General features: G+C 68.7%; 87 protein-coding genes and 1 tRNA gene (1 of these 88 only partly in view). 51 read left to right on the forward strand and 37 right to left on the reverse strand.

Features of this window, described 5'->3' with window-relative positions; translation table 11 throughout:
• The 4 genes from ACN8HC_RS11140 to ACN8HC_RS11155 all read right to left on the reverse strand — a co-directional run.
• Positions 1-45, reverse strand: the start of a protein-coding gene (locus ACN8HC_RS11140; protein ID WP_490074906.1) for an NAD-binding protein. It extends 1,290 nt beyond the left edge of the window; only the first 45 of its 1,335 coding nucleotides appear in the window; the start codon lies at positions 43-45; the stop codon falls past the left edge of the window.
• A gap of 44 nt (positions 46-89) precedes the next feature.
• Positions 90-1,004 carry a GAF and ANTAR domain-containing protein gene (locus ACN8HC_RS11145; protein WP_490074907.1) on the reverse strand — a complete coding sequence of 305 codons (915 nt, stop codon included), beginning with the start codon at positions 1,002-1,004 and terminating at the stop codon, positions 90-92.
• Between the two features lie 556 nt (positions 1,005-1,560).
• Positions 1,561-2,454 (reverse strand): DMT family transporter, encoded by an 894-nt coding sequence (locus ACN8HC_RS11150; RefSeq protein WP_490074908.1) that lies wholly within the window; start codon positions 2,452-2,454, stop codon positions 1,561-1,563.
• A 382-nt stretch (positions 2,455-2,836) separates the two neighbouring features.
• Positions 2,837-3,157, reverse strand: coding sequence for a TetR/AcrR family transcriptional regulator C-terminal domain-containing protein (locus ACN8HC_RS11155; RefSeq protein ID WP_490074909.1), 321 nt, complete (start codon positions 3,155-3,157; stop codon positions 2,837-2,839).
• 625 nt (positions 3,158-3,782) lie between these two features.
• Between ACN8HC_RS11155 and ACN8HC_RS11160 the strand changes: the two genes are divergently transcribed.
• From ACN8HC_RS11160 to ACN8HC_RS11170, 3 genes are all read left to right on the forward strand, one after another.
• Positions 3,783-3,944: a type II toxin-antitoxin system RelE/ParE family toxin gene (locus tag ACN8HC_RS11160; protein ID WP_490074910.1), complete on the forward strand. Its 162-nt coding sequence runs from the start codon at positions 3,783-3,785 to the stop codon at positions 3,942-3,944.
• A gap of 23 nt (positions 3,945-3,967) precedes the next feature.
• Positions 3,968-4,252, forward strand: a complete 285-nt coding sequence (locus ACN8HC_RS11165) for a HigA family addiction module antitoxin (protein WP_490074911.1) — start codon at positions 3,968-3,970, stop codon at positions 4,250-4,252.
• A gap of 188 nt (positions 4,253-4,440) precedes the next feature.
• On the forward strand, positions 4,441-4,785 hold the full coding sequence (locus tag ACN8HC_RS11170) for a phage holin family protein (protein WP_490074912.1): 345 nt from the start codon (positions 4,441-4,443) through the stop codon (positions 4,783-4,785).
• 528 nt (positions 4,786-5,313) lie between these two features.
• On the opposite strand, the gene ACN8HC_RS11175 is transcribed toward ACN8HC_RS11170, so the two are convergent.
• Both ACN8HC_RS11175 and ACN8HC_RS11180 read right to left on the reverse strand, forming a co-directional pair.
• Positions 5,314-5,396, reverse strand: a tRNA-Leu gene (locus ACN8HC_RS11175).
• Between the two features lie 148 nt (positions 5,397-5,544).
• Complete coding sequence (locus tag ACN8HC_RS11180) at positions 5,545-6,129, reverse strand: TerD family protein (protein WP_490074913.1); 585 nt, start codon at positions 6,127-6,129, stop codon at positions 5,545-5,547.
• 127 nt (positions 6,130-6,256) lie between these two features.
• Between ACN8HC_RS11180 and ACN8HC_RS11185 the strand changes: the two genes are divergently transcribed.
• Positions 6,257-7,783, forward strand: coding sequence for an ATP-dependent DNA ligase (locus ACN8HC_RS11185; RefSeq protein ID WP_490074914.1), 1,527 nt, complete (start codon positions 6,257-6,259; stop codon positions 7,781-7,783).
• Between the two features lie 28 nt (positions 7,784-7,811).
• Entirely contained in the window at positions 7,812-9,146 is a 1,335-nt protein-coding gene (locus ACN8HC_RS11190) for a M20/M25/M40 family metallo-hydrolase (RefSeq protein ID WP_490074915.1), read from the forward strand.
• A 44-nt stretch (positions 9,147-9,190) separates the two neighbouring features.
• On the opposite strand, the gene ACN8HC_RS11195 is transcribed toward ACN8HC_RS11190, so the two are convergent.
• Positions 9,191-9,376, reverse strand: coding sequence for a DUF5703 family protein (locus ACN8HC_RS11195; RefSeq protein WP_490074916.1), 186 nt, complete (start codon positions 9,374-9,376; stop codon positions 9,191-9,193).
• A gap of 94 nt (positions 9,377-9,470) precedes the next feature.
• Here ACN8HC_RS11195 and ACN8HC_RS11200 point away from each other — a divergent pair, with 94 nt between their 5' ends.
• A complete protein-coding gene (locus ACN8HC_RS11200; RefSeq protein WP_490074917.1) occupies positions 9,471-9,809 on the forward strand; it encodes a hypothetical protein in 339 nt (112 codons plus the stop codon).
• Between the two features lie 9 nt (positions 9,810-9,818).
• Here the strand turns inward: ACN8HC_RS11200 and ACN8HC_RS11205 are convergent, their stop codons facing one another.
• Positions 9,819-10,760 (reverse strand): aldo/keto reductase, encoded by a 942-nt coding sequence (locus tag ACN8HC_RS11205; RefSeq protein ID WP_490074918.1) that lies wholly within the window; start codon positions 10,758-10,760, stop codon positions 9,819-9,821.
• 134 nt (positions 10,761-10,894) lie between these two features.
• Here ACN8HC_RS11205 and ACN8HC_RS11210 point away from each other — a divergent pair, with 134 nt between their 5' ends.
• The 5 genes from ACN8HC_RS11210 to mshC are packed head-to-tail and all read left to right on the forward strand — an operon-like array spanning position 10,895 to position 15,305.
• The gene (locus ACN8HC_RS11210) at positions 10,895-11,959 is read left to right on the forward strand and encodes an LLM class F420-dependent oxidoreductase (protein WP_490074919.1); all 1,065 of its coding nucleotides are present in this window, start codon (positions 10,895-10,897) and stop codon (positions 11,957-11,959) included.
• Between the two features lie 3 nt (positions 11,960-11,962).
• Positions 11,963-12,673: an MSMEG_4193 family putative phosphomutase gene (locus ACN8HC_RS11215; protein ID WP_490074920.1), complete on the forward strand. Its 711-nt coding sequence runs from the start codon at positions 11,963-11,965 to the stop codon at positions 12,671-12,673.
• Positions 12,674-12,683: 10 nt separating this feature from the next.
• Positions 12,684-13,223, forward strand: a complete 540-nt coding sequence (locus ACN8HC_RS11220) for a DUF3090 domain-containing protein (protein ID WP_490074921.1) — start codon at positions 12,684-12,686, stop codon at positions 13,221-13,223.
• A complete protein-coding gene (locus ACN8HC_RS11225; RefSeq protein ID WP_490074922.1) occupies positions 13,201-14,010 on the forward strand; it encodes an SCO1664 family protein in 810 nt (269 codons plus the stop codon). The genes ACN8HC_RS11220 and ACN8HC_RS11225 overlap by 23 nt, the downstream gene beginning before the upstream one ends.
• Before the next feature lie 53 nt (positions 14,011-14,063).
• Positions 14,064-15,305 (forward strand): cysteine--1-D-myo-inosityl 2-amino-2-deoxy-alpha-D-glucopyranoside ligase, encoded by a 1,242-nt coding sequence (gene mshC / locus ACN8HC_RS11230; RefSeq protein WP_490074988.1) that lies wholly within the window; start codon positions 14,064-14,066, stop codon positions 15,303-15,305.
• 4 nt (positions 15,306-15,309) lie between these two features.
• Here mshC and ACN8HC_RS11235 read toward each other — a convergent pair whose 3' ends face one another.
• Positions 15,310-16,155 (reverse strand): PAC2 family protein, encoded by an 846-nt coding sequence (locus ACN8HC_RS11235; protein ID WP_490074923.1) that lies wholly within the window; start codon positions 16,153-16,155, stop codon positions 15,310-15,312.
• A gap of 195 nt (positions 16,156-16,350) precedes the next feature.
• Here ACN8HC_RS11235 and metH point away from each other — a divergent pair, with 195 nt between their 5' ends.
• Together metH and ACN8HC_RS11245 are read left to right on the forward strand one after the other, a co-directional pair.
• Complete coding sequence (metH, locus tag ACN8HC_RS11240) at positions 16,351-20,142, forward strand: methionine synthase (protein ID WP_490074924.1); 3,792 nt, start codon at positions 16,351-16,353, stop codon at positions 20,140-20,142.
• A 91-nt stretch (positions 20,143-20,233) separates the two neighbouring features.
• Positions 20,234-20,914 carry an HAD family hydrolase gene (locus ACN8HC_RS11245; protein WP_490074989.1) on the forward strand — a complete coding sequence of 227 codons (681 nt, stop codon included), beginning with the start codon at positions 20,234-20,236 and terminating at the stop codon, positions 20,912-20,914.
• Between the two features lie 3 nt (positions 20,915-20,917).
• On the opposite strand, the gene ACN8HC_RS11250 is transcribed toward ACN8HC_RS11245, so the two are convergent.
• On the reverse strand, positions 20,918-21,814 hold the full coding sequence (locus ACN8HC_RS11250; RefSeq protein WP_490074990.1) for a RecB family exonuclease: 897 nt from the start codon (positions 21,812-21,814) through the stop codon (positions 20,918-20,920).
• Between the two features lie 85 nt (positions 21,815-21,899).
• On the opposite strand from ACN8HC_RS11250, the gene ACN8HC_RS11255 reads away from it, so the two are divergent.
• The 8 genes from ACN8HC_RS11255 (at position 21,900) to ACN8HC_RS11290 (ending at position 30,499) form a co-directional block, all read left to right on the forward strand.
• A complete protein-coding gene (locus ACN8HC_RS11255; RefSeq protein WP_490074925.1) occupies positions 21,900-23,042 on the forward strand; it encodes a site-2 protease family protein in 1,143 nt (380 codons plus the stop codon).
• Between the two features lie 22 nt (positions 23,043-23,064).
• Positions 23,065-24,090, forward strand: coding sequence for a tRNA (adenine-N1)-methyltransferase (locus ACN8HC_RS11260; protein WP_490074926.1), 1,026 nt, complete (start codon positions 23,065-23,067; stop codon positions 24,088-24,090).
• Between the two features lie 80 nt (positions 24,091-24,170).
• Entirely contained in the window at positions 24,171-25,904 is a 1,734-nt protein-coding gene (gene arc / locus ACN8HC_RS11265; RefSeq protein WP_490074927.1) for a proteasome ATPase, read from the forward strand.
• Positions 25,905-25,985: 81 nt separating this feature from the next.
• Entirely contained in the window at positions 25,986-26,372 is a 387-nt protein-coding gene (locus ACN8HC_RS11270; RefSeq protein WP_490074928.1) for a YciI family protein, read from the forward strand.
• Positions 26,369-27,604 (forward strand): RNA polymerase sigma factor, encoded by a 1,236-nt coding sequence (locus ACN8HC_RS11275; protein ID WP_490074929.1) that lies wholly within the window; start codon positions 26,369-26,371, stop codon positions 27,602-27,604. Before ACN8HC_RS11270 ends, ACN8HC_RS11275 begins: the two co-directional genes overlap by 4 nt.
• A gap of 49 nt (positions 27,605-27,653) precedes the next feature.
• Complete coding sequence (locus tag ACN8HC_RS11280; protein WP_490074930.1) at positions 27,654-28,739, forward strand: DNA polymerase III subunit beta family protein; 1,086 nt, start codon at positions 27,654-27,656, stop codon at positions 28,737-28,739.
• Positions 28,736-29,965: an MFS transporter gene (locus tag ACN8HC_RS11285; RefSeq protein ID WP_490074931.1), complete on the forward strand. Its 1,230-nt coding sequence runs from the start codon at positions 28,736-28,738 to the stop codon at positions 29,963-29,965. The genes ACN8HC_RS11280 and ACN8HC_RS11285 overlap by 4 nt, the downstream gene beginning before the upstream one ends.
• A 30-nt stretch (positions 29,966-29,995) precedes the next feature.
• Complete coding sequence (locus ACN8HC_RS11290; protein ID WP_490074932.1) at positions 29,996-30,499, forward strand: FBP domain-containing protein; 504 nt, start codon at positions 29,996-29,998, stop codon at positions 30,497-30,499.
• 26 nt (positions 30,500-30,525) lie between these two features.
• Here ACN8HC_RS11290 and ACN8HC_RS11295 read toward each other — a convergent pair whose 3' ends face one another.
• Positions 30,526-31,776, reverse strand: a complete 1,251-nt coding sequence (locus ACN8HC_RS11295) for an FAD-binding protein (RefSeq protein WP_490074933.1) — start codon at positions 31,774-31,776, stop codon at positions 30,526-30,528.
• A complete protein-coding gene (locus ACN8HC_RS11300; RefSeq protein ID WP_490074934.1) occupies positions 31,773-32,816 on the reverse strand; it encodes a Gfo/Idh/MocA family protein in 1,044 nt (347 codons plus the stop codon). The genes ACN8HC_RS11295 and ACN8HC_RS11300 overlap by 4 nt, the downstream gene beginning before the upstream one ends.
• Positions 32,817-32,869: 53 nt before the next feature.
• On the opposite strand from ACN8HC_RS11300, the gene dop reads away from it, so the two are divergent.
• From dop to ACN8HC_RS11330, 6 genes are all read left to right on the forward strand, one after another.
• Positions 32,870-34,399 (forward strand): depupylase/deamidase Dop, encoded by a 1,530-nt coding sequence (gene dop / locus ACN8HC_RS11305; RefSeq protein WP_490074935.1) that lies wholly within the window; start codon positions 32,870-32,872, stop codon positions 34,397-34,399.
• A gap of 99 nt (positions 34,400-34,498) precedes the next feature.
• Complete coding sequence (locus ACN8HC_RS11310; protein WP_183319863.1) at positions 34,499-34,699, forward strand: ubiquitin-like protein Pup; 201 nt, start codon at positions 34,499-34,501, stop codon at positions 34,697-34,699.
• Positions 34,700-34,777: 78 nt separating this feature from the next.
• Positions 34,778-35,596 carry a proteasome subunit beta gene (prcB, locus tag ACN8HC_RS11315; protein WP_490074936.1) on the forward strand — a complete coding sequence of 273 codons (819 nt, stop codon included), beginning with the start codon at positions 34,778-34,780 and terminating at the stop codon, positions 35,594-35,596.
• Positions 35,593-36,345 carry a proteasome subunit alpha gene (gene prcA / locus ACN8HC_RS11320; RefSeq protein ID WP_490074937.1) on the forward strand — a complete coding sequence of 251 codons (753 nt, stop codon included), beginning with the start codon at positions 35,593-35,595 and terminating at the stop codon, positions 36,343-36,345. The genes prcB and prcA overlap by 4 nt, the downstream gene beginning before the upstream one ends.
• A 199-nt stretch (positions 36,346-36,544) precedes the next feature.
• Positions 36,545-38,530, forward strand: coding sequence for an ABC transporter ATP-binding protein (locus ACN8HC_RS11325; RefSeq protein ID WP_490074938.1), 1,986 nt, complete (start codon positions 36,545-36,547; stop codon positions 38,528-38,530).
• 62 nt (positions 38,531-38,592) lie between these two features.
• Positions 38,593-40,389 carry an ABC transporter ATP-binding protein gene (locus ACN8HC_RS11330; protein WP_490074991.1) on the forward strand — a complete coding sequence of 599 codons (1,797 nt, stop codon included), beginning with the start codon at positions 38,593-38,595 and terminating at the stop codon, positions 40,387-40,389.
• A 154-nt stretch (positions 40,390-40,543) separates the two neighbouring features.
• Here ACN8HC_RS11330 and ACN8HC_RS11335 read toward each other — a convergent pair whose 3' ends face one another.
• Complete coding sequence (locus tag ACN8HC_RS11335; RefSeq protein WP_490074939.1) at positions 40,544-41,536, reverse strand: NAD-dependent epimerase/dehydratase family protein; 993 nt, start codon at positions 41,534-41,536, stop codon at positions 40,544-40,546.
• 132 nt (positions 41,537-41,668) lie between these two features.
• On the opposite strand from ACN8HC_RS11335, the gene pafA reads away from it, so the two are divergent.
• From pafA to ACN8HC_RS11390, 11 genes are all read left to right on the forward strand, one after another.
• The gene (pafA, locus tag ACN8HC_RS11340) at positions 41,669-43,030 is read left to right on the forward strand and encodes a Pup--protein ligase (protein WP_490074940.1); all 1,362 of its coding nucleotides are present in this window, start codon (positions 41,669-41,671) and stop codon (positions 43,028-43,030) included.
• Between the two features lie 88 nt (positions 43,031-43,118).
• On the forward strand, positions 43,119-44,168 hold the full coding sequence (locus ACN8HC_RS11345) for an FKBP-type peptidyl-prolyl cis-trans isomerase (protein ID WP_490074941.1): 1,050 nt from the start codon (positions 43,119-43,121) through the stop codon (positions 44,166-44,168).
• A gap of 33 nt (positions 44,169-44,201) precedes the next feature.
• Positions 44,202-44,621: an FKBP-type peptidyl-prolyl cis-trans isomerase gene (locus tag ACN8HC_RS11350; RefSeq protein WP_490074942.1), complete on the forward strand. Its 420-nt coding sequence runs from the start codon at positions 44,202-44,204 to the stop codon at positions 44,619-44,621.
• An 18-nt stretch (positions 44,622-44,639) separates the two neighbouring features.
• Positions 44,640-45,668, forward strand: coding sequence for a cation diffusion facilitator family transporter (locus ACN8HC_RS11355; RefSeq protein WP_490074943.1), 1,029 nt, complete (start codon positions 44,640-44,642; stop codon positions 45,666-45,668).
• A gap of 40 nt (positions 45,669-45,708) precedes the next feature.
• Positions 45,709-46,683 (forward strand): helix-turn-helix transcriptional regulator, encoded by a 975-nt coding sequence (locus tag ACN8HC_RS11360; protein ID WP_490074944.1) that lies wholly within the window; start codon positions 45,709-45,711, stop codon positions 46,681-46,683.
• The gene (locus tag ACN8HC_RS11365; protein ID WP_490074945.1) at positions 46,683-47,651 is read left to right on the forward strand and encodes a helix-turn-helix transcriptional regulator; all 969 of its coding nucleotides are present in this window, start codon (positions 46,683-46,685) and stop codon (positions 47,649-47,651) included. The genes ACN8HC_RS11360 and ACN8HC_RS11365 overlap by 1 nt, the downstream gene beginning before the upstream one ends.
• Before the next feature lie 3 nt (positions 47,652-47,654).
• On the forward strand, positions 47,655-47,978 hold the full coding sequence (locus ACN8HC_RS11370; RefSeq protein ID WP_490074946.1) for a hypothetical protein: 324 nt from the start codon (positions 47,655-47,657) through the stop codon (positions 47,976-47,978).
• Between the two features lie 51 nt (positions 47,979-48,029).
• Positions 48,030-48,431, forward strand: coding sequence for a Sec-independent protein translocase subunit TatA (gene tatA / locus ACN8HC_RS11375; RefSeq protein WP_490074947.1), 402 nt, complete (start codon positions 48,030-48,032; stop codon positions 48,429-48,431).
• Between the two features lie 45 nt (positions 48,432-48,476).
• Complete coding sequence (gene tatC, locus ACN8HC_RS11380) at positions 48,477-49,325, forward strand: twin-arginine translocase subunit TatC (RefSeq protein WP_490074948.1); 849 nt, start codon at positions 48,477-48,479, stop codon at positions 49,323-49,325.
• A 14-nt stretch (positions 49,326-49,339) separates the two neighbouring features.
• Positions 49,340-52,141 (forward strand): DEAD/DEAH box helicase, encoded by a 2,802-nt coding sequence (locus ACN8HC_RS11385; RefSeq protein ID WP_490074949.1) that lies wholly within the window; start codon positions 49,340-49,342, stop codon positions 52,139-52,141.
• A gap of 31 nt (positions 52,142-52,172) precedes the next feature.
• A complete protein-coding gene (locus ACN8HC_RS11390) occupies positions 52,173-52,721 on the forward strand; it encodes a PH domain-containing protein (RefSeq protein WP_490074950.1) in 549 nt (182 codons plus the stop codon).
• A 4-nt stretch (positions 52,722-52,725) separates the two neighbouring features.
• On the opposite strand, the gene ACN8HC_RS11395 is transcribed toward ACN8HC_RS11390, so the two are convergent.
• Complete coding sequence (locus tag ACN8HC_RS11395) at positions 52,726-53,655, reverse strand: 5'-3' exonuclease (protein ID WP_490074951.1); 930 nt, start codon at positions 53,653-53,655, stop codon at positions 52,726-52,728.
• A gap of 28 nt (positions 53,656-53,683) precedes the next feature.
• On the opposite strand from ACN8HC_RS11395, the gene ACN8HC_RS11400 reads away from it, so the two are divergent.
• Positions 53,684-54,127, forward strand: coding sequence for an Lrp/AsnC family transcriptional regulator (locus tag ACN8HC_RS11400; RefSeq protein WP_490074992.1), 444 nt, complete (start codon positions 53,684-53,686; stop codon positions 54,125-54,127).
• 1 nt (position 54,128) lies between these two features.
• Here ACN8HC_RS11400 and ybaK read toward each other — a convergent pair whose 3' ends face one another.
• Positions 54,129-54,635, reverse strand: coding sequence for a Cys-tRNA(Pro) deacylase (ybaK, locus tag ACN8HC_RS11405; RefSeq protein ID WP_490074952.1), 507 nt, complete (start codon positions 54,633-54,635; stop codon positions 54,129-54,131).
• A gap of 312 nt (positions 54,636-54,947) precedes the next feature.
• Here ybaK and lnt point away from each other — a divergent pair, with 312 nt between their 5' ends.
• The 3 genes from lnt to ACN8HC_RS11420 are packed head-to-tail and all read left to right on the forward strand — an operon-like array spanning position 54,948 to position 57,824.
• On the forward strand, positions 54,948-56,543 hold the full coding sequence (gene lnt, locus ACN8HC_RS11410; RefSeq protein ID WP_490074953.1) for an apolipoprotein N-acyltransferase: 1,596 nt from the start codon (positions 54,948-54,950) through the stop codon (positions 56,541-56,543).
• Entirely contained in the window at positions 56,536-57,330 is a 795-nt protein-coding gene (locus tag ACN8HC_RS11415; protein WP_490074954.1) for a polyprenol monophosphomannose synthase, read from the forward strand. Before lnt ends, ACN8HC_RS11415 begins: the two co-directional genes overlap by 8 nt.
• The gene (locus tag ACN8HC_RS11420; RefSeq protein WP_490074955.1) at positions 57,327-57,824 is read left to right on the forward strand and encodes an FxsA family protein; all 498 of its coding nucleotides are present in this window, start codon (positions 57,327-57,329) and stop codon (positions 57,822-57,824) included. The genes ACN8HC_RS11415 and ACN8HC_RS11420 overlap by 4 nt, the downstream gene beginning before the upstream one ends.
• A gap of 54 nt (positions 57,825-57,878) precedes the next feature.
• On the opposite strand, the gene ACN8HC_RS11425 is transcribed toward ACN8HC_RS11420, so the two are convergent.
• From ACN8HC_RS11425 to ACN8HC_RS11440, 4 genes are all read right to left on the reverse strand, one after another.
• Entirely contained in the window at positions 57,879-58,238 is a 360-nt protein-coding gene (locus ACN8HC_RS11425) for an RNA polymerase-binding protein RbpA (RefSeq protein ID WP_490074956.1), read from the reverse strand.
• Between the two features lie 259 nt (positions 58,239-58,497).
• Entirely contained in the window at positions 58,498-59,874 is a 1,377-nt protein-coding gene (locus ACN8HC_RS11430; RefSeq protein WP_490074957.1) for an MFS transporter, read from the reverse strand.
• Between the two features lie 64 nt (positions 59,875-59,938).
• A complete protein-coding gene (locus tag ACN8HC_RS11435) occupies positions 59,939-61,483 on the reverse strand; it encodes an FAD-binding oxidoreductase (RefSeq protein WP_490074958.1) in 1,545 nt (514 codons plus the stop codon).
• 63 nt (positions 61,484-61,546) lie between these two features.
• On the reverse strand, positions 61,547-62,263 hold the full coding sequence (locus tag ACN8HC_RS11440; protein ID WP_490074959.1) for a DsbA family oxidoreductase: 717 nt from the start codon (positions 62,261-62,263) through the stop codon (positions 61,547-61,549).
• A 50-nt stretch (positions 62,264-62,313) separates the two neighbouring features.
• Here ACN8HC_RS11440 and ACN8HC_RS11445 point away from each other — a divergent pair, with 50 nt between their 5' ends.
• Both ACN8HC_RS11445 and ACN8HC_RS11450 read left to right on the forward strand, forming a co-directional pair.
• A complete protein-coding gene (locus ACN8HC_RS11445; protein ID WP_490074960.1) occupies positions 62,314-63,423 on the forward strand; it encodes a winged helix DNA-binding domain-containing protein in 1,110 nt (369 codons plus the stop codon).
• Positions 63,424-63,536: 113 nt separating this feature from the next.
• Positions 63,537-64,730: an ATP-binding protein gene (locus ACN8HC_RS11450; RefSeq protein ID WP_490074961.1), complete on the forward strand. Its 1,194-nt coding sequence runs from the start codon at positions 63,537-63,539 to the stop codon at positions 64,728-64,730.
• Here ACN8HC_RS11450 and ACN8HC_RS11455 read toward each other — a convergent pair.
• The 4 genes from ACN8HC_RS11455 to ACN8HC_RS11470 all read right to left on the reverse strand — a co-directional run bounded on the left by ACN8HC_RS11455 (position 64,655) and on the right by ACN8HC_RS11470 (position 67,409).
• Positions 64,655-65,368, reverse strand: coding sequence for a (2Fe-2S)-binding protein (locus ACN8HC_RS11455; RefSeq protein ID WP_490074962.1), 714 nt, complete (start codon positions 65,366-65,368; stop codon positions 64,655-64,657). The two genes, ACN8HC_RS11450 and ACN8HC_RS11455, sit on opposite strands and share 76 nt — an antisense overlap.
• Positions 65,365-65,928 (reverse strand): hypothetical protein, encoded by a 564-nt coding sequence (locus ACN8HC_RS11460; protein WP_490074963.1) that lies wholly within the window; start codon positions 65,926-65,928, stop codon positions 65,365-65,367. Before ACN8HC_RS11460 ends, ACN8HC_RS11455 begins: the two co-directional genes overlap by 4 nt.
• Positions 65,929-65,968: 40 nt before the next feature.
• On the reverse strand, positions 65,969-66,349 hold the full coding sequence (locus tag ACN8HC_RS11465) for a VOC family protein (RefSeq protein ID WP_490074964.1): 381 nt from the start codon (positions 66,347-66,349) through the stop codon (positions 65,969-65,971).
• A 211-nt stretch (positions 66,350-66,560) separates the two neighbouring features.
• Entirely contained in the window at positions 66,561-67,409 is an 849-nt protein-coding gene (locus ACN8HC_RS11470; RefSeq protein ID WP_490074965.1) for a phosphotransferase, read from the reverse strand.
• Positions 67,410-67,552: 143 nt separating this feature from the next.
• Here ACN8HC_RS11470 and ACN8HC_RS11475 point away from each other — a divergent pair, with 143 nt between their 5' ends.
• On the forward strand, positions 67,553-68,566 hold the full coding sequence (locus ACN8HC_RS11475) for a DUF3048 domain-containing protein (RefSeq protein WP_490074966.1): 1,014 nt from the start codon (positions 67,553-67,555) through the stop codon (positions 68,564-68,566).
• Positions 68,567-68,572: 6 nt separating this feature from the next.
• Here the strand turns inward: ACN8HC_RS11475 and ACN8HC_RS11480 are convergent, their stop codons facing one another.
• Positions 68,573-68,995, reverse strand: a complete 423-nt coding sequence (locus ACN8HC_RS11480; protein WP_490074967.1) for a hypothetical protein — start codon at positions 68,993-68,995, stop codon at positions 68,573-68,575.
• 103 nt (positions 68,996-69,098) lie between these two features.
• Here ACN8HC_RS11480 and ACN8HC_RS11485 point away from each other — a divergent pair, with 103 nt between their 5' ends.
• Both ACN8HC_RS11485 and ACN8HC_RS11490 read left to right on the forward strand, forming a co-directional pair.
• Positions 69,099-69,272: a hypothetical protein gene (locus ACN8HC_RS11485; protein ID WP_490074968.1), complete on the forward strand. Its 174-nt coding sequence runs from the start codon at positions 69,099-69,101 to the stop codon at positions 69,270-69,272.
• Positions 69,269-70,477 (forward strand): MFS transporter, encoded by a 1,209-nt coding sequence (locus ACN8HC_RS11490; protein ID WP_490074969.1) that lies wholly within the window; start codon positions 69,269-69,271, stop codon positions 70,475-70,477. The genes ACN8HC_RS11485 and ACN8HC_RS11490 overlap by 4 nt, the downstream gene beginning before the upstream one ends.
• 11 nt (positions 70,478-70,488) lie before the next feature.
• Here the strand turns inward: ACN8HC_RS11490 and ACN8HC_RS11495 are convergent, their stop codons facing one another.
• The gene (locus ACN8HC_RS11495) at positions 70,489-72,033 is read right to left on the reverse strand and encodes a N,N-dimethylformamidase beta subunit family domain-containing protein (protein WP_490074970.1); all 1,545 of its coding nucleotides are present in this window, start codon (positions 72,031-72,033) and stop codon (positions 70,489-70,491) included.
• Between the two features lie 131 nt (positions 72,034-72,164).
• Here ACN8HC_RS11495 and ACN8HC_RS11500 point away from each other — a divergent pair, with 131 nt between their 5' ends.
• A complete protein-coding gene (locus ACN8HC_RS11500) occupies positions 72,165-72,767 on the forward strand; it encodes a hypothetical protein (protein ID WP_490074971.1) in 603 nt (200 codons plus the stop codon).
• Positions 72,745-72,957, forward strand: a complete 213-nt coding sequence (locus tag ACN8HC_RS11505) for a hypothetical protein (RefSeq protein ID WP_490074972.1) — start codon at positions 72,745-72,747, stop codon at positions 72,955-72,957. The genes ACN8HC_RS11500 and ACN8HC_RS11505 overlap by 23 nt, the downstream gene beginning before the upstream one ends.
• Positions 72,958-73,038: 81 nt before the next feature.
• On the opposite strand, the gene ACN8HC_RS11510 is transcribed toward ACN8HC_RS11505, so the two are convergent.
• The 8 genes from ACN8HC_RS11510 to thpR all read right to left on the reverse strand — a co-directional run bounded on the left by ACN8HC_RS11510 (position 73,039) and on the right by thpR (position 80,989).
• On the reverse strand, positions 73,039-73,425 hold the full coding sequence (locus tag ACN8HC_RS11510; protein ID WP_490074973.1) for a type II toxin-antitoxin system VapC family toxin: 387 nt from the start codon (positions 73,423-73,425) through the stop codon (positions 73,039-73,041).
• Positions 73,426-73,440: 15 nt separating this feature from the next.
• Positions 73,441-73,695 (reverse strand): type II toxin-antitoxin system VapB family antitoxin, encoded by a 255-nt coding sequence (locus ACN8HC_RS11515; protein WP_490074974.1) that lies wholly within the window; start codon positions 73,693-73,695, stop codon positions 73,441-73,443.
• Between the two features lie 121 nt (positions 73,696-73,816).
• On the reverse strand, positions 73,817-74,302 hold the full coding sequence (locus tag ACN8HC_RS11520) for a GNAT family N-acetyltransferase (RefSeq protein ID WP_490074975.1): 486 nt from the start codon (positions 74,300-74,302) through the stop codon (positions 73,817-73,819).
• 46 nt (positions 74,303-74,348) lie between these two features.
• On the reverse strand, positions 74,349-76,754 hold the full coding sequence (locus tag ACN8HC_RS11525) for an ATP-binding cassette domain-containing protein (RefSeq protein ID WP_490074976.1): 2,406 nt from the start codon (positions 76,752-76,754) through the stop codon (positions 74,349-74,351).
• Positions 76,739-77,404 carry a Type 1 glutamine amidotransferase-like domain-containing protein gene (locus tag ACN8HC_RS11530; RefSeq protein ID WP_490074977.1) on the reverse strand — a complete coding sequence of 222 codons (666 nt, stop codon included), beginning with the start codon at positions 77,402-77,404 and terminating at the stop codon, positions 76,739-76,741. Before ACN8HC_RS11530 ends, ACN8HC_RS11525 begins: the two co-directional genes overlap by 16 nt.
• On the reverse strand, positions 77,401-78,135 hold the full coding sequence (locus ACN8HC_RS11535) for a phosphodiesterase (RefSeq protein ID WP_490074978.1): 735 nt from the start codon (positions 78,133-78,135) through the stop codon (positions 77,401-77,403). The genes ACN8HC_RS11530 and ACN8HC_RS11535 overlap by 4 nt, the downstream gene beginning before the upstream one ends.
• Before the next feature lie 91 nt (positions 78,136-78,226).
• Positions 78,227-80,353 (reverse strand): potassium transporter Kup, encoded by a 2,127-nt coding sequence (locus tag ACN8HC_RS11540; RefSeq protein ID WP_490074979.1) that lies wholly within the window; start codon positions 80,351-80,353, stop codon positions 78,227-78,229.
• A 72-nt stretch (positions 80,354-80,425) separates the two neighbouring features.
• A complete protein-coding gene (gene thpR / locus ACN8HC_RS11545; RefSeq protein ID WP_490074980.1) occupies positions 80,426-80,989 on the reverse strand; it encodes an RNA 2',3'-cyclic phosphodiesterase in 564 nt (187 codons plus the stop codon).
• Between the two features lie 65 nt (positions 80,990-81,054).
• Between thpR and ACN8HC_RS11550 the strand changes: the two genes are divergently transcribed.
• Together ACN8HC_RS11550 and ACN8HC_RS11555 are read left to right on the forward strand one after the other, a co-directional pair.
• Positions 81,055-82,197 (forward strand): methyltransferase domain-containing protein, encoded by a 1,143-nt coding sequence (locus tag ACN8HC_RS11550; protein WP_490074981.1) that lies wholly within the window; start codon positions 81,055-81,057, stop codon positions 82,195-82,197.
• A 96-nt stretch (positions 82,198-82,293) separates the two neighbouring features.
• On the forward strand, positions 82,294-83,487 hold the full coding sequence (locus ACN8HC_RS11555) for an MFS transporter (protein WP_490074982.1): 1,194 nt from the start codon (positions 82,294-82,296) through the stop codon (positions 83,485-83,487).
• A 16-nt stretch (positions 83,488-83,503) separates the two neighbouring features.
• Here the strand turns inward: ACN8HC_RS11555 and ACN8HC_RS11560 are convergent, their stop codons facing one another.
• From ACN8HC_RS11560 to ACN8HC_RS11575, 4 genes are all read right to left on the reverse strand, one after another.
• Positions 83,504-84,226, reverse strand: a complete 723-nt coding sequence (locus ACN8HC_RS11560; protein WP_490074983.1) for an SRPBCC family protein — start codon at positions 84,224-84,226, stop codon at positions 83,504-83,506.
• Positions 84,227-84,230: 4 nt separating this feature from the next.
• On the reverse strand, positions 84,231-85,088 hold the full coding sequence (locus ACN8HC_RS11565; RefSeq protein WP_490074984.1) for an FAD binding domain-containing protein: 858 nt from the start codon (positions 85,086-85,088) through the stop codon (positions 84,231-84,233).
• Positions 85,085-87,493 carry a xanthine dehydrogenase family protein molybdopterin-binding subunit gene (locus tag ACN8HC_RS11570; RefSeq protein ID WP_490074993.1) on the reverse strand — a complete coding sequence of 803 codons (2,409 nt, stop codon included), beginning with the start codon at positions 87,491-87,493 and terminating at the stop codon, positions 85,085-85,087. Before ACN8HC_RS11570 ends, ACN8HC_RS11565 begins: the two co-directional genes overlap by 4 nt.
• 120 nt (positions 87,494-87,613) lie before the next feature.
• Complete coding sequence (locus ACN8HC_RS11575; protein WP_490074985.1) at positions 87,614-88,099, reverse strand: (2Fe-2S)-binding protein; 486 nt, start codon at positions 88,097-88,099, stop codon at positions 87,614-87,616.
• Between the last annotated feature and the right edge of the window lie 254 nt (positions 88,100-88,353).

The raw sequence follows: 88,353 nt of genomic DNA on the forward strand, positions 1-88,353 counted from the left end.
GAGGCCACCGATCAGCAGAATCCGACGAGGACGGTGTGGCGACATACCGGGAGGATAGGGCGGCTCGTTTACTTGGCGGCCGGTTCGGTTCACGTCCGAGCGGCGCGGTCGGTCGCGTCGCTCTCTGGTGCTGCTGGGGTCTTCGGGTCGGGACGCTGTGGGGCCGCGCGGTGCCCGTTAGCGGACGACCTGTCGTCGCGCGGGTCGCCTGAGATGGTGGCGCATTCGTGTTCTGTCGGGTCGGCGGAGGTGCTGACGGTTTCCTTCAGCCCGCTGGTGATGCGGCCGGCGGCGACGAGTTGTTCGGCGACGAGACGGAGTTTGAGGTTGTGGTCGTTGGAGTAGCGGCGCAGCACCTCGAAGGACTGGTCCAGGGTGAGTCCATAGCGTTGCATCAGCATGCCTTGCGCCACGCCGATCGCCTGCCGGGTGCGTAGTGCGTCCTGCAGCCCGTCGTGGCGACGGCTGATTGACAGCGCGTTGGAAGCGTGTCGTGCGAAAACGCTGGCGATCATCACGTCGGTCTGATCGAACGCGTGCGGTGTGTGCGAGTACAGGTTCAGTCCGCCGAAGGTGTGTTCGGGGACCTCCAGCCGCAGGCTGAGGATGGATGCGAATCCGAGGCCCGCGGCCGCCGGCGCCCACCGAGGCCATCGGGTCTCGGTGGCAAGGTCCTCGATGAGGCACATGTCCATTTTCCAGATGGCGTCCAGGCAGGGTCCCTCGCCGAGTTCGTATTGCAATGCGTCGGCCTTTTCGATCAGGCTCGAGGTGCAGGTCGGCGTGTCGACGCTGCCGTCGGGACGCCGGATCGAGACACCGCACGCGTCACAGCCGGGGATGGTCGTGACCGCTAGCTCGGTGGTGCGTCGCAGGGTCGGTTCTTCCCCAGCGGCGTGGAGAAGCTCTCGGCTGATCTCTTCGAACGCCCGGTCACGCGCGAAGCTGCCTGCTTCACGTGAGGTGGAGTTGGTCGATGCGGAGCGGGGTGATGGAAAAACCATGACGACGGCGCTGCTTTCGAGATCACGGGTCCGCACGCGGACCAAAGGTTGCAGCACCCCGGGTCTAGAGGTGTTCCGAACATCGGGCCGGTCCAGCCAGATGGTGAGAATGTACCCTTTCGGGCCGCGGACTCGGGTCAGGACCGTCTCTCGTCGTGTGTCGAACTGATGTCCAGGCGGCGATCACGAGTGTCGGTCCTCGCTCGCTGGGGTACGGGCGGGGACAGGTGAGGTGCTGGCCTAGGACGGCCACTTGCCCAGAGCCGGTCAGTCCAGACCAAGGGCTGACCGGCTCGCTCCTCAGTGCGGCGTGATACCTGTGGCACTCGATCGCTCCCCAGCAGGCGTTGCTCAGGGTTGTTCATCGCCGGCACGATCTTCTTCACCTCGTGTAGTCGACCTGCAGATGCCGCCCAGACGAGGCCACCTTCGCACGATCCTCATCACTCAGCCGAACGCGAACTCCTTCGGCCGGTGCGGGCCATCAACTCCTCTGATCACGTATCGACCAGGACGGCCGGTCAGACACGCTCCGTCACATTCAGAAGCGACACCGTCAACTCGCGCCGGCCGGCGGCGGGCGCTCCTTGGTGGCTTCCACCCGGCCCAGCCCGATGACGGAGGCGATCAGCAGGACCATCAGGGCGAGCAACACCACCCCAGAGCCGGGACCGCGGCGGAGGCGCTCGTCGTAGATGACGACGCCGATCAGGACACTGAGCAGCGGGTCGACGGTCGCAACTGCCGGGAGGCTGGCCGTCAGCGGTCCCGCCTGGAAAGCGACCTGCGCGAGGAACAGCCCCGCCGCCGCGACCACCAGCAGCGTGTAGAGCTGCCAGCTGCTGAACAGCGCGACCAGGCCGTGGGTGGCCAGCACACCGGTTGCTGACTTGATCAGCGCAGCCGTGGCCGCGTAGATCGCGCCGACGCATGCGCCAATAAGCGCGGCCCGGCCGCCGGGTGGGACGTCCCGCTGCCCGACATACAAGCAGGCGGCCACCGCGATCACGGCGCCGATGGCTGCGATGACGGCGGCACCGCGGTCGGCGGATTCGACAGGCCCGCCGCTCACCGCGCCGGACAGGACGAGAAAGGCAGCGAGGCAGCCGGCGAGCAGCAGGGCCCAGCCAGCCTCCTGCCGGGTCAGCCGCCAGTTGCCGACGTGGCGCAGCAGCAACGCGAACAGTAGCCCGCTGACCAGCAGCGGCTGGACGACCGCGAGCGCCCCGAAGTGCAGCGCGATCACCTGCAGTGACACGCCACCGAGGTCCGCCAGCAGGGCGACCAACCACAATGGGTGCGACGCAGTCCGGCGCGCGAACCGGCCGACCGACCGCAAGCCCTCCCCGCGCACCGACGGCACCTCGGACGCAGCGGCCTTCTTCAACGTCGTGGAAACGGATGACAGCAGCGCAGAGCCGAGGCTTAGCGCGATCACCAACCAGTTCACACGACTCCCTGCTCCTGACGCGGTGGGACAACCATGACACGTACGACATCGCTGGTCCGCGGAATACCGGTAGACCAGGCCAGCACATCGAAGGCAGGGATTCCCAGGTCCAGATCGCGGGGTGAGCATTCCGAGGTGACGGGATCCTCGGTCTCGATGCTGACCGTCAACCGACGAGTTGGCGGTGCAGATGAGGAGGTCCTCGTCCTGATCCGCGCGGAGAACGGTGCCCGCTTGCACGATCTCGTCCGAGCGAGCGCCCTCAGGAGCCGAGCCGGCCGTCCTCGACCTTTGCCCCGATCCCCGCGATGATGACGTCCACCGCGAGCTCGAACGGGTCGGCGCGCTCATGTCCAGAGCCCCGCCTGCTGGATCGCAGCGATCAGCGCGGCGCTGCGCGCTTCGTCGACGGCCCAGACCTCGTCGGGGCGGCCAGGTCCAGCGCCGCACCCCAGACGACGCTGTCGCACAGGGTGATGACGCCGAGCAAGTGCGGCTCGCTCACGCCCGCGTCGACGAGTTCGTCATACACCGACATCACCTCCGGCGACGACACGGTGTATGCCGTCACGAGCGGGATCAGCCGCGGATGCCGGGCGAACGTCTCGCGGTAGCGCGGCAGAAGGACCCGCACCCTGTGATCCCACGGACCGCTCGGCACTGGCTGGAAGCCGCCGCCCTCGCGGAAGAGCCACGACCTCATCCTCTGGACGATCTCGTCCTTGCTCGAGAGATGGTTGTACAGCGACGAGGGCCGCACGCCGAGGGCATCCGCCACCTGGGAGGTTCGCCAACAGAGGGCTGGAGATCCCGACCACCTCGAAGACCGGCGTTCCGCGGATTTCCGGGAGCTTCACGCTCGCGGGGTAGCTGTCCTCGAGCCCTACGTCGTTGTGGTTGATCGACTGCCGGGCCGGTAAAGGCGAGCCGCGGCGGGCGGCTGCGCGCAAACGTCGACGCGTTGGTTTCTGGGCGGCGTCTTGTACCAGCGGCAGAACTCGGTCTGACGCGAGAACGAGATCGTCACCGCGACGGAGGCAGATAAAGGTGCTGTTCAATCCGGGACTATCGGGGAGCACCTGATGCGGCCGGCTCCCGCACCTCGGCTGTGGTCAAGGCGTCGGTCGCTCGCGGTGCGGCCGTGGTGGTGGTGCCGGCGCCCGACCGTGGACTCCGCCGGTCTGTATCGCGTCACCTTACGCGTTGCAGTAGTTGGGTGATCGTCAGCTTCCGGCACAAGGGTCCGGAGCGGCTGTATCGCGACGGAACGAAGAAGGGCGTTCAAGCCGACCACGTCCCCAAATTGCTGCGCGTTCTTTCGGCGTTGGATGTGGCGCAAGGCCCCGGAGGACCTGGCGATCCCATCGTTTCGGATCCACCGGCTCAAAGGAGACCTGGCCGGGCACTACTCGATCTGGGTGAACGGGGACTGGCGGATCACGTTCCGGTTCATCGACTCGGATGTCGAGCGGGTCGATTGTCAGGACTAGCACTGAGCAGGAAGGAGAGACCCATGCTTAAGAACCCGGTCCATCCCGGTGAGATCCTGCGCGAGGACGTGCTCGCCGAGATCGGCCTCAGTGTCGGTGAGGCCGCCTCCCGGCTGGGCATCTCACGGGTGACGTTGAGCCGCGTCTTGCACGGTCATGCCCGGATCAGCTCCAACCTCGCGGTCCGCCTTGAAGAGGCCGGCGTTGGTACCGCACGCGCATGGCTGGCGATGCAGGCGGCCCACGACCTGGCGACCGAGCGGGCCGCAGGCACCCCCAAGGTCCGTCCCCTGCAACCAGTCGGCTAGAGGGCTCAAGCGTGCCTCACGCATTCAGGCGCAATACTCTCCGTGGGCACGGCGCCGATGCTGACGCGGACGCAGAAGCGATCAACCATGCTGCCGGGCTGCATCGTGTCGGAGCCGGAAGGTTTACTCCGAACGCGCGCCGGGAAGGTGGGGGTGACGCGTTTGCCCGGCAGATCAGGAGCGAATCCATGACCGACGATGATGACCCGAACGGCGAACCGTTCGCCGGTCTGCGTAGCGATCTCAAAGACCTTCTGCACGAGGAGGTCACGCAGCTACGCGCCGAAGTAGGCGATTCAGCGAGCAGGACACGCAACGCTGCCGTGTTGTTTGCCGCAGCCGGGTTATTCGGCGGGCTGGCGGCAGGCACCTCCGCTGCGGCGGTGACCCGGCTCCTGGACCAGGTCATGCCTAAGCCGCTGAGTGCCGTGGCGACGACCGCCTTGTTCGGTACCGGCGCCGCAGTGACCGCGCGACTAGCGCTTGCCGAGACCCGGCGTGCCCGGCGCGCGCTGCCACGTTCCCCTGGATAGGACGCGCTCTTATTCTCGCGGTGGCTGCAGGTCGTAAGTGACGTACATCGGCTCGCCATGACGCCGCGTCCGGGTGGGCCGGCATGACCGGGGCCGGGTGATCCTCCCTGATGGAGATGTGCGTTGCTCAGCGCTCGAAACAGCTGACGTCACACGGCTGGAGTGCGTGTACGACACGCAGCGCCTTCGGCCGGAGCTGGGCTTCTGAGGCCGCCGTGAATACTGGCCGCTAGAGCAACGTCCTTCGTGACGGTGTACGAACCGGCACCTCGCCGAGACGACGTCACCCGATACCGGACCGGGGGTGCGGACGAATCACGGTGCGGAGGACGATCTCCGTCGGGGGGCGGCGGACTTCGGTCGCCTACGGGAGTCTCCTCGCGATGCAGGGCAATTGAGCGCAGAGCAGCTTCGGCAGCCGTGTGAAGTGGCACAGAGAAAGGAAGAGATCCAGAGAAGCACAGGCCGTGAAACGCGAACAGCCCTGTGAATCCGAGGCATTCGGACTCGCAAGGCCATTCGAGCGTGTGTCCGGAGGGGGACTTGAACCCCCACCCCCGTTAGGGGACTAGCACCTCAAGCTAGCGCGTCTGCCATTCCGCCACCCGGACAAATAGGTGTGTCAACCGGCCTCAGTGGCCCGGCCAACGAGCGGAAACATTAGCACGCGGTGGCCGGATCCCTTCAATCGTGCCACGGTCCGCGGCCGGGGGCACCATGCACCCGAGCCGCGGGCCGCCATACGCGGAGGCGACGACGTCAGACGTCGAGCCCGAAGTCGCGGATCACGCCCGCCAGGCCGGTGGAGTAGCCCTGTCCGACCGCGCGGAACTTCCACTCGCCGTTGTTGCGGTAGAGCTCGCCGAAGACCAGCGCCGACTCGGTCGCCGCGTCTTCCCCGAGGTCGAATCGTGCACCCTTTTCGGAGTTGGTCGGATCGTCGGCGTCGAAGACGCGGATGAACGCGTCCGACACCTGCCCGAAGTTCTGTCCACGCGCGTCCGCCTGGTCGATCGAGGCGACGAACGCGATGCGCTGCACGTCGGGCGACACCTGGCTGAGGGAGACCTTGATCTGCTCGTCGTCGCCTTCACCTTCGCCGGTGCGGTTGTCGCCCAGGTGCTGCACCGAGCCGTTGTCGCCGGTGAGGTTGTTGTAGAAGACGAAGTCGGACTGCGTGCGGACCTTGCCGTTCTCGCCCAGCAGCAGGACGGATGCATCCAGGTCGAACTGTGCGCCGTCGGTGGTGCGCGGGTTCCAGCCCAGGCCGACGATCGCGGTCGTCATACCCGGCGCCGCCTTCTCCAGCGAGATGTTCGCGCCCTTGCTCAGATTGACCGGCATGTCTTTCCCTTCGTGGCGGAGTGCGGTGGCTCTCGGTTCTCCGCACTGACGCTAGCGCGTCGCCGCGCGTTCCGCCGTCGGCCCCAGCGCCGAGCGGTATGTCGGAGGGGCCGGGCACACTGCAGTCATGCTGTTGGACGAGGTCATCTCCACCTCCGCTGCGGTGCGCGCCACCCGCTCACGCCTGGCCAAACGCGACGCCGTTGCCCGGTTGCTGCGCGAGGCGACGGCCGACGAGGTGCCGGTCGTGGCGTCATACCTGGCCGGCGTGTTGCCGCAGCGGCGGATCGGCGTCGGCTGGCGCGGCCTCCGTGAGGCACCGGCACCGAGTGATGCCCCCGCGGTCACGGTGCTCGAGCTCGACGGCGCGCTCACCGAGATCGCGGCAGTGAGCGGCTCCGGCGCGGTCGGGCGACGTAAGAAACTGCTCGTTGACCTGTTCCGTCGGCTCACGACGGACGAGCAACGCTTCGTGGGCGGGCTGATCCAGGGGGAGCTGCGCCAGGGCGCCGGCGACGGCGTCATGCTCACGGCGATCGCCGAGGCGAGCGGCGTGCCGGAGACCGCCGTCCGCCGAGCCGTCATGCTCGCCGGCTTCACGGCACCCGTTGCGGCGGCTGCGATGAACGGCGGCGCCGACGCCGTGGCCGCCATCGGTCTGCAGGTCGGGCGACCGGTCCGGCCGATGCTCGCCGGGAGCGCACCGGACATCGCCGACGCGGTCGACGACCAACTCGCCCAGCAGGTGGAGACCAAACTCGACGGCATCCGGGTGCAGGCACACAAGGACGGCGGCGACATCCGCCTGTTCACCCGGAGCCTGGAAGAGATCACCGACCGCTTGCCCGAGGTCGTCGAGATCGTCGCCGGCCTGTCCGCGGAGCAACTGGTCCTCGACGGCGAGGCGATCGCGTTCGACGCCGACGGCCGACCGCTGCCGTTCCAGGTGACCGGCGCGCGCACCGCGAGCAGCGCCGATCCGGAGCGGTTGCGCGTGAAGACACCGGTGACGCCGAAGTTCTTCGACCTGCTACACCTCGACGGCCAGGACGTCATCGACAGCCCGTTGCGGGAGCGGCAGCGGCTCCTGGCGCAGGTAGTGCCCGAGCAATGGCTGATCGAACGCGCGCCCGTCTCCTCCACCGAGGACGCCCGACGGTTCTTCGCCGACCGGGTTGCCCACGGTGACGAGGGTGTCGTCGTCAAGGATCTTGCCGCGCCATACGCCGCCGGCCGCCGCGGTGCCGGCTGGGTCAAGGTCAAGCCTCGCCATACGCTCGATCTGGTCGTGCTGGCCGTCGAACGCGGGAGTGGCCGCCGCGCGGGCTTCTTGTCCAACATCCATCTCGGCGCACGTGACCCGGAGACGGGCGGATTGGTGATGCTCGGCAAAACCTTCAAAGGTATGACGGACGACATGCTGCGCTGGCAGACCGAGCGCTTCACCGAGCTCGCCACGGACGACGACGGCTGGGTCGTCCATCTGCGACCGGAGCAGGTCGTCGAGATCGCCTTCGACGGGCTGCAACGCTCCAGCCGCTATCCCGGCGGGCTGGCGCTGCGCTTCGCGCGGGTGATCCGCTACCGCGACGACAAGACCGCCGAGGAGGCCGACACCATCGACACGGTTCGCACGCTGGCCGGATGGTCCTGACCGTCCGCAACCATGGCAGGCTGGTCGTATGACGGACGAAGGCAACGAAGAGACACTGGCTGCGGAAGACGAAGTCGTCCGCATCACGCAAGACCTGATCGGCTTCGACACCAGCAACTACGGTGATGGCAGCGGACCGGGGGAGCGCAAGGCCGCCGAATACGTCATGCAGGAGCTGATCGAGGTCGGGCTGGACCCGGTGCTCCTCGAGAGCGAGCCGGGACGAGCGTCGGTGCTGGTCCGGATCGCCGGGGAGGACTCCGAGAGGGGAGCGCTGGCGGTGCACGGTCACCTCGACGTCGTCCCTGCCAATGCCGAGGACTGGCAAGTGGACCCGTTCTCCGGCGAGATCAAGGACGGCTGTGTCTGGGGGCGCGGTGCCGTCGACATGAAGGACATGGACGCGATGATCCTGTCCTGTGTCCGCGAGCTTGCCCGCACCGGCCGCAAACCGGCACGCGACCTGGTTGTCGGCTTCCTCGCGGACGAGGAAGCCGGCGGCGTCAAGGGCAGCCACTGGCTGGTCGACAACCATCCGGAGCTGTTCGAGGGCGTCACCGAGGCGATCAGCGAGGTCGGCGGTTACTCGGTCACCTTCGACGGCACGGCCGGTCAGCAGCGTGCCTACCTGCTGCAGACCGCCGAGAAGGGCATCGCCTGGCTACGGCTGCACGCCCACGGCCGCGCGGGACACGGGTCGGTGCCGAACGACGACAACGCCGTCGTACGGCTGGCCCAGGCCATCGCGCGCATCGACGCACACGAGTGGCCGCGCGAATACATCGCCTCCGTCCGGCAGCTGCTCGACGGCCTGGCCGAGCTGACCGGCTCGTCATACACCGACGACGACCTCGGCCCGATCCTCGCCACACTCGGAGGTGCGCGTGGGTTCGTCGAGGGCACGCTGCGCGACACGTCCAACTTCACGATGCTCGACGCCGGCTACAAGCACAACGTCATCCCGCAGACGGCGTCCGCGTCGCTCGACTGCCGTTACCTCCCGGGCCACGAAGACGATCTCATGGCGACCATCCGGGAACTCGCCGGTGAGTTCGTCGAGGTCGAGGTGCTGCACCGCGACATCGCACTCGAGGCGCCCTTCGACGCGCCACTGGTCGAGAAGATGAAGCAGGCGCTGCTGTCCCAGGATCCCGACGCGGCGATCCTGCCCTACTGTCTTTCCGGCGGCACCGACAACAAGGCGCTCAAGACGCTCGGTATCAACGGCTACGGTTTCGCGCCGCTGCGCCTACCGGCCGACCTGGACTTCGCGCCGATGTTCCACGGCATCGACGAGCGGGTGCCGGTCGAGTCGCTGAAGTTCGGTGCGCGCGTGCTCGGGAAGTTCCTGGCCGACTGCTGAGGAAACGCCTCCCGGCAGACCGACCGTCGGTCCTTGGGACGCGGTCAGGCCGTGCGGCGCACCCGAATGATGCGGCGCCGCAACCAGACCCGACGCGCGCCACCCAGATAGAGGCGCGTGCGAGCCAACTCCCAGTGGCCGTATTCCGCCTGGTCGGCGAGCACCTGGCGCACGTCGGAGCGGCTGGTGTGGCGGGGGAAGTTCAGCACACGGAACTCGTACTCGGTCATTGCCGCCCATTATCACCCGAACGTTCCCGGATCCGACGCTCTGGCAAGGGCGTTGCTCTACTACGAACCGGCCCCGACCCGGTACGGTCAATCCATGACCGCTGACCCGCGCGCCGCATTGTCCCTCCTGGTGAGTGCATTCGAACGCCACCTGGAGGCCGCCGCATCGCGCCGCGGCGAGAACGACCCCGCGGTGGTGGCGGCATACCGCGACCTGGCGGACGCCTTCGAGGACTACGACGACGCACTCATGGACGCCTACGGCGAGGTGACCCCGCTGGAGGTCTACACCGGCGACGACGAGGACGAGGAGGGCGACGACCTCGAAGAAGACGACGACCTCGAAGAAGACGACGACCTCGAGGACGAGCGGTACATCGGCCTGTCCGCCGACGACACCGACGAACTCGACTTCGAAGAGTCCGAGCGCTGATCCGCGCGGCTAGCGCGGGCGCGACACGTCGTCCAGCGCCTGCGCGATCTCCGGCGGCAGCGCCGACCCAGCACCCGCGAGCAGGGTCCGCAGCTGGCTGCGGTTGCGCACGCCGATGATCAGCGAGCTGATGCCCGGCCGCGACCGCGCCCAGCTGAGCGCGACCTGCGCCGGGCTCACCCCGAGCCCGTCGGCCGCCGTCGCGACGGCGTCCACGATCGGGTCGGCCCGACCGCCGAGCCGGCGGGTAGCCCAACCCGTGTGCCGGCCGCTGGCGGCACGCGAGTCGGCGGGCACGCCGCGCCGGTACTTCCCGGTGAGCACGCCGCCGCCGAGTGGTGCCCACGCGAGCAGCCCGGCCCCCACGTGATCGGCGGCGGGCACCAGCTCGCCATCAGCCGAGCGCTCCACCAGGCTGTATTCGATCTCATTGGCAGTCAACGGTATTCGCGCCTCACGCAGGACGGCACTGGCCGCGACGAGCTGCCAGCCGGTGTAGTTGGAGACGCCGACGTAACGCGCTCGGCCGGAGGTGACCGCATGCTCCAGCGCCGACATGGTCTCGGCGAGGGGCACGTCGTCGGCCCAGGTGTGCACCAGCCACAGGTCGAGGTGATCGGTCCGCAACCGGCGCAGCGAATCGTCCAGCTGGCGCAGCAGGGTGCCGCGGGAGGTGTCGACGACCCGCGACCCGCTGGTCCGGGAGATGCCGGCCTTGCCCACCACGACCAGCTCGTCCCGGCCGCCGGCGGCGAGCAACTGGCCGAGGATCTCCTCCGCCGCCCCGTCGCCATAGCCGTATGCCGTGTCAATCGTCGTCCCGCCCGCGTCGCGAAAGTCGCGCAGGATCTCCTCCGCGAAGACCTCGTCGACCGTGTCCCCCCAATTCATGGTGCCCAGCGAGAGATCGCTCACCCGCAGCCCCGACCTGCCCACATTCACCGATTGCACGGGGACAACCGTAGTGGTCGCCGGACCTCCGGCCCGGACGAAGCCGAGCGGTGAGGTACGAGCCGCGTCTCGAAGGGCGGTGCCCTGAGGAGCGGTGAGGTACGAGCCGCGTCTCGAAGGGTAGCGTCGGAGCCATGGATCTGGGCATCAACCTCGGTTACTGGGGCACGGCGGGCACGGACGACCTGGCCGCGATGAAGGAGCTCGTCAAGGCGGCGGACCAGGCCGGCTACCGAGTCGCCTGGCTCGCCGAGGCATATGGGTCGGACGTGCCGTCGCTGGCGGCATACCTGAGCGCGTTCACGACGAACCTGGAGTGGGGCAGCGGCGTCTTCCAGATTCCCGCCCGGACACCGGCCATGACCGCGATGACCGCGGCCACACTCGACAAGATCACCGGTGGCCGGTTCCGCCTCGGTCTCGGCGTGTCGGGCCCACAGGTCAGCGAGGGGTGGCACGGGGTGCGCTTCGACGACCCGCTCGGTCGCACGCGGGAGTATGTCGACGTCATCCGGCTCGCCTTCGGCCGCAAGAACGTCGAATACCACGGCAAACACTTCGAATTGCCACTGCCCGACGGCCCGGGGAAGCCGCTCCGGCTGCTCCTGCTGCCCGAGCGAGCCCAGGTGCCGATCTACCTCGCGGCGATCGGTCCCAAGAACATGGAGCTCACCGGGGAGATCGCCGACGGCTGGCTCGGCATCTTCGTCAGCCCCGAGCACCTGCCCGAGCAACTGGACCAGCTGCGCCACGGCCGGAAGCTCGCGGGCCACCCGGACGGCTCCCTCGACGGCTTCGACATCGCGGCGACCGCCGGCCTCAGCATCGCCGACGACCTCGACACCGGAGCCGACCGGTTGCGCGATCACGCGGCGCTCTACATCGGCGGCATGGGGTCACGGAAGAAGAACTTCTACAACGCCCTCGCCCGCCGGATGGGCTTCGAGGAAGCCGCCGAGCAGGTTCAGGACCTCTACCTCGGCCGCAAGCACCGGGATGCCGCGGCGGCCGTCCCGCGCGAGTTCATCGACCGGACCGCCTTGGTGGGGCCCCGGGAGCACATCGCCGAACGACTGCACGCGTATGCCGACGCCGGCGTCACCACGCTCAACGTGTCACCGGCGGGGGACAACCTGCCCGAACGCGTCGCGGCGCTGCACACGCTCGCCGAGATCATCGACGCCGAAGGGCTCCGGTAGCGCATGGCCACCGTCCTGTTGCTGCGGCACGGCCGCACCCCCTCCAACACTGCGGGCGTCCTGGCCGGCTGGACACCGGGCGTCGGTCTCGACGACACCGGCGAACGGCAGGTCGAGGAGGCGCGGAAACGGTTGGAACAACTGCCGATCGCACGCATCGTGAGCAGTCCGCTGCAACGATGCCAGCAGACGGCAGCTGCGGTGATCGGCGGCGCGCTCGACATACCGGTCGAGACCGACGAACGGCTCGGCGAGTGTCGGTACGGCGCCTGGACCGGCCGCAAGATCACCGAGCTGGCCAAGGACGAACTCTGGCGAACCGTCCAGGACAACCCGTCCGCGGCCGTCTTCCCGCCGTCGTCGGACTTCGCGCACGAGTCGCTCGCGGAGATGTCGGCACGCGCCGTCGCCGCCGTCCGTGAGATCGACGCGGACGTCGAGCGCGCGCACGGCCCGGCCGCCATCTGGGTCGCCGTCTCGCACGGCGATGTGCTCAAGGCCGTCCTCGCCGACGCCCTCGGGACGCATCTCGACCAGTTCCAGCGCATCGTCGTCGGCCCGGCCTCGATCAGTGCCGTGCGTTACACGCCGCGGCGCCCGTTCGTGCTGCGGATCAACGATGCGACCGGTGACCTGAGCGACCTACTGACCAAGGCGGATCCGTCCGGCGACGCGACACCCGGCGGCGAGACCGGTGCCGCGGCGTCGGATTAGGGTGAGCGATATGCCGACAATGGAATTCGACCACCCGGACCGGTTCGTCGCCGGCACCGTGGGTCCGCCCGGTGCGCGCACCTTCTTCCTGCAGGCCGTGCAGGGCCGGCGTGTCGTGTCCGTCTCCCTGGAGAAGGAGCAGGTGGCCGTCCTCGCCGAGCGCGTCAACGACCTGCTCGACGAACTGGCGGTCGACGAGGACCTGCCGGTCGCCGACGAGGACAACGAGCCGTTGACCGCGCCGATCGAGGACGAGTTCCGGGTGAGCACCCTGAGCCTGGCGTGGGAGCCGGAGCGCGAGGTGCTCATCATCGAGGCCCATGACCGGCAGGTGGAGCTCGAGCCGACCGAGGACGGCCAGGAGCTGCGTGAGGTGCCGGATCCCGAGGCGCAGCTGATCCGGGTGGTTCTCGACGCGGCGCATGCCCGCGAGTTCGCGCGGCGCGGCCTGGCCGCCGTTGCCGACGGACGCCCGTCGTGTCCCTTCTGTGGTGGCCCGCTCGACCCGGACGGCCACGTCTGCCCCCGTGCCAACGGCTATCGACGCTGAGCAGCTGCAGCGGCTGCTCAGCGACGGCCCGCTCGAGGTCGAGGGTCGCCTCGTCGACGCGTCGAATTTCGTGCTGCGCGTCTGGGTCGAGGCGGACGGCGAGCGAATCGCGGCGGTTTACAAGCCCATTCGCGGTGAGCGACCGCTCTGGGACTTTCCCGAGGGAACTCTCGCGGGCCGGGAGTACGCGGCCTATCTGATCGCTCGGGCCGGTGGCTGGGACTGTGTGCCCGTGACGGCGTTGCGTCCGGACGGACCGTTCGGATCGGGGTCCGTGCAGCAGTGGGTAGGGCCGCTGGAACCGGTTGCCGACAACGGCCTGCTGCGCATCGACCCCCTGGCGGCGGTGCCGGCGGACTACCTGCCGGTGCTCGGCATGCGCGACGCCGACGACGGGCCGCTCGTCGTGTCGCATGCGGCGCAGGACCAGCTGCGTGACATCGCTCTGCTCGACGTGGTGCTCAACAACGCCGACCGCAAGGGTTCCGCGCTCATCCCCGACGACGGGCGGCTGTATGCCGTCGACCACGGGCTCACCCTGCACACCGACGAGAAGTTGCGCACGGTCCTGTGGGGTTTCGCCGGCGAACAGCTGACCGACCGGGAGTGCCACCGGCTCACCCAGTTGCTCCACCACCTGGACGGCGAGCTCCGCGAGCAGTTGCGGGGCGTCATACAGCGGGACGAGCTGGCGGCACTGCGCGATCGGATCGAGCAGCTGCTCGACATACGCCGGATGCCGGCGCCGCCGGACGACCGGCATCCGTTGCCCTGGCCGCTCTGGTGACGCCCCGCACGCAGGGGACGTGACGCCGCCCGCTTATCCTGGAAGGCGTGACGATTGCTCCGTGGGCCGCGCCGGATCTGCCCGTTCTGGAAGGAAAAGGCCGCCAGCTGGCCCTGTGGCAGCACCGCTCGGAGCGAGTCGAACCGATCCAGGTCGGGGACACCGCGACGATGTACGTCTGCGGCATCACTCCGTATGACGCCACGCATCTCGGCCACGCGGCCACCTACGTCACGTTCGACCTGGCGGCCCGGGTGCTTCGCGACGCGGGGCACGAGGTCCGGTACGTGCAGAACGTCACCGACATCGACGACCCCTTGCTGGAGCGCGCGGCCCGTGACGGGGTCGACTGGCAAGACCTCGCCACCAGTGAGATCGAGCTCTTCCACACCGACATGGCGGCGCTGCGCGTCCTGCCGCCCGACCACTACGTGAGCGTCGTCGAGACGATGCAGCGCCACGTGGCGACCATCCAGGGCCTGGTGGCCAAGGGTGTCGCCTACCGGGTGCCCACTCCGGACGCGGTCGAGGACGGCGCCGAGGACATCTATCTCGACCTGGCGACGCAGCCGACCTTCGGGGCGGTCAGCGACTGGACCCGCGAGCAGATGATGGCGGTCTTCGCCGAGCGTGGGGGAGACCCCGACCGCGAGGGCAAGCGCGACGCACTGGATCCGCTGTTGTGGCGCGTCGAGCGCGCCGGCGAGCCCGCATGGGACGGGGGCGAGCTGCGCCGCGGCCGGCCCGGGTGGCACGTCGAGTGCACGACGATCGCGCTCGACTTCCTCGGGATGGGCTTCGACCTGCAAGGCGGCGGCACCGATCTGATCTTCCCGCACCACGAGATGTCTGCCGTGCAGGCCGTCGCGCTCACCGACGACCCCCCGTTCGCGCGGTCCTACGCCCACCAGGCGATGGTCGGCTACGACGGCGAGAAGATGAGCAAGTCCAAGGGCAACCTGGTGCGGGTCTCCCAGCTCCGCAAGGCCGGCGTCGATCCGATGGCGATCCGATTGGTGCTGCTCGCCCGGCACTACCGCACGCCGTGGGAATACACCGAGGAGCTGTTGGACGACGCGGTGAAGCGCTGGGATCGCTGGACCCGTGCCCTGCAGTGCCGGGGTGACGAGGGTACCGACCAACTCATCGACGGCATTCGTGATGCGCTCGCGGACGATCTGCACAGCGCGCGGGCGCTGGAGCTGGTGGACGAATGGGCCTCCGGCCCGGAGTCGGGTATGCCGAGCCGCCGCGTCACCGACGCCCTCGACGCGCTGCTCGGCCTGCGGGCCTGAGGACCTATTCGTCGGTCTCCCGGCGGCGCAGGTACTTCTCGAACTCCCGCGCGATCGCGTCACCGCTGGCCTCGGGCAGCTCGGTGGTGTCCTGGGTCTGCTCGAGGGAGTGGACGTAGTCCGCGACCTCGTCGTCGGACGCCGCGAGCTCATCGACACCGTGCTCCCATGCGCGGGCCTGCTCCTGCAGATCGGCGTGGCCGATCAATGCGTCGAAGAGTTCTTCCAGACGCGTGAGCAGCGCCAGCGTCGCCTTCGGTGACGGGCTCGCTCCGGCGTAGTGCGGCACGGCCGCCCAGCAGGACAGCGTCGGCACCCCCGCCTGATGCGCGGCGTCGGTGAAGACGCCGACGATCCCGGTCGGGCCCTCGTAGCGGTTGGCCTCCACGTCATACCGCTGCCGGGTCTCCTCGTGCTCCGAGGTGACGGTCACCGGGATCGGGCGTGTGTGCGGCACATCGGCGAGCAGGCCGCCGAGCGTGATGATCATGCCGACCTCGCACTCGGCGGCGAAACTCATCAGCTCCTCGGTGAAGCTGCGCCACTTCATCGACGGCTCGATGCCCTGCACCAGGATGACGTCGCGGTCGAGCGTGGTGTCCTGCGCCAAGAAGATCCGGGTGGTGGGCCAGACGATCTCGCGGCGTCCGGAGTCGCTGGTGATGCGCGGCCGGTTGACCTGGAAGTCGTAGTAGATCTCCGGATCCAGCTCGGCCATCGGGACGGCGTCCCACATCGCGATCAGGTGACCGACGGTCGCGGACGCGGTCTCGCCCGCGTCGTTCCATCCCTCGAAGGCGGCGATCATGATCGGGTCGCGCAGCAGCGGCACGTCCTCGAGTTCGATCACCGGCTCCTCCTCTTCCACGCAGGTCCACTGATCAGCTTAAACAGTGACGGCGAGGTCCTCGCGCACAACGCACCGTCGCCGACCGCAGTCCGGGACACGGGACAGCGGCGCGCGCGGTCCCGTTAGAATCATGCCGTTCTGCGCAAACTCCCGGGAAGGGACCCCACAGTGAGCAGCCGCTCCGACATTGCGCGTGTGACACCGTCGACACGCGACCATGCTCTGGTTCGACCGGACGCAACCGACACCCTGAGCGCCGCGATGGCGCAGGGAGTCCTCCTGTTGGACGGGTCGATGGGAGTGTTCATCCAGCGGCACAAGCTCTCCGAGGAGGAGTTCCGCGGTGAACGCTTCGCCGACTGGGCGCAGGACGTCAAGGGCAACAACGACCTTCTGTCGATCACCAATCCCGCTGTCATCCGGTCGATCCACGATGACTACCTGGCGGCCGGCGCTGACATCATCGAGACGAATACCTTCAGCGCCCAACGCATTTCGATGGCCGACTACGGCATGCAGGACTTGTCCTACGAGCTGAACTACGAGTCCGCGAAGCTCGCCCGGGCGGCGTGCGACGCGGTCGCCACCGCGGAGCATCCGCGGTATGTCGCCGGCGCTCTCGGCCCGACCAACCGCACCGCCTCCATCTCGCCGGACGTCAACGATCCGGGCGCTCGCAACGTCACGTTCGAGGAGTTGGTCGACGCCTATCACGAGCAGGCGGAGGGCCTGGTCGACGGCGGCAGCGACCTGCTGCTGGTCGAGACGATCTTCGACACGCTCAACGCCAAGGCCGCCATCTTCGCCCTCGAGACGCTCTTCGAGGAGCGCGAGCGGCGGTGGCCGGTGTTCATCTCGGGCACCATCACCGACGCGTCCGGGCGCACCCTCTCCGGCCAGGTGACCGAAGCCTTCTGGAACAGCATCCGGCACGCGCAACCCCTCGCGGTCGGGTTCAACTGCGCGTTGGGCGCCGCCGACATGCGTCAGTATGCCGCCGAGTTGTCCCGCATTGCAGACTGTTTCACGTTCTGTTACCCCAACGCCGGGCTGCCCAACGCGTTCGGCGAATACGACCAGACGCCGGAGGACATGGCCACCGTCCTCGGCGGCTTCGCGGCCGACGGTCTGGTCAACGTCCTCGGCGGGTGCTGCGGCACGACGCCGGAACACATCGCCCAGCTACGCGAGCAGATTGTCGACGCGACGCCGCGCGTGCCCCCGGCGATCGCGCCCGCACTGCGGCTGTCCGGCCTCGAGCCGCTGAACGTCACGGCCGACTCGCTCTTCGTCAACGTCGGTGAACGCACCAACATCACCGGGTCGGCGCGGTTCCGGAAGCTGATCAAGGAGGGCGACTACGCGACGGCGCTCAACGTCGCCCGTCAGCAGGTCGAGGCCGGTGCCCAGGTCATCGACGTCAACATGGATGAGGGCATGATCGACGGCGTCGCCGCCATGGACCGCTTCTGCAAGCTGATCGCGTCCGAGCCCGACATCTGCACGGTGCCGGTGATGATCGACTCCTCGAAGTGGGACGTCATCGAAGCCGGGTTGCGTTGCGTGCAAGGCAAATCCATCGTCAACTCGATCTCCATGAAGGAAGGCGTCGATGCCTTCCTCGAGCGGGCGCGGCTGTGCCGTAAGTACGGCGCCGCCATCGTCGTCATGGCCTTCGACGAGCTCGGTCAGGCCGACTCGCTGGAACGCCGTAAGGAGATCTGCGCCACGGCATACAAGGTGCTGACCGAGGACGTCGGCTTCCCGGCCGAGGACATCATCTTCGACCCCAACATTTTCGCCGTCGCGACCGGCATCGAGGAGCACGCCAACTACGGCGTCGACTTCATCGAGGGCACCCGGTGGATCAAACAGAACCTGCCCGGTGCGCTCGTCTCCGGCGGCGTCTCCAACGTGTCCTTCAGCTTCCGCGGCAACAACCTGGTCCGCGAGGCCATTCACGCGGTGTTCCTCTACCACGCGATCGCCGCCGGCATGGACATGGGCATCGTCAACGCCGGCGCGCTGGCGGTCTACGACGAGATCGACGAGCGACTGCGCGACCGGATCGAGGACGTGATCCTCAATCGTCGCGACGACGCAGCGGAGCGGCTGCTGGAGGTCGCCCAGGAGTTCAACAAGGCCGGCGAGAAGGCCGACGACGGCGCGGCGAACGCGTGGCGCGCCCAGCCGGTGCGCGAGCGCATCACCCACGCGCTGGTGAAGGGCATCGACGAGTTCATCGTCGAGGACACCGAGGAGATGCGCCTCGAACTGCTCGATCAGGGGAAGCGGCCGCTGACCGTCATCGAGGGACCGCTCATGGACGGCATGGGTGTCGTCGGTGACCTCTTCGGCGCCGGCAAGATGTTCCTGCCCCAGGTAGTGAAGTCGGCGCGCGTGATGAAAAAGGCTGTGGCGCATCTGATTCCGTTCATCGAGGCAGAACGCAAGCCGGGTGACGTCGAGCGCACCAACGGCAAGATCGTGATGGCCACCGTCAAGGGCGACGTGCACGACATCGGCAAGAACATCGTCGGTGTCGTGCTGCAGTGCAACAACTACGACGTGGTCGACCTCGGTGTGATGGTCCCCGGCCAGAAGATCCTGGACACCGCAAAGGCCGAGAATGCCGACATGATCGGCCTGTCCGGGCTGATCACGCCGTCCCTCGACGAGATGGTCAACCTCGCTGAGGAGATGGAGCGGCAGGGGTTCGACATACCGCTGCTCATCGGCGGTGCGACCACCTCCCGAGCGCACACCGCGGTCAAGATCACGCCGAAGTACCACGGGCCGGTGGTGTGGGTGAAGGATGCGTCCCGGTCGGTGCCGACCGCGTCGGCCCTGCTCTCGGACGAGCGGCGACCGGCGTTCATGGCCGACATCGATGCGGACTACGAGTCGATCCGCAAGCGGCACGCCGCGAAAACCACTGAGCGCCCATTGCTTTCGTATGACGACGCCCTCGCCGGCCGCACGCCGATCGACTGGAACGGCTATCACCCGCCGCGCCCGCGGTTCCTGTTGCAGCAGGCCCGTGACGTCGCGGACGACGGTGCACCGGGTCGGATCGCGTCATACACGCGCACGTTCACCGACTACTCGCTGGACACCTTGCGCGAGTACATCGACTGGCAGCCGTTCTTCAACGCCTGGGAGCTGAAGGGCCGCTTCCCGGACATCCTTAACAACCCGGCGAGCGGTGAGGCTGCGCGCAAGTTGTGGGACGACGCCCAGGCGATGATGGACCGGCTGATCGACGAGCACTGGTTGCAGGCGAACGGGGTCATCGGCTTCTTCCCGGCGAACGCGGTCGGCGACGACATCGAGGTCTACACCGACGAGACCCGTCGCGAGGTGCGCACGGTGCTGCACCACCTGCGGCAGCAGGGGCACCACCGGGCCGGCGTGCCGAACCGGTCGCTGGCCGATTTCGTGGCACCGAAGGACACCGGATTGGCCGACTACATCGGCGGATTCGCGGTCACCGGCGGGCTCGGCGCCCCGGACAAGATCATGGAGTTCAAGGCCGAGCTGGACGACTACAGCGGCATCCTGCTGGAGTCGCTCGCCGACCGGCTGGCCGAGGCGTTCGCGGAGCGCATGCACGCCGTGGTGCGGCACGACCTGTGGGGCTACGCACCCGACGAAAAGCTCACCAATGAGGAACTGATCGCCGAGCAGTACCGCGGGATCCGCCCGGCGCCCGGCTACCCGGCGTGCCCCGACCACACCGAGAAGCTCACGCTCTTCAACCTCCTCGACGCGACGAACCAGACCGGCATCGAACTCACCGACTCGATGGCGATGTGGCCCGGTGCGGCGGTGAGCGGCTGGTACTTCTCCCATCCGGAGTCGCAATACTTCGTGGTCGGCCGGCTCGGCAAGGACCAGGTCAGTTCGTATGCCGAGCGCAAGGGCTGGACCTTGAAGCAGGCGGAGCGCTGGCTCGCCGCGAACCTCGGCTACGAACCGGAGGACTGACATCAGCACGCAGCAATCACCCCTTGCCGGTCGAGCAGCGGAGGAGCAATCGCACGCCGGTCGAGTAGGGCGAGGCACTAGCCGAGCCCGTATCGAGACCAGCGGGGGAGACCTCCCTGCCGCGGTTCTGTGGGACATGGACGGCACCCTGGTCGACACCGAGCCGCTCTGGATCGCGGCTGAGAAGGAACTCGTGACGTCATACGGCGGCGTGTGGACCGACGAGATGGCGCACGAACTCGTCGGGCAGTCGCTGCTGGTCTCGGGTCAGCTCATCAAGGACAACAGTCCCGTCACGCTGTCCGCCGAGGAGATCGTGGACTTTCTCCTCGACCGGGTGATCGCCGGGATGCGCCGTCACGTCCCATGGCGGCCGGGAGCCGAGGACCTGCTGAACGCCCTTGTCGCTGAAGGCGTTCCGAACGCCCTGGTCACCATGTCCTACGAGTCGTTCGCGGGCGTGCTGATCGAGACACTCCCCGCCGGAACCTTCTCGGTGGTCGTCACCGGTGACAAGGTCACCAAGGGGAAACCCGACCCGGAGGCGTATGCGACCGCGGTGCTGGCGCTGGGTGCGGATGCCGCCGAGTGCGTCGCGATCGAGGACTCGATCCCCGGCGTGCGTGCCGCGGTCGCCGCCCGGATTCCGACCCTTGCCGTGCCGCACGTGACCAGGGTGCCGCACATCGAGGGCGCGACACAGGTGGATTCGCTGGTCGGGCTGCAGCCCGCCGACCTGCTGCGCCTCACCTCTCCGGCTGGGTCCCGGTAGCGATCACCCCTCGTCCGCCGGGTGCGCCTGGCCGGACCGCGCCGGATCCAACGCCAGCCCGATGGCGTGCTCCGGCAACGGCGGAGGAGTGCCGCCGAACTCGGGGCAGAGCGCCTGATGGCTGCACCAGCCGCACAGCTTGCTGCGGCGGGGACGCCAGTCGCCGGTCACCGCGGCTCGCTCGATGGCGTCCCACAGAGCCTTGATCTTGCGCTCGGTCGCGACCAGGTCGACCTCGTCGGGCACGTAGCGGACGATCTCGCTGTTGCCGAGGTAGACCAGTTGCAACATGCGCGGCACCACGCCCCGCGTCCGCCAGAGCACGAGGGCGTAGAACTTCATCTGGAAGAGTGCCTTGGCCTCGAAGAGCTCCGACGGGGACCGGCCGGTCTTGTAGTCGACGACGCGCAACAGGTCACCGGGCGCCTCGTCGAGCCGGTCGATGTAGCCGCGCAGGGTCAGCCCACCGAGGTCGGCCTCGACATAGAGCTCCCGCTCGGCGGGCTCGAGCCGAGTCGGGTCCTCCAGGGCGAACCAGCGGCGGACCAGCTCGCTCGCCTCGTCGAACCAGGTCCGCTCGTCGGTCGCCGCTGCCCCCACCAGCGCTGCGAGCTCGGGCTCCTGCTCGACGAGGGCAGCCCACTGCGGCTCCACCAGGGCAACCGCCGCCTCGACGGTCCGCTCGGCCGCGGGGACGTCGAAGAGCCGCTCGAGGACGGCGTGGACGAGCGTCCCGCGCGCGGCTGCCGGCGACGGCTCCTCGGGCAGCCGGTCGACGACCCGGAAGCGGTAGAGCAGCGGGCACTGCATGAAGTCGCCCGCCCGGCTGGGTGACAACGCAGGCCGCACCGGCCGAGCCTCCCGGACGCCGGGCGGCGCCTGTCCTGCCGGCTGCGTCATCTGATCCACGTCCTGCACGCTATCCCGCCGCACCGACAACGCCCGGCCCGCCAGGGTGCACGATCGCGCCACGTACGCTGGGCGAATGGCGAACGCGGACCGGTCCGGCTGGCAGCTGGGCACATTGCGCGGCGTCCCGATCTACGTCGGCCGGACCTGGCCGGTGATCGCCGTGGTGGTGATCGCGACGTTCGGTCCCCAGGTCCAGAACACCTACCCGGACCTCGGCGGGGGTGCCTACTTCGTCGCGCTGCTCTACACCCTGCTGCTGTTGTTGTCGGTCGTCGCGCACGAGGCCGCGCACGCCCTTGTCGCGCAGTGGCGCGGCTTCCGGGTCCAGCGGATCGTGGCCGACCTGTGGGGTGGCCACACGGCATACGAGTCCGACGACGTGTCGCCGATGTCGAGTGCCCTGGTCGCCGTCGTCGGCCCGCTGGCGAACGCCGTCCTGGCCGCCGTCGGCTGGCTGGTCCTGCACGGCATGGGCGACGAGCGCGAGGTCGCCAAACTGCTCCTCGGCGCGTTCGTCTTCACCAACGCGTTCGTCGCCGTGTTCAACCTGCTGCCCGGCATGCCGCTGGACGGCGGATACCTCCTCGACGCCCTCGTATGGCGGGTGACCGGGTCCCGTTCCACCGGCCTGACGGTCGCCGGCTGGTGCGGCCGCCTGCTGGCGGTGCTGCTCGTCGTCTGGACGGTCGTCGTACCGCTCGCCAAGAGTCAGTCACCGGACACCTTCTACGTGCTGTGGACGGTGTTCATCGCGGGTTTCCTGTGGTTCGGCGCGACCGGTGCCATCGCCCGGGCACGGTCGGGCCGGCTGTTCGCCCAGGTCCGCGTGCGTGACGTGCTCCGTCCGCTGTACATCGTGGCCGACACCACCCCCGTGCCCCAACTGCCCCGGGGAGCCGACCTCGTCGTGCTCGATGGCCAGGGCGTCGCGTGGGGGATCATCGCCGACGTCGATCTCGAACGCGCGGCGGCCGGCGCGGGCCAGCAGGTGTCCGCTGCCGCACTGGCCCGCGTCCAGCCCGCCGGCTGGGTGACCCAGGTCGAGTCCGTCGACGCCGACGTCACCGCGCTGGTGCGCGCCGCGCAGGACGTGGGCGGCGCCATCCAGGAACTGTTCGTGCTCGTCGACGGGCGACCGGCCGGACTCGTGTCGATCCAGGGCCTCGGCAATGCCCTGGCAGCTGCCGAGCAGCGACCGGCCTCCACGGCTGCCTGACCGGCCCACCTAAGCTGCCACCGTGACTTCGCCCGAACCCACTGGCGCCGCAGCCCGGCGTGGACCACTCGCCGCCGGCGAACGCGTGCAGCTGACCGACCCCAAGGGCCGCATGCACACGTTGCTGCTGACACCGGGCAAGCAGTTCCACACCCATCGCGGACACCTCGAGCACGACGACCTGATCGGTCTGCCGGACGGCAGCACCATCACCAACACCGCCGGCACCGAATACCTCGTGCTGCGGCCGCTGCTGTCGGACTACGTGATGTCGATGCCACGCGGGGCGGCAGTCGTCTATCCGAAGGACTCGGGGCAGATCATCACGATGGCCGACATCTTCCCGGGCGCCCGCGTGGTCGAGGCCGGGGTCGGCTCGGGTGCGCTCTCCATGTCGCTGTTGCGCGCGGTCGGTGACCGCGGTCAGCTGCACTCGATCGAGCGCCGGGCCGAGTTCGCCGACATCGCCAAGGGCAACGTCCGCGCCTTCTTCGGCGGCGATCACCCGGCGTGGACGGTGTCGGTGGGCGACTTCGTCGACGTGCTGCCGAAGGTCGCCGAGCCGGGCACCGTGGATCGAGTCGTGCTGGACATGCTCGCGCCCTGGGAATGCCTGGACGCGGCAGGGGAGGCGCTCACCCCCGGCGGCGTGTTCATTGCGTATGTCGCCACCGCCACGCAGCTCTCCCGGGTCGCCGAAGCGGTTCGCGCGCACGGTGGCTACACCGAGCCGCAGGCCTGGGAGTCCATCGTGCGCGGCTGGCACCTGGAGGGCCTCGCAGTGCGCCCGCAGCACCGCATGCACGGGCACACCGGCTTCCTCATCTCCACCCGCCGGCTCGCTCCCGGAGTGACGCCACCGTTCCGCAAACGTCGTCCCGCCAAGGGTGCGTATGACGGCCTCGAGACGCCGGATGGTGAGACAGCGACCTTCGACACGGGCACGGCGCCGGAGGACTGGACGCCCGAAAACCTGGGCGAACGACCGGTTTCCGAGAAGAAGTTGCGCAAATTGCAACGTTCGGCAGGCGAGCCGCCCACAGGCTGAACATGTTTGCGAGTTAGGGTCAGTGGGCATCGAACGTATGTGACGACAAACCCGTCGTCCTCGTGCGGAGGAGGCCGACCGTGACCGATCAACTTCCACAGCCCGATGCGCCCAAGAACTCCATCGAGAGCTTGCAGCGTGAGATCCGGACCCTCCGTGAACGACTTGCGGTGTCCTCCCGGGCCAACGCCGGCGAACTGCAGCAGCAGGTGCGCCAGCTCCAAGCCTCGGTCGGCACCCTGTCCGCCCAGAACGAACGCCTCGTGCGCACGCTCAAGGAGGCCCGCGAGCAGATCGTCAATCTGAAGAGCGAGGTCGACCGGCTCGCGCAACCGCCTGCGTCATACGGGCTCATCATCGAGATGCACGACGACGCGACCGCCGACATCCTGTCCAGCGGCCGCAAGCTGCGCGTTGCGGTCAGCCCGTCGATCGAGCCGGCCGACCTGGTCATCGGTCGCGAGGTCATGCTCAACGAGGCCCTCAACGTGGTCGCCGTCGTCGGTTTCGAACGCGTCGGCGAGCTGGTGCAGGCCAAGGAGCTGCTCGGTGACGACCGCGTCCTGGTGATCGCGCACGCCGACGAGGAACGGATCTGCCGCATCGCCGCCAACCTGGCCGGCGAGCCGATCCGGGCCGGTGACTCGCTGCTGTGCGACACCCGCAGCGGCTTCGTCTTCGAGCGCATTCCCAAGGCCGAGGTGGCCGACCTCGTGCTGGAGGAAGTGCCCAACATCCACTACGAGGACATCGGTGGTCTCTCGGGGCAGATCGAGCAGATCCGCGACGCGGTGGAGCTGCCCTACCTGCACGCCGACCTGTTCCGCGAGCACGCGCTGCGCCCGCCGAAGGGGGTGCTGCTCTACGGCCCTCCCGGGTGTGGAAAGACGTTGATCGCCAAAGCGGTTGCCGCCAGCCTGGCCCGCAAGGTCGCGGAGAAGACGGGCCGCGACGAGACGGCATACTTCCTCAACATCAAGGGTCCCGAGCTGCTCAACAAGTATGTCGGCGAGACCGAGCGGCACATCCGGCTGATCTTCCAGCGCGCCCGGGAGAAGTCGTCGGACGGCACGCCCGTGGTGGTGTTCTTCGACGAGATGGAGTCGCTCTTCCGCACCCGCGGCTCGGGTGTCTCCTCCGACGTCGAGACGACGATCGTGCCGCAGCTGCTGGCCGAGATCGACGGTGTCGAGAGCCTCGAGAACGTCATCGTGATCGGCGCCTCCAACCGTGAGGACATGATCGACCCGGCCATCCTGCGCCCGGGCCGGCTGGACGTGAAGATCAAGATCGAGCGGCCGGACGCCGAGAGCGCGCGGGACATCTTCGGCAAATACCTCGTGCCCACCCTGCCACTGCACGCCGACGACCTGGCCGAGCACAACAACTCGGCGGACGAGACCGTCGAGGCGATGATCCAGGCGACGGTCGAGCGGATGTACACCGAGATCGACGAGAACAAGTTCCTGGAGGTCACCTACGCCAGCGGTGACAAGGAGATCCTCTACTTCAAGGACTTCAACTCCGGCGCGATGATCCAGAACATCGTCGACCGCGCCAAGAAGATGGCGATCAAGGACCAGCTGACCACCGGTCAGCACGGCATCCGGATCGACCACCTGCTGCGCAGCTGCGTCGACGAGTTCAAGGAGAACGAAGACCTGCCCAACACCACCAACCCGGACGACTGGGCGCGGATCTCGGGCAAGAAGGGTGAGCGGATCGTCTACATCCGCACGCTCATCGACGGCAAGGACGGCGCGGAGCCGGGCCGTTCGATCGACTCGATCAAGGGCACCGGGCAATACCTGTAGGACGTGTCCGATCGCGGCACACTCGTTCGTAGCACTTGTGAACGGCGGCCGACCGGGCCGCCACGATCGAGGAGGCAGCTCATGCCCAGGTATCTCTTGTCCGTCTACGGGCCGGCCGAGCGCACGGAGTTCGGCAACTACCCGACCAAGGAGGACATGCTCCAGGCGTTCCAGGACACCGGAGCCTTCAACGACAAACTGCAGCGGGACGGCTACTTCGTCTTCGCCGACGGCCTCGAGCCGGCCGACACCGCGACCGTGGTCGACGGGCAGGGTGACCAGCCGGTGATGACCGACGGTCCCTACCTGGAGAGCAAGGAGCACGTCGGCGGTTTCTGGGTCATCGACGCCCCCGACCTCGACGTCGCGCTCCGACTCGCCGCCGAGGGGTCGAAGGCGTGCCGCGGCAGGGTCGAGGTCCGGCCGTTCCAGACCGAGGAGTCGTTCACGGCGTTGCTCGACTCGTGACCGACCCGGCTGTCGCCGAGACGATCGCGGCGGTCCATCGCGCGGAGTGGGCCCGGATCGTCGCCGGGCTGGCGCGCCGGTTCGGGGATCTGGACGTCGCGGAGGATGCCGCGGCGGAAGCCTTCGCGGTGGCCGTCGAACGCTGGCCGGCCGACGGCATACCACCGAATCCGGGCGGGTGGCTCACCACCACGGCCGCCCGGAAGGCACTCGACCGCCTGCGCCGTGAGTCGCGCCGCGATCAGAAACACCAGGAGGCGCAGGTGTTGTATGACGACCCGGCACCGCCGCACACCGGCGCCATCGACGACGACCGGTTGCGGCTGATCTTCACCTGCTGCCACCCGGCGCTCGCCTCCGAAGCGCGAATCGCGTTGACGCTGCGCATGCTCGGAGGTCTGACGGTCCCCGAGATCGCCCGCGCGTTCCTGGTCCAGGAGTCGGCCATGGGGCGGCGGATCACCCGGGCCAAGGCGAAGGTCAAGGCCAACCATGTGCCCTACCGGGTTCCGTCCGCGGGCGACCTGCCGACGCGACTCGACGGCGTGCTCGCCGTGTTGTTCCTGGTCTTCAACGAGGGCTATCTCGCGACCGGCACGGACACCGACCCGATCCGCGACGCGTTGACGGGCCAGGCGATCCGGCTGACCCGGCTGGTTCGCGAGTTGCTGCCGGACGACGGCGAGGTGGCCGGGCTGCTCGCGCTGATGCTGCTCAGCGAGGCACGGCGTCCCGCACGCGTCGGACCGAACGGCGAACTCGTGACGCTGGCCGAGCAGGATCGCTCGCTGTGGGATCACGGGCTGATCGAGGAGGGGCACCGGCTCGTGCGCGAGCGGCTGCGCGTGGTCGCCGACGGTGGTCCGGCTCCCGGCAGGTTCCAGCTGCTCGCGGCGATCAATGCGGTGCACACCTATGCGGCGCGGGCGAAGGAGACCGACTGGTTCCAGATCGTCACGCTCTACGACCGGCTGATCCGCATCGACCCGTCACCGGTCGTCGCACTCAACCGCGCGGTCGCGGTGGCCGAGGTCGACGGCCCCGCGATGGCGCTGTCGCTCGTCGACCGGCTGCCGCTGGACGGCTACCACGCGTTTCACGCGACGCGAGCCGAGCTGCTGCGACGGATGACGCGGCGGGACGAGGCACGCGACGCCTACGACCGCGCCATCGCGCTGGCCGGTAACGCCGCCGAATCGGCATACCTGACCCGGCGGCGGGACGAGCTGTGACCGACATCCGAGTTGACCCTCAACTTGGTTGAACGGCCAAGCTGTAGGTGTGCATGAGGAGGAATCGCTGCTGACCATCGGCGCGTTCGCGCGGCTGGTCGGCCTGAGCTCGAGCGCGCTGCGCTTCTACGACGACTGCGGTCTGCTGCAGCCGCAGGAGGTCGATGCGGCCAGCGGTTACCGCTACTACTCCGCCGGGCAGGAGCGACGGGCCACGACCATCAGTCGGCTCCGGGCAATCGGTTTGCCCCTGCAGGACATTCGGACCGTCCTCGACGGCCCGCCCGAGCAGGCGCGTGTAGCGCTGCGGTCGTATGTCGAGAAGATGTCCGACGTCGCGCGGGAGGCGCGGGCAACTGCCGAGGATCTGATCGCGACACTGCCCGACCGGGCCTCCGACACGGAGCCGACGACTGTGATCGTGCCGGGCCCCGAGCTGGCCAGCGCGTTGCGCCAGGTCTCCCCAGCGGCGGCCGACGTCCCCGACATACCGGCCTTGCAGGGAGTGCTGCTGCAGGCGGCCGCCGACGAGCTGACGGTGGTGGCGACCGACCGCTACTGGATGGCGGTCCGGACGCTTCCCGTCGAGCACTTCTCGGGCACCGACCGGCATGTCATCGTCGACGCCGAGGCAGGACAGCAGGTCGTCGAGTTCTCGAATGCCCAGGACCGGGTTCGGCTGCGGATCGATGATCGTGGAGCGCGTCTCGAAGGGGACGGTCAGAACCTGTCGCTGCCGACCGTCGAAGGCCAATTCCCCTCGTATCAGTCGGTGTTGGCCGGGCTGCCGCCAGCGGCGGGGCGCGTCACGGTCGGCCGCCGGCGGCTCGCCGACGAACTGATCGCGCTCGGGGACGCCGAGGTGGTCGTGCTGACGACTGGTGACCGGCACCTGGACGTCCGGGTCGACGGCGACCGGCACGGCGTCCGACTGGCCGCGACCGGCACCGGTGAGCCGCTGGCGGTCGCGTTCCGGCCACGGCTGCTGCTCGGTGCGCTGGAGGTGAGCGTCGGGCCGGAGGTGCTGCTGCAGTTCCCCGGGCAGGAGGGCCGTCCGGTGGTCGTACGGTCGGCGGATCAGGGCACCTTCACCACGATCGTGATGCCGGTGCGGAGGGACAGCCCCGCGTCATGAGCGCAGGGACCGTGTCCGGGTCCGCGGTCGAGCAGGGAAAGCTGCCGGCGGCATACATCTGCTGGGCCATTGCCGCGGCGACGAGCACGCTCGGCAGTTCCGCCTTCGACTTCGCCATGACGTGGTACGCGACGGGCATCTCCGCCGGGCTCACCGGACTCGTCGGGGTCCTGATCACCCTGCCGACGGCAGCGCTGCTGCTGGTGGGCGGTGCCGTCGCCGACCGATTCGGCATCCGGCGCATGTTGATCGCCGGAGATACGGCGATGCTCGCGCTGACGTTGTTCGTCGTGCTGGTGGTGCCCGAGTCCGGCGTGCATCCTTGGCTGCTGCTCGTCATCGCGATGGTGTCCGGTGTCGAGGGCGCGTTCTACCTACCGGCGAGCGGTGTGGTTCCGCGGTTGTTCGCGACCGGCGACGACCTGGCGCGCGCCACCGCCTTCAACGGGACGCTCGTCGCCTTGGCCAGGATCGCCGGCCCGCCGTGCGGCGCCCTGCTGGTGACCGTGTTCGCGTTCGAGGGTGCCGCAGCAGTGGATGGCGTGACGTTCGCGCTGATCGTGCTGGTGCTGTGGCGGATTCGGCCACCACACACTCCGCCTCCAGCGGGCGCGGAGCACCCTGGGTTGTCGATGCTGCGGCCGCTCGCCGCTGTCTGGCGAACGCCCGAACTCCGCTCCGTGCTGGTGGTTACGGCTGCCGTCGCGGGGGCTGTCCTGCCCGCAGTCATCTACGGCCCCTCGTTGCTCGCCCGCCAATCCGGGTGGAATGTGGGCGCTTCCGGCTTGATCGAAGTGGGCTGGCTGGTCGGCGGCATCGCGGTCACCGCCGTCATCGCGCGGCGTGGCACAGCGCGGCGAATCGGTGCCGCGGCCGCCATCGGACTGGGGATGATCATGACCGCTCTCATCGGCACGGCGCTTGCACCGCGACCCGTCGTCGCCTTCGCGTGCACCGTCGTCCTCGGTGTCGGGGTTTCCGTGTGCACCGGGCACTTGTGGCCGGCATACCTCCAGGCGACCCCGATGGACCAGCTCGGCCGCTACCAGGCGTTGCTCGTATTCGTCCAGATGGCAGCGCTTCTCATCGCGACCGTGGTCTTCACGACGATCGCTGGCCGGTGGGGTGCGCGGTGGTCCTTCGCAGGATGCGGCGCCGTGATGCTCGCGACGCTTGCCTGGTGGGCACGCAGCAAAAGTCGGGTGCGATCCACCCGAAACCCGTGACATGCTGCCTGAGCGACCGAAGGACTCCACATGCAACCCTTGACCGACGCTGCCATCCGCAGCTCGTTCGTCAATGCCTCACGCCGCGAGGTGCGTGAGGCGATCCTGCCCGCCTTGTCCGAAATCGACTGGGACGCCACGGATCTGCTCGGCTGGCGGGACCCGAAGAAGGACACCACCGCCTACGTCGTGCTGGAACTCGACGGGGCGCCCGTCGGCGTGCGGTTGACGAGCGCACCACCGTCCCGCCGGCGTCGCCGAGCCTTGTGCGCCTGGTGCCGGGATGTCGTCGTCGCGGATGAGGTGACGATGTATGTCGCGCGACGAGCCGGCGCACCCGGCCGACGCGGCAACACGATCGGCACACTGATCTGCAGCGAGTTCGGTTGCAGTGCCAATGTCCGTCGGCGGCCCACGTTGACCGAAGTGGGCAGCAGCGACGAGAACGATCGGATCGCGTTGACCAACCGGCGAATCGGCGTGCTGCGCGAGCATTCCACCGACTTCGTCCGGCAGGTCGCGTCAACCCGCTGAACGTCGCGCACGGCGCGTGGCGTCGCTCAGCGGCGCGCCACGTGCCGTGCCACGAATTCGTTGCAGAACTTCCCGTCCGGGTCGAGCGACCGGCGCAGGTCGTCGAAGTCGTCCAGCCGCTCGTATGCGAAATCCAGGCGCCCCGGGTAGGTGAAGACCTTGCCCCAGTGCGGCCGGGGTGCGAGCGGTTTCAACGCGTCCTCGACGATGCCGACCGCCTCGTGCACGGCGCCGGCGTCTGGTTTCCAGGTGAAGTGGAACGCCACCGAGTCGCGGTCGTATGCCGGGCTCAGCCACTGCGAATCGCCTGCGACCGCGCGGATCTCGGCGACCAGCAACTGCGGTGCGATGGCTTCCCCGACAGTGCGCAGTTCCTGGATGCCGCGTGCCGCATCCGCGCGGTCCACGAAGAACTCGGACTGGATCTCCGCGCCCGCACTCGGTGTGAAGCCCAGCCGGAAGTGCGGCAACCGGTCCGCCCAGGAGCCGGGTGCGCCGCCCTGGACGGTCACCGCCTCGGAGGTCGCACCGGCCGCCTGCAGCGGGTGGAGCGTGTCACCGGTCCAGCGGGCGCCGGTGAGCGAAGGGCGCTCCGGAGTCTCTGCGACGCGTGACTTCACGATCACGTGGTCCGGACCGGGACCGATCCACCGTCCGAAGACGCTGACGCTGTAGGCGGCCGCCAGCACGTCGTCGACCTGAGCGGCCAGCTCGTCCCAGCCCATGCCGACGAAGGCGTCCTGCCGCACCTCGTAGTGCGGGACGGTGGCGAGCCGTAGCCGGGTCACGATGCCGAGGGCACCGAGCGAGACGACGACAGCGTCGAAGTGCTCGCTCGTCCGGTCCAGCCAGCGCAGTTGTCCGTCGGCCGTGAGGAGTTCGACCGCCTCCACCGCTCCGGCGAGCCCGGGCTGAGTCACCCCGGAGCCGTGCGTCCCGGTCGCGACACTTCCCGCGACCGTGATGTGGGGGAGCGATGCGAGGTTGGGCAGTGCACGTCCGGCAGCCGCGAGCGCCGGCACCAGATCGCCGTACTTCATACCGCCACTGACCGTCACCGCACCGCTCTCCGGATCCACCGCCGGTTCGCAGATGAGGCCGGAAAGTTCGACCTGCCACCCGGTTTCGCTGTCGGCGATGCCGTTGAAGCTGTGTGCCGACCCGGCCACCTTGAGCGCCGGTGCGTCCGCGACGAGCTGTTGCAGGCTTTCGACGGTCTCGGGCCGCTCGCGCCTGCTCGCCCGATAGGTGTAGGTGCCCGACCAGTTCGTCGTCACGCGTCCATCTCCTCTCCCGGGTAACGCACCCCGAGCTGGGCGCGGACCTCGTCCATGATCCGCATGATCCGGATCGTCTCCTCCCACGGCATCAACGGCGACTGCACCTCTCCTGCGGCGATCCGGCGGGCCGCCTCCGCTGCCTCGAACTGCAAGCCGTGGCGTCTCGACGGGGGCTGATAGACGTCCAGGACGTTGTCGTCGGGTGCGACCAGCCGCACCGGCCCCGGCTGATAGAACCAGCCGGGCAGCTCCAGACGGGCCCGATCTCCCGCGATGACAGCGGTGTTCGCAGTCTGCGCGCTCATCGTCGCGAGGCAGGTGGCCAGGGCGCGCCCGGTGGACAGGGTCACCGTCTCGGCGCGGTCGACACCGTCGGGTGTCAACGCGCCCGCCGCACTCACCTGCAGGTCGCCGGGCAGCAACATCGTGGCGAGCGAGATCGGGTAGATGCCGAGGTCGAGCAGGGCACCGCCGGCCAGCAGCGGGTCGGAGAGACGCTGCGGGCCGCCGGGGTAGAGCAGCTGTCCGTGATCGGCGACGATCGTGTCGAGCACACCGAGCAACCCCTCGGCGACGGCGCGCCGGACCACGTCGTACCGCGGCAGGAACCGCGCCCACATCGCTTCCATGCAGAACAGGCCACGGTCATCCGCTTCCCGGAGGACCTCCGCGGCCTCGGGGGCGTTGCGAGTGAACGCCTTCTCCACCAGCACCGGCTTGCCGGCCCGCAGGGCGAGCAGCGCGTGCTCATGGTGCGCCGAGTGCGGCGACGCGACGTAGACGATGTCGACGGCCGGGTCCGCGACGAGCTCGTCATACGAGCCGTATGCCGTGAAACCACCGAAGCGCGAGGCGAACTCGCGCGCCCGCAGGATGTCCCGCGATCCGCAGGCCACGATCTGCTGGTCGGTCTCTGCGAGCAGCGCTGTCGCGAACGCCGTCGCGATGCCACCCGGAGCGAGAATGCCCCAACGCAGCGCCGGGGCATCCCTCGGATCGGGCGTTGTCGGATCAGGGAGAAGGCTCACGGGGATCATCCTTCCGTGGTGGCGGCGCAGGCGCACCGGCGCCCTCGTCCTAAGGTCAGAGAATGAGCGTGCGCCGGATCATGGGTATCGAGACCGAATACGGCATCTCCGTGCCGGGTGACCCCACCGCAAATCCGATGGTCCTGTCCGGCAAGGTCGTGACGGCATACGCCACCCAGGTCGGCATGCGGGCAGCCCGCGCGGGATGGGACTACGAGGACGAGGCGCCGCTGCGGGACGCCCGCGGTTTCGACATGGCCCGCGGCCTGGCCGACCCGAGCCAGCTCACCGACGAAGAGGACCCGACGCTCGCCAACGTCGTGCTCACCAACGGCGCGCGGCTGTATGTCGACCACGCGCATCCGGAGTACAGCTCACCGGAGGTCACCAATCCGCGCGACGCGATCGCCTGGGACCGCGCGGGGGAGTCGGTCATGCGCGAGGCGGTCCGGCTGCTCGCCCGCCCCGACGCGCCGGGCATCAACCTGTACAAGAACAACACCGACGGCAAGGGTGCCTCCTACGGCACGCACGAGAACTACCTGATGAGCCGCGCGACACCGTTCGCGGAGATCGTGCGGCACCTCATCCCGTTCTTCGTCGCCCGCCAGGTGATGTGCGGATCCGGCCGGGTCGGCATCGGCGTGGAGTCCACGCACCCCGGCTTCCAGCTCGCCCAACGCTCGGACTTCTTCGAGGTGGAGGTCGGCCTGGAGACGACGCTGAAACGCCCGCTGATCAACACCCGGGACGAGCCGCACGCCGTCGCCGACCGCTATCGGCGGCTGCACGTGATCCTCGGCGACGCCAACCACTGCGACGTCACCAACCTGCTGAAGCTCGGCGCCACCAGCCTGGTGCTCGGCATGATCGAGGACGGTGCGGTCGGCGAGGACCTCACCGTCGACAAACCGGTCGAGTCGTTGCACCGCCTGTCGCACGACCCGAGCCTGCGGACGACGGTGGAGGTGGCCGGTCGTCGCACCATGACCGGTGTCCAACTGCTCTGGAAGTACTTTGAACTCGTCGCTGCTTGGTTGCAGCAGAAGTATGCCGGTGAGCTGGACGACGACACCGCAGAAGTGATGCAGCGCTGGGAGCAGGTGCTCACCAAGCTCGAACGCGACCCGATGGAGGCCGACCGGGAGGTCGACTGGGTGACCAAGCTGAAGACGTTGGAGAGTTATCGCGCCCGCGACGGGCTGGACTGGTCCGATCATCGGCTCCGCGCGATCGACATCCAGTGGTCGGACGTGCGCTCCGACAAGGGACTGTTCAACCGGATGCTGGCGGCCGGTCGGGTCGAGCAACTGGTCGATGACGCCCTCGTCAAGGAGGCGGTCACCGCACCGCCGCGCGACACCCGGGCCTACTTCCGGGGGACGTGCCTGGCGCGGTTTCCGCGCGAGGTGGCCGCCGCGTCCTGGGACTCGGTCATCTTCGACGTGCAGTCGCAGCCGAGCCTGCAGCGGGTGCCGATGCTCGAGCCGGAGCGCGGTACCGAGGCCCACGTGGGTCCGCTGATGGAGCGCGCCACGTCCGCCGACGAGCTGCTCCGGTTGCTGGCCGACGGCAGCGCGACCGCCGGCTGACACGCCGCACCCGGGGCGCGCCGTCGCGTCATACGAGGTGGCCCACGTAGGGTTGAGGGAGTAGCGCAGAACGACCGCGCGAGACGAAAGGACACCGCCATGGCCACGCAGGAACACAAGAACCCGCAACGCCGCGACGCCGACCCGGCCGACGACGCGCCGGAGCCGGCGCCGGCAGCCGCCCCGGCCAAGCAGGAGCTCGACGACGACGTCGACAGCGTGCTGGACGAGATCGACGGCGTGCTGGAGTCCAACTCGGAGGAGTTCGTCCGCGGCTTCGTCCAAAAGGGCGGGCAGTAAACCCCACGAAGTTTCTCCCCCGCTGCGCTCCTCCGAATACTTCGTGGAGGCCCCTGTCCTTGCACCGAGAGGCCATTGATGACCGCTGAGTCAAACAAGCTGCCTGCGTCATATCTCCAAACTGGTTCCTCCTCGTTCACCGAGTTCCTCGCCGGCCACGCGCCCGAGCTGGTGCCGGGGTCGCGCACCCTGCCGGTGTCTGCGGTCGACGTCCCGCACGGCACCACGATCGTGGCGGTCGCATACGCCGAGGGCGTGCTCCTCGCGGGTGACCGGCGCGCCACGATGGGCAACCTGATCGCCAACAACGAGATGCTCAAGGTCTTCGCCGCCGACGAGTTCTCCGCGGTCGGCATCGCCGGCACGGCCGGCACCGCCATCGAGATGGTCCGGCTCTTCCAGGTCGAGCTGGAGCACTACGAGAAGATCGAGGGCACCCGGCTTTCCTTGGTGGGCAAGGCAAACCGGCTCGCGACGATGATCCGCGGCAACCTCGGCATGGCGATGCAGGGCCTGTCCGTGGTGCCGCTCTTCGCCGGCTTCGACCTCGACCGGGAGACCGGCCGGATCTTCTCCTACGACGTGACCGGAGGCTGCTACGAGGAGCACGACTTCCACTCGGTCGGGTCCGGGTCGCTCTTCGCGCGCGGTGCGCTGAAGAAGCTGTGGCGCCGCGGCCTCTCGCAGGAGGATGCGGTGCGCGTGACGATCGAGGCGCTGTATGACGCCGCGGACGACGACTCGGCGACCGGTGGCCCGGACCTGGGCCGGCGGATCTGGCCGACGGTGGCGGTCGTGGACGCCGATGGCACCCGTTTCGTCTCCGACGACGAACTCGCCGAAGTGGTCGGGCACGTCCTCGAGTCGCGCCGCGAGATCGGAGGAACACGCCCATGAGCATGCCGTTCTACGTCTCGCCCGAGCAGCTGATGAAGGACCGGGCCGACTACGCGCGCAAGGGTATTGCGCGTGGTCGCTCGGTCGTCGTGCTCGCGTATGACGGGGGCATCGCCTTCGTCGCGGAGAACCCGAGCCGGGCGTTGCACAAGGTGTCGGAGATCTACGACCGCATCGCGTTCGCCGCGGTGGGCAAGTACAACGAGTTCGAGAACCTTCGGGTCGCGGGCATCCGCTACGCCGATCTGCGCGGCTACTCCTACGACCGCTCCGACGTCACGGCACGAGGTCTGGCCAACGCCTACGCGCAGACTCTCGGCACCGTCTTCACCCAGGAGTCCAAGCCCTACGAGGTCGAGATCGTCGTCGCGCAGGTGGACGACGACCCGGCCGACGACCAGGTCTACCGGCTGACCTACGACGGGTCGGTCGGCGACGAGCAGGGTTTCGTCGCGATGGGCGGAGCCGCAGAGCACATCAGCTCGCGGCTGCAGGAGCGGTGGACCGCGGGCATGGATCTCGGCGCGGTGCTCCGCCTTGCCGTCGAGCTGCTCGGGGAGGACCCGAACGGCGGCGAGTCGCGCACCCTCACCGCCGCCCAGCTCGAGGTCGCGGTGCTGGACCGTGCCCGGGAACGTCGCAAGTTCCGCCGGATCGGCAACTCCTTGCTCGAGGCGCTGCTTAGCCCGGACGACCCGACCTCGGACGTGCCGCACTCCGACGAGGACGACGCGCCCGCCGGCGAGTAGCGTCCGGCGCGGCCGGTCAATGGACGTGCCGTTGTCGGTGCGCTCTGACATGATGGATAGGCATCCCAGCTACTGCGCTGCTTCGCTGTGATCGGGACCTGTGGGGGACTCCATCGTCTTGACCTCAAGTGCGGTTGAAGCCGGAAGCTGTGGCTGTGTTCTGCCTCGCCACTCGCCGCCAAGGAGGCTTCCCCACCCGATGACCGACCAGCCCTCGCCGGCAACACCTCCGTCCGACAGCTCCGACAGCGCCCATCCTGCATCGGTGGGCCTCCTCTCCGCACCGTCGATCGCCGCGGCACCGGCCCGGCACAACCGCGCGACCAGCCTGTTGCGGCTCGCGCCCTATGTCCGGCCCTACCGGGCGCGCTGGATCACGATGATGGTCTTCGGACTCAGCAGCCTGGGCGCGACCATCGTCATACCGCTCATGACGAAGGCCGTCATCGACGGGCCGGTGAGCCACCGCGACCAGCACGGCCTGTGGGTGCTCGGGACGATCGCGCTGGCGATCGGGATGGCCGAGGCGATCCTGTGGTTCGGGCGGCGCTGGCTCGTCGCCCGCGCGACGATGGGCATCGAGCGGGACATCCGCAAGGAGATGTACGCCCACCTGCAGGTCCTGCCGATGTCGTTCCACAGCAAGTGGCAGTCCGGGCAGTTGCTCTCTCGAATCATGAACGACCTGAGCATGATTCGCCGGTTGCTGAGTTTCGGCATCGTCATGCTGATCCTCAACACGCTGCAGATCATCGGCGTGACGGTGATCCTGCTGATGCTCTACTGGCCGCTCGGAGTGGTGGTCGTCGCATCCATCGTGCCGATCGCCGCGACCGTCCTGCACAACCAGCGCAAGTTCACCAAGCTGTCACGGATGGCGCAGGACCAGACCGGGGTAGTGGCGACGAGCGTCGAGGAGTCGGCGCTCGGGCTGCGGGTGATCAAGTCGTTCGGCCGCGAGGACCACGTCTACGACCGGTTCGACGAGCAGGTGACCGACCTCTTCCACATCCAGGTGCGCAAGGTCCGGGTCCAGGCCGGCTTCTGGACCCTGCTGGAGGTCATCCCCAACCTGACGCTGATCGTCGTGCTCGGCCTCGGCGCGGCCGCCGCCGGCTCGGGCCGCATCACGCTGGGCACGCTGGTCGCGTTCATCACCATGATGCTCTCGCTCGTCTGGCCGATCGCCGCGCTCGGTTTCCTCCTGTCGATGATGCAGGAGGCCATGACAGCCGCCGACCGCGTCGCCGAGATCTTCGACACGGCACCGGACATCACCGACGGCCCGCGTCACGAGCTCTCCCCGCGCGGCGCGTTGCGGCTGCGGGACGTCGGCTTCCGGTTCCCCGACGCGAGCGACGATCAGTGGGCGTTGCGGCACGTCGACCTGGAGCTGCAGCCGGGGGAGACCATCGCTCTCGTCGGCGCGACGGGCTCCGGCAAGTCGGTGCTCACCGGCCTGATCCCGCGGCTGTATGACGTCTCCGAGGGAAGCATCGAGATCGACGGCACCGACATCCGGGAGCTGTCCCTGCCGGCGCTGCGCAGCACCGTCGCGACGGCGTTCGAGGACCCGACCCTCTTCTCTCTGTCCGTCCGCGAGAACCTCACTCTCGGGCGGCCGCACGCCACGGAGGCGGAGATCGCCGAGGCGATCGACGTGGCGCAGGCACACTTCGTCCACGACCTGCCGTTCGGCCTGGAGACGCGCATCGGCGAGCAGGGCATGAGCCTGTCCGGTGGCCAACGGCAGCGTCTGTCGCTGGCTCGCGCGGTGCTCACCCGGCCCAAGGTGCTCGTCCTGGACGACACGCTCTCCGCGCTCGACGTGCACACCGAGGCGCTCGTCGAAGAGGCACTGCGCCGGGTGCTGCACTCGGTGACCGGCCTGGTCGTCGCACACCGCGCGTCCACCGTGTTGCTCGCCGATCGGGTCGCACTGCTGCAGCACGGCACCATCACCCACGTCGGCACCCACTCGCAGCTGCTGGCGAGCGTGCCCGCCTATCGCTACCTGCTGGCCGCGGACGACGAGCTGGACGACGGCGCCGAACATGACCCGACGTGGTGCACCGACGACGAAAAGCGTTGCGCCGAGGACGATCGGGAGGTCAACGACGGCTCGGCCCGAGCCGCTCGAGGCGACGCCGACGCGCTCGACTCGGCATCACGGGGGCACCGATGAGCACCGACACCACGACCCGCACCGACCGGTCGACGAAGCAGGAGGAGACCTGGCGCGGCCGGATGGCGTCCGACAACGCCGCCGACCTGCCGATCGACGAGTCGCAGCCGATGCGCCGGGAGGCGCGGCAACTTCTCGGGTCGCTGCTGGCGCCATACAAGAAGATGGTGGCTGTCCTCATCGTGCTGGTGGTGATCGAGAACCTCGCCCGGCTCTCGGTGCCGCGGATGGTTCAGGTGGGCATCGACCACGGCGTGCCGCCCATCTCCCGCACCGGCGACGCGCACGTGCTCCTCGTCGTCATCGGGGTGCTGTGCGCCATCGTCGCGGTGCAGGCGATCAGCCGCGTGTTGTTCCTGCGCCAGTCGGGCACGATCGGCCAGCTCGCGCTGCTGGAGCTACGGCGGCGGGTCTTCCGGCACTTCCAGCGGCTCGACGTGTCGTTCCACGACAAATACACGTCGGGGCGGGTGGTCAGCCGGTCGACCAACGACGTCGAGGCGATCCAGGACATGCTCGAGAACGGCTTCGACAGCCTGGTCACCGCGGTCCTCACGCTGATCGGCACCGCGATCCTGCTGATCACGCTCGATGTCGAACTCGGCCTCATCTGCCTGGTGAGCTTCCCGGTCCTGGTCGGGTTGTCCGCCTGGTTCCGGGGCGAGTCCAGCAGGACCTACCGCGAGGTCCGCGAGAGTGCGGCGCTGGTGATCGTGCAGTTCGTGGAGACGATGACCGGCATCAAGGCGGTGCAGGCCTACCGCCGGGAGCCGCGCAACCAGGAGATCTTCGAGGAGGTCGCCGAGCGCTATCGCGCGATCAACGAGAAGACCTTCCGGCTGGTGGCGATCTTCATGCCGTCGGTCAAGCTGGTCGGCAACGTCATGACCAGCATCGTGCTGCTGTATGGCGGCTACCGCGTGCTGCACGGGCACATGACAGTCGGCGTGCTGACGGCGTTCCTGCTCTATCTGCGGATGTTCTTCGAGCCGATGCAGGACATCACGCAGTTCTTCAACACCTTCCAGTCGGCGTCCTCGGCGCTGGAGAAGGTCGCCGGTGTGCTTGCGACACCACCGGGCATCAAGGATCCCGAGCGGCCCAAGCAGCTCGAAAAGGTCCGGGGTGCAGTGGAGTTCGACGAGGTGCGGTTCGAATACGTCGAGGGTCGGCCGGTGCTGCCCGGGCTCACGCTCGACATACCGGCCGGACAGACGGTGGCGCTCGTCGGCACCACCGGCGCCGGCAAGACGACCATCGCCAAGTTGATGGCCCGCTTCTACGACCCGTCGTCGGGTGCCGTGCGACTGGACGGCACCGACGTACGCGAGATCGATCAACCGCAGCTGCGCCGGCACGTGGTGATGGTGACCCAGGAGAACTTCATGTTCGAAGGCACCGTCGCCGACAACATCCGCTTCGGCAAACCCAGCGCCACCGATGAGGAGATCCGGGCAGCGGCCGAGGCGGTCGGTGCCGATCAGTTCATCGACAAGCTGCCCGAGGGCTACGACACCGATGTCGCCAAGCGCGGCGGGCGTCTGTCGGCCGGGCAACGCCAGCTCGTGGCGTTCGCCCGGGCGTTCCTCGCCGACCCGGCGGTGCTGATCCTGGACGAGGCGACCTCGTCGTTGGACATCCCGAGCGAGCGGCTGGTCCAACGCGCGCTCGAGACGGTGCTGGCCGACCGGACCGCGCTGATCATCGCGCACCGGCTCTCCACGGTGGAGGTCGCCGATCGGGTGCTGGTGCTGGAGCACGGCGAGGTCCTGGAGGACGGCAGCCCGGAGGCGCTGATCGGCTCCGGCCACGGCAGATACGCCGCCCTGCACCGCGCCTGGGTGGAGTCGCTGGCCTGACTGCCCGGAGCACCTCGACCTTTGCCGAGAGGCTCACCTAACGCCGAGAGGCTCAGCAAACAGCGGCTGGAGACCCCTGCATTGGTGAGCCTTTCGGAGTTTTCTGAGCCTCTCGGCAAGGGGGAGTCCGGCCACGCGAGCGCGTCGAGATGTCTCAGCTGCCGGCACCGAATTCGGCGAGGAGGGCGCGTTCGTCGTCCGCCGAGAGGCCGGCCTTGCGGGCACGGCCGGGCCCGGCCTGCAGCTCCCAGCCCAGCGTGTCGCGGATGGAGTCGGCGAGCGGCCGGGCGCGTAATCCGGCGGCGCGTGCCGCGGCGGGGGAGCGGGTCGCGAAACCGGCATACTCCGGCTGCGGCAACCACAACGGGAAGCTGCGCTCGCCGGCCCACGGTTCGATGCCATGCGCCGCGATCCAGTCCTGATCGACCGCCACCAGCTCACCGACGTGTCCCGCGACCTCACGAGCAGCCGCCAGGTAGTCCGCGAACGTCACGTGCTCGGTCGTCGTGTTGAAGACGCCGCCAGTGCGCCGCTCGGCCGATTCGACCAGCCACGCCGCAAGGTCGCGGGCGTCGATGAGCTGCACCGACGCCTGTGGTGCGTCGGGCACCAGCACCGACCCGTCGTCGGTCACCGGATGCGCAAAACGCAGTGGCCAGTAGCCGGTTCGGTCGCTGCGGTCGCCGGGACCGGTGATCAGGCCGGGCCGGGCAATGAGCGCGGCATCGCCGTATGCCGCCAGCACCGCCTCTTCGCACGCGACCTTGCACTCGCCGTACTTCTCGACCTCGAACGGTCCGTCCCAGGCGCGCAGCAACGGAGCCGACTCGTCCTGGCCGGGCACATCGTCCTGGGCGTAGACCGAGCAGGTGGACACCAGCGACCAGTGGCCCACTCGATCGCGCAGCGCCGTCACCGCGCCGCGCGCGTGCGCCGGGATCATCGTCACGTCGATCGCCGCGTCGAACTCGCCGGTCAACGCCGAATACGCGTCCGGATGATCACGATCGGCCGCCACCAGCGTTGCGCCGTCTGGTGCGGGACGGCCGCCTCTCGCCATACAGACCACCTCATGACCGCGGGCGAGGGCCGCCTGCACGATCTCGCCGCCGAGCCACGCCGTCCCACCCAAGACCAGAAGTCGCATGGCGCAACCCGATCACGCGGCCGGCGCCGGCCGCAACCGAATGCTGCTGACGGCAGACGCGTCAGACCGTGGCGGCAGCCCTGCCGGCATGGCGGCGGTTTGCGGACGTCCCTGCCAGGGCAGAATGAATCCATGGAACGGCGGATCTTCGGCATCGAGAACGAATACGGCGTCACCGGCACCTTCGACGGGCAGCGTCGACTCACGCCGGACGAGGTCGCGCGCTATCTCTTCCGCAAGGTGGTCTCCTGGGGCCGGTCCTCGAATGTGTTCCTCGGCAACGGCTCCCGGCTCTACCTCGACGTCGGCAGCCACCCCGAATACGCGACACCCGAATGCGACGACGTCCGCGAGGCCGTCGTCCACGACAAGGCCGGCGAGCGCATCATCGAAGGTCTGGTCGAGGAGGCCCAGGCCCGGCTGGTGGAGGAAGGCGTCGACGGCAAGATCTTCGTCTTCAAGAACAACACCGACTCGGCCGGCAACTCCTACGGCTGCCACGAGAACTACCTGATCGGTCGCGCGGGGGAGTTCCAGCAGGTCTCGGACATCCTCATCCCGTTCCTGGTGAGCCGGCAGATCACCTGCGGTGCCGGCAAGATCGCCGTGCTCGGTCACAAGCCGACGTTCTGTGTCAGCCAACGCGCCGACCACATCTGGGAGGGCGTCAGCAGCGCCACCACCCGGTCGCGGCCGATCATCAACACCCGCGATGAGCCGCACGCCGATGCCGAGCGCTTCCGCCGGCTGCACGTCATCGTCGGCGACAGCAACATGAGCGAGACCACGACGATGCTCAAGCTCGGCTCCGCACACCTCGTGCTGCGGATGATCGAGGACGGCGTGTCGATGCGCGACCTGAGCCTGGAGAACCCGATCCGCGCCATCCGGGAGATCAGCCACGACATCACCGGTCAGGCGCCCGTGCGGCTGGCGAACGGACGCGAGCTGTCGGCGCTGCAGATGCAGGCCGAATACTTCGAGCGGGCGCGCACGTATGTCGATCAGCACGCCATCACCGACGACCTCACCAAGCGGATCATGGATCTGTGGGAGCGCACGCTCACCGCCATCGAGACCGGCAATCTCGCCATGATCGACACCGAGATCGATTGGGTGATCAAGCACAAACTGCTCGACCAGTACTCGGCCAAACACGGCCTGGCACTTGACGATCCGCGGATGCTGCAACTGGACCTCACCTATCACGACATCAACCGCGAGCGGGGGCTGTTCTACCTGCTGCAGCGCCGCGGCAAGACGGCGCGCGTCTGCTCCGACGTGGAGATCTTCGAGGCGAAGACCTATCCGCCGCAGACGACCCGAGCCAAGCTGCGCGGTGACTTCATCCGCGCCGCGCAGGCCGCCCGGCGCGACTTCACCGTCGACTGGGTGCACCTGAAGCTCAACGACCAGGCGCAACGGACGGTGCTGGTCAAGGACCCGTTCAGCGCCAGCGACCAGCGGGTGGAACGGCTCATCGCCGGTATGTGAACTCCACCCCGGTGACATAAGGTCCACAGCGGGCTTCGTTATCGTGGCGCCCGCTCACCATCGTCCAGTTTTCAAGAGGTTCTTCGACGTGCGCCGAATCCCGCTCCGCCTGCTCGCGGCAGGCACCCTTCCCGTGCTCTTCCTGGCCGGGTGCGGCAGCAGCAGCTCCAACAGCAGTGGCAAGTCGTCCACCGCGTCGTCGTCGAAGTCCTCCGCGGCCAGCCCGTCGAGCTCGACCTCACTGCCGCCATACAGCGTCGCGGCCAAGGACGTGTCACCGATGAGCGACATCACGGTGACCACGCCGTCCGGCCAGAGCCCCAGCATCAAGCTCGGCTCGAAGCCGTTCCAGGTCAACAAGACCACGATCGAGGTCAAGAAGCAGGGCACCGGCGCCGCCGTGAAGTCCGACGAACTCGCCTCGGTCAGCTACGTCGCGATCGATGGGCGGACCGGCAAGACGCTGGCCGACACGTTCGCCAACAGCACCGGGCCGATGTACCTCAAGGACCCGACCCAGCTGCCGGGGCTGGTCAAGGCCGTGTCGGGCAAGAAGGTCGGCACCGTCGAGACGATCGCCATCCCGCCGCAGGACGCCTTCGGGTCGTCCGGGAACAGCCAGCTGGGCGTCACCCGCAAGGACACGATCGTCCTCTACCTGAAGATCAACGGCTCCAGTCCCAACATGGCGCACGGCACCACCGTCCCGCCGAAGAAGGGCATGCCGACGGTGAAATGGAACGGCATTCTGAAGCCGGCCACGATCACCATGCCGAACACCACCCCGCCCAAGAAGCTCGAGGTCGCGAACCTCATCAACGGCAACGGCGCCACGGTCAAGAAGGGCCAGACCCTCACCGCGCTCTACACCGGCGTGATCTGGACCAAGGGCAAGGCCGGCAAGGTCTTCGACTCGACGGGCAACGCCGGTCGCTACGGCGTGCCGGCCAGCTTCGTCATCGGCAAGGGCCAGGTCATCCCCGGCTGGGACAAGGCGCTGGTCGGCAAGAAGGTCGGTGACCGGGTCGAGATCGTCATCCCGCCGGCCGAGGGCTACGGCAGCAAGGGCAGCTCCGACGGCTCGATCAAGGGCACCGACACGATCGTGTTCGTCGTCGACATCGTCGCCGTCAGCTGACCCGTCACCCACATCCGGACAAGCGAGGACATCATGCCGTTCGACCCCAACACCACCAAGCCGGAGATCGACTTCCCGGGCGCGGAGCCGCCCACCGAGCTGGTGATCGAAGACGTCACTGTCGGTGACGGCGCGGAGGCTCAGCCGGGCGACCAGATCCAGGCGCACTACGTCGGCGTCGCCTGGTCCACCGGCGAGGAGTTCGACGCGTCCTGGAACCGCGGCGCGCCACTGGACTTCCGGGTCGGTGTCGGGCAGGTCATCCCCGGGTGGGACCAGGGCATCGTCGGCATGAAGGTCGGCGGGCGGCGCAACCTGGTCATCCCGCCGGAGCTGGCGTATGGCGAGCGTGGTGCCGGTGGCGCGATCGGCCCGAACGAGACGCTCATCTTCGTCGTCGACCTCGTCTCCACCAACAAGCCGGGCGCTGGGCGGGCATTCGGTCTGGGGTGACCAGATAGCGTGACGGCCATGGAGTCTCGTCACGAACCGGATCCGTTCGACGTCGGCATCAAGTCCGGCGAGGGCGGAGGCGAGAGCACCGTCACGGTACTGGTGGCGTTGGGCGCGAATCTGCTGGTGGCCATTGCGAAATCGTTCGCAGCGGTCCTCACCGCGTCCGCGTCGCTGGTGGCCGAAGCTGCGCACTCGTGGGCCGATGCGGGCAACGAGGTGTTCCTCTGGATCGCGGACAGGCGCTCCCGGCACCCCGCGGACCGACAGCACCCGCTGGGCTACGGTCGCGAGGCTTATGTGTGGTCGCTGTTCGCCGCTCTGGGCCTGTTCGTCGCCGGCGCAGCGGTGTCGATCTGGCACGGCATACAGGAGCTGATCCACCCGGAGGCCGCCGGTGACTTCGTGGTCGGCTATGTCGTGCTGGCGGTGTCGTTCCTGCTGGAGGGTGTGTCGTTCCTGCAGTCCGTCCGCCAGGCGAGCGCGGAGGCCGACCATTACGAACGTGAGCTGCTGGAGCACGTCCTGGCCACTTCCGATCCGACCCTGCGGGCGGTCTTCGCCGAGGACGCCGCGGCCCTCACCGGTCTGGTCATCGCCGCGGTCGGGCTCAGCCTGCACCAGGCCACCGGCTCGCCGACGCCGGACTCGATCGGCTCGATCCTGGTCGGCTGTGTCCTCGCCGTGGTGGCGGTGGTGCTGATCCGCCGCAACGTCGGCTTCCTCGTGGGGGAGGAGGTCTCGCCCGCGGTTCGTGCGGCGGCCCTCCGTGCGTTGCTCGCGCAGCCGGAGGTCGCTCGGGTGACCTATCTGCGGCTGGAGTTCGTCGGCCCTCGGAAGGTCTACCTGGTCGGCGACGTCGACCTGACCGGCGACCGGGCCGAGCATGTCGTCGCTGAACGCCTGCGTGCCTTGGAAGCGACGATCTCCGCCAGTCCCGCGGTCGCAGGCGCCGTGCTGAGCCTCTCCAGCGAGGACGAGCCGTCGCTGACCCCGGAGGACCCGCATCCGTCGGTCCCGCCGGCGAAACCCGGCGCGGAAGGCTGACCGTCGTACATCCGTCCGCACATGAGATAGCGTCGTGCCCATGGCTTCCCCGTCACCCGCCGCGAAGACCGAGCGGCTGCTCAACCTGGTGATCTGCCTGCTCTACACCCGTCAACCGTTGTCCAAGGCCCGGATCCGCGACGCCGTCCCGCAGTATGGCGAGGCCGCTTCCGACGAGGCGTTCGACCGGATGTTCGAGCGTGACAAGGACGAGCTGCGCGAGCTCGGCATACCGCTGCGGATGGAAGCGATCGACGCGTTCTTCGACGACGAGACCGGCTATCGGATCGACCGGCGCGAATACGCCTTGCCGGAGCTGTCGTTCGAGCCGGACGAGTTCGCCGTGCTCGGGCTGGCCAGTCGCACCTGGCAGCAGGCGAGCCTGGCGGGCGCCGCCGCGACCGCCATGCGGAAGCTGGAGGCCGCGGAGATCGAGCGCGACGCCAACTCGGTGGTGGGCCTGGAGCCACGCATCCACACCACCGAGCCCGCGTTCAACAGCGTCAAGGACGCCGTGCTGCGCCGTCAGGCGATCAGCTTCGGCTATCGCAAGGCCGGCGGCGGCGAAGCGGCACAACGGCGGATCCAACCGTGGAACGTCGCCAACTGGCACGGCCGCTGGTACGTCACCGGTTTCGACCTCGACCGCGAAGCGCCGCGAGTGTTCCGCTTGGGCCGCATCGCCGGTGCGGTCAAACGGATCGGCAAGCAGGGCGCCTATGACGTGCCCGCCGACCACGACCCGATCGCGATGATCGACGGCCCGGAGACGCCGCCCAGCACTGCGGTCGTGATCGTCCAGGACGGCGCCGGCAACACGCTGCGACGCCGCGCCCGGGAGAGCGCACCCGACGCGCACGGCACGCGCCTCTCCCTCGACTTCACCGACACGTCCGCACTGGCCGACGAGATCGCCGGCTTCGGCCCGGCCGTTCGGGTGGTCTCGCCACCCCACCTGGTCGACGCCGTCGTCCGCCGGCTGCGCGGTGCCCTCGACCGCAACGGAGCCGCCTGATGGCCACCACCCCCGAGAGCGCGACCGCCCGGCTGAGCCGCCTGCTCACGATGGTGCCGTGGCTGGTCAACCGCCAGGGCATCGACATCGCGGAGGCCGCCCAGGAGCTCGGCGTCTCGACCGAGCAGGTGGAGGCCGACCTGGCGCTGCTGTTCGTGTGCGGGACGCCCGGGCACATGCCCGACGACCTGATCGAGGCCGAGTGGGAGGAGGGCCGGGTCTTCCTGCGCAATGCCGACACGATCGCGCGGCCGCTGCGGCTCGGCCTCGACGAGGCGACTGCCCTGATCGTCGGACTGCGCACGCTCGCTGCCGTGCCCGGGCTGGACGAACGCGACGCCGTCGACCGGGCACTCGCCAAGCTGGTCGAAGCGACCGGTGATCTCGGCGCGGCCACTGACCGGGTGCGCATCGCTCTGGAGGCCGAGGTTCCGTCCAGCACCCTCACGACCGTGCGTGCGGCGGTCGCGGCCCACCAGCGACTGCACCTGTCCTACGTCGTGCCGTCCCGCGACGAGACCACCGAGCGCGATGTCGACCCGATGCGGGTCGTCTCGCTCGACGGCAACTGGTATCTCGAAGGCTGGTGTCACCGCGCCCAGGACGTCCGGCTGTTCCGCCTCGACCGCGTCGCCGCCGTGCGATTGCTCGACGAGGACGGCACACCACCCACGGAGGCGCGGCCCCGCGACCTCGACTCGGGGCTCTTCACCCCGGGCCCGGACGACCTGACCGCAGTGCTCGAGCTGCAGCCCGACGCGTCCTGGGTGATCGACTACTACCCGACCGGCGAGGTCCAGCGTGGCGCGGACGGCGTGCTCACCGTGTCGTTCCGCACCGCCGACCTGCGCTGGCTGCGGCAGTTGGTATGGCGCCTCGGCGGCTCCGCCCGCGTGCTGGAGCCGACGTCACTGCGCGCCGAGGTCGCGGACGGTGCCCGCGACGCGCTCGCGGCATACGAGGACTAGCGCGTGCACTGGTGGGAGTGGGTGTTGCTGTGGCTGGCCCTCGCGGTGTTCGGCGCGGTGTATGTCGGCTGGCGGCTCTGGCGGTTGTGGAAACCGTTGAAGCTGCTCGGCACCGAGCTCGCGCTCGCCCAGCAACTACTCGCCGAAGTGGAGGCGCGGGTCGACGAGTTGGAGCAGCAGCTCCACACCGTCGACGACCTCGCGGTGTTCCGCGATCCGGCCGAGTTGCGGCAGCACCGGGCCGATCTCAAGGCGCACCGACGCGCGGAGCGCGCCGCACGCCGGAAGGCACACCGCCCGGACTGGGCACATCACGTAGAGTGGTAGTGACGGTGCGGGACACGGTCCTTTCCCGCAGCCAATCAACAGGAGCTGGTTATGTTTCGTGGAGCCCTAGAGCCGTGGCACCTCCTCATCCTCGTGCTCATTGTGGTGATCCTCTTCGGCTGGAAGAAGCTGCCCGATGCGGCACGCAGTCTGGGACGGTCTGCCCGCATCCTGAAGAGCGAACTGGCGGATGACGACCACAAGAGCTCGGCCTCCGGCCAGACCGTTCCCGGTCAGACCCAGCCGCCGACCGGTGCCGCTCCGGGTGAGGCACCCGTGCCCGGGGCCACCCCGTACCCGCCGCAGCAGGGCCAGCAGCAGCCCTACCCGCAACAGGGTTACGCCCAGCCGCCGCAGGGTTATCAGCAACCCAACCCGGGCTACCAGCAGGGTCAGCAGCAGGCACCGGCGGGTTACCCGCAGCAGGGCAACACCCCCGGCAACGGCAACTGATCACCGTCCCGCTCGGGACCTTCGGCGCAGGACGACACACGACACATGGCCCTTTTGCGGCGGAAGGACAATCCGGAAGCCCGGATGTCCCTCGGCGAACACTTCCGCGAGTTTCGCCGGCGCGCCCTCATTGCCGCCGTCGCCATCCTGATCGGCGCAATTGTTGCCTGGATCTACTACAACACCATCTACGGCTGGGTGGAGTCGCCGCTCCGGACCGTGCAGGCGCGGCACCACCTTGCCGTGGTTGGCCTCAACTTCGGGAACGGCGGCGTCTCCGAACCGTTCACCATCAAACTGAAGATCTCCCTGTGGAGCGGAGTCATTCTGGCCAGCCCGATCTGGCTGTGGGAGATCTGGGCGTTTCTGGCCCCAGGCCTCACCAAGAAAGAGAAGCGCGTCGGGGTCGCCTTCATGGCCGCGGCCGTGCCGCTCTTCGTTCTCGGCTGCTACGTCTCGCATTTCGCGATCACCAACGCGGTCGACTTCCTCATGGGCAGCACCCCGCAGGTCAACGGCCCGGACCACACGCCGATCTACAACCTCACCGACGCGCAGAAGTACGTCAGCTTCGTGACGAAGTTCATCGTCGCGTTCGGCCTCGCATTCCTGCTGCCGGTCTTCCTGGTCGGGCTCAACCAGATCCGGGTCTTTCCGGGACGCATCATGCTCAAGGGCTGGCGGGTGGCTGTCATGGTCATCGCGGTGTTCTCCGCGATCATGAGTCCCTCGCCCGATGCCTGGTCCATGCTGGCGCTCATGGTCCCGATGGTCCTGCTCTACTTCGCGGCCTGCGGGGTGTCGCTCTTCCTCGACCGGCGCCGGGCCGGCAAGGAGGAGAAGGCCAGGTCGGAGTGGCTCGACGTGCCGGACGACGAAAAGTCCCAGTTGTGAACTAGCCTGCGGGCATGCCGGATTCCGTCGAGCCCGAGGACCGTTCCAGCACCCGACGAGGCGGGTTCGACTCCACACACATCGATCGCTTCGCGGAGGGCTACGACTTTCCGTTCGACGACTTCCAGCGCCGCGGCATCGAGGCGGTGCAGTCCGGTCGCGGCGTGCTGGTGGCGGCGCCGACCGGCGCGGGCAAGACCATCGTCGGCGAGTTCGCGGCATACCTCGCCCTGCACACCGGCCGCAAAACCTTCTACACCACCCCGATCAAGGCGCTCTCCAACCAGAAGTATGCCGACCTGTCGGCTCGCCACGGATCCGCGAATGTCGGCCTGCTGACAGGGGATTCGTCGATCAACGGCGAAGCGCCGATCGTGGTGATGACGACCGAAGTGCTGCGCAACATGATCTACGCGGCGTCCACGACGCTGGACAAGCTCGGCTTCGTGGTGATGGACGAGGTGCACTACCTCGCCGACCGGTTCCGCGGCGCCGTGTGGGAGGAAGTCATCGTCATGCTCGCCCCGTCGGTGCAGCTGATCTCGCTGTCCGCGACGGTCAGCAATGCCGAGGAGTTCGGCGACTGGCTGCGCGAGGTCCGCGGGAACACCAAGGTGATCGTCGAGGAGCACCGGCCGGTGCCGCTGTGGCAACAGATGATGGTCGGGCCGTCGCTGATGGACCTCTTCGTCGACGACGGCAAGGACCACCTGCGCGTCAACCCGCACCTGCTACGACGGATCGAGCAACTCAGCCAGGAGCGACGCGACCAGCGGCACGGGCGCCGGGAGGACGCCGGCGCGCCCCGCGGTCGTCGCGGCCGCATCCGCGGCGGGCGCGACAGCGGGCCGGTGCGTGGGGGACGGCCGGCGCGCGGACCGAGCCGGCCGCAGGTCATCGAAGCGCTGGACCGGGACGGGCTGCTGCCCGCCATCACGTTCATCTTCAGCCGGGCCGGCTGTGAGGGCGCGGTCGCCCAACTGCTGGCCTGGGGCACCAACCTCATCCCCGACAAGGAAGGCGACCGGGTGCGCCGCCTGGTCGAGGAGCGGGTCGCGGCGCTGCCGGAGGAGGATCTGGCCGTCCTCGGTTACTACGACTTCGTCGAAGGACTCAGCCGCGGCTTCGCCGCCCACCACGCCGGGATGCTGCCGACCTTCCGCGAGATCGTCGAAGAGCTGTTCACCGACGGCACGATCAAGGCCGTCTTCGCCACCGAAACCCTCGCCCTCGGCATCAACATGCCCGCCCGGACGGTCGTGCTGGAGCGGCTGGTCAAGTACAACGGCGAGACGCACGCCGACATCACGCCCGCCGAATACACCCAGCTGACCGGCCGCGCCGGGCGACGCGGCATCGACTACGAGGGACATGCGGTCGTGCTCTGGGGGCCGGGGGTCGACCCGCACGAGCTCGCCGGACTCGCGTCGACCCGCACCTACCCGCTGCGGTCGTCTTTCGTGCCGACCTCCAACATGGCCGTCAACCTGGTCGAACGGGTCGGCCGGTGGCGCGCCGGGCAAGTGCTGGAGCAGTCGTTCGCCCAGTTCCAGGCGGACCGGTCGGTGGTGGGCACCGCCCGCGCCATACACCGCAACGAGGAGGCGCTCGAGGGGTATGCCGAAGCGATGCGCTGCCACCTCGGCGATTTCGCCGAATACGCGGCGTTGCGAAGGGAACTCGCCGATCTCGAGAAGTCCGCAGCGAAGCGGCGCTCGGCGAGCCGGCGCGCGGCTGCAGCGGTCTCGCTGCACGAGCTGCAACCGGGTGACATCATCCGGGTGCCGGAGGGCCGACGGTCCGGATACGCGGTTGTCCTCCCGGGGTCGCGCGGCAAACGCGGGGACGGCGACAGCGTCACGGTGATCAACGCCGACGGGCAGTTGCGCCGGGTGACCGAGACCGACATACCAGATGCGGCGGCGCCGGTCGGCCACATCACGATCCCGCGGATGTTCCAGAGCAGGTCCCCGCGCTCGCGGCGCGACCTCGCCTCCACCATGCGCAACAAGCTCCGCGACGAACCGCCGCCCAGCCCCCGCGAACTCCGTGCGCAGGAGGTAGCCGACATCGAGGGCTCCAGTGCCGAGATCGACCGGCTGAAGCAGGCCTTGCGGGACCACCCGTGTCACGACTGCCCTTACCGGGAGCAGCACGCGCGGTGGGCCGAGCGGTGGTGGAAGCTGCGCCGGGAAACCGACGGACTGCAACGCCAGGTGGACCGCCGCACCCACTCGGTGGCGCGCACCTTCGACCGGATCTGCGACCTGCTCGCCGAGCTGGGCTACCTCGACGGCGACGGGACCGCGGTCACCGACCGCGGCCGGGTCCTCCAGCGCATCTACACCGAGAAGGACCTGCTCGCCGCCGAATGCCTCGAGCACGACGTATGGCGCCGCCTCGACCCACCGTCCCTCGCGGCCGTCGTCTCGGCACTGGTCTACGAGGCGCGGCGGGACGGCGGGGGAGAGGCACCGAAGATCCCGGGCGACCAGACACGCGATGCCCTCGCCCGAATGGACGACATCACGCGCGGCTTGCAGGACTCCCAGCGCCGGCTCGGCCTGACCCCGATGTCGGACCTCGATGCCGGTATGGCGTGGGTCATGCATCGCTGGGCGAGCGGCGGCCGGCTGGAGACCGTGCTGCGCGACAGCGAACTGTCAGCGGGCGACTTCGTCCGGCGCTGCAAGCAGGTGGTGGACCTGCTCGACCAGATCGCCGACGCCGGCCCGCACGACGGAGTCCGCCGCACCGCACGCACGGCGATCGACAAGGTGATGCGTGGCGTCGTCGCCGCCGACAGGTTGGACTGAAAGCTCACCCCCGACATGGCAGGATGCCCGCATGGCGTTCTCGGCAAAGCACCTCGCGCGTGGCGAACAGATCGACCTGGAGCTGCGCACGCACATCAAGGAGATCTTCTTCCCCCTGGTGATCGGCGTCGTCACGATCGTCCTCGCACTGGCGGGATCGATCTGGTTCAGCAACAAGGGCTGGTCGGGCTGGCTCACCCTCGCCCTGTGGATCCTTGCCGTGATCGTGCTGTGTGTCTTCGTGCTGGTGCCGGTGCTTCGCTGGCTCACCACGATCTACGTCATCACCAACCGGCGGCTGATCACCCGGCGCGGCATCATCAACAAGTCCGGCCGGGACATCCCGCTCTACCGCATCAACGACGTGTCCTACGAGAAGTCGCTGCTGGACCGGATGTTCGGCTGCGGCACGCTGATCATCAGTGACGCCAGCGAGCAGGCCGGCGTCCGCCTGCACGACGTGCCGCGCGTCGAGAACGTCCAGGTGCGGCTCAATGAGTTGCTCTACCACCTGGACGACGGTGGAGACGACGACGGCACCTTCCCGCCGAACGATCCTCGAACGCACCGGGGTCGCTGACGGCTCAGAGCAGCCCGAGCGCCTTGAGGACGCGCGCGACGGGGGAGTTCAGGTCGTGCTCCTCGGTCAGCCGCCGCAGTGTGGCCGGATCGGCGATCTCCTGGGGGAGTGCTGCGCGGAAACCCGTGGGCAACGGGATGTCCTTGACCACCTCCACGACTCGGGGAGCCGCGTCGAGGTAATCGCTCGCCGCCTCCAGCCGGCTGCGTTGCGCGCCCTTGAGCGCCGGGTCGCCGGAGTCGATGGCGGCACGCAGGCCGGCCAGGTCGCCATACCGGCCGATGAGGGTGGCAGCGGTCTTCTCGCCGATGCCGGCGACGCCCGGCAGGCCGTCGCTGGTGTCACCGCGCAACACCGCCATGTCGGCGTATGCCGCCCCGGAGGACACACCGTACTTCCGCTCGAGGTACGCCTCGTCCACCACATCCGGCTCCCGGACACCGCCCTTGGCGGTGTAGAGGATCCGCACGCTCTGCGCGTCGTCGACCAACTGGAACAGATCCCGGTCCCCGGTGACCACGTCCACCTGCGCCTGCCCGTGCGCACCCACCGCGAGCGTGCCGATCACGTCGTCCGCCTCGTAGCCGTCGGCACCCAACCGCGCCAGCCCGATCGCCGCCAGCACGTCGACGATCACCGGCACCTGCGGCGTGAGGTTCTCCGGCGACTCCTCGATGCCGTCGCTGCCGTCCACCATCCGGTGCGTCTTGTATGACGGGATCGCGTCGACCCGGAACGCCGGACGCCAGTCGTTGTCCCAGCAGGCGACCAGCTCGGTCGGCGCATGATCGGTGACCAGCGTGGCGATCATGTCCAGGAAGCCGCGAATCGCGTTGTTCGGCATCGCGTCCGGTGACGCCCGCCGGTCCGGCACGCCGTAGAACGCTCGGAAGTACAGACTCGCCGAATCCAGCAGCATCAGTCGTCGTTGCATGGCTTACATGCTGCTCTACAGTGCGGACATGGAGGAACTCGACCGGCGGATCGCGTCGCTACTGGCCCAGGACGGACGGCTCAGCTACACCGACCTCGGCAAGGCCACCGGCCTGTCGACCTCCGCGGTCCATCAGCGCGTCCGCCGTCTGGAGGAGCGAGGCGTGATCCGCGGCTACCGGGCGATCGTCGACCACGAGGCCGCCGGTGTGCCGCTCACCGCGCTCATCTCGGTGACTCCGTTCGACCCGTCGGCGCCGGACGACATACCCGACCGGTTGCGTCACCTGACCGCGATCGAGTCGTGCTTCTCGGTCGCGGGTGACGAGAACTACGTGCTCAAGGTCCGCGTCGGCGGCCCGGGGGCGCTCGAGGTGCTGCTGGGCGAGATCCGCGCGGCGGCATCGGTCACGACGCGCACGACCGTCGTGCTCAGCACGCCGTGGGAGGACCGCACGCCGCTCGCGGAGTGACTCAGCGCGCGATCCCGGCCAGCCGCCCACCGGCCAGCCGCAGCAGATCCGCGGGCGCGAGTTCGACGTCGAGGCCGCGGCGACCGCCACTCACCAGCACGGTGTCGTGATCGGTGGCTGACGCGTCGACGACAGTGAGCAGCGGACGTTTCTGGCCGAGCGGGCTGATGCCGCCCACCAGATAGCCCGTCGTGCGCTCGGCAACTGCCTGATCGGCCAACCCGGCACGTTTGCAGCCGAGTTCGCGTGCCAGAGCCTTCAGGTCGAGCTGCTTGTGGACCGGCACGACGGCCACCACCAGTCCCTTGTCGGCGGACCGATCGGTCTGCGCGACCAGCGTCTTGAAGACCCGCGCCGGAGCGACACCGAGCACCTCGGCCGCCTCCATCCCGAAGGACACAGCACTCCGGTCGTGCTCGAATTCGTGGACCGTGAAGACGGTCCCCGAACTGTCGAGCAACTCGATCGCGGGGGTGCCTGAGGTGTTCTTGGCGCGGCGCGGTGTCACGCGTACATCATGGCCGTCGGCGTGTTGCCGCCGACACGCCGGGCATCCTGAAAAACTTCTGGACAGCGAGAGCCGCCGTGACCTGCGGAAACGTGCGTTTGTGCAGGTCAGCGCCCAGTTGACAGCAGCGAGCGGACAGGTAGATTCCTGTTTCACCGTTCGGGCTCGCCCGCCGCGAGATCACGGACCAATGGTGGGTGGATGGGCCCCTCGTCTAGTAGAAAACGTGCACGTGCCGGAATCGGCCGCGGGTATTGGTCCCAACGACGAGGGAGCCCATCTGCGCCCGGGTCGCCGCTATAGGCTGACCGGGTGATCCTGCGCCTCGCTCTGGCCGTCGCAGGCGGTCTCTGTCTCTGGCTGTCCTTCCCGGGCGCGGCCATCTGGCCGGCCGCCATCGCCGGCGTCGCCCTGCTCGCCCTGGCCACCAAGGGCACGCGTGCGCGCACGGGTTTCCTGCTCGGTCTCGTCGGCGGCTTCGCCTGCTTCGGCCCGACCCTGCACTGGGCCGGCACCTACGTGGGCGCCCTGCCCTGGCTGGCGCTCGCGATCACCGAGTCGGTCTACATCGCGCTGATGGGCGCCGCCTGCTCCCTGGTGCAGTCGGCTCGCCGGTGGGAACGCCTCCCGGGATGGCTCTCACCGCCCGACGGTCCGCACGTGCGGCCACTGGCGATCGCGCTGCTGTGGGTGCTGCAGGAAGCCGTCCGTGACTCCATGCCGTTCGGGGGCTTCCCGTGGGCCCGGCTCGCCTGGACCACCGCCGGATCGCCCCTGGCGCATCTGGCTTCGATCTGTGGTGCGCCCGGGCTCACCTTCGTCGTCGCCCTGCTCGGCGGCTGGCTGGCATTGGCGATCGACCGGGTCCGCCGAGGTATGCCGCCCGCCCGCGCCGTCCTGCCGCGCCTGTGGCCGGTGGTGGCGGCGCTGGCCGTCGTCGGCGTCGCGGTCGTCTATCCCACGCCGACCGGCGGGAAACGGCTCCAGGTGCTCGCCATACAGGGCAACGTGCCGACGGCAGGTCTCGAGTTCAACGCCCAGCGACGGGCGGTCCTCGACCACCATGTCAAGGAGACGGACAAGGCCGCCGCGCTCATCCGGGAGGGGAAGCTGCCGGAGCCGGCGCTGGTCATCTGGCCGGAGAACTCCTCGGACATCGACCCGACCCGCAACGCGGACGCCGGCACCGAGATCGTCCAGACCGTCGACCGGATCGGCGTGCCGCTGATCGTCGGTGCCGTACTGCAGGAGCCGGCCCCGCAGACCAGCAACACCTCGCTGCTCTACCTGCCCGGCAAGGGCATCGTCGCCCGCTACGTCAAACAGCACCCGGTGCCGTTCGCGGAATACATGCCCTACCGGTCGTTCTTCCGGCATTTCACCAAGACCGTCGACCTCGCCGGCAACTTCGCGGCGGGGCACAAGACCGGCCTGTTCCAGGTGCCCACCAAGACCGACGGTGTCGTCACGGTGGCACCGGTGATCTGCTTCGAGGTGGCCTACGACTCGCTGACCCGCAAGCCCGTGCAAGACGGCGCGCAGCTCCTGGCAGTGCAGACCAACAACGCGACCTTCGGCTACACCGCGGAGTCCGAGCAGCAACTCGCCATCTCGCAGGTGCGCGCCATCGAGCTGGGCCGGTCGATCGTGCACATCTCGACCGTGGGTGTCAGCGGCCTGATCACCCCCGACGGAGTGGTCCATGACAGGACCAGCCTGTTCACCCCGGCGGCGCTGTCCGGCGCGCTGCCGCTGCGCTCGGAGGAGACCCTTGCCGTCCGTCTGGGTGCGGTGCCCGAATGGCTTGGCTGTGCCGCAGCTGTGCTGCTGTGTGCGGTCGCGATCGCCGGCAACCGGTCGACCCGTCGCCGCATCAGGACCACCGAGGAAGTTCACCAGCTTGTCTGACGCCATTCACGACCGTCCCGCTCTCGACAAGCTGCTGGTACTGGTCCCGACATACAACGAGCGCGACAACCTGCCGCGCATAGTGCGGCGGATCCGGGACAGCGTGCCGGACGCCGACGTGCTGGTGCTCGAGGACAACTCGCCGGACGGCACTGGTGCGGTCGCCGATGCACTGGCCGCGGCCGACGACCGGGTGCAGGTGATGCACCGTGCCGGCAAGGAAGGTCTCGGCACGGCCTATCTGGCCGGCTTCGCCTGGGGCCTCGAGCGTGGCTACGACGCGCTCATCGAGATCGACGCCGACGGCTCCCACCCGCCGGAGCGCCTGCCCGCCATGCTCGCGGCGGCGGGTGACGCGGATGTGGTGATCGGTTCGCGGTGGATCCGCGGTGGCAAGGTGGTCAACTGGCCGTTGCACCGCAAGGCACTCAGCATCGGCGGCAACATCTACGTCAAGACGCTGCTCGGTATGCCGGTCAACGACGCGACCGCCGGATTCCGGGTCTACCGAGCGGACGCGCTCCGGACGATCGGGCTGGAGGGAGTCGACTCCTACGGGTACTGCTTCCAGGCCGACCTGACCTGGCGCGCGATCCGTGCCGGCCTGCGGGTCGTCGAGGTTCCGATCACCTTCGTCGAGCGCGAGATCGGGCAGTCGAAGATGAACCCGGACATCGCGCGGGAGTCGCTGCGCAACATCAGTCGGTGGGGTTGGGAGTACCGGCGGGCTCAGCTTCGTTCTATCGGTGAACGTCTCGTGCACCGACCGAAGGACCGCCAGAAATGACCACCGTCACCCACCGCGCACCGTTCTGGGCCCGGCTGCTCTTCGCGACCGCTCTCTGCCTGCCGATCGTCGAGGTCGTCGTGATCGTCCTGGTCTGGCACGTCATCGGCTGGTGGACGTTGCTCGCGCTGGCGGCGTGCTTCTGCCTCGGGCTGCTCGTGATCAAGCGTGCCTCGGTCGGCGCCACTCGCGAGTTGCGGACCGCCATGGCCGAACGCCGGCCGCCCGCGAAGGAGGTCTCGGACGCGCCCCAGGCGCTGGTCGGCGGCATCCTGCTGCTCATCCCCGGCTTCGTGACCTCGCTGCTCGGGCTGATCCTCATCCTGCCGGGGATGCGGTCAGTCTCACGGCGGATCGTGCAACTGGCCGTGGGCCGCCGGCTCGGCGGGGGAGCGGTCCGCGTGGTCGATTACACCGCGACTCGCACCGACTTCCGCGCCGGCGATCCGGAGGTCATCGAGGCAGAGGTCATCGACGAGAAGCACGACCACTGACACATGCGACAAGGAGCCGACCGGATGTCCGGTCGGCTCCTTTTCGTATGACGCTCAGGCGGAGCGCTTGCGGCGCGGCTTCTCACCGCGTGAGGCGCGCAGCAGGGTCAGCCGCTCCTGCAGCAGCTCCTCGAGCTCCGGGATGGAGCGACGCTCCAGCAGCATGTCCCAGTGGGTGCGCTGCGGCTTGACCGGCTTGCGGTCCGGCTCCGGGCCGTCCTGCAGCTTGGCCTCGGCTCCGCACCGGCATTCCCACAAGCTGGGCACGTCCGCCTCGACGGAGAACGGCAGCTCGCTCACGTGGCCCTCCGGACACACGTAGCGCACGATCTGCCGCTCGCTGAAGGCAATGCCTTCCTCGGTCTCCAGCGACAAGGTGCTGAGGTTGGTGCCTCGCAAGGAACGCTCTGCCATGACCAATCACTTCTCTCTCGTATCGGGCCTCCCCGAGACCTTCCCCCCTCGGGTCCATCCGTCTCGGCGATCTATGTCGTGCAACGGTCTATCGGGGCGTGATGTTCCCAGGCCGTCGCAGTCAGGACGTCGCAGCACGGCAAAAGGTTGCGCATGATACGTCCGCGGCCGTCACACCATGCCGGAAGCCCGCGAAAATGTCACATCGAGGACGTTCGGAGTGATCACTCTCACGCCCCGCAGGCTGGGCCGCGACCCGTCATACCACCTGAGGCGGAGTGTTGCCGGCCGCCACGATGCCTTCGCGCACCCGCACACCGCGCAGCAACACCGCGCCGACCCCGAAGAAGATGACCAGCGCCACGATGGAGTAGCGGTAATCGCGGAACCACTGGAACACCAGCCCGAAGACGAGCGTGCCGAGCCAGCTCGTGCCGCGCTCCATCGCCTGGTAAAGGCTGAAGAACTCCGACTCGCGGCCGGCCGGGACCAGACCGCTGTAGAGCGAGCGCGACAGCGACTGGCTGCCGCCGAGCACCAGCCCGATGCCGGTCGCGAGCGCCAGCCAGAGGACCAGCTGACGTGCGGGCAACAGGCAGGCGAGGCACACGACCGCGGTCCACAGGAACAGGCTGGAGTAGATCATCCGCTGGGCGCCGTGCCGTGCGGCGAGCCGGGCGAACGCCATGGCGCCGAAGAACGCGACGATCTGCACCAGCAGGATGGTCACCACCAGCTCGCTGTCGCTGAACTTCAGTTGTTTACTGCCGTAGAGGCTGGCCGAGGCGATGACCGTCTGCATCCCGTCGTTGTAGAACAGATAGGCCAGCAGGAAGCGCTTGGTCTGCGGGTAGTGCTGCAGGGAGGCGAAGGTGCTGCGCAGCTGACGGAGGCCGCCGAGGCGGTCCTGCGGCTGCCCGGGACGAGTGCCGGCGAGGCCGCGCAGCCCGCGCAACGGGATGATCGCGAAGAGTCCCCACCAGATGCCGGCGGCCAGGAACGCCACCCGGACGGCACCGGCCTTGTCGAGGCCGAAGGCGCCGTGCACGACGAGCAGGACGAGCGTGGCGGCCAGCAGCGAGCCGCCGCCCAGATAGCCGTAGGCCCAGCCGCGCGCCGAGACGTAGTCGCGGTCGTCGGGCGGGGTGATCCGGATCATGATCGCCGAATAGACGATCAGCGCGGCGCCGAGGCACAGATTGGCGATGATCGCGAGGATCACGCCGAGTTGCCAGTCGGTGCCGCCGATCGCGACCATCGCGGCGGCGGCACCGGCCCCGACATACGTGAAACCCGCCAGGTAGCGCAGCGGATGCGTCGACCGGTCGACGACCGCCCCGGCGAAGATCAGCACGACCGCCGAGATGATGGTGGAGACGGTGAGGATGTAGGGGACCAGCGAACCGGGCGCCACGCCGATCCCGAGCACGTGCAGGTTGTTGTTGCAGGCCACGTCGCTCGCCTGGCCCGGGCAGGCCACCTTGTTCGCGATCGAGGTGAGGTATGGCGAGAAGAGCACGGCGGCGGTGACCGTGACGTATGACGCGGCCGCCCAGTCGTACCAGTACCAGCTGTGTTGCAGGCGTTGCTGCTCCGGATCGGAGACTCGCTCGATGCGGCCGCGCAGCAGGGTCACGCGCGACACTGTGGCACACCGGCGACCGGCATCGCGAGCGTCCCGGCCGGCGCCGCCGGATCCGTCATACGACCAGACCACTGTGCAGCCGCCGGGGCGGGTCGTAGGCGTGTCGCACCGTCGCCAGCCGGGCGGTGTTGCCGGCGTAATAACGGTGGGCCGGCTGACCCGTCTCCAGGTAGTTGACGTAGCCACCGGACGAGGACTTGCCGAGTTGCCGGTGCGCGTCGGCGATCCAGGCCTGCGCCGAGGCATAGCCGGTGCCGCCGGCATACCACTGCACGGACGCGACGTGATGACGCCACGGGAACGCGGTGGCGGCGCCACCGGGATCGGACACCGCTCCGGTCAGCGGGTCGAGCAGCGCGCTGCCGGGCTGCCCGGTGCGCGAGCGGGCGACCACGGCGTGCTCGATCGCGGTCGCTGCGGTCGTGTCGAGCGAGGCGAGCACGTCGCTGCCGGCGGTGAAGCCTTGCCGCTTGGAGGTGACCCCGCCACCGAGGTAGACCGCGGCATCCAGATAACTGAACCGTCGATAGTTCGTGGCGGTGGGAGCGACGCCGACCTGCTTGAGGAGCGAGGCAGCGGCAGACCGTTCGTCGCCGCTCTCGGTCACGCCCAGGATGCTGACATGCAGCCTGCCGCCGCCGATGGCGTCGACGTGGACGCCGGCCCACCGGGAGCGGCTCGCCGTGCCGATCCAGCGCGCCCAGCCGGTCATCACCCGGACCGCCGAGCTGCTGGGGAAGGTGAGCGTGAAGATGCCCTTGCCGGTCGCGGCATGGGTGGCGAAGCGCATCGCGGTCACCAGGCCGCAGTTGCCGCCGCCTCCGCCGCGCAGGGCCCAGAAGAGGTCGGCGTGGTGGTGCGCGTCGGCGATCACGGTGCTGCCGTTCGGGAGCGCAATCTCCGCGGCGGTCAGCCGGTCGGAAGTCAGGCCCCGGGCGCGCGACTCGACGCCCAGTCCGCCGCCGAGCGTCAGACCTGCCACGCCGACCGTCGGACAGGTCCCCGTCGGTATGCCGCGGCCGTGCGCGGCGAGGGTCTTCTTGACGGCATACAAGGTGGCGCCGGTGCCGACGCGCACCGTACGGTCGCTCGCGCGATAGCTGACCGAGTTCAGCGGTCGCATGTCGAGCACCAGCGTGCCGTTCGCGGCCGAGGCGCCGACGTAGGAGTGGCCGCCGCCGCGCGGTGCGATCTGCAGGCCGTGCTCGGCGGCGAAGTGCATCGCGCGGGCGATGTCGTCGGTGCGCTCGACGACCATGACAGCGGCCGGTTTGTTGTTGTCGTAGCGGGTGTCGAAGACGAGCTTGGTCCGGTTGTAGGGACCCGTGCCGGGCAGGTCGACCGGCCCTTTGACGGTGCGGGCGAAGGCCACCCAGTCCTTGGTCGTCGCGGAACGGACGCCGGAGGTCGAGGCGCTCAGCCTCGAGGAGGCGGCGGATGTCGGAGCCGCCGTCGATGTGGTTGCGGTGGTCGACGTCGCCGCGGACGTCGACGCGGTGGAGCTACCCGCCGAGGTCGACGAGGTCTTGCAGGCGGTCAGCGCGGCCACCAGGCCGCCGGCGGAGAGGGCGAGTGCGTCGCGTCGGGTCACCGAGGTCATGCCGAGTAGGACGCCGCAGCACCGTGCCGCGTTGGCACACCGTCTCGTTCTCGGCGCTGACCGTCACTCAGTCGTGTCGCGTGCCGGTACGGCGCAGCCGTCCGGACCGCAGGCGGCACCCTCGGTGCCCTGCATCACCAGCGGGTGCGTCTCGGCCCAGGCCTGCTCGAGCGCGGCGGTGAACGTCTGCGCCGGCTGGGCTCCCGAGATGCCGTACTTGTCGTCGATGACGAAGAACGGGACCCCTTGGATGCCGTAGGCATGTGCCTGGGCGAAGTCCTGCTCGACCTCGGAACGAAGCTGCGGATCGTCGAGCGCCGCACGGACGTCGGCTGCTGCCAGACCGTGCCGAACACCGATCGCCACCAGCTCTGCCGGGTCACCGATGTCGACGCCGTGCTCGAAGTGCGAGCTGAGCAGATCCTCCTTGACCGCGTCGGCGACGCCGTGCCTCGCCGCGAGATGGAGCAGGTGGTGCGCGCGCAGGCTGTTGGCCACCACGAGGTTGTCGAAGTCGTAGTGCAGGCCTTCGCCGGCCGCCTGCTCCGCGACGTGACTGAACATCTGCCGGACGTTCTCGCGCGGCATACCCTTCCGCTCGGCCAGGTAGTCCAGCTCGGTGCCGTCGTAGTGTTCGGGCAGGCTGGGGTCCAGTTGGTAGCTGTGCCAGGTGATTTCAATGTCATCGGCGTGCGCGAAGCCGCGCAGGCCGGCTTCGAAGCGACGCTTGCCGATGAAACACCAGGGGCACGCGACGTCAGACCAGATGTCGACCTTCATGTATGCCGCAACGGCGTCCGGTCGGCGCGCATTCCACTACGGTGCAGGACGTGGCCGCACGACCGCATCAGCTGACCCAGGCACAGGCGCGACGCATCGCGGTGCGCGCGCAGCTGCTCGCCGCTCCTCGCCCGGCCGAGCTGCTCGACGTCGTGCGCCGCCTCGGTTCGGTGCAGATGGATCTGACGGCAGCCGTCGTGCCGAGTCCGGAGCTGGTGTGCTGGAGCCGGCTGGGCCTGGCATACCGACTGGGCGGCCTCGACGACCTCTTCGACGCACGTGAGGTCGTCGAACTGCGCGGCCGGGTGCTAACCGCCGACGACATCCGGCTCTACCGCGCCGAACTCGCCGACTGGGGCGAGCACCCGTTGACGGAGTGGCAGGAGTCGGTCGCCGAATGGGTGGAGGCGAACGACCTGTGCCGACGGGACATCCTCGACCGGCTCGCCGAGGAGGCACCGCTGCCGGCGGCGGCGTTCGACGACACCTGCGAGCTGCCGTGGCGATCGACCGGCTGGACGAACAACCAGAACGTCGTGCGGCTCATCGACTTCATGGAGAGCAGGGGAGAGGTCGCGGTGGCCGCCCGCGGCGAGCGTGGGGAGCGGCTGTGGGATCTCGCCGAGCGCGTCTACCCGGAGACCGACACGGTGCCGCTGGAGGAGGCGCTGCGCGAGCGCGCGAGCCGTGCGTTGCAGGCGCTCGGCGTGATGCGTCCGAAGGTCTACGACCTGGCCGGCAACACGCGCACGGAGTTCGAGCCGCCGGGGCGGCCGGCCGTGATCGAGGGGGTGCGCGGCCGGTGGTGCGTCGATCCTGTGCTGCTGGATGCGCCGTTCCGTGGCCGCACCGTGTTGCTGTCGCCGCTCGACCAGCTCGTCTTCGACCGCAAGCGGATGACCGAGATCTTCGGATTCGACTACCAGCTGGAGATGTACAAGCCCAAAGCGAAGCGGCGCTGGGGCTATTGGGCGTTGCCGATCCTCGACGTCGACCGGCTGGTCGGGAAGGTCGACGCCTCGGCCGACCGCGAGCGGGGCGCGTTGGTGGTGCATGCGATCCACGAGGACGAACCGTTCTCCACGGCCTTGCGAGGTCGCGTGGACCGTGAGATTGCGGCGCTGGCCACTTTTCTCGGTCTAGTGGTGCGCACGGCGTGACAGCTCGTGCCGGACCCGGCACGAGCAGCTGGTGGATTGCGCGCCGCGTGTCGGTGACTCCCGATACGGTTGGAGACGATTCCGGCGAAACGTATACATCGAGACGAGGCGACATGGTCCAGCCGAGCCCCTACACGCCCGGTGCCGTGGCGCGCGAAACACCAGGCCGCAGAAGGCAGCTGGCTGAGGCTTCGGAGCGACTGGACATGATGGCGGCACTCGGGCGCCTCGTGCCGCGCATCCGGGTTGATCACGGTCCCCGTGGTGTGGGCAAGACCTCTTTGCTGCGGCAGATCGAGCAGCGCGCGCAGGCGAAGGGTGCGATCACCATCTGGGTGACCGCGGGGGAGTCGGCCGGGCTCGTGCCGGCGATCGCCGATGGCGCGGAGCGGCTCGTGCGCCGGTGGCCGGCCAAACTGCGCCAGAAGGTCGCGACCGCGCTGTCACACCTCGAGCTGAAGGTGACCGGAGGGGTGCCCGGTGTGGCCAGCATCGAGGCCGCGTGGAGCGCGCCGGGGGCCGGTCGCCGGGCGCGTGGGGCGACCCGCGAATTCGAGGATCTCATCGTGGCGACCGTGGAGGCTGCGCTCGAACGGCGCTACACGGGATTGGTGATCCTGGTGGACGAGGTGCAGGCGGCCGATACCGCGAGCCTGCGGACGATCTCCTACGCCTGGCAGCACTTCCAGTCCGAGCGGCGCACGCTCCCGGTGGCACTGTTCGCTGCGGGCCTGCCCGAGAGCGTCAGCGTGATCAACGCGGCGGTCAGCAACTCCGAGCGCTTCGCCTACCGCCAGCTGAAAGACCTGCCGCCCGACGCAGCCGCGGTGGCTCTCGCGAACCCGGCCCGTGAGCTCGGGGTGGGATGGAGCGCGGACGCGATCGACGCCGCGGTCCGGTATGCCGCCGGCTATCCGCACACCGTGCAACTGATCGGCGAAAACGCTTGGCGGCACGCCGGTTTCCCCAACCCGGGCGGGACGATCCGGCGGGAGCACGTGGAGCAGGCCGCCGAGGACGTCGAGGAGGACCTGCGCCAGCTGTTCACCGCACGCCTGTCCAAGGTGACGCGTGAGGTCGAGCTGGCGTTCGTGCTCGCCATGGCACAACTCGGGGATGGGCCGGTGCGCCGCAGCGCCATCGCCGCAGCGATGGGCAAGCCGACGGACGCGCTCGGGGTGCCGCGCAGCCGGTTGATCGGTGCCGGCATCATCACCGACAGCAGCCACGGTTACGTCGAGTTCACCGTGCCGGGCTTCGCCGCCTTCGTGCGGGAGACGCACGACCTGGCTGCTCCGGCGGACTGAAGCACGCAGTCACCGCACAACGACTCGGTGGCTCGGTAGATCAGGCAACAGCTCCTGCGGCGGAAACCCTCGCCGACCCGGAGAGTTCCACCGTCGAGGCGCGGATCGGCCAGCAACCGGTCGGCGGCGATCCGCGCGGCGGGCACGAGGTCCGGCCGTGTCGTTCGGAGGAGCGTGATGGTGCTGTTGGCCGCCGATCCGATGTTTCCCCAGAGCACGTGAGGGCTGACGCCATACAACCGCTGCACGCGTTGCGTCAGATCGACGATCGCGCTCTCCTGCAATGGGTCGGACGACGTGCTCGCCCGGCTGAATGACAGCCGTACCCAACCGGTTTCGTCCTGGCGCCACCAGCTCGAGGTCGGTTGCAGATCGAGTGACCGGCCGAGCGCGACCGCACAGAGGTATGCCGAGACCAGGCGCGCGGACAGGCCGAACTGCTCGGTCGAGGCAGCCGTTCGGGCATCGACCCGCGCCTGCCCGGGCCGGGAGAGCGCGTCTCTCACACGCTCGACCCGTGCCTGCAACGCTGGGTCGCTGATCCGGGTGGAGAGCGGCTCCCAGTCGCCCGACGGGCGGTCGGCGCTCGCGTGCAGGTCGAACGCGAGGGCCGGGCCGAGCCGGAACGGGTCGCTCATGCAGCCGCGATCCGGTCGATCAGCTGCAGCAGCGGCTCCGGAGCGCGCTCGGTGTCCAGCGCAGCGGACAGAGCGCCGGCCAGAAGCTCCTTGCGGCCGGACGCGACTCCGCAGAACCGGTGCAGCTGCTCGACGAGGGGTCGGTCCTGCCAGGCCGGTTGCTGCCGCAGGGTTGTGAGCTTGGGCTCGAGGCCGAGTCGCGCGATGACGTCGACGCACTGCTCCGCGCCGAGTGCGCGAATCAGCTCTTCCTCGAGATCGCGATGACAGATGAAGAAGCCGTATGCCGCCAGGTCGCTCACGTCACGGACCGGCATCCCCACCGCCTGCAGCGCTTGTTCGACGAATCGCACCTCGGGTGCATCGCACAATCCGAGGACCTCGAATTCGCCGCCCAGGCGGTGCAGTTGGACCAGCTCGCGGTGGATGTTGGTGACGCCACCGAGGTTGACCAACTCCACGTCGTCCAGGCTGAGGCGGAAGGCGGCGGCGAGCCCGGTGACAGCGGCGACGTCGCTGACTCCCTCGAGCAGGACGATCTTGCGCACTGCGGTTCGCATGCGGTCACCTCCTGTCCGTCTCTTCGACTCTACGCAGCGCTCAGTCCGGTCGGACCGTGGTCAGACAGAAGAGGTGACCGGCCGGGTCGACCATCACCCGCCACCGGCTCGGCGCAGGCTGGAAGCCGGCCTCGCGCGCGCCGAGCGCGACGGCAGCCGCGACATCCCGCTCGAGGTCTTCGGCGGCGAGGTCGAGGTGCATCTGCTGCCGCTGCTCGCCATCGGGCCACGCCGGCGGAATGTGGTCGGGCACTTGCATGAAGGTGAGCATCGGTCCGGCTCCGGACAGGCACACGACGCTGCGGTCCGGCGTCGCGAAAGTCTCTGCCAAGCCGAGCAATTGAGCATAAAACCTGGCGAGTGCATCGGGGTCCGGACAGTCGATGGAGATCGAGGCGAGTGGTACGACGCGTTCTGTCATGTCGCACACCGTACGTGCCGTCGCGGACAGAGCTTGCTCGGTCACCCTGGCGTGTGGAAGCCGCCGCTGCTGTACAGCACCTGGCCGGTGATCCACCCTCCTGTCCGTTCGCCGACTGGCGCACGAAGCGCCGACTGGCACACTTACCGCCGAGTGGCACACGTGCTGCTGCGCCACTCGCCGGTAGTTGTGCCACTCGGCGCGCGGCCAGTCACCGATCCGCGAGCGCACGCTCGATCATCCGGTGTCCCTGCTCCTCGAAGGCGGCGTCACCAATGAGGTGAGCCCACACAGCGGTATTGATCGCTTGGCGCAACCGCTCCCGGAACCACGCATCCGGCTCGCGCGGGTCGGTGCCGTAGCCACGGACGAACGCCTCCTCTCGGGCGTGATCTTCCCGAAAGTCACGTGCTTCCAAGCGAGCCCAGTCACTCAGCACCGGACGCATCGCGGAGCGTCCGAAGTCGATGACACTGATCCGCCCTTCCTGCACAAGCCAGTTGCGCGGCTGCCAGTCGCCGTGCGTGGGCACAACGGTGACCGGTTGACTGGGCCAGGACGACACGATGCCGCGCAATTTACGTTCGAGCGTCGGCGCGATCCGGTGCGGCTTGTCCAGGTTGCGCAGGATTTTCCCGTTCTCCTCCTGCTCGTATGACGCATCCACCCGTCCCGGCTGACCGTGCAGCATGGCGAGCAGCTCACCCGCCTGACGGAAGGTCTCCGGGTCCCACTGCGCCGCCGAGCCCAGCACGAGCTCGCCGGGCAGATACTCGGTGACGATGATCTCGGCCGTGCGGTCGCCCGCGACCAACCGGGGCGCACGGCCGCACGCGACCCATGGGCGCAGCCACCGTTCGTGCGCATCGAGTTCGCGCGAAATGTGGTGATTCGCCTCGCCGTCCGCCTTCACGACGTAGCGCCTGCCGCCGGCCTCCCCCTCGAGCACCACGTTGTCGACGAGCCCCCAGCTGTGGTCCCGCACCACGCGCAGGTCCGGTAGCCACTCCGCGAGCAGCTCACGCTGGGCGCAGTTCAGCGAGGCGAGCGGATCGGACACGCGCACGACTGTAGCGTCGGCGAATGACCTGGACGAAGGAAGAAGTCCTGGCGGCCTCGGACGCCTGGCGCTGACTGCCCAAAGGTCGCGCCGACCTGGTTGCGGAAGCAATACCGTTCGCACAGCGGGTAGCTTGTGACGCGATGCGAACCACCACCCGACGCCAGTTCCTGACCGCCGGCATCGCCCTCACGGCACTGGCCGTCGCAGGCTGCTCCGACACGACCTCCGGCACCCACCCCAGCTCCAACCGGCCGACCTCATCGACGCACGCCTCGACGACATCGACGACGGCACCTCGGAGAAGCACGCCGTCGACCGCACCACACGACCCGCTCACCGGCGGCAGACCAATGGCCAACCCGGTGATCGCGGTCAAGCTGGAGAACACCGCGGCGGCCATGCCGCAATACGGGCTGTCGGCCGCGGACATCGTCTTCGTCGAAGAGGTCGAGGGTGGCCTGACCCGCCTCATGCCGATCTACCACTCGGCCTTCCCGACACGAGTGGAGCCGGTCCGCAGCGCCCGCAGCACGGACATCGCCATACTGCCTGCCTTCGGCAAGCCGCTGCTGGTCTACTCCGGCGTCGCCTCCCAGGTCCGATCCAGACTGCAGCGCGCCTCGATCCGGTTGGACGACAACGCCACCCGGCACCGGCGTCGGCCCGCGCCCCACAACCTGTACTTCAACCTCGCCCAGCTCGCGCGGGGGAGCGGCCTGTCCCGACCTCGGGACATCGGTCTGCAATTCGGCACCACGGACACGCGGCTGCAGCATGCCCCCCGCCAGGCTCGTTTCACGGTGCGCATCGGCAGTGACCGCTTTACGTTCTCCTACGCCGGAAGCCACTATCTACCGAGCTGGAACGGCCGTCCGTACACCGACGCGGGGACGGGTGGGAAGCCGGTGACCGCGGCAAACGTGCTGGTGCTGAAGACACGCTCAGTGTCCGACGGCTACCGGGACCCCGCGGGAAACCCGGTCTACCGGACGGTGTCCACCGGTTCCGGAAACGTCACCCTGTACCGCGGCGGCACGCGGCTGTCCGGCACCTGGCGCCGGTCGGCCCCGAGCGCGCCGTTCCGCTTCCGCGACGCCGACGGCAAGGCGCTCCTACTGGCTCCGGGCAAGACCTGGATCTTGTTGCAGAGCTGACGGTTGTCAGTGACCGTCGAGGCGCAGGAAGAGCAGCGTGAGGAGGGCGGCCGCCGTCACGGTCGCACCTGCCTCGGCGATGAGACTGACAGTCTTGGTGGTGAACCACACCGGCTCGTACATGTCCGGTAACGGACCGATGCGGCCTGGGTCGAACTCGGTGTATGCCAGCACGGCCGCGACGCCGCCGGCGCTCACGACGAACGCGAGCAGCGCCGCCAGCCTGCTGGGCAGGATCAGCACGATCACCGCCGCCGCGATGGCGACACCACCTTCGACACGGAACAGCGTGGCCTGGCTCACGACGTCGGTCTTCACGAATGCGTAGTCGCCCGCGACGGTGAGATGAACATACGCATCGATCACCAGACCGGCAGCGGTGAGCAGGCTGAGGACCGGGACGACGGAGCGAAAGACGGTCTTGGTCACCACAATCCGGCTCCTTCCGTTCGTCTCCTGACACGTAGCGCAGGTGACAACGGTTCAAGTCTCCATCCCCGGAAGCGCGATCGCCCAGGCGATAAAGTGTCGGATGGCCTCTGCCGAGTCGTCATACACGATCGCGCCGCTGAGCAGCGTGACCTGGCCCGCCGTCGATGCGCTCTACAACGGCACCCGGCGACTCTACGAGCGTCTTGGTTTCACCGACGACCGGCCGAAGGGGCTGAAGAACTGCGTGATGGTGAAGATCGTCGATCCCACATGACCGGTGACCGGATCCGCCCGGCGAACCGCATCGACCCGATGCGGTTCGTGCTCGGCTTCGGTGTGGTGGCGGGGCTGGGCGACCTGGTCTACGAGGGCGCCCGGTCGGTGGTCGGCCCGTACCTCGCCACCTTCGGTGCGAGCGCCACGGTGGTGGGGCTGATCTCCGGAGCTGGTGAAGCCGTCGCGCTGGTACTGCGGCTGGCCACCGGCCCGCTGTCGGACCGGACCCGCCGCCCGTGGCCCATCACCATCGCCGGCTATGCGATCACGATGATCGCGGTGCCGCTGCTCGCGGCCAGTCAGTTGCTGTGGCAGGCGGCCGCATTGGTCATCGGCGAACGGTTCGGCAAGGCGGTGCGCAGCCCGGCCAAGGGCGCCATGCTCGCCGCCGCGAGCAGCACGCTGGGCCGCGGCCGGGCGTTCGCCATCCAGGAGGCGCTCGACCAGACCGGTGCCGTCATCGGCCCACTCGTGGTCTCCGGGATGATCGCGCTGTCCGGCTATCGACTGGGCTTCGCGGTGCTCGCGATCCCCGGCGCGCTGGCGCTCACCGTGTTGGCGCTGTTGCACCGTGCCGGACCGCATCCGGAGGCGTACGAGCCGCCCGACGAGCGACCGGTCAGCGCCACCGAGCCAGCGCCCGGACGCTGGTCGTTCTCGGCCGGGTTCTGGGCGTACAGCGTGTTCACCGCACTCACCATGCTGGGGTTCGCCACGTTTGCGGTGCTCGCCTATCACTTGCAGGTGCGCCACGTCGTCCCGGCATACCACATCCCCATCATCTACGCGGCCGCGATGGGCGTGGACGCGCTCGCCGCGCTCGCCTCGGGCTGGATCTACGATCGCGTCGGACTACGCGGCCTGATCGTGCTCCCGTTCCTCGCGGCGCTGGTGCCGGCGTTGTCGTTCTCGACCAACGTCGCGCTCGTGTGGGTGGGCGCGATCGTCTGGGGAGCGGCGATGGGGGTGCATGAATCCACCATGAAGGCAGCGGTGGCCGACCTCGTCCCGCGCCATCTGCGCGGCACCGGGTACGGCCTGTTCACTGCCGTCTACGGGCTGGCCTGGATGGCGGGCTCGGTTGCCATCGGCGCATTGTACGAAGCCTCAGTATCGACAACGGTGTTCGCGGTCGCTGCGGTTCAGCTGGTCGCCCTTGGTGCGTTTGTTCCGCTGGTGCTGCGGATCCGCGACGGTGACTGAGGAGGTGTGGATCAGTTGGTCGCCACCGGCCCTCCGGACCCTGTCGCGGTGCTCACGGAAGCGTGCACGGTTGCCAGGTTGGGGACCGCCGGGTGCGTCCGGCCCATCGGTCCGGCCGCCATCGCCCGCAGCAGGTTGTCGGTGACGGCGCGCGCGAAGGCCACCGAGCCGGGGGTGGTGCCGTGCCGCGCGCTCGTGCCACGCAGGGCGATGGTCCACAGCATCGATCCGGTGTCGACCACGCCGGCTCCGGAGCGCACCGCGTAGTAGGTCATGTCCGTGAAGGTCCGCAGTCGCGGACCACACTGCTGCGGCGAATGCGCCACGACCTGAAGCGTTTTCGGTGTGCTGGCGATCGGATAGGCGCGGTCGATCTCGTCGCCGGCCAGCCCCGGGAAGCTGCTGCCGGCTCGCACGCCGGTGCCACGGAAGAGGAAGAACGACGGATCGGTCACCACGAACGGACCGTTTCCCGGGAAGCATTCGTAGAGCTGGCCGGTCAGCGAGTTCTCCGCGTCGGGATCGGGGTCCTGTCGCCACTGCGCCGTCGTCGACCGGCTGTTCTTCAGCGGGTCGAGCGCCGCGCTCTTGTAGCCGATCAGCACCCGGCCGGCATCGGTGAAGCGCACTCGCCAATAGACCGCGTTCGCTCCGAGGAACGCGAGGTTGCTGCCGGAGTCGCGTGCCGCCGTGACGGCCGCGCGCATCCGGGTGGTCCAGTACTCGTCGTGCCCGAGCGACACGACGCCGACCGCGCCGCGCAACGCCGTGGGGTGCTGGTCGAGGTCCCACGACGTCGTGTACGCCAATGGCAGGCCCAGCTTCTCGGCCTGCTCGATCGGGCCGATCTCGAAGGCGAGCAGTTTCACCGCGCCGTTGCCGTCATACGGGCGGTTGTAGCTGACCTCGTAGGAGCGGTCGCCGAACGACCCGCCCGGACTCTGGTAGAGCGAGTAGCCGCCCCACTGGTTGTACGCCTGGTAGGTCGTGGTCTCGCTGATGAGCACGAGCCGGTGCGCAAAGTCGGGGGAGCGCACCGTGATTGGAATGTAGTGGCCCTTGCCATGCGCGGTCAGCTCGAGGAGGTAGCTGCCGGGCAGCCAGCCGGTGGCGTGGACCATCGTCGTACGATGCCAGCCGCACGAGACCATGTGCAGCGAATTTGTCGTGCAGGCGGGCTGTTTCGGGGGAGTGAGACGGCCCGAGCGCCATATCTCGCGGGCGCCGGTGCCGTGATACCAGCCGAGCCGATAGGCGGTCAGCGTCACCGGCCCGAGCCGTGACTCGACATACACGCCGAACGAACCGCCGGGCGCGACGCTGACCGCGCTGGCGTACCCGGTGAGCTGCTCACCGTTCGCGGCGGTCGCACCGGTGAGGCGCCAGGCGGAGGTGCCCGGCTTGGCGTTCTCGGCGCGGACCCAATTGGGCGCGGTGATGGAGGGCGCACTGGCTGGGGGAGCGCTCGATGAGTGCGTATGCCGGAGCGCGTGGGGCGTCCCACCCGAACAGGCGGCGACGGTCAGGCACAGCGCAGCGGCCCCGAGCAGAGTCACCGAGTGAGTGAGCCGAAACCAACTCCCGCCGGCCCTCTTTCGCCGATCACCCATGAGTCAAGCGTCCCCGGCAATACCGTGTGCACCCTGGATGGACGCCGGGAACCACGCGGCCGTGGCAGGATTCGCGAATGACCCCCGTGGAGCCCCACAGCGCGTCCGACCGTCGGCTCGGCGTACTGATCCTGTGCGCGGCGACCGTTCTGGCCGCGGCGGCCTTCGTGCTGACTCTCGTCTCACTCGTATTCGGTGGTGAGTCCGGACTCCTCATCATGCGCCCGATCGCTCACCCCCTTCTGTATGCCCTGATCTCCGTCCTGGCCTTCAGCGTTGCGGTGTTCGCGGCGCGAGCGTGGACGCGTGCTGCGGTGCTCACGGCGGCCATTGGAGCCGCGGCGTTGGTCGTGCTGCTCGCCGGCTGGTACGTGTGGATCAGCAGCGGTTGGGAGGAACCCGACCGGTCCTATCGCTCACCGGACGGCCGACACGTGCTGGTCGTCGACTCCTGGGCCGCGATGATCGATCCGATGTGGACGCTGCGACTTGAGGAGACCAGCGGGCTGACGGCACGCTACTGGACCGTCGGATGTGTCAACGGTGATTTCGACGAGCTGACGTCGGTCCGGTGGCTGTCCGATCATGAGCTCGCCTTTACCGTCGATGACGGCGAGAAGCACGTCACCATCGGGTCACGGGGCCCCAGGCGAGTCGATGCGGCCTTGCAGTCCTGCTAACCCAGGCGTCGACAACGACTACTCGGACCTCGATCTGATTCTGGTCGCGGAGCCGGGCCGTCGGGAGGAACCGTCGAACGACCGCGCGGCGATCATGGGCAGCGAACCGGCATACGTGCAGGGACCGGGCTGGCAGGGCAAGTTTCGCTATCAGGCGTGGGACACCGAGCTGCACGACTTGAGCCGCTGATGCGCGGGCCCGTGCCAGCGGAAGCGTTACTTGACATAATGTAGATTATCGGCGATTTACCCAACCGCCGCACGGCGCGCATCAGCCGGCGTGCGAGATGTCCGTCTTTGCGAAGTCGTTGCCCTTGAACAGCAGCGGCACGCCGGCGATCTTGGCTACCGCGTACGCGAAGCAGTCGCCGAGATTGAGCGCCGCGGCGTGGCGCCCCTTGCCGAACCGCTGCCATGCGCCGATGGCTACGGAGGCAGCCGCCGCGTCGACCGGCACGATTTCCGCTCCGATCTGATCCAGCAGAAGCCGGAGATCCTGAGCGGCACCCGGTCCTTGTTTCGCTTCGACCACGATCCCTGACTCGACGAGCGTTGCTGCGCCGAGGAGGCAATCGCCCGTGCTCGCAAGCATCGCGGCAGCGAAGTGCGCTGCGTCCGGCTCGCCGAAGACGACGGCCGCGAGCGCCGAGGTGTCCAATGCGATCGTCATCGCTCAGGCCGGCAGGCCGTGCTCGTCGTATCCGACAACTTCGTCGGCAGGCCGCTCGTCGAGCATCGGCCGTGCCCGCCCCCGGGCGACGATCGCGTCCAGTGAAGCGGCCTGGGCCGCCGTGTTGCGGCGCGCCCGGACGCGCGCGAGGCGTTCTGCCAAGGCGACACGCGCAGCCACAGTGATGGTCTCCCCCGTCTCCTCCGCCAGTTCGCGCGCAAGCCGGTCGGTCTCGGGGTCCTTGATGTTCAGCGCCACGTTTCCACCATATCAGGAAGAAAACATCCTGAATAGGAAGATTGGGACCCGCAAGGCATTCAGAATTCTGCATCTCGGTCGTTCAGTTCAACTCCGATGCGCAGGGACGGCGGTCTCGACATCAGGTCAACGGCAACCGGCGCATTCCGCGCGACGCCGGCTGCTCACGACCCATCACTTGAACGCCGGGCCTGAGTATGCCGAGCCGCCGCCACCCGGATCGCCGGTAAAGCCTCACCGCCGGATCTGATCCGTCGTCGGTGGTGCTCAGCAGACAACGCACGCGAATGCCATCGAGCAGCCGATCGTGCAGCGCCAGCCCCAGCCCGCTGCGTCGGTATGCCGGCAGCACCGCCAACTCGACGAATTCGAAGTGACCACCCACCCAGGCATCGACGATCTCCGGCTCCAGCGCCTGCGCCACCAGATCCGGCCAGTATTGACCCCGTCGTCCGATATAGCCCCAACTGAAGCCGACCACCGCTCCCCCGTCGACGGCGACCGCCAGTCGGAAACCGTCCCGTACGGCATGACGTTCGAACAGCTCGTCACGGAACGCCGAGAAGTCGGCGACATCACCGAACACCGCGCGCCGGTCGAACCCCACTCGAAGCGAACGACGGAGCCGTCCTGCCCGAAGACGTCCGCCACGACTATTCGGCGCGCCCGGAGCCGGCGACGTATGTCGCGAGGTGTTGGCCGGTCAGCGTCGTGCCGTCGGCGATCAGCGCTCCCGGCGTTCCCTCGAAGACCACACGGCCTCCGTCGTGTCCGGCGCCCGGTCCGAGATCGATGATCCAGTCGGCGTGCGCCATGACCGCCTGGTGGTGTTCGATCACGATGACCGACCTGCCGCCGTCGACGAGCGTGTCCAACAGGCCCAGCAATTGGGCCACGTCAGCCAGATGGAGTCCGACCGTCGGCTCGTCGAGCACGTAGATGTCGCCCTTCTCGGCCAGTTGCGCGGCGAGCTTCAGCCGCTGGCGCTCTCCCCCGGACAGCGTCGTGAGTGGCTGCCCGAGCGTGACGTAGCCGAGGCCGACATCCGACAGTCGCTGCAGCAGCTTGTGTGCGGCGGGCAACCGGGCGTCGCCGCCGGCGAAGAACCGCTCGGCCTCCGACACCTGCATGCCGAGCACCTCGCTGATGTTCTTGCCGCCGTAGCGGTAGTCGAGGACCTCGGGCTGGAACCGCTTGCCCTCGCAGAGATCGCACGTCGTTGCCACGCTCGCCATCATCGCCAGGTCGGTGTAGACGACGCCGGCTCCGTTGCAGTTTGGACACGCGCCATCCGAATTGGCACTGAACAGACCCGGTTTGACGCCGTTTGCCTTCGCGAACACCTTCCGGATCGGATCGAGCAGACCGGTGTAGGTCGCCGGGTTGCTGCGCCGAGAGCCACGGATCGGTGTCTGGTCCACAACGACGACGCCGTCGCGCCGAGCGATCGACCCCTGCACCAAGGAGCTCTTGCCGGAACCCGCCACGCCGGTCAGAACACAGAGCACGCCGAGCGGTACATCGACGTCGACATCCTGCAGATTGTGCAGCGACGCACCGCGAATCTCCATCACTGCGTGGGGACTGCGGACTTCGTCCTTGAGCGCCACGCGATCATGCACATGCCGTCCGGTGAGCGTGTCTGCGAATCGCAACTTCTCGACGGTGCCCTCGAAGACGACCTCGCCGCCGTGGGTGCCGGCGCCGGGCCCGAGGTCGACGACATGGTCGGCGATCGCGATCAGCTCCGGTTTGTGCTCGACGACGAGCACCGTGTTGCCCTTGTCCCGCAGTTGCAGCAGCAGCTCGTTCATCCGCTCGATGTCGTGCGGGTGCAACCCGATCGACGGTTCTTCGAAGACGTACGTGACATCGGTGAGCGAAGACCCGAGGTGCCGGATCATCTTGGTCCGCTGCGCTTCGCCGCCGGACAACGTGCCCGACGGACGATCGAGACTCAGGTAGCCGAGCCCGATCCGCACGAACGAGTCCACGGTCTGCCGAAGGGCAGCCAGCAGCGGCGCAACAGCCGGGTCCCTGACTTGGCCGAGCCATGCGGCTAGATCGCTGATCTGCATCGCGCTGACCTCGGCGATGCTGCGTCCGGCAACCTTCGAGGAGCGGGCCGCCTCGGCCAACCGGCTGCCGTCGCATTCCGGACAGGTGCTGAAGGTGACTGCGCGGTCGACGAACGCCCGGATGTGCGGTTGCATCGCCTCGCGGTCCTTGGCGAGAAACGACTTGCGAATCCTCGGGATCAGCCCCTCATAGGTGATGTTGATGCCGTCGACCTTGATCTTGGTCGGCTCCTTGTGGAGCAACGCGTCCAGCTCCCGCGTCGTGAACTTCCCGATCGGCTTGTCGGGGTCGAAGAAGCCGCACCCCAGGAAGATCCGGCCGTACCAGCCGTCCATGCTGTAGCCCGGGATGCTCAGCGCACCCTCGCGCAGCGACTTCGTCTCGTCATACAACGCGGTCAGGTCGAAGTCCGTCACCCTCCCCCGCCCCTCACACCGAGGACACATCCCACCGACCACGCTGAAGCTGCGGCGTTCCTTCACGGTGCGGCCGGTCTTTTCCACGGTCACAGCGCCGGCACCACTCACCGACGCGACGTTGAAGGAGTAGGCGCGCGGCGAGCCGAGGTGGGGTTCGCCCAACCGGCCGAACAGGATGCGCAACATCGCCAGCGCATCGGTCGCGGTCCCGACCGTCGAACGGGGATCGGAGCCGAGCCGCTCCTGGTCGACGATGATCGCGGTCGTGAGACCGGCCAGGACATCGACGTCGGGCCGCGCCAGCGTCGGCATGAAGCCCTGTACGAAGGCGCTGTAGGTCTCGTTGATCTGCCGCTGCGACTCCGCGGCGATCGTGTCGAACACCAGCGAGCTCTTGCCGGAGCCGGAGACTCCGGTGAACACCGTCAGCCGGCGCTTGGGCAGCTGCACCGAGACGTCCCGCAGGTTGTTCTCCCGCGCACCCACCACGCGGATGACGTCATGACTGTCTGCCGCCGTCCTGTCACCGCCCGGCGAGCCACCGCTCACAGCTGCCGCCAATTCCCTTCCGACACAACGTCGACCACGCCATCGACGACCGTGATGGCGGTCTGGTCGTCCATTGCGTATGCCGGAGTCGAAATGCTCGCAGCCCACGCTTCCGCCTCGGCCATCGAGTTGCCCGGCATACCGTCCGGAGCGAGATGCGGACAGATCGAGAAGTCGACGAGACCGAGCGTCCGGTCGTCGCCGGACGGCGGGCGCCATTGGATGAAGTCGTCCCCGACCTCGGGGGTCATCACCATGCTGCCCGCGCTCAACCCGACCCAGACGGTGTCGGTCAGGGAGGGCAGGAGGTCCGCCAGGCCGGATTGCCGCATCCAGTGACACAGGTAGAGAACGTCGCCGCCCGCCGCCAGCAAAGCGTCCGTCTCACGCACCAACGGGATCCAGCGCTCGGGGTCGAGGCTCGGCAGTGCGGTGAGCTCGAGCACGCCGATGGACTTCCAACCCAGATCGACCATCGGGTTGGTCGAGTTGCCGCTGATGAACTGCCATGCCATCACGCCCGGCCCGACCGCTGGGTGACCGTACATCGCCGTCGGGATGGCCAGCGCCGTCGCGTCGGCGATCGGCTTGCCGAGCAGCTCGACGAGCGAGTTGCGGATGGCGTCGTTCGTGACTCCCCCGGAGGTGAGCAGTAGTTTCACGGTCGTTCTTCCTCACTCGGGAGCGGGCCACGTCGGCGAGCCGAGCGGTACGCCGGTTCGCGCAACCGCTCGACCCAGCGGTACTGCTGCTGCCCGGGCAGTTGGTGCTCGACCGGGTCGTGCCGATCGTATTCGTGATGGCCGATCTCGGCGCCGAACTGTAAGGATCCCAACGTGATCCAGTGACCTGTTCCGATGGCGTAGGCCAGCTTCATCACCTGTGGAGCGGTGTCGGCGCCGCCGACCGCCGACTCAACGGGTGTGAGGCGCAACAGCAGCGGCCCCCTCTTCGTGCGCACGGGCAGGAGCGTGGTCAGCGGACCGGATGCCGGGTTCACACGCGGCTGGAGCACGAATCGACCGACGGCGGTGTCGCCGGTGGAGGCGAAGAGCAGGTCCGCCACGCGGTGCTTCCCCTCAGCGCCATCGGCCCGAGCATCGTTGTCCCGGCCAGTGATTCGTATGGCGACCCCCATGATGTCCGGGAGTTGCGCTGGGAGACCGATGGCGCGTGACACCCGAACCATGACATCGGCAGGCCCGATCCGGTCGAGCCACGGCACCCCGGTGTCCGCGCCGTCGCGGTGCACCGTCGCGGCATATGTGCGGCCCTTCGGGTGCAGCGGCCGCCCGTGGCGCAGCGTTGCCACACCTGCGGAGACGAGCGCCAGGCAGCGGCCGGCCACTGTGCAGGCGGCCGTGAGCACTCCAGCGGGAACAGTCGCCATCATCGTCTCTGCTCGCTCGCGGTCATCGCCATACGACCTGACACTATCCCGCGACCCGACTCTGAGCTGTGCGATCGATGCGCCGCGGGGCGACTCACAGATCGATCGGGAAGCCCATCGTCACGGTGCGCTCGATCGGCAGGTTGAAGTAGCGCGCCGGGTCGGCCGCGTTGTGCGCGAGCACCAGGAAGATCGACTTCCGCCAGCCGGGCATGCAGGGAGTGTTGGTGCGCTGAATGGCGGCCCGGGACAGGAAATAGGTGACATTGTCCGGGTCGATCGTCATGCCGAACTTGGGCAGCATCTTGTGACTGGCCCGGCGGATGGCGGCGGGCAGGTCCGGCCGGTCGGAGAATCCGATGTGCACGCTGACGTGCACGATGCCGTCGTTGCGGTGGCCGAGGTCGTGGATCTCCAGCCGCTTCTTGGGCTCGATGTGCGGCACCCGGTGCCGCAGGACCGAGATGATGATGACCTGCTCGTGCAGGATGCCGTTGTACTCGACGGTGGCCCGCATGGCCAGCGGCGTGCTGTCCTTGTTCGGGTTGGGGAAGACAGCCGTCCCCGGCACCCGCAGCACCCCGCGGCTGTGCACGCTGTCGACGAATTCGGTCAGCGATCCTTCCAGCCGGGTGCGCTTGGCGGTGACCAGGTCGCGACCCCGCTGCCAACTGGTCATGGTGATGAAGAGCGCGGCGGCGATGGCCAGCGGAAGCCAGCCGCCATGAATCACCTTGGTGAGGTTCCCGAGCAGGAAGATCAGCTCGAGACCACCGAACACGACCGCGGCCAGCACGATCTTCCAGGTCGTCCAGTGCCACAACGCGCGCGAGACGACCAGCATCAGCGTGGTGTCGACGAGCAACGCCCCGGTCACCGAGATGCCGTACGCGGTGGCCAGTCGTTGGGAACTGCCGAACGCCAGCACCAGCGCCATCACGACGACGAACATGGAGGTGTTGATGACCGGCAGGTAGACCTGACCCACGGCCTTGTCGGAGGTCTGCCGCACCGTCAACGGGGGCAGCAGGCCGAGGCTGCTGGCCTGCCGGGACAGGGAGAAGGCACCGGAGATCACCGCCTGCGACGCGATCACGGTGGCGGCGGTGGCGAGGACGACGACCGGGACACGCGCCCAGTGCGGCACCTGCAGAAAGAACGGGTTGCTGGCCGTGTGCGGGTGAGCCAGGATGAGCGCCGCCTGGCCCAGGTAGTTCAAGGTCAGCGCGGGCAGCACGACGAAGAACCACGCGCGGGCGATCGCCGGTCGGCCGAAGTGACCCATGTCGGCATACAGCGCCTCCGCCCCGGTGATGCAGAGCACGACGGCGCCCATGGCCACGAACGCCAGGTAGGGGTGCTCGATCACGAAGACCGCTGCGTAGGTCGGTGACAGTCCGGCAATGATCCCCGGGTGCTGGATGATCGTCGGCAACCCGAGCAAACCGATGACGATGAACCAGATGAGCATGATCGGGCCGAAGGCGGACCCCACCTTGCCGGTGCCATAGCGCTGCACCGCGAAGAGCACGACGAGGATCACCAGGGTGATCGGCAGGACGAACTCACCGAGACCGGGTGACACGATCTTCAGGCCCTCGACCGACGACAGCACCGAGATGGCGGGGGTGATCACCGAGTCGCCGAAGAACAGGCTGGTGCCCAGCATGGCGAGGATCACCGCGACGGCGACGTGCTTGGCGGACTTCTTGGCCATGATGCGCTGGGCCAGCGCGGCCAGGGCCATGACGCCGCCCTCGCCGTCGTTGTCCGCGCGCATCAGCAGCGCGAGGTACTTGGCGGACACGATCAGGTTGACCGACCAGAACACCATCGAGACGACACCGTAGACGTCCGTCGGTTTGGGACGGACCAGCCCGTTGTCCAGCGAGAAGACGGTCTGCAGCGAGTAGAGCGGGCTGGTGCCGATGTCGCCGAACACGACCCCCAGCGCGGCCAGCGCGACCAGCGCGGCGGGGCCGTGGGTCGCGACCGCAGCCGATTTCCCCGTGGTCGTGTGCCCGTGCTGACCGGGCTCGTCGGTGACCGATGCATGCGCGCCCGCCGCGTCCACGCTCGCAACAGCGCCCTTGCCTGCCGGCGCCTCGTCCGTGTCGACCTCGTGGTCCGGTTCGTCGGACTCCTCGGCCCCGTCGGCCTCGTGGTCCGCCGCGGCGGTCTCTTCGTCGCCCGGCGTGCCCGGGTCGGTCAGCTCACCCATGTCCACCGTCCCTTCCTGGCTGCCATGCGTCGTGTCGCAGGCGAGAGCGTAAGCCCAGCACCTGCGCAGGTGTTATCGACCGTCCGGTTCGTCTCGTAGCGGGAGACGTGCGACCACCTCGTGCCGTGGCCGGCCGTGCGGCCCTTCGCCGAGGTATGACGCGATCAGTTCGACCTCCTCCACCTGCCATTCGTCGCTGTCGAAGGTGTTCAGCACCTGCAGCCAGCGTCGCGCGTCGACCGGTCGTCGGGGCCGTGCCACGCTCAGGTGTCCGACGAACCGCTGACCGTCGGGCGTCGCGCCGGCCGAGTTGGCGGCGTGGCGAATGCCCGTCGCGAGGGCGCTGAGATCGACGTCGGGGCGCATCCACATGACGCGTGCCGCGACGGGGTTCGGGAAGGCGCCGGCGCCGGTCAATCGCATCCCGAACCTGTAATGTCGCAACACCGTTCGTCGCAACGCGTCGACGAGCTCGTCCTCGCGATGCGCCGGCACGGCCAGCAGGAACGCCAGCGTCACGTGCCACTGGTCGGGGTCGATCCACGTCATACCGTCGCGGGGACGGAGGAAGTCCGCGAGTTGCTCGCGAATCGGCTCCGGCGGGCGGATGGCGACGAACATTCGGGTAGTGGACATCGTCACTCCAGCGTATGCCGCGGCCCACGACAGCCCGCCGATCCGACACGGGGAGAATCAGTCCCATGCAGTGCGACTACTTCGACGCCGAGGCATGCCGGTCGTGCACCCTCATGGGCCAGTCGTATGCCGCGCAGTTGCGCGACCTGCAGTCCGCAGTCGCGGAGGCACTCGCCGACCGCTTCCCCGCCGCCGAGTGGGAGGCGGCCGCACACGGCCCCGAGTCGCACTTCCGGAACAAGGCGAAGCTCGTCGTCGGCGGTACCCGGACGGCACCGACGTTCGGCATCCTCGACCGCGCCGGGCACGGCGTCGACCTGCGCGGCTGCGGTCTCTACGAGCCGGGGCTCGGTCGCACGGTGCGGCAGCTCGCGGATTTCGTGGCGGAGCTCGGCCTCACGCCATACGACGTCCCACGCCGCACCGGCGAGCTGAAACACCTCATCGTGACCCACTCCCCCGACGGCGAGACGATGATCCGGTTCGTCATGCGCTCGCCGGGCCAGCTGGGCCGGCTGCGCGAGGCGCTGCCCGAGCTGCGTGCGGCCGTCCCCGGCACCCGCGTCGTCACCGTCAACCTGTTGCCGGAGCACAAGGCAGCGCTCGAAGGCGCTGAGGAGCTCTTCCTCACCGAGCAGCAGACGCTGCCGATGCGCCTGAACGGCATCACGCTGCACGTGCGCCCGCGCAGCTTCTTCCAGACCAACACGGCCGTCGCCGCCCGGCTGTACCACCAAGCGCAGGAATGGATCTCGGAGATCGAGACCGCCGATGTGCTCGATCTCTTCTGCGGGGTCGGCGGTTTCGGGCTGCACGCGGCTGTGGGTCTCGGCACCCCTTCCGCGCGGGTGCGGGGTGTCGAGGTCTCGGCCGACGCTGTGACGAGCGCCAACCTCAGCGCGACGGAGTTGCCGGATCGGGAAGCGCTCGGCGACATACGGTTCGAGACCGGGGACGCCACCGCGGCACTCAGCGGCGGCTCACGGGCACACCTGGTCATCGTCAACCCACCCCGTCGCGGCATCGGCGGCCTGGCCCGGCAGCTCGAGCGCTCGGACGTCCGGCACGTCCTCTACTCCAGCTGCAACGTGACCAGCCTGGCCGCGGACCTCGACGTGATGCCGTCCTTCCAGGTCCGTCGGGCACGGCTGTTCGACATGTTCCCGCAGACCCGGCACCACGAGGTGCTCGTGCTGCTCAGCCGGTGAAGTGATCGGTGCGCGGGACCTCGATGCGGTCCTCCCCCGCTTCGCTCCTCCGGCCCTTACTCGGCCACCGCTGGCCGACGACATAATGGTCCGGAGATGACCACCAAGACCGCCACGCCGCCGATGCCACGCGAGGTCTGGGTGATGGTGTCGGCGGGATTCGTGATCGCCCTGGGCTACGGCGTCGTCGCGCCGGCCCTCCCCCAGTTCGCGCACAGCTTCGGGGTCGGGGTGACGGCCGCCTCCGCGATCGTCTCGGCCTTCGCGGTCATGCGGCTCGCCTTCGCACCCAGCACTGGTCGACTGGTGACGCGGTTCGGGGAGCGACCGATGTACCTCCTCGGCGTGTTCATCGTCGCGCTGTCCACCCTCGCCTCCGCGTTCGCCCAAACTTATTGGCAGCTCATGGTTTTCCGCGGCCTGGGCGGCGTCGGCTCCATCATGTTCTCCGTCTCGGCGATGGGCCTGATGATCCGCATCTCCCCACCGGCCATTCGCGGCCGCGTATCCGGCCTCTACTCCTCCAGCTTCGTGCTCGGCAGCATCACCGGCCCGATGCTGGGCGGTGCGCTCATCGGCTTCGGCCTGCGCGTCCCGTTCGTGGTGTATGCCGTGGCGCTCTTCGGTGCAATCGCCGTCGTCCATCTTCAGCTGCGCGGGAGCACCCTCGCCGCCGTGGACACCACCACGGACGTCGCCGTCATGCCGCTCCCCACCGCGCTGGGGATCGGCGCCTATCGGTCAGCCGTGGTCACGGCGGCCATCTTCGGCTGGGTGTACGCGATGCGGGTGTCGCTCGTGCCGCTCTATTTCTCGATGGTGCTGCACGAGCCGGACGGCGTTGCCGGGCTGGCACTGGCGACCTACGCCTGCGGGGATGTGATCGCGATGATGCCGGCCGGCCGGTTGTCGGACCGGATCGGCCGTCGCCCGTTGATCGTCGCCGGCATGACGGTCCTCGCCCTCGCCACCCTCGCACTCGCCCTCACGAGCAACGTCTGGATCGCGTTCGCCTCGACACTCGTGGGCGGCATCGGCACCGGGATGGTCAGCCCCTCGCAACAGGCGGTGCTCGCCGACGTGATGTTCGGCCACGGACGCGGTGGCCCGGTCCTGGTCACCTACCAGATGAGCCAGGACCTGGGCACCGTCATCGGTCCGGTCGCCGGGGGCTTCCTCGCGCAGGAATGGGGCTTCCCGACGGCGTTCACCGTCACCGCTGTCCTCGCCGGCTGCGCCGCCGTCGCCTGGATCGCCGTGCGCGATTCGATGGTGGTGCGGGCGGCGTAACCGGTGACGCCGGGTGTCAGTGCCGGCGGAGTCGCCTGACCACCGCACCGAGCACGGCGACACCGGCGAGACCCGCCGCCGCCTGCTTCCAGTACATCTTCGCCATCACCGGCAGGACCGTCGCGCCGAGGTCGAGGGCGTTGTCCTCGGACCTCGGTTTCGGGGGTCCGGCAGCCGGCGCAGGCGTCGGTGGCGGTGTGACCGGCACCGATGCGGCCGGTGTGGCCGCGGGCGTCGCGGATGCGGCGGTCGCCGGCACTGCGGCCGTGTCCTCCGGCGGCGCCTCCGCGGCACCGTCGGAGCCGACCTTGGCCTGCAGGCAGTCCACGAACTGCCCGAGCAACTTGTCCGAGACGTCCTGGATGACGCCGCGGCCGAATTGCGCCGGCTTGCCGGTGATCGACAGGTCGGTGACGACCTGGACCTCGGTGCCGCCGGGCACCTCGGTCATGGTCGCGGTGACCAGCGCACCCGCGGTGCCGTTGCCGCGCTTGTCCTTGCCCTTGGCGTCGATGACCATCCGGTGCGCCGACTCGTCCCGCTCGGTGAACGTGCCGGTGCCCTTGTAGACCAACGCGATCGGACCGAGCTTGACCTTGACGGTCCCCTCGAACGAATCGGCCTGGGCGGAGGTGATCTGTGCCCCGGGGAAGCATTCGGCGACCGACTCGATGTCCTGGAACGCCGCCCAGGTGTCGTCGACGCCGGCCGGCACGGTGAAGGAATGTGTCAGATCCATGCGGTCATCCTCCCGCAGCGGCAAGCACCGCGCGACGGGTCAGCACCTGCGCGAGATGTTTGCGGTAGTCGGCATCACCGTTGAGGTCGGTGGGCGGGTTGGTGCCGTCGGCCACGTCGGCGACCGCGGTCCGTATGGCGTCCTCGGTCGCCGGCTGCCCCTGCAGGGCCTGCTCGACGCCCGCCGCGCGGATGGGCGTGGATCCCATGTTGGTCAGGGCGACCTTCGCCTCGGCGGTCGTGCCGCCCTCGGCCCGCACGGTCGCCGCGACCGCGACGATCGACCACTGCTGCGCGATCCGGACGAATTTCTCGTAATGCGCACCCCAGCCGGTGTGCTTCGGGATGCGGACCTCGGTCAGCAGCTCGTCCTCGCCGATCGCCGTCTCGAAGAGATCGACGAAGAAGTCGACGGCGCCGACGGTGCGGGTCGCTCCGCCCTGCCCGGCGATGACGAACTGGGCGTCCAGCGCCAGCGTCGGAGCGCCGACGTCGCCGGCGGGATCGGCGTGCGCCAGGGCGCCGCCGAAGGTTCCGCGATTGCGCACCTGCGCGTCCGCCACCGTCCGCACCGCCTGACCGAGCAGTGCCGCGTGCTCGGCCACCAGCGGGTCGGAGGCGACCGCCGCGTGGGTGGTCATGGCGCCGATGACGATGGCGTCACCCTCGTCACGCACACCGCGCAAGGCGTCGATCTTGCCGAGGTCGATCACGAACTCCGGTGCGTTGAGGCGCAGCCGGAGCACCGGCAGTAGCGACTGCCCGCCGGCGATGATCTTGGCGTCGTCGCCGTGCTCCGCCAGCAGCGCGAGCGCCTCGTCGACGCTCGCCGGAGCCGCGTAGTCGAATGCTGCGGGAATCATTGGCCTGCTCCTTCCGCCGATGAGCCGGTATCGCCGGCCCGCGCGGCCGCGATGGCCGCGTAGACCCGTGCCGGAGAGCACGGCATGACGATGTCGTTCACACCCAGCGGACGGACGGCATCGATCACCGCGTTGACCACCGCGGGCGTGGAGGCGATCGTGCCGGCCTCGCCGACACCCTTGGTGCCCAAGGTGTTCGTCGTCGCCGGGGTGGTCGAGTGGTGCACGTCGAAGCTGATCAGGTCTGCGGCGCTCGGCATCAGGTAGTCCACGAACGAACCGGACACCAGCGTGCCGGAGTCGTCGAAGACCGCGTCCTCGTAGAGCGCCTGTGCGATGCCCTGGGCGAGGCCACCGTGGACCTGGCCCTCGACGATCAGCGGGTTGACGATGTTGCCGACGTCGTCGACGCAGGTGTACTTGCGCAGCTTCACCTGCCCCGTCTCGGTGTCCACCTCGACCGCGCAGAGGTGGGTGCCGTGCGGGTAGTTGAAGTTGACCGGGTCGTATGTCGCCTCGGCGTCGATCGACGGCTCCATACCGTCCGGGAGGTTGTGCGCGGTGAAGACCGCACCCGCGACCTCCTGGATGGACAGGCCCTGATCGGTGCCCTTGACCTGGAAGCGCCCGGACCTGAACTCGAGATCGTCGACCGACGCCTCCATCAGGTGGGCGGCCACCGGCTTGGCCTTCTCGACGACCTTGTCGGCCGCCCGCACGAGCGCCTCACCACCGACCACGAGTGACCGCGATCCGTAGGTGTCCAGGCCTTTCACGGACACCTGGGTGTCGCCGTGCAGGATCTCGACGTCCTCGAAGGGCACGCCCAGCCGGTCGGCGACGATCTGGCTGAACGCCGTCTCGTGCCCTTGGCCGTGCGCGCTCGCGCCCGTGGCCACCTCCACCTTGCCGGTGGCCAGCATCCGGACTGACGCGTGCTCCCATCCGCCGGCTCCGTAATCGAGTGAGCCGAGCACCCGGGACGGTGCCAGACCGCACATCTCGGTGAACGTGGAGATGCCGATGCCGAGTTGCACCGGGTCGCCGGCTTCCCGACGACGCGCCTGCTCGGCACGCAGCTCGTCATACCCGAAGAACTGCTTGGCGGCCTCGGTGGCGGCTTCGTAGTTGCCCGAGTCGTATTCGAGCCCGGCGACCGTGGTGAACGGGAACTCCTCGTGCTTGATCCAGTTCTTCTCGCGCAGCTCGAGCGGGTCCATGCCGAGCTCATCGGCGAGCTCGGTCATCAGCCGCTCGATCGCGAAGGTGGCTTCCGGCCGTCCCGCGCCGCGGTAGGCGTCGGTCCAGGTCTTGTTGGTCAGCACCGTCTGGCAGGCGAAGTGGTATGCCGGGATCTTGTAGATCGCGTTGAACATGAACGCACCCAGCACCGGGACGCCGCCGCCGACGATGGCGACATACGATCCGAGGTCCGCCGTCAGCTCGACCTTGAGACCGGTGACCTGACCGTCCTTGGTGGCAGCGAGGGTGAGCTTCTGCCACTGGTCGCGTCCATGGTGGGCGGCGACCATCGACTCCGACCGCGTCTCGGTGTATTTCACCGGCTTGTGCAGCTGCCGGGCGATCCACCAGGCCAGCCACTCCTCGGGGGTGGTCTGCAGCTTGCCACCGAACCCCCCGCCGACGTCCGGTGCGATGACCCGGATCTTGGACTCGGGCACACCGGTGGTGGCGGCCAGCGCGAACCGCAGGATGTGCGGCACCTGGGTGGCCGACCACATCGTCAGCTGCTCCCCCGTCGGATCGACGACGACCGAACGCGGCTCCATGAAGGCCGGGATCAGCCGGTTCTGGCGGTATTCGCGCTCGATGAGCACTCCGTCGGTGCGCGCCTGGGCGATCGCCTCCTCCACGTCGCCGCCGGTGCCGGCCTGCGCCGAGTCGAAGACCCAGAACGCCGACTTGTTCGTGCCGAGGTCCGGGTGCGCGAGCACCGTGTCCTGGGCAGCTTCTTTGAGGTCGAGCGCGGCCGGCAGCTCCTCGTAGTCGACGTCGACGAGCTCCGCGGCGTCACGGGCGGCCGCCGCGCTGCGCGCCACCACGACGGCGACGATCTCGCCGGCGAAGGTGACCCGATCGGCGGGCAGCACCGAGTGCACCGGCGCCTTCTGGTCCGGCGTGATCGGCCAGGCGTTGATCAGCACGCCGGCCGACTCGTCGAGGTCGGCGGCGGTATAGACCGCCACGACGTTGGCTGCCTGCTTGGCCTCCGCGGTGTCGATCGAGGTGATCTTCGCGTGCGCGAACGGGCTGCGCACCATGGCGAGATGCAGCATGCCCGGCAGCACGATGTTGTCGGTGTAGCGGGTGCTGCCGGTGATCAGCCGGCGGTCCTCCTNAGGTGATCTTCGCGTGCGCGAACGGGCTGCGCACCATGGCGAGATGCAGCATGCCCGGCAGCACGATGTTGTCGGTGTAGCGGGTGCTGCCGGTGATCAGCCGGCGGTCCTCCTTGCGGCGCCGGTCCTTGCCGATCTCGGCGGCCGGACGGTCATCGATGAGAGTCACTGCGCTGCTCCTCTCCCGGCGGCCGCGGCGGTCTGCACCGCGCGGACGATGTTGTGGTAGCCGGTGCACCGGCACAGGTTGCCCTCCAGGCCCTCGCGGATCTCTTCCTCCGTCGGGTCCGGGTTCTCGTTCAGCAGATCCACCGAGCGCATGATCATGCCCGGTGTGCAGAAGCCGCACTGCAACGCGTGACACTCGTGGAACGCCTCCTGCATCGGGTGCAGGTCCCCTCCGTCATACGTCGCGGCCAGGCCCTCGATCGTGGTGACCTCCGCGCCGTCCGCCTGGACAGCGAGCACGTTGCACGACTTCACCGCGTGCCCGTTCAGATGGACGGTGCAGGCACCGCAGTTGCTGGTGTCGCAACCGATGAGAGTGCCTGTCTTGCCGAGCTTTTCGCGCAAGAACTGCACGAGCAGCATCCGTGGCTCGACGTCTTCGGAGACCCTGCCTCCGTCAACGGTGAGTTCGATCTTCGTCATGTCCACACCCTTCGAAGTACGCAGACTGGTGGCGTCAGGCTCGAACCTAGGGCGCCCTGGTTGGCCAAAGGTTGGAACGGCAGGGGCGACGCGCACACGTCGCGACCGTCGCGAGTTAGGTGCAGGTATGCCGGGGCAAAGTCAAACGGTCGAGGCAACATCGGTTCAGGCTGCTGGGGTTTCGAGCAGCTCGGCGAGCCGTTGGGCTGGGGTATGTAGGTCGAGTGTAGGTCGCGGCCTGCGGTTGAGGGTGT

It is taken from the genome of Flexivirga sp. YIM B11880, from assembly GCF_058148645.1.

Excerpts from the sequence above, each read along its gene's own strand:
- ACN8HC_RS11325 (WP_490074938.1), top strand. The coding sequence starts at position 36,545 with ATGACCGACCAGCCCTCGCCGGCAACACCTCCGTCCGACAGCTCCGAC.
- prcA (WP_490074937.1), top strand. The coding sequence starts at position 35,593 with ATGAGCATGCCGTTCTACGTCTCGCCCGAGCAGCTGATGAAGGACCGG.
- ACN8HC_RS11195 (WP_490074916.1), bottom strand. The coding sequence starts at position 9,376 with ATGACCGAGTACGAGTTCCGTGTGCTGAACTTCCCCCGCCACACCAGC.
- ACN8HC_RS11335 (WP_490074939.1), bottom strand. The coding sequence starts at position 41,536 with ATGCGACTTCTGGTCTTGGGTGGGACGGCGTGGCTCGGCGGCGAGATC.
- ACN8HC_RS11500 (WP_490074971.1), top strand. The coding sequence starts at position 72,165 with ATGACCCCCGTGGAGCCCCACAGCGCGTCCGACCGTCGGCTCGGCGTA.
- ACN8HC_RS11460 (WP_490074963.1), bottom strand. The coding sequence starts at position 65,928 with ATGCGAACCGCAGTGCGCAAGATCGTCCTGCTCGAGGGAGTCAGCGAC.
- ACN8HC_RS11300 (WP_490074934.1), bottom strand. The coding sequence starts at position 32,816 with ATGATCCCCGTGAGCCTTCTCCCTGATCCGACAACGCCCGATCCGAGG.
- ACN8HC_RS11420 (WP_490074955.1), top strand. The coding sequence starts at position 57,327 with ATGACCACCGTCACCCACCGCGCACCGTTCTGGGCCCGGCTGCTCTTC.
- ACN8HC_RS11425 (WP_490074956.1), bottom strand. The coding sequence starts at position 58,238 with ATGGCAGAGCGTTCCTTGCGAGGCACCAACCTCAGCACCTTGTCGCTG.
- thpR (WP_490074980.1), bottom strand. The coding sequence starts at position 80,989 with ATGTCCACTACCCGAATGTTCGTCGCCATCCGCCCGCCGGAGCCGATT.
- ACN8HC_RS11310 (WP_183319863.1), top strand. The coding sequence starts at position 34,499 with ATGGCCACGCAGGAACACAAGAACCCGCAACGCCGCGACGCCGACCCG.
- ACN8HC_RS11560 (WP_490074983.1), bottom strand. The coding sequence starts at position 84,226 with ATGGATCTGACACATTCCTTCACCGTGCCGGCCGGCGTCGACGACACC.
- ACN8HC_RS11485 (WP_490074968.1), top strand. The coding sequence starts at position 69,099 with ATGGCCTCTGCCGAGTCGTCATACACGATCGCGCCGCTGAGCAGCGTG.
- ACN8HC_RS11145 (WP_490074907.1), bottom strand. The coding sequence starts at position 1,004 with ATGGTTTTTCCATCACCCCGCTCCGCATCGACCAACTCCACCTCACGT.
- ACN8HC_RS11155 (WP_490074909.1), bottom strand. The coding sequence starts at position 3,157 with ATGAGGTCGTGGCTCTTCCGCGAGGGCGGCGGCTTCCAGCCAGTGCCG.
- ACN8HC_RS11400 (WP_490074992.1), top strand. The coding sequence starts at position 53,684 with ATGGAGGAACTCGACCGGCGGATCGCGTCGCTACTGGCCCAGGACGGA.
- ACN8HC_RS11220 (WP_490074921.1), top strand. The coding sequence starts at position 12,684 with ATGCCGACAATGGAATTCGACCACCCGGACCGGTTCGTCGCCGGCACC.
- ACN8HC_RS11215 (WP_490074920.1), top strand. The coding sequence starts at position 11,963 with ATGGCCACCGTCCTGTTGCTGCGGCACGGCCGCACCCCCTCCAACACT.
- ACN8HC_RS11180 (WP_490074913.1), bottom strand. The coding sequence starts at position 6,129 with ATGCCGGTCAATCTGAGCAAGGGCGCGAACATCTCGCTGGAGAAGGCG.
- ACN8HC_RS11535 (WP_490074978.1), bottom strand. The coding sequence starts at position 78,135 with ATGATGGCGACTGTTCCCGCTGGAGTGCTCACGGCCGCCTGCACAGTG.
- ACN8HC_RS11555 (WP_490074982.1), top strand. The coding sequence starts at position 82,294 with ATGACCACCAAGACCGCCACGCCGCCGATGCCACGCGAGGTCTGGGTG.
- ACN8HC_RS11355 (WP_490074943.1), top strand. The coding sequence starts at position 44,640 with ATGGAGTCTCGTCACGAACCGGATCCGTTCGACGTCGGCATCAAGTCC.
- dop (WP_490074935.1), top strand. The coding sequence starts at position 32,870 with ATGAGCGTGCGCCGGATCATGGGTATCGAGACCGAATACGGCATCTCC.
- ACN8HC_RS11285 (WP_490074931.1), top strand. The coding sequence starts at position 28,736 with ATGAGCGCAGGGACCGTGTCCGGGTCCGCGGTCGAGCAGGGAAAGCTG.
- ACN8HC_RS11360 (WP_490074944.1), top strand. The coding sequence starts at position 45,709 with ATGGCTTCCCCGTCACCCGCCGCGAAGACCGAGCGGCTGCTCAACCTG.
- ACN8HC_RS11185 (WP_490074914.1), top strand. The coding sequence starts at position 6,257 with ATGCTGTTGGACGAGGTCATCTCCACCTCCGCTGCGGTGCGCGCCACC.
- ACN8HC_RS11190 (WP_490074915.1), top strand. The coding sequence starts at position 7,812 with ATGACGGACGAAGGCAACGAAGAGACACTGGCTGCGGAAGACGAAGTC.
- ACN8HC_RS11170 (WP_490074912.1), top strand. The coding sequence starts at position 4,441 with ATGACCGACGATGATGACCCGAACGGCGAACCGTTCGCCGGTCTGCGT.
- ACN8HC_RS11270 (WP_490074928.1), top strand. The coding sequence starts at position 25,986 with ATGCCCAGGTATCTCTTGTCCGTCTACGGGCCGGCCGAGCGCACGGAG.
- ACN8HC_RS11565 (WP_490074984.1), bottom strand. The coding sequence starts at position 85,088 with ATGATTCCCGCAGCATTCGACTACGCGGCTCCGGCGAGCGTCGACGAG.
- ACN8HC_RS11395 (WP_490074951.1), bottom strand. The coding sequence starts at position 53,655 with ATGCAACGACGACTGATGCTGCTGGATTCGGCGAGTCTGTACTTCCGA.
- ACN8HC_RS11385 (WP_490074949.1), top strand. The coding sequence starts at position 49,340 with ATGCCGGATTCCGTCGAGCCCGAGGACCGTTCCAGCACCCGACGAGGC.
- ACN8HC_RS11490 (WP_490074969.1), top strand. The coding sequence starts at position 69,269 with ATGACCGGTGACCGGATCCGCCCGGCGAACCGCATCGACCCGATGCGG.
- ACN8HC_RS11350 (WP_490074942.1), top strand. The coding sequence starts at position 44,202 with ATGCCGTTCGACCCCAACACCACCAAGCCGGAGATCGACTTCCCGGGC.
- ACN8HC_RS11550 (WP_490074981.1), top strand. The coding sequence starts at position 81,055 with ATGCAGTGCGACTACTTCGACGCCGAGGCATGCCGGTCGTGCACCCTC.
- ACN8HC_RS11210 (WP_490074919.1), top strand. The coding sequence starts at position 10,895 with ATGGATCTGGGCATCAACCTCGGTTACTGGGGCACGGCGGGCACGGAC.
- prcB (WP_490074936.1), top strand. The coding sequence starts at position 34,778 with ATGACCGCTGAGTCAAACAAGCTGCCTGCGTCATATCTCCAAACTGGT.
- ACN8HC_RS11475 (WP_490074966.1), top strand. The coding sequence starts at position 67,553 with ATGCGAACCACCACCCGACGCCAGTTCCTGACCGCCGGCATCGCCCTC.
- ACN8HC_RS11540 (WP_490074979.1), bottom strand. The coding sequence starts at position 80,353 with ATGGGTGAGCTGACCGACCCGGGCACGCCGGGCGACGAAGAGACCGCC.
- ACN8HC_RS11165 (WP_490074911.1), top strand. The coding sequence starts at position 3,968 with ATGCTTAAGAACCCGGTCCATCCCGGTGAGATCCTGCGCGAGGACGTG.
- ACN8HC_RS11465 (WP_490074964.1), bottom strand. The coding sequence starts at position 66,349 with ATGACAGAACGCGTCGTACCACTCGCCTCGATCTCCATCGACTGTCCG.
- ACN8HC_RS11440 (WP_490074959.1), bottom strand. The coding sequence starts at position 62,263 with ATGAAGGTCGACATCTGGTCTGACGTCGCGTGCCCCTGGTGTTTCATC.
- tatA (WP_490074947.1), top strand. The coding sequence starts at position 48,030 with ATGTTTCGTGGAGCCCTAGAGCCGTGGCACCTCCTCATCCTCGTGCTC.
- pafA (WP_490074940.1), top strand. The coding sequence starts at position 41,669 with ATGGAACGGCGGATCTTCGGCATCGAGAACGAATACGGCGTCACCGGC.
- ACN8HC_RS11160 (WP_490074910.1), top strand. The coding sequence starts at position 3,783 with ATGTGGCGCAAGGCCCCGGAGGACCTGGCGATCCCATCGTTTCGGATC.
- ACN8HC_RS11330 (WP_490074991.1), top strand. The coding sequence starts at position 38,593 with ATGGCGTCCGACAACGCCGCCGACCTGCCGATCGACGAGTCGCAGCCG.
- ACN8HC_RS11255 (WP_490074925.1), top strand. The coding sequence starts at position 21,900 with ATGGCGAACGCGGACCGGTCCGGCTGGCAGCTGGGCACATTGCGCGGC.
- ACN8HC_RS11450 (WP_490074961.1), top strand. The coding sequence starts at position 63,537 with ATGGTCCAGCCGAGCCCCTACACGCCCGGTGCCGTGGCGCGCGAAACA.
- ACN8HC_RS11250 (WP_490074990.1), bottom strand. The coding sequence starts at position 21,814 with ATGACGCAGCCGGCAGGACAGGCGCCGCCCGGCGTCCGGGAGGCTCGG.
- ACN8HC_RS11505 (WP_490074972.1), top strand. The coding sequence starts at position 72,745 with ATGCGGCCTTGCAGTCCTGCTAACCCAGGCGTCGACAACGACTACTCG.
- ACN8HC_RS11455 (WP_490074962.1), bottom strand. The coding sequence starts at position 65,368 with ATGAGCGACCCGTTCCGGCTCGGCCCGGCCCTCGCGTTCGACCTGCAC.
- ACN8HC_RS11200 (WP_490074917.1), top strand. The coding sequence starts at position 9,471 with ATGACCGCTGACCCGCGCGCCGCATTGTCCCTCCTGGTGAGTGCATTC.
- ACN8HC_RS11290 (WP_490074932.1), top strand. The coding sequence starts at position 29,996 with ATGCAACCCTTGACCGACGCTGCCATCCGCAGCTCGTTCGTCAATGCC.
- ACN8HC_RS11390 (WP_490074950.1), top strand. The coding sequence starts at position 52,173 with ATGGCGTTCTCGGCAAAGCACCTCGCGCGTGGCGAACAGATCGACCTG.
- ACN8HC_RS11365 (WP_490074945.1), top strand. The coding sequence starts at position 46,683 with ATGGCCACCACCCCCGAGAGCGCGACCGCCCGGCTGAGCCGCCTGCTC.
- ACN8HC_RS11435 (WP_490074958.1), bottom strand. The coding sequence starts at position 61,483 with ATGACCTCGGTGACCCGACGCGACGCACTCGCCCTCTCCGCCGGCGGC.
- ACN8HC_RS11575 (WP_490074985.1), bottom strand. The coding sequence starts at position 88,099 with ATGACGAAGATCGAACTCACCGTTGACGGAGGCAGGGTCTCCGAAGAC.
- tatC (WP_490074948.1), top strand. The coding sequence starts at position 48,477 with ATGGCCCTTTTGCGGCGGAAGGACAATCCGGAAGCCCGGATGTCCCTC.